The organism is Lysinibacillus sp. EB106-09-02-XG168 (assembly GCF_058791475.1).
This window is the reverse complement of record NZ_JBYTDN010000003.1, coordinates 1,441,788-1,557,130: the sequence shown is the minus strand read 5'-3', so window position 1 is coordinate 1,557,130 and position 115,343 is coordinate 1,441,788. Positions and strand designations below refer to the sequence as shown.

Here is a 115,343-nt window from a genome sequence, read left to right as displayed (position 1 = left end):
TTTATGTGTAAAAGTCCATTCAATGATATGGTCACTTATTCTGTCATATACATTATCGTCAAGATATGGCTCATCAAAATTTAATAACGTATCAATATCCATTTTTATTTCAAGCAAAACATGATGGTCAAAAACCTCTTCGTCATTTAGAATTTTCCATAAATAATGACAAAATAGCTCAAACCCTTCATCCCGAAGTCTTTCAATTAACCGTATTAGTTCACCTTCAACTGTATCTGCCTACCCGCTCTTCGGAACGTAATTTTTCAAATATATTTTGCTTCTTCAAAGTATTTCATAATTACCTCCATTTTGCTAAGTAGTCAGCTTTGTTACTAAGGTCGACTGAAAGAAGTTAAAAAGGAACCGTCTCATTCTTTTAATGACGGTTCCTTGTAAGCCAGAAATGATAAAAATCAACGTTTATCATTCTTTTTTGAAATAATCATGTTCTATCCAATTCTTTATGTGCTGTCGGTCATTTTGAAGTTCGCCATTGACAACTGCTTCAAGCATTGCCTGCAACGCTTCCTTTACCCATGGTCCACCTTTTATTCCAGACCATTTTAATAAATCCGTCCCGTTTACAATAAGCTCTTGCTTGTGTCTAATAGGAAGCTTTGTCTGTATTTCTTGGATACTTTGCTGTGGCATTTGAACGTCAAGCTGTCTCAGCTCCGCAAAATAACAAGCTGCCTCGAGTTCCTGTTGTGTATGCGAAAAGTAATCCATATTCGTCCAGCCATTTTTCAAAGCCTTAAAAGCTGCTAACACAGCTTTTACAAATGCCATCTCTTTATTCGATAAACGATAGTCACCTAGCACTTCTCGCCAATGATCACCCTGTAACATTGAAAAATATGCCCAGCCTAATAGCTTGTCCTGCGTGGTAAAATTACACCAGTCATCTGCTTGAAAAGTACCACTTAAATGATTCACTAAGCTACTTTCCTCAAGCTTTCTAATACCATTAAAAACATCTTTCCCTACCCATAGCTTATCGAGCTCTGCCTTTATACGCTCCTTTGCAATCCAAGAAATAGTATTAGCCTTGTCCTGCATTGCTTGCAAGGTTTCTGATTCAATTAGAAAACCTAGTTGTGCTGAAAAACGTACGGCTCGCAGCATTCGTAATGCATCTTCCGAAAAGCGTTTCTGCGCGTCACCTACTGCTCGAATGACACCAGCCTCAATATCTTGGCGCCCCCCGTAAAAATCAACAAATGAGCCATCACGACGCATCGCTATGGCATTCATCGTAAAGTCTCGGCGCAGTAGATCATCTTTTAGCGAACGTACAAATTGCACTTCCTCTGGTCTACGGTGATCCGTATATTCCCCATCTGTGCGATATGTCGTTACCTCCACCGATCCAGCTGGCACGATAACAAGTACCGTCCCATGCTGAATTCCTATATCAACCGTGTGATTAAAGACAGATTTTACTTCGTCTGGCATGGCATTTGTTGCAACATCTACATCATGAGCAGGGCGACCGATTATGGCATCTCGTACCGCACCACCGACTATTACTGCTTCAAAGCCCGCGTTTTCTAGTTGTTCAATAACTGAATAGGCCGCTTGCCATTCTTTATTGTTTTGCATGATTTCTTTCAGCAACCTTTTCATACAATTTTTCATATTGTTCTACAATTTTTGATGAATGGAATTTTTCATCAACAGCACAAATGGCTGCCTCACGGAAACGTTGTAATTTCTCTTCATCACTCAAGAGGTTCACAGCATATTCTGCCACTGCGTCTGTATCTCCTAATTCCACTATAAAACCGTCTACACCGTGTTCAATGACTTCTGGAATACCGCCTACAGCTGATCCAATACAAGGTACACCACAAGCCATTGCTTCAAGTAAGACTAACCCGAATGATTCTTGCTGTGATAGTAATAATTTAAGGTCACTGATTGCATACAATTCAGCTAAATTTTCTTGTTTACCTAAAAATAGAACATCCTTCATGTAAGGACTTTCCTTTACTTGATCCATTACACGATGCTTTTCAGGGCCATCTCCTACAAGCAACAGCTTTGCCTTCATATTTGCGCGAATCTTCATAAATGCGTCTATTATATGAGGAAGATTCTTAATTTTACGGAAGTTAGATACGTGAATAATAACTTTTTCGTCTTCTTCAATTCCAAATTGTTCCTTTAGGTTTCCTGAATTGCGCGGGAAGTATTCACGTTCATCAACAAAGTTGTAAATCGTATTAATCGGCTTTACTGTATCGATAAGCTCATAGGTTTGTTGCTTTAATGCTTCTGACACTGTCGTTACGATATCAGATTTGTCAATACCATACTTAATTGCCTGTGAAAGAGTGGAATCCTGCCCAAGTACCGAAATATCTGTACCATGTAGCGTTGTGACAATCCCAATGTCACGACCACTCATTTCACGAGCTAAGACAGCACAGACCGCATGTGGTATTGCATAATGCACATGAAGCACATCTAGCTCTTCATCCTTAATCACGTCCGCCATTTTACTCGCTAATGCTATATCATATGGCGAATATTGAAATACTGAATAATTATTAACTTCTACTTCATGGAAAAAGACGGTTGGATAAATTTTGTTCAATCGAAATGGTACGCTTGAGGTGATGAAATGAATCTCGTGTCCTCTCTCTGCAAGCATTTTTCCTAATTCTGTTGCAATAACACCAGAGCCTCCAACAGTTGGATAACAGGTAATGCCAATTTTTAGCTTTTTCATTCGATTATCATCCTTTCTAAATCACGTCTTTTTTAATCTCGTCTTTCTTGAATCAGTCTCCAATCCACAAAGCCTTCCTGTAGGCCTTTTAGTAATATTTCTGCAGTTCCCATATTTGTGGCCAGTGGCACTTGGTATACATCACAAAGTCGGATCAGTGCAGAAACATCTGGCTCATGTGGTTGTGCTGTTAAAGGATCACGGAAAAAAATGACCATGTCCATATCATTATTGGCAATCATTGCGCCAATTTGTTGATCACCACCGAGTGGTCCAGAACGGAAACGTGATACCTCTAAGCCTGTAGCTTCAATAACTCGCTGTCCTGTTGTCCCTGTAGCAAACAACGTATGCTCATTTAAAATATTACGGTAAGCAATAGCAAACTGTACTAAATTATCTTTTTTGCGATCATGTGCAATTAATGCGATTTTCATAAAGCTTCCATCCCAATCTTTAGATGATGTTTTCTAAACCATATACAAGTTGATCCATTTTCATGACTTCTTCTACGCAAAATGCTACACCAGACATAAAAGAATTACGGTTTAATGAATCATGACGAATTGTTAAAAGCTGTCCGTCTCCACCAAATAACACTTGTTGGTGTGCCACTAAACCTGGTAAACGAACAGAGTGAAGGCGCATGCCGTCCAATTCTGCCCCTCTTGCACCCTCAAGTGTTTCTTTTTCCTCTGGATGTCCTTGCATTTTTTGTGCTCGCACCTCTTGAATCAATTGTGCTGTTTTAACAGCTGTTCCAGATGGTGCATCTAACTTTTGATCGTGATGCATTTCAATAATTTCAACATCAGGTAAATATTTCGCCGCTTCCTTAGCAAACTTCATCATAAGGATTGCCCCTATCGCAAAGTTCGGAGCAATAATGCAGCCAAGCTCTTTTTCTTTAGCCATTGCTGATAATTCCACTAGTTGTTCATCTGTAAAGCCCGTTGTACCAATTACAGGGCGTACATTTAAATGCAAGGCTTCTTTAGTATGTTTATATACTGCATGCGGGTTTGTTAAATCAACTAATACATCTGGTGCAGTTGCCTCTACAAGCTCTGACATGTCTGTAAAGATTGGAGCAGTATAACTTGTTGGAAACATCTCCAAATCAGCTAGTGTTTTTCCTACTTCCTTATAATCTAGTACAGCTACTAATTCCATTTTGTCATGCTTCATGACCGTATGTACAGCCTCAGCCCCCATCTTCCCCCTAGGTCCTGCAATAGCTACACGAATTGACATTATTCTTCATCCTTTCTAGTCCAGCGATCTTTATCCCTTGTTTCAAATTTATGTATAACGCGTAAAAGTGCTTCATCTAATTTAATGCCTTGTGCATTTGCAAAGCAAACTAAAACAAAGAAAAAGTCACCTAATTCTTCTTCAATGCTGTTAGCATCCTCTGAACTCTTTTTCTTCTTTTGCCCGTAAACGTCCTGTACCTCGCGAGACAATTCACCAAGTTCCTCAGTTAGACGAGCCAATAACTCAAATGGTGGGAAATAACCTTCCTTAAATTGTCCTATATAATCATCCACACGCTGCTGTAAAGCTTGCATCGATACTTGTTCAGTCATTTAAAATCACACTCCTACTTACCATCGTATAAAATTTACACCATTGTTGTCAAAAACAATAAAATGTCAGATAATAGATAGCACAACTTCAATTGTTTAAGACTACAGGAGGTCATATGCTAAAACAGATCAAAGTCATCAATATCATCGCAATAATGCTCGGAGCTGCCATTTTTAGCTTCGGCTTCGTCCACTTCAACATGCAAAATCAGCTTGGTGAAGGTGGCCTAAGCGGGATTACACTCATACTTTATTTTACACTAGGCTGGGACCCCGCCTTCATGAATTTACTATTAAACATTCCTATGTTTATTATTGGTTATCGTTTACTTGGGAAAAAATCATTTATTTATACGCTCGTTGGCACTTTATCTGTTTCAGTTTTCCTTAAAGTTTTCCAAAAGTATCAATTTACCATTCATTTAGAGGATGATTTACTACTTGTTGCACTTTTTGCTGGGGTTTTTGTTGGACTAGGACTCGGGATTGTCTTTCGCTTCGGTGGTACAACTGGCGGTGTAGATATTTTAGCTCGCCTTGGGCATAAATATTTTGGCTGGAGTATGGGTAAAACGATGTTCATCTTTGACGCAATTGTCATTACACTGTCATGGATAACGTTTTTAGATGCACGCTCTATGATGTATACCCTTGTCGCGGTATTTGTTGGCGCGCGCGTCATTGATTTTGTTCAAGAAGGAGCATATGCAGCACGTGGAGCACTTATTATTTCTGAAAAATCTAGCTCCATTGCTGAAATGATTGCATTACGAATGGAACGCGGCATTACTATTCTTGAAGGCCATGGCCATTTTACGAAGCAACAAAAAGAAGTTATTTATTGTGTCATTGGTCGCAATGAAGTTGTACGTTTAAAATCTATTGTTTATGACGTCGATCCTCACGCTTTCGTATCAATAATAGAAGTACGAGATGTGGCAGGAGAAGGCTTCACGCTCGACGACCAAAAACAACCACTCCATTAAAATGAACAATTTGCCTGCTCTCTCGAATAAAAACATTCGTTGAGGTAGGCTTTTTTTTACATATTACAGTTTGACGGATTAAAAAACTTGCTATAGTGAAATACCACTACAACAAGTTCTTTAATTAGTCGTCACTTCGCATATTTGTAAAGATTAATACTAAACGTAATAATTCTAATACAGCTACTGCTGCTGCGGCAACATATGTTAATGCTGCAGCGCTTAACACTTTACGCGCTGGACGCTCTTCTTCATTTGTAATAATACCTAGGGAATTCATTTGTACTAACGCACGCTTTGATGCATCAAACTCTACTGGCAATGTTACTAATTGGAAAACCACACCTGCTGCCAATAATACGATACCTAAAAGTAACATATTTGTACTACTTGCAAAAATACCAATCATAACAAATATCCAAGACATATTTGATGAAATATTTGCAACCGGCACTAGCTTACTACGTAATGTTAGCATTGAATAAGCTTCTTTATGCTGGATGGCATGGCCAACTTCGTGGGCAGCAACTGCAGCTCCAGCAATGCTTGCTTCGTAGAAGTTACTTTCCGATAAAGCAACCGTTTTTGTCGCCGGATTATAATGATCAGATAACACACCTTGTGTTGGAACAACTCGTACATCATATAAGCCGTTTGCATCTAAAATCGTACGCGCTATCTCTGCACCGGTTTGTCCCTTCATTGTACGTTCTTTTGCAAACTTATTATACGTGCCCTTTACTTTCATCTGTGCGTAAAGCGGCAGTAGCATTATTATTGCAAAATAAACAATATACATGGTTGTTGACAATTTTCTAACCCCTTTCTATCTCGATACTATAATTCTATAATCAATTACCTAATTCGGCAAATATTTGCGCCACCTAATTGAGAAAATCGCTAAAAAAATGCATGCGACCGATAACCAAAAAGTAAAATAGCCAATATAGCTTGTGTAATCAGCTAAATCACGGTACATCGGCATTTGGCCAAATACATAATCAATCACATCATTATGCAATGTCCATACGGCTGCTACGGCAATATGCCAATATGAAAAAACATATTTACCAATGTATAGTACTGCTTGGAAGGCCATCATAAAATGCGAGCCTACAAGCATCCAGCCTTGCCAATCAATAGATCCAGTTTCAATCAACGTCCAAATATTCATCACATCAGCCCAAATTCCATACTTTACTAATGTTATTAGTGCTAGTACTTCCATTAGAGGCCACTTTTTCCCCATAATCCAAGCTAACAATACAAAGCAAAAGAATAAGCTGGCTGTCGGACTATCCGGAACAAAAATATAAAAAATTGGTTCCGTTATAGCAAGCTGCCACCCGTACCAATAATAACCGTAAATAGTTCCTAATAGATTGATAATAAGTAAAAGTATTAAAAATGACTTATGTGTAAGGAGATACCAGACGTTTGCACGTGTAATTTGCATAATTAAAACTCCTTTTTCTTCTGTCTTTACTAAGATGCCTTTTTTATCTGTTATTATGTATTAAATAGTCTTTAATTTGCCACGTTCTTTCAATGCTGAATATGAGCAGTATTTTTTACTTATAACCATAATGTAGGGTTGGATTCCGTTCCGACTGGGCACTTTCCTGGGGGCGTCCAGTCGGAACGGAATTCAACTTATATAGCATAGGTTTTAACCAATGTCATCCTTACCTTTGTTGATAAGCTTTTTTCTAACATTCCTCTTAAACATAGACTGCATCAAATATTGTGGTATTGCCCACTGTGAAAGCACAACATAAATTGTAGTGACTTCCCCGCATTTTCAACAACTTACAGCTTTGCCTCCTCGGTTTGTTCACACATACAGCCTTGAATTACTAGTTTTCCACAGGAGTGAATGGGCACTTGTCTCGACCTTAAATAGTATGTAAATCCTAACAAATATTATTTTATCAATAATATTTGTACGGGAACTTTTTTGAAGCTGTAACAGTCACATTATTAGACTAGAAAAAAAGAGCCAGTTTCCTGACTCTTTTAAAATAAAGCTTATTCCTTAGCCTTTAAGCTCGCAATAAATTCAGCTAATTGCTTCGCTTCTTCATCTGTACCAGCGAATGCACCTTTTGGCATATTGCCACGACCATTGTGCATAATCTCTTCTACTTCTTCAGCTGTTAGTTTATTACCAACTAACGCTGGAGCAGCTGGACCACCTTTTAAGTCAGCAGCATGACAACCGATACAAGTTTTAGCTTGTTCACCAGTGTCGCCGTTCCAAATTGCAAACCCTGGTAGAGATTCATCAATCTCAACCTCAACCTCTTCTACAATTGCACCCATAGCTTTTTGAGCTTCCCAGTCATGGTTAACAACTGACTCCCAAGTTAAGTAGAACATAGCAGCCAATGTCAATAACATAAACGCTGTTGGTAATGGGCGTTTAGATGGACGACGTTCTGGACCTTTATCTAAAAATGGCATTAATAATAGCGCTCCAAATGCAAGACCTGGAATTACAAGTGCTCCAATAACATTATATGGACCTGAAGCATATGAGTATTTTAATAATTGATACATGAATAAGAAGTACCAGTCCGGTAATGGCGTGTATGCTCTTGTTGGATCAGCTGGTCCTTCAAGTGGTGATGGATGTGCAACTGTTAATATTAAATAAGCTATTAAAAAAACAGCACCAACCATCCATTCTTTTAGTAAGAAGTTCGGCCAGAAAGCTTCCGTCTTACCTGGATATTCGGAATAATCCTTTGGAACGTTCGGCATTTTATGATTCGCTTTAATACGAGAATCACCAACAAATTTCATTCCTTTTCCGCGATGCATTATGTCCCCTCCTTTAAAAAATCATCGAACCGTCAAGAACTATTACAACGGCCCTGAAATTCCTTGACGACGAATCATGATAAAGTGTGCTGCAAGTAACCCAAACAATACTGCAGGTAAGAAGAATACATGAATCGCAAAGAATCGTGTTAACGTTTGAGCACCTAGAATAGTTGAGTCACCAGCTAATAGGATTTTAATCCATTCACCGATAAACGGTACAGATGCAGCAATTTGGATACCTACTTTTGTAGCGAATAATGCTTTCATATCCCAAGGCAATAAATATCCTGTAAAGCCTAGACCCATCATTACACCGAAAATACCTACACCAACCATCCAGTTTAATTCACGAGGTTTCTTATAAGAACCTGTAAAGAATACACGAAGTGTATGTAAGAACATCATTACGATTACTAATGAAGCTCCCCAGTGGTGCATACCGCGTACGATTTCACCAAATGCTACTTCGTTTTGTAAATAATAAACTGATTTCCAAGCATTCACTACGTCTGGTACATAGTACATTGTTAAAAACATACCTGATAGAATTTGAATTACTGTGATGAAGAATGTTAATCCACCGAAACAGTAAACGAATGCTGAAAAATGATGTGCAGGGTTCACGTGCTCTGGCACTTCATGGTCGGCAATATCACGCCAAATAGGTGTAATATCTAAGCGTTCATCGACCCAATCATAAATTTTATTTAGCACTGTTTTGTACCCCCTTACTTATTTAACTAGAGTATTTGCTTTAGTTGGACCAAGCATTAAGTAACCATCTTTTTCTGATACTTCATATTCATCCAACGGACCTAAAGGTGGTGTTCCTGGTACGTTTTTACCGTTTTTCTCGTAACGTCCAGCATGACAAGCACAGAAGAATTGATCCGGGTGTGCTGTATCTTGTCCGAAGTTCACCATACATCCTAAGTGCTTACAAACAGGAGATAGTGCGACGATTTGATCGCCCTCCTTGTAAACCCATGCTACGTTTGTTACTTCTGACTTGTACCATGCATCAACTTGTTCAAATTTCAAATCAACTTTAACAGGTTCTTTAGTAATATCAGCGATTTTATGCTCTGTTTGTACAAAATCCCCACCGCCATGCTTTTGTAACACTGGGTCAATCGCAAAGCGAACCATCGGCATTAGCATACCTGCCGCCATAAAGCCACCTACACCAGTTAGTGTATAGCTTAGGAATTGACGACGTGAAACTCGATTATTACTCATTTTTTTCCCCCCTCTAACTTAAAGGTCAGTCCAACGGACATTCTTTTACAAATAGTAATACTAGGACATATCTATGATATATCAACTCCATAGCTTGGTCAATATAGCATTCTGTGGAAAGCTGGAGAATGTGAACATTTATTGAAACAAATTGTTAAACCTGTGCCCATTTGGTCGAAAGTACCGGAATAACTTGTCGCAATTGATCTTCAAGAATAGATTTTTTCACACCTTTATCCATACTTTCTAACGGAATCGCTGGTAGCCAAACAACATTTATTTCCTCTCCAATATTTGTCCAAAAATGGTCACAAGTAATGAAGAACACATGCTTAAATCCTGCATTATGTAATTGTGCCTCTAATTGCTTCGGCATAACTTCGTTTTTTAATGTTGCACTATACGAAAATGGTGGCATCAGTAAAAGACGACCTTTAAACTGTTGTTCGATAAAAGATGTAAGCGATAACAAAAAATCCGCCTCTGTGCCACTCTGTTTCATTTTTTCAGGAGATAAATCGACGGTTACGAGTGGAACAATTGCTGTATCGATAAATTCCTTCTGTGCCATAAACGATGTCACATCGCTTGCATTAAAATACATCTAACAAACCTCCTCATGTTACATATAACGTAATTGCGTTATGAAAATAAAAAAATGCCCTTCTCCACTCTTCAATAGGATATCCAATAAAAAGTGAAAACAATCATTCACTTGTTATGTTATCATATTGAGGTAGATAAAGGACATTCAATTTTTGCCTATAACTAATGTAAATTAGCTGTTTCCTTTAGAGCTTGTAACAAATTAGACAATTCATAAAACCGCTCTTCATCTCCTTGATCGAGAGCTTCATCAATTTGTGCGAGTAATTTTTCTTCTTGGAATACGAGTAAGCTGTTGGAAAGCAGCTCTTCTGCCAGTAAGCGATCTTTTTCACTGACAATTAGTGCTTCCGGCATATAAGGGTTTTCTTCAAGAACTGCTAAGTATTGTGCACTTGGAGGTACATTAGGAAAATTCAATTGTATATACATATCTTCATGTTCATGTAAGCGTAAATCATGAAAAGATTTCTCAGCATCTGCTGTCATTACATTACCTTTGTAGAAACGAAATGGCACACCTGTTGAGTCAACTGTTGACATTACCATTGCTCTAGGGCAATAATGAGCTTCTTCAACAAATCGAATTCGTTTTAATAACTCATCGTTGCTTAATAAGTAATTCAAAATCCATACACACTCACGACGTTTCAATTGATAATTCTTTAAAAACCATCTAACAAATGCTTTTTTATCGACAACTGATACAGAAGCAGTCATACCCACTCCCTCCTTTACTCAAATTCTAAGGTTTCTAACTTCTCTTGCCACTCTAGTTCACCAGGTTGAATAGTTATTAATTGGCCAAGTACTTCTTTTGCTTCTGAACGCTTTCCTTCTTCTAACAAGAAATAAACATATTTTTCTAAAAATGCTGCGTCTTCCTTAAAATCATTATATGCCAAACGGTAAAATTCGTATGCACGGTCGTACAATTCTAAATTTTCATATGCAACCGCAGCAAATGGGTATAATGTGCTCCATTCAAAATCATTTTTTTGCAACTCTTCAAATAATTCTATTACATCCTCATGACGCTCTTGCTGTGCCAACACAGAGATTAATGCCAATACTGCCTCCATGTATTCAGGATCTAAGGCAATAGCTTCACGAAGATGTTGTTCACCCTCATCTGGCAAACCAATTTTTAAAGCCATTTTACCTGCAAATAAATATAAGGACTTATCATATTCATCACGCTTTAATCCTTCTAGAATGGCAGCATAAGCTTTTTTATTGTCCTCCGTCATGGCATAGCTTTCAGCAAGCAATAAATAGGCAGAAAAATAATCAGGATCTAATTCTTTTAATTCTTCTAATTGTTTAATGGCCATCTCATATTTTTGTGATTGAAAGGCCGAATATGCAGCACCAAATAAAACATCTGGCTTTATTTCATCGTCAAGTGCTTTTAAATAGTAATCTAAAGCCGTTTCATAGGCAGCTCCAGCACGATACACTTCAGCAAGTCTTTCAACAAGACTTATCCCTGCAAATTCAACTTGTTGTTCATATAATTCTTCATATAGTCTCGCAGCCTCTAAAAAACGACCCGTTTCAAATAAAAGCTCCGCTTTAGCAAATTGTAATAATGGCTCGTCTGGTAATATAGATAGGGCCTCATTAATACGCATTTCTGCTACTTCGAATAATCCTTGCATTTGATAATAATCCGCTAATACTAATAATGCTTGGGGATATTCTGGAGATGTCTCCTCTATTTCTAATAAAAAATCTAGCGCTTCATCTTCAGCGCCAAGCTCCATTAAGACGTTTGCACGATCAATTTTCAACTGTGCCTCTTCTGGGAATAAAAATTGTAAATGCTCCAGTACACGGTCAGCTTCCTTCATATACCCATACTGCATAAACATTTCTGCTAGCGTATAAATTTCCTCAGGTAGCTCCTTCGTTAAAAATGATTCAAGTAGCTGTTCAATTAATGCTAAGTCTCCTTGTTCAAGTGCTTGCATCATTTCAGTCATCGCATTGTTCACAGTCATTCACCTATTCTTTCATTTATATCTTTATGCTACAAAACATTTTCTTTCGAAACAAGAAAAAACTCCCCAAAAGACTTGGAGAGTCAGGATTAATTTCGCATTGGCGTAATTTCGTCCAGATTTTGAATTGTGCCCAGGTCTGCACACGATGGCCGACACGATGTCTGCCATTTCGGTATTGGCACAGAACGTGGCATGCTTAAGACTGAGTTCCTACATTTCAGTAGGCGTTTGGTACATCCACTGAAAAGAAACCTCAACCGCAATCATCTCACCACAGTCAGAGGTAGGAGTCTTCTGCTGAATAAAGATAGACTTTACTTTACTTCCTCTATGTGCTCGAAAAACGATGGATAAGAAACTGCAATACATTCTGCATCATCTAAAGTTACAGAACCATCTGTTATTAGTGCAGCAACAGCGCCCATCATGCCTATACGATGATCACCGTAAGTTTTTAGGCGAGCACCACGTAATGGAGTTGGTCCTTCAATAATCATTCCATCCTCAGTCGCTTCAATTGAAGCACCTAGTTTTTTCAATTCATCCACTACAGCCGTTATCCGATCTGTTTCCTTCACTTTCAACTCCTCGGCATCTTTAATAATCGTTTTGCCGTTCGCCTGCGTTGCTAATAAAGCTAGAATCGGGATTTCATCGATAAGACGAGGAATAATATCTCCTTCAATTGTAGTTCCTGTTAATGCTGACGTTTCTATTGTAATTGTTGCTGTCGGCTCTGATTGGCTATCTTCATTCGGCATAACTGTTATCGAAGCGCCCATATTATGAAGCACTTCGATGATACCATCTCGTGTTTGATTAATTCCGACATTTTGTAGCGTTATTTTACTACCTTCACAAATAGCTCCTGCTACTAAGAAAAAGGCCGCTGATGAAATATCACCTGGTACAGAAACATGCGTCCCTGTTAAAGTTTGCCCTCCTTGTAATGCAATAACACCATCCACCTCGTCAACCTGTGCACCAAATTGACGTAGCATTCTCTCAGTATGATCTCGAGATACTTCCGTTTCTCGCACAATTGTAGTACCTTCAGCACGTAAACCGGCAAGTAAAATAGCTGACTTCACCTGAGCACTCGCAACAGGCATGTTGTAATCAATAGCTTGTAATGTTGTACCTTGAATAGCTAATGGTGTATATTGTCCATTTGTCCTTCCAGTAATGTGTGCACCCATTTGACGCAACGGATCAATAACACGGCGCATCGGTCGTTTTCCAATGGACGCATCCCCTGTCATTACTGAATGTACATTAGACCCTGCTAGTATCCCTAACATCAAACGCGTCGTCGTACCAGAGTTTCCTGTGTATAGTACTTCAGTGGGCTCTTGCCACCCCTCTATACCTGGACTGTCGATAGATACATTTGTTCCTTCCACGTCAATCTTCACACCAAGCTTTCGGAAGCAATCAATTGTACTCAAACAATCCTCCCCTAATAAAAATCCGTTAACTGTCGTTTTACCCGTTGCAATCGCTCCAAACATAATGGAACGGTGAGAAACAGATTTATCACCTGGAATCATTAAAGTCCCTTGTAAGGAAGGTTTATCATATTGTAATACTTTTTCACTCATCGTTTTCTTCCCCCCAATATGAAGATAGAAAGCGCCGCAATTTCGACGCTTTCTTCAAAAAATGCATTTCTTATTAAGCTTTTCTAGTCTGCCTATGAAATATATGTTTCATATTTAGCACGCTTTTGTATACACGCTGCTGCTCGTTCACGGTCACTTTCGCTTTGTAAGCTAATAACAAGGATTCCGAACACGTCCTCCCGCGACTCTACGATACGTAAATTCGTAATACTAATCGCTTCATCTGCAAGTAAGCCTGTCACCTCAGAAATAACACCCGGATAGTCAGGAACATCAACATATAAGTCAAATGATGTAAACATTGCTCCAGCACTAATCGGTAATTCATCTCTTAGCTCTTTGGCAACTGCAAAGTATTTTTCAATGTCCTCCGAGCTACCATTTAAAAGGAGCTCCTTAACACGACTCATTTCCTTTTCCCAGCCATCTAGCTGTGCAATAAGCTCATCTCGATTTTGCAAAGTAATATCTCGCCATAAAATCGGATTGGATGACGCAATCCGCGTTACATCACGGAAGCCCCCTGCAGCAAGTGAACGCGTCATCGGATACTCACCATTTTCTTCGCCTAACTGGTGCACAAGAGAAGCCGCAACTACATGTGGGAAGTGACTAACTACAGCTGTCATATGATCATGCTCACGAGCAGATACACTTACAACCTTTGCATGTGTAAACTTTAATAAGCTTTCAAGCTGTGCCATATGGACAATTTCTTCACCGGCAAGCGGTGTTAGCATATAATACGCATTTTCAAAAAGGTGAGCCTTTGCAGCTAAAACACCGCTTTTATGTGAGCCTGCCATTGGATGTCCTCCAATAAAGGTAATGCCTAACTCACGTAGTTCCCCAGCCTTTTGCATAATCCTCTTTTTTGTACTACCTGTATCTGTTACGATTACTTTATTTTTCAACGGCCATGTTTTTAATTGTTCCATCCATTCAAGTGTTGCGTTAACGGGAGTTCCAAAAATGATAACATCTACGTCGTCCGCCACTTCTTTTGGATCTGTCACAATATCATGCACAATATTTAACGTTTTCGCATGTTCACGTGTTTTCTCATCCATATCATAGCCAATAATTTTTGTCTCGGGTGCCTTTTGTAACGCTAGGGCAATTGAGCCTCCAATGAGGCCTAGCCCAATAACGAGCACTTTACGGGTCGTCATGCAAAAACTCCTTGCTCTTTTAGGACGTTTTCAAGGTGACCTAGCAACGCTTCATTTTGAGCCTCTGTTCCGATTGTCACGCGGATAAACCCAGGTAATCCTAACGCATTTCCACTACGGATGATAAAGCCTCGTTTCATTAGCTCATTGAAAACAACATCGCTATCGGCATTCGTATTAAAGAAAATAAAGTTCGTATCAGACGGGAAGTATTGCAAATTATGCTTTTCACAAAATTCAACATATTGTTTTTTACCTTTTTCATTTGCTTCTCGGCAAGCCTTTATAAAATCTTGATCACTTAAAGCGATTGTCGCAACCGCTTGGCTTAGAATTGTATTATTAAATGGCGATCTTACGGGATCTAGTTTAGCAATCACGTCTGGTTGCCCAATTGCATAACCAACTCGGAAAGAAGCAAGACCATATGCTTTTGAGAATGTACGCAACAATAGTACATTTGGAAACTCGTCAATAATAGGTAGAGTATCTTTGTGACCAGGATGTGTTACGTATTCGATGTAAGCTTCATCTAATACTACTAGCACATCACTTGGTACTTTAGCTAAAAATGCTCGTAATTCAACATCTGATATCACAACACCTGTTGGATTATTTGGACTACAAACCCAAACGACCGATGTGTTTTCATCAATTGCCGCTATCATTGCTGCTAGGTCATGTGTACCTTCGATACAAGGGATTTTACGTACCTCCGCGCCTTCTATTGCAGCATTGTGCCAGTATTGAGAGAAGGATGGGTCTGCCATCACTGTGTTTACACCTGGATACAACAATGCACGAGTAATAATCGCAATGATATCGTCAGAGCCGTTACCAAAAAGAAGCTGTGTTTCTTTGACACCTAGATAAATTGCAACAGCTGTACGTAAATTTTGCGCATAGCCATCTGGATAGATAGCATGATTTACTGAATTATTTTGTAAATAAGCAGTTACCTTAGGTGAGCACCCAAATGGGTTTTCATTAGATGCTAATTTTACGACTTCTTGTAAGCCATATTCTCGTTGTACTTCTTCAATTGGTTTTCCAGGCTTATATGCTTGCATACCGTCCAGTTGTTGTTTCCATTTCATCTTAAACATCTCCTCTAATTATTTAGCTTGGGCTAAATCTGGTCTTAATTTCACTGCATCATTGAGATACAAGTGTTTTACATCTTTTTGTGCCACTTCTACATTCGCATGTATTAATACACGAATACAAAGTGGCAATGCGTTCGGCACGTCCATTTCATGCGTACACATGACAGGTACATATTGCCATCCGTCCATTAACCGTACAGCACGTGCAGGAAATGCTGACGTAATATCAGGTGTTGTGGAAATTAGTATGGAAGCAATATCATCTACTTCCACATTATTTGCTGTTACTACTTCACGCACTAATCTCGCTGTCTCATCCCATACAAGCTCTGGCCTGTCAGATTCAATTGTAATTGCTCCTCTAAGTCCACGAATCATACAAGCACCTCCGCTAATAGCTGTCGGAATTCGGTGTCTACTTCTCTGCATTCTGCTAAATCAATTGGTTGTACGAAAGGTTTACCAATTTCATCCAATAACACAAATTGTAAAATACCATACTCCGCTTTCTTATCTTTCATTAAATATTCTGTTAACTGGTCAAAAGTATACATTTTCACCGAGTCAAATGGATAGCCATTCTTCACTGCAAAATGCAAAAATGCTGTAGTGAAGTTACGGTCTAATTTTCCATATCTTTCACTTAATAATAAACAATACACGAGTCCAATCATTACAGCCTCGCCATGCGCTACTTTTCCATAACCAGCTGCCGCTTCAATGGCATGACCATAAGTATGACCTAAGTTTAAAAATTTCCGTACGGATTGCTCGGTTTCGTCCTCTGCTACTATTTGCGCTTTTACTGCAATTCCTTTTCTAAGCTGCTTTGCTAATTCTTCTGTGCTGAAATGAATAACTGTCTCTACAGCCATTAATTCCTCTAACCACGCTGCATTCGAAATCATTGCATGCTTGATCACTTCTGCTGTTCCTGAACGTACTTCACGCTCAGGTAAGCTGTCGATAAATATAGTATCGTAAATGACTCCCTCAGGTTGATAAAACGCACCAATCATATTCTTTCCTAGTGGATGGTTAATAGCTGTCTTACCGCCTACCGCCGAGTCATGTGCTAAAATCGTTGTTGGAATTTGAATAAACGGCACCCCACGCATATATGTGGCAGCAACAAAGCCTGTTAAATCACCTACAGCACCCCCACCAAATGCAAAAACAAATGATTTACGTGAGCATTTTTGTTCAAGTAAAAACGTTTGTGCTGCAAAGTATTGTTCGAAGGTTTTACATGCCTCACCACCTGGTAAGACAAAGACTTCAAAATGATAAGGGAAATTAGCTATGAAATAATCTCCTTGAGCTGCCCACACATTAGCATCCGTAAAAACAATCAGTTTATCGGCTTTTTGAAGCTGATCATCAAATTCTTTTACTGCTTCTGCCAAAAAATTATGACCAATGACAACCTCATATTGATGTGATTTCGTCGCTACTGGTACTCGCATAAATTAGAACCCCTTTGTAGATCGACGATGTTCGTCGATTTGAGCTTTTAGTTGTGGTAATTGATCGCTATGGAATTGTTCTACAATCGCATTCGCTATTTCCCAGGCAATAACGTGCTCAGCAACAACTGATGCTGCTGGAACTGCACAGCTATCAGAGCGTTCTACACTAGCTTTAAATGGCTCTTTCGTTTCAATATCAACACTTTGTAACGGTTTATATAATGTAGGAATTGGCTTCATTACACCACGGACAACAATTGGCATTCCAGTAGACATTCCACCTTCTAAGCCGCCAAGTCGATTCGTAGCACGTGTATAACCTTCTTCCTCTGACCAAATAATTTCATCATGGACTTCAGAGCCTTTACGGCGTGCCATTTCAAATCCTATTCCAAATTCAACACCTTTAAATGCATTGATAGATAACATGGCAGCTGCTAATTTCGAATCTAGCTTTCGGTCATAATGAACATAAGAACCGACACCGGCTGGCATTCCTTCTACAATGACTTCAACAACACCACCAATTGAGTCTCCTGCTTTTTTCGCTTCATCGATTGCTGCCACCATTTTTGCGGAAGCCTCTGGGTCAACGCAATAGCAAGGATCAGCTTCAACAATTGCACGAATTTCATCTGCTGTTTTCCCTTCTACTAAGGAAGTGTCTGCTTTAATACCAATGATTTCTGTTACATGTGCCACAATGGAAATACCTAATTCATTTAAAAGCGCTTTTGCAACAGAACCTACAGCTACACGAACTGTTGTCTCACGCGCTGAAGAACGCTCTAACACGTTACGTAAATCACGGTGTCCATATTTCATGCCTCCTACTAAATCTGCATGTCCTGGACGAGGACGTGAAATTTGACGTTTAATATCTTCAGGATTCACATCTTCTGCTAATGGTTCTGCTCCCATAATTTTTGTCCAGTGCTTCCAGTCATCATTCGTGACTACTAGCGCTACGGGAGAACCAAGTGTTTGTCCATGACGAACACCAGCAACGATATCTACTGTATCCGTTTCGATTTGCATACGGCGACCTCGCCCATGTCCTCCTTGACGACGCTTTAAATCGTGGTTAATTTTTTCTGCTGTAATCGGTAAGAGCGATGGTAAACCTTCAATAATTGTTGTTAATTGGGGGCCATGTGACTCTCCCGCTGTTAAGTAACGCATAAACACTTTCTCCCTTCAACTCGCTAAAGTATGTATTTTTCACTATAACATATATTCTCTAAAAAAACAGTCCTTTTGCAAATGTCTTTCAAGACTCGTTTCAATTGCTTATAAATTCTGAATTACCTATCAACTTAATCTGTTTTAAATTAGAATATTCTGAACGATATACATAAAAAAATCTCCACTAATTATTAATCTTCACCAACCATGCTTTTACGATAACTAATAAAAAATACGCTTTTTGCTTATGGCAAAGCGAAAAGCGTACGATTCATCTATGTCTAAAGCTTTTTAAAAATATGTACATGCTATTTATACTGCCTTCTGTACGAATGCTTTTCTCATATTATTAACTAGGTTCTTCTATAGAAGAATGTATCCTCGACTTCAAACTCATAACGAGATGGGTTAAAAATTTGCTCAGTAGATCCAACAAATAAAACCCCATCCTTGCGCAATGCTTTACTAAAATTCGTATAAATCTGATCCTTCGCTTCTTCAGTAAAATAAATCATCACATTGCGGCAAACAATTAAATCATAATTAGACTCGTAATTGTCATTTAGTAGATTATGCTTCTTAAACGTCACACAACGTTTAATCTCATCCTTGACCCTATAAAAGGAACCTTCTTGCTCGAAATACTTAGCTTTAATATCACTCGGCACTTCTGCTAATGATCGCTCTGGATACACACCTAATTTCGCCTTTTGAATGACATTCTCATCTAAATCAGTAGCAATAATTTGAATTTGAGATAATGGCACTAGCTGAGATAATACCATAACTAAAGAATAAGGTTCTTCACCTGTTGAACAAGCAGCACTCCAAATTTTTAAACGCTTATTAGATTGCAGTAATTTCGGAAATATTTTTTTCTGTAACACTTCCCAACGTTTCCCATTGCGATAAAATTCGGAAACATTGATCGTCATGCGATCTAAAAACTCATTCATTAAATCACGATCTTGTTCAAGTGACTTTAGAAAGTCCACAAAATTACGATATCCTTTTTTCTCATACAGAGATGTTAATCGTCTTTTCATTTGCGCTTCTTTATATAGTGCTAAATCTATTCCTGTTTTGCGCTTTATACCTTCTATAAACTGTTCATAATCAGACATCCGGTCTTCTTCCCCTCTAGCATCGTATTTCCATTATAGCGGAAAAGTGCCATTCCTGAAATACTCTTTCACATGTAATCCAAGTTACTTAGTTGAGTTTTGTTTTTCCTCTAATAATAACACTTTGGATTGCTCTAATTCTAGACGTAATTTTTCTGTTTCCATCGTATATGTTTCTAGTCTTAGCTTCTCTAGCTCTACTTCTTTCTCAATAGCCTTTAATTTAATTTTTTGGTTTTTTGTAAGTGTATCTGTAAAAATACCTGTTAAGGCAATAACTACTCCTCCAATAATCGCAACCGTCGCTATCAATACATCCACATCCTCTCATTAATAATAATTATACGGTAAAATAAAAAAAATAGTTTCATTTTTCTTTTCATTCTTCCATTAATTTAGCAAAAATATCCCATTAGTTGTATCCTGTTCTTGGATAACGCCTTTGTGAGATAACACCCTTATGCCTCTAGCTTCTACGGATATTCGAAAGGGTCCATCCATGGAAGATATCCCCATATTTTAGACGTAAAAAATGAAGGCAGTTAGTTACCACCTTCAAGTTTCAGGATCCTAAACCTCTAGACGGTAGTCCTTTAAATCTTCTCGCAATTTTACCTTCATGAACTTTCCTACAGAAGTTTTAGGTATCTCATTTAAAAATACAACATCATCAGGAATCCATGTTTTATGGAATTGCGATTGTAAATCTTCTAGTAGCTCTGATTTCGTAATGGAATCTTTAAATTCAGGCTTCGATACAACACACGCTAGAGGTCGTTCTATCCATTTTTCGTGAGGAATAGCTATAACAGCTGCCTCCAACACTTTAGGATGTGACATTAAGGCATTTTCAAGGTCTACCGAAGAAATCCATTCTCCACCACTTTTTATTAAATCTTTCGTACGATCTGTAATTTTAATATAACCATCTACTGTCACTACAGCAATATCACCAGTGTAGAGCCAGCCATCTTTAAAGGCTTCATTTGTTCGTTCATCGTTATAATACTCAGCAGAAATCCATGGACCCCTAATTGTCAATTCACCCATTGTTTTGCCGTCCCAAGGTACTTCACCGCTTTCATTGACTACACGTGTTTCAATGAGTGGTACTGTTATTCCCTGCGTAGTACGAACATCCATTTTTTCATCCAACGTATAATCTTGCATATGTGTTAAATACGTCGATATACTAACAAGTGGCGATGTCTCGGTCATACCGTAGCCCGTCATACAAGGAATTTTAAGCTCCTCCTCAAAACCACGAACTAAACCGTTCGGCGACGCTGAACCACCACAAACAATCAACCGTATTGAAGACAAATCACGAGGATTTTTACGTTGCTCCTGTAAAAGCCCAAGCCAAATTGTAGGTACTCCTGCAGTCAGCGTTACCTTATATGTTTCAAATAAATCAAGTAATAGTTGTGGTGTAAACATTGGCCCAGGGAGCACCTGTGTAGCACCAAATAATACACCCGCAAACGGAAATCCCCACGCATTCGCATGGAACATTGGTACGACAGGTAATACAACGTCTGTCTCGCTAATAGCTATACTATCAGAAAGTCCTGCTGCCATCGTATGGAGGACAATACTACGATGAGTATACACAACACCCTTTGGCATTCCTGTAGTTGCGCTTGTGTAACACATACCAGCAGCTGTATTTTCATCTAAATCATCTGGGAATTTAAAATCTTCATTCGCCTCTTCAAGTAATGCCTCATAAGACAGAGCATTCGGTAGTGGGATATTTTCTAGCACAATATCATCTCCCATTACGATAAAGTACTTGACTGTTTTAAGCTGAGAGACAATTGGTGCAATAAGTGGAACTAAATTATCATCAATTAGTAATATTTCATCTTCTGCATGATTAATAACATAAGCAATATGCTCAGACGCTAATCGAATATTAATCATATGCAATACGGCTCCTGCACATGGCACTGCAAAATATGCTTCTAAATGGCGGTGGTGATTCCAAGAGAAGGTACCTACCTTCATCCCTCTCTCCATTCCCAGCTTTGTAAGGGCATCTGCTAGTTTACGAGTTCGTTTTACATATTCTTTATAAGTAAACTCGTGAATTGTTGTAGGGCTTGTCCGCGAATATATTTTTTTCGCATGGAAAAATCGTTCTGCTCGATCCAAAAAACTTGTTAATAATAAAGGTGTATCCATCATATGCATAACAACGCTCCCCTTTGTTTATATAATTTTTGAATCGTCCAAGGCTTCTGCTGCTACCAAGAATTACAGTCGAAATAAGCTAATTCTTCGCCTCTCTATCCGTAGACAAGCACCTTTTCACGAAAGCTACTAACAGGAAAATGGTTTTAACCTTCGTCATTCTTTCTGGCTAATTTAGCAGAAATCAACCACCTTAATGATCCCTCTTACCTTGGCTGCAAGCGAATCGCGCCGTCCAAGCGGATGACTTCACCATTTAACAAACCATTTTGGATAATACTTTCGACCAGCAACGCATATTCTGTTGGTTTTCCAAGTCGTTTAGGGAAAGGCGTCATTTGAGCAAGTGCTGTTCTTGCTGGCTCTGGTAGCGACGCAAACATTGGTGTTTCTATTAAGCCTGGAGCAATCGTCATAACACGTACACCGATTTCAGCAAGCTCTCGAGCAATCGGCAACGTCATAGCTGCCACACCACCCTTTGAGGCACTATATGCCGCTTGTCCTATTTGCCCATCAAACGCCGCCACAGATGCAGTATTAATAATAACGCCACGCTGACCATCCTCGTTTTGCTCATTCAGTTGCATCTTCTCGGCCGCTAGACGAATTACATTAAACGTACCAATTAAATTGACAGAAATCACCTTTTCAAATAACCCCAGAGCATGTACACCACGCTTTGAAAGTACTTTACTTGCATCAGCAATTCCGGCACAATTCACTGTGACATTAATGGAGCCCAATGTTGTTACTGCTTGCTCAAGCCCTGCCGCTACATCAGCTTCTTTTGTCACATCAACGCGTGCATATTGGACATTCTCCCCTAACTCCTCTACTAGTGCATGTCCTCGCTCGTCATTAAGATCAAAAATAACTGCTTTGCCACCGTTAGCAACAATTCTACGAACTGTCGCCTCCCCTAAACCAGATGCTCCCCCTGTCACAACTGCTTTTACTTCATTCATCAAACACACCCCTTTTACATTTTTTCAATGATAGTAGCGTTCGCCATTCCCATACCTTCACAAATTGCAAGTAAGCCATAATGTAAATTTTCTCGTTCCATTCTGTATAGCATCGTTGTTAACAGTTTTGTGCCCGTCGCTCCTAGTGGGTGCCCTAAAGCAATTGCTCCACCATCTGGATTTAACTTATTTGGATCTGCTCCTATTTCATGCAACCAAACAAGTGGTACTGGCGCAAAAGCTTCATTTACTTCATACGTGTCAATTTCCTCGATCGTAAGACCTGAACGTTCTAGTGCTTGTCTAGTTGCCTCAATTGGACCAGTTAGCATTAACGTCGGATCTGAGCCAACAACAACTCTTGTAACAATTTTCGCAAGCGGGCGGATGCCAAGCTCTTCGGCCTTTTCTAAAGACATAATAACTACAGCTGAGGCACCATCACTCATTTGACTTGCATTACCGGCTGTTATCACACCATCTTCCTGGAAAACGGTTTTTAATCCATTTAATTTATCAACTGTCGTTTCTGCCCGTGGTCCCTCATCAACAGAAAACATTGTCACCGTGCCGTCTTCTTGCGTAACTTGGACAGGCAGTATTTCCTTTTTAAAACGGCCTGCCTCAATTGCACCTAATGCTCGTCTATGACTATTGTAAGCAAAGTCATTGAGCTGCTCCTTCGACAAGTTCCATTTTTTTGCTATTTTTTCGGCTGATAACCCTTGATGAATAATTGTATAATTGTCTTGTAATCGTTTACCCGCGTGGGCACCCTTCATGTTAGAACCCATTGACACCCTCGTCATGCTTTCAACTCCACCAGCAATAACAATGTCCATATCGCCTGCTAATATAGCCTGTGCAGCGAAATGAACAGCTTGCTGACTAGAGCCACATTGACGATCAATTGTAACACCTGGTACACTCTCCGGAAAGCCTGCCATTAATAGGGCCGTACGGGCTATATTTGCCCCCTGTTCAGCAGTTTGCGTCACACAGCCAAAAATAACATCCTCTACCTGATCCTTATTGATACCTGCTCGTTGTACCACTTCTTGTAGTACATCTGCCGCTAAGTCATCAGCTCGAACATTGCTTAATGCCCCTTTACTTCTGCCAACTGCTGTACGAACAGCTGATACAATTACCACTTCTCTCATCAAAAAACCCCTTTGCACTGTCGATTCTCTCATTTCCTATCATCCAGTGTATTTAGATGCTATGAAATATATTCTTGATTATTAAGCTATCAAAAACTATAATTATCAGAATATTACATCTTTTATTTTACATGACAAAGAAGTATTTAACAATTCTATATGGATTTAGAAAATTTCCATCACTGATTTTATAGGTTTATTTTTTGGTTATAGCCTTCTATTTATTAAGTAAACGCAGTCCATTTTCTGAGCAATAAAAAAAGCAATCTCAAATTGAATTGAGATTGCTTAATCTATTTGCAAATTCAATTATGCCTTAGCATAATTGTCATCTCACTAAGTCGGAGATAAACGCTGAAAGAAATTAAACTAAATCTTCACCGAAGAATAAGCCGATTTCACGCTCAGCAGAAGCAAGTGAATCAGAACCGTGAATGATGTTGTGAGAAACAGTTGTTGCATAGTCACCACGGATTGTACCTGGGTTAGATTCTTCAGGTTTAGTTGCTCCCATCATTGTACGAGCTAGCTTAATTACGTTTTCGCCTTCCCATACCATAGCGAAAACAGGACCAGAAGTGATGAAATCAACTAATTCACCAAAGAATGGACGCTCAGCATGCTCAGCGTAGTGCTTTTCTGCTAATTCTGTAGGAATTACCATTAATTTAGCACCTTTCAATACAAAACCGCGACGTTCAAAACGATCTACGATATCTCCTACTACTTGACGTTCTACGCCATCAGGCTTAACCATTAAAAAAGTTTTTTCGATTGCCATGTTTAAAACACTCCTTAAATTCGTATAACAGGTTTTACACCTACCGATAAATATTAACAAAAAATCGGGCTTTGTACAACAAAAAGCTAGAATTTACGCTTACCCATAAATAAAGCGACATCACGTAGTTTTTTCTTGACGGGATGTTTTGGTAATGCATCTATTTCCTGTAATGCCTTTTTCAAATATTTATCACTCATTTTATTAGCTTGCTCAATCGCGTCGGATTTACGCACATAACGTAACATATTTTGACGTTCTACCTCTGTCAAAGTACCTGCAAATACTTTTGCCAAATAAGGTTCCATTCCAGGATCATCTTTTAACAATAGAATCGGTAATGTAATATTCCCCTGCAATAAATCACTACCGGCTGGCTTCCCTAATTCTTTATCTGTTGCCATTATGTCTAAAACATCATCGATAATTTGGAAGCTCATGCCTACAAAATAGCCGAAGCGCTTCAAATGTCTCACTGTTTTTGGATCGACACCTGCTGCTACTGCACCAAGTTCACAACTAGAAGAAATCAGTAATGCCGTCTTGCGTTTGATTCGTCTAAAATAATCCTTTAAGCCTTGATCTAATCTAAATTTATCTTCAATTTGAATGACTTCACCGTTACAAATTTCCACCATCGTACGTGCTAAAATTTGATGAACTAATGGGTCTTCAAGCTTTGTAATATATTCAAGTGCACGCGCAAAAATAAAATCGCCCGTGTACATTGCAACTCTATTATTCCATTGTGATTTGACAGTCGGGCGTCCTCTTCGCATATTGGAATCATCAATTACATCATCATGCACAAGTGATGCCATATGAATAAGCTCTACTGGCACGGCTACATCCTTCATCTTTTCGATATTATAGTCGCCAAATTTCGCGCCAAGCAACACAAAAATTGGTCGTATCCGTTTACCACCAGCTTGCAATAAATGGAGAGAAGCATCATTGATCAAACCTGAAGAAGAGTTCACTGCTCTTTCTAATTCTTTTTCAATGATTTCGATATCTGATTTCAAATCGGAATAGAGTAGTTTTAACTTCATCTTTTCCACTTGTGAAAACCTTCCCCCATTAACGTACCTTCTTAAAGCCCATATGCATTGCCGCAGCACCGCCACTGTATGCTTTGTACGTTACTTTTTCTAAACCTGCCTGTTCAAACATTGCCGCTAACTTCTTCATACCTGGGAAATCATTTGCTGATTCCTGTAACCAAGAATATTCTTTAAAGCTTTTCGCAAATATTTTACCAAATACCGGCATTATATATTTAAAATAAAAACGGAATAATTGTCGATAGCCGGGAATTTCAGATTGAGATGTTTCTAAACAAACAACCAGTCCCCCAGGTTTTACAACACGATTCATTTCCTTTAAAACTTGTAAATAATCTGGTACATTGCGAAGCCCAAAACCAATTGTTACATAATCAAATGTATTGTCTGGGAAAGGTAATTCCATAGCATTTCCATGTATTAGTTCAATTTGTGGGTATGGCTTTACTTTTTGCTCGCCAACCTTCAGCATGTTTTTACTGAAGTCTACCCCTTTTACTTCTCCGCTTTCACCAACTGCTTCAGCTAAGGCAATTGTCCAATCTGCCGTACCACAGCAAACATCCAGTGCTTTCGCTCCAGGTTTTACTGCCATACGCTTCATCGTATCATTGCGCCAACCAACATGCATCTGGAAGCTAATAACACCATTCATTTTGTCATAGCTTTGCGAAATACTTTCAAATACTTCGTGCACGTGCTCTTCTTTCGTTTTAGCCATTTCGAAAAACCTCTCTTATCCATTAGTAGAAGCAATGGATGCCTCTACATGTGCTTGTAGAGCTTGCTTTACATCACCTTGTAAAAATGATGCCTCATCTATCACCTGTAACAGCTCTGTTTTTAATTGCACAATTTTATCCTGTATAACGTTGCCATAGGTCACTCCTGAATGTCTCGCACTTTCTTCAAGAACCCTACTCATTAACGTTACTTGTCCACGTTGATATGTCGCCCATTCTCTTTCTAAACGCAAGATTAATAAGCTCTTTTCCACAATTGGAATATAGTTACCAAACGAATAGAGCTCAAAAAATTTTGAGATTAATCCCGATTCAATGTTAGTTATTGAAGCATACCATTGTTCGAGTGTTCGTTTTTCTGCCTCATATACTTTAATTTGGTGCTCACAACGTTGTACAATTCCTTGCGACAAATTTCTAATCAATGCGACATTTCCCGACTTCGCTAAAATCTCATAATAACGACCACTATAAAAGTCCCCAGCTAAAACGGTTAGCTGCTGCTCTTTTGATGTGGCATTTAATTCTTTAATATGATCGTGCGCCGCTAAAGCTACGTACACAATCCCAACCGAGATTGCAGCTTCTCTTTCCTCTTGTTGCCACTCTTCACCATTCAAAAAGGGAACTAACAAGTAAAATAATTGATTTTCATCGAGCACAGGCACTCCTGTGTATTTTTGCAAAGTTCTATGACGAACATCCATGAAAATCTCTGTTTTTAATTGTGCAATTGAATTTTGAATGTATGTTGCATTCATAGACCTTACTCCATTTCACTTTCAAATACGTTAGCCACTTCATGGATCTAACGCTTGCTTACTGAGTCATTATAGCACACGCGACGATTCCGAATAAAAATTTTTTGCTTTATTCAACATGATAGACAGTAGAGCTTCCCCAATCAAATATGCCTCGGCATAATCAATTCCGGAATCGGCTTTGTGCCTAGTCCTGCACGAGGTCCAACACGACAATCATTTCAGTAATGCCACAGGGCGTGGTTTTTTACTGATACAGGTCAGTTAGCCGTTATCACATGAATGCGATGACCTAAGGGCTAACAGCGTGTATTGAACTCCATTCCGATTTCATGACATCCGCCGGAGGCTTTAACGTTTCTGTTCCTGCCGTTGCACTTTCGCTACATAAAACATTTGAAGCTGACGCTTTGCTTTCGCTACATAAAACATTTGCTGAAAGAAGTTAAAAACAGTTTTACACATTTAGTCGATTTATATGTGCATCACTAATTTGCCATCAACACAAATCCATTTTTAAAGCACTTCTGCCTGTCATTGTTCTTCTTTACTTTTTCGTTTCGCTATTTATAACACCATGAGCTGTATGAATCTGTGCTTTCCCACGAATTTTCACGGCGGATGTATGTTCAGTAAATTGAGCAATCATAACTTCGCCTGCATCTAATTTTTCAGAATGATGGAACTTTGTATCTGTACCTCGAGTTAAACCGATTACATGCACGCCATCTTCCTCTGCTTGAATAACAATATAATCTTGTGACATTGTCTTTACACTCCTTAAATCCGTCAAATTCTTAGTCCATCATAACATAATTAGACATGCATATTAAGACATTTGAATAAATGATAAAACTTCTCTACGTTTTACTTCATCTTCTTCGTAAATACCACGTGCAACCGATGTAACAGTTTTAGATCCAGGCTTCTTAAGCCCTCGCATCGTCATACACATATGCTCCGCCTCAATCACTACATAAACACCTTTCGGTGAGAGCATTTCCATAATTGTCTCTGCCACTGATGAGGTAATACGTTCTTGTAATTGCGGACGACGAGCAATAGTTTCTACTGCGCGTCCTAATTTACTTAGTCCTGCAACAATTCCATCATTTGGTATGTATGCGACATGCGCTTTTCCGTAAAAAGGCACTAGATGATGCTCACACATCGAATAAAACGGAATGTCCTTTACAAGTACTAATTCCTCATGGTCTTCATGAAACACTGTTTTAAAATAATCTTTTGCGTCTTCATGTAAGCCACTAAACATTTCTGCATACATTTTTGCTACACGTTTTGGTGTATCGAGTAAACCTTCACGATTTACATCTTCGCCTACCGCCTCTAATATCATTTTTACTGCTTCTTCTATTTTCAATAAATCAACATTCGACATCCGTAAAAACCCTCCTGCGTATCAATACATTACACATTTCATTATGCATCGTAGCATATCCAAAAGGTAAGCGCAAAATGACTTACTTGATTCAAAAGAAATTCAACACTATATAAGCAAAATCGCTACTTCACACTTACTAATTAGTAGTATATTTTGTAAATTTTAGCTCATCACAATGACGTCAGGTTGACCATCCCACAAGGCACTTCTTCTTTCTCGAGGAGTCGTGCTGACAGTTTTTTCTGCGAAAGGTCATGACAAATGTGATGATTTTAGCATTCGTCCACCTACTCGCTTGCATTCCAGTGACAGTGATCCTCTAAGGAGATGCCCTATCTCCACCAACCTACTAAATATATCTACAAGTTTCAAAAAATAGATCTCGACTTTCATCGATAGACCTAAATTGTGCATAGGAAATCTATATTGCTTACACTGACGTTTATGTGATCTTTCTATGTACAGTTATCTATGCAACACTCGCTGAAATAAGTTAAAAAGAGCAGCCTCCATGTTCATATACATGAAGACTGCTCTATGTAACTACTAGACGTGTATTATTTTACAGCATCTTTAAGCGCTTTACCTGGTTTGAAAGCAGGTACTTTGCTAGCAGCGATTTCGATTTCTTTACCAGTTTGTGGGTTACGACCTTTACGAGCCGCACGTTCACGTACTTCAAAGTTACCAAAACCAATTAATTGTACTTTGTCACCCTTTGCAAGAGCATCTTGAATTGTATCAAATACAGCTTCAACTGCTTTAGAAGCGTCTTTTTTAGAAAGACCTGCAGCTTCAGCAACAGAGTTTACTAATTCTGTTTTATTCACACCATTCACCTCCTCTCAAAGGGTCATGAACCAATTCTGTAAAAAGATTAACACATAGAAAACCGCTACGCAACTGTATTCATTCATGATTATAACCAAAAAATTAGTTTTTCACCCAAAAAACAAAAATAACAGGACTTTTCGCATAAAAACGAAAAGACCTGTAGTATTTTTTTGCGTTTTATTTCACTTTTTATCACTACAAAATAAATGTAACTAATCCTCTATCGCCTTCGTTCACCATACGTTCAATTGTTTGTCGCATCCGTTTTTTAGCTGTATTTGGAACTGCATCCATTTTATAGCGTATCCCTTCTTTTAACACTTCATGTAACGGAGTTCCAAAAAGCTGCGTGTTCCATAAAGCTTCACGATCATGTAAATAAGCATGATTTAAATCTTTAAGCAATTGTTGACTATGGAATTCTGAGCCTATTAGTGGCGCGAATTCTGATTCCATATCTACACGAATGATATGATATGATGGTGCTTTTGCCTTCATACGAACACCAAAAAAGTTATTTTGTTTAATGAGCTCTGGTGCTGTCGGCTCAAACTCCTGCATCATTGGCAATGTGACACCATAACCAGTCGAATCTGCTTCATTAATTGCACTTTTAAAGCGTTTTTGTGCCTCTTTTGCTTCTGCAGCCTCTTTAATAAAGACTAGCCAATCTCTCTTCGTCTCAATTGGTTCTTCCAGCCATTCATTACAAACGGACTTATATAGCTCGCTTTGTAATGATACTCGAATGACCGCAGTTCCAATACCAGCATCCACATGTACCACTTCACTTTGATCAATAAAATCAATGGCTTTAAAAGCATCTGACGCCTGCTGCACATCTCTAATTTTCATAATAGATGACAACACTTCTTCCATCGAATCAATTAGTGCAACATTTAATGGGTGTGTTGCCTCTAAAACATCTAACCAATCTGGTTTTTCCACCTCAATTGTTCGAATTGGAAATTCAAATAATGCTTCTTGCAAAATATACTGAATATCAGATGCGCGCATTTGATCAATCGAAATAGCAATTACTGGAACATTATAGCGTTCAAATAACTCATTTCGAAGCTGCACCGTTTCCTCCCTTGCCGGCATTTGGCAATTTAATACAATAACAAAGGGTTTTCCAATATCCATTAATTGCTCTACAATTTCCTCTTCAGCCTTCTCTGCTGCACGACGACTTATACCATTGACCGTGCCATCTGTTGTTACAACAATTCCAATATTGGCATGGTCACGAATTACTTTATCCGTGCCTATTTTCGCCGCTTCCTGGAAAGGGATAGGCTCTGTATGCCAAGGTGTATGCACAAATTTCGGACCATTTTCATCCTCATAGCCCTTTGTACCGTCAATGACATAACCAACGCAATCTGCTAAACGAATTTGGAATGTCATTTCATCTTCACCGACCGCAATACGTGTTGCTTGGGCAGGCACAAACTTCGGCTCAGCAGTCATTATGACTGGCCCCGGCGAGCTTTGTGGCAACTCGTCTTGTGCTCGCATTCTTTCTGTTTCATCCACAATATTTGGTAACACGACCGATTCCATAACCTTTTTTACAAATGTTGATTTACCTACACGTACTGGACCGACAACACCAATATAAACATCGCCATTTGTGCGCTCTGCAATTTCTCTAAATACTGCTTCACTCAAGGTTTCTGCCTCCTTTATCTACGCTTTTTCACTATATGCGAGCGGTTAGATAAATATGAAAAGCCCCTCACAAATGTAAGGAGCTTATTGACTAATCTTTTTTATTTTTGGATTCATACTCTTGAATTAATTTTTCTCTAGCTTTTTTTGCGTCACTATTATAGGCGTCCATAAAATAAATCGGCTCACCTTTTTCATCTACTGTATATGGTAAAGAATAAGCTGGCACTACTGGATATTTATCGATAAGTAGCTGACGAATATCATCTCCAGGTTTTACATCAGGCTTTTCTTCTTTTAATAGTTGCCCTAAATCTACTGAATAGTCGACATGCATTTCGCCATCGCCTGTCATAAATATTGGTAATTCGGCACCTGAATAGGGGCTCTTCACAGTTACATCTGTTTTATAGCCCAATTTTTCAAAGTTAATTTGAAATACATTATCAGAAGAAACACCCTTTATCGGTAAATATTCGGTTGAAAGTTTACGAATATTAATTTCACGAATTCGCTCTGCGGCATTTAAATCTACCAATTTTACTTTAGCTTCATTTTCAGGATCCCAAATAACATACTGGAAAATCCCTCCCTTTTCATAAGCATTCCCAGGAATTTGCGCAAGATATTTAGGCATTAGTTTTTCAAAATCAATTAAATATTTTATATATATATCTGTGTCTAGCTCGCTATTTTTAATTGGAACTAGTCCACCAGTTGCTTCGCGGTATTCATCAACCGCACGCTGAACCGCCGCTAAATTATCAGCATCCGGCACTACTTTCGCCCTTTTCTCGTCTTCTGGATATGCACAACCTACTAAAAGTACAGCGGTTACAATTGCCAAAAGAAAAGCACTTAGTTTTTTCATGTCACTTCCACCTCATCATTTTTATGCTGGCCATGTGGCTACAATTAGAACCATTAAAAAAGTGCCAAGTCCAAACAGTATGTATGCAATTAAATTTACGATTGTACGTAAAAAAACGTTCGAAATCTTATTACGACCGAGATAAATTAAAGCAATAGATATAATCAAAAAGCCAATACAATAAAACGATACCCACATTATATCAAGCGCAGGTAAATGTGCTAACGGACCCATTTAAAACAACCACCTTTCTATAACGTCACGAAACAATCAAAATATATTATACTATGTGCTTTCGCTAAAAAGAAATAGTTGTCCAATAACTATCAATCAATTATGCCTCGGCATAATTGCGTCCGGAATCGGCTTTGGGCCAACAAATGTTTGTTGTGCGAAAGCGCAGTGCTAACGTAGCGTCAGCAAAGGGTTATACCTGTGCGTAAGCGAAGCGTCAGCAACAACATGATGTTGGTCACTCAGTCATTGCCACAGGCCGTGGCGTTCTTAGACTGAATTCCTTTATTTTAGCAGGTGTTTGGACACCCGCTGAAAAGTAGCTTAAAACCGCATCATACCACCTAAAGAGGTAGGAGACTTTTGCTAGAAGTTAAATGGACAACCTGTATAAAATAATTAATTAACAGCACACAATAAGGCGTCTCAGATATTCTCTGAGACACCTTATTTATGTCCATTTTATGACAAAACTAATCAAATAGATTAGGTATATCGATTAACCTTATTTATCCAATTCCATTAATTTAATATATCATGTCATCAATTTCTCGCTTTTTCATACGCATCATTAATGTATCAACCGCTATTTTTGGTTCGATATTATTAAATAGAACACTATAAAGCTCCGCTGTGATTGGCATAGCAACGTCATATTTCTCTGCTAGCTGATAGGCCGCTTTTGTTGTGCGTACCCCCTCAACAACCATGCCCATTTGATCGAGTACCTCTGGTAGTTTCATTCCTTGCCCCAATAAATTACCTGCGCGCCAATTACGAGAGTGTACACTTGTACATGTTACAATTAAGTCCCCCATGCCTGAAAGTCCTGAAAATGTAAATGGATTCCCTCCCATTTCAACACCAAGACGTGAAATTTCAGCTAAGCCTCGAGTAATAAGTGCCGCTTTGGCATTATCACCATAATTTAAGCCGTCTGAAATACCTGCCGCTAATGCAATTACATTTTTTAATGCGCCACCTATTTCTACGCCAATCACATCTTTGCTTGTATAGACACGGAAATATTGGTTCATAAATAAATCCTGCACTTTTTCTGCTGCTTCAATGTTTGCACATGCTGCTGTAACCGTTGTCGGGTGGTGTAAGACAACTTCCTCCGCATGACTTGGACCCGAAAGTACAACAACTTCTTCTACAAATTTTGCAGGTAGACTTTCTTCTAAAATTTCTGAAATCCGTTTTAATGTATCGGGCTCAATTCCCTTCGATACATGCACAAACAGTATTTTTTTATCAAGTGTTGCGCACATTTTTTCACATACTTCTCGAATAGCCTTAGTTGGCACCGCTACGATAATTGTTTCCGAATGAGCAACTGCCTTAGCAATATCACTTGTCGCATACAAATTTGTCGGTAGTACTGTTTCAGGTAAATACTTCCTATTAGTATGCAAGTTGTTTATTTCTTCTGCTTGATCTGTTCGATGAGTCCATAGAAGTGTATCATGCCCATTTTCTGCAAGCACCATCGCAAGTGCTGTACCCCACGAGCCTGCTCCTAACACACAAACTTTTTCCATTCAAAATCCTCCCTTGTTAAGAAAAACAATTCACTCTTTTTAGTTACGAAAAATGCTACAGAAAATTATACTTTGCTCTTTTGTAAAAAGACGCCACCCAACAATATTGTCGGGCTGGCGTATTGTATGTGTATATTTTTCCTAAGCACGAGCACGGGAAATTAATCGAATTGGCGTTCCTTCAAAATCAAATGTTTCTCGGATACGGTTTTCTAAAAATCGTTCATAAGAGAAATGCATTAGCTCTGGTTCATTAACAAATACGACAAATGTCGGTGGCTGGATCGCAACTTGGGTAGCATAGTAGATACGAAGACGGCGTCCTTTATCAGCTGGTGCTGGGTTACGTGCCACAGCATCCTCAATCACCTCATTAAGGATAGATGATTGAATACGCATTGCATGGTTTTCACTTACACGTTGTATAATCGGTAAAATTTGATGTACACGCTGCTTTGTATTGGCCGATACAAAAATAATCGGTGCATAGTCTAAGAATAAGAAATGCTCACGGATTTGCTGTGTAAAGACGTTCATTGTTTTTTCGTCTTTTTCAATAGCATCCCATTTATTAACTACGATGACAACAGCTTTTCCTGCTTCATGCGCATAGCCTGCAATTTTTTTATCTTGTTCTTGAATGCCTTCTTCTGCATTTAGAACGACTAAAACAACATCAGAGCGTTCAATTGCACGTAACGCACGTAATACAGAGTATTTCTCTGTCGTTTCGTATACTTTCCCTTTTTTACGCATACCTGCCGTATCAATAATGACATATTCCTGACCATCATACTCATACGGCGTGTCAATAGCATCTCGAGTAGTCCCTGCGATATTACTCACAATAACGCGGTCTTGGCCTAAAAATGCATTTACTAATGAAGATTTCCCAACATTTGGACGACCAATTAACGAGAATTTAATAACCTCTTCTCCATATTGCTCTTCATCTTCCTTAGGGAAATGATTGGCACATTCGTCCAATAAATCCCCTAAGCCTAAGCCGTGAGAACCGGAAATTGGCCAAGGCTCTCCAAAGCCAAGCGCATAGAAATCATAAATCATTTCGCGCATGTCCGGGTTATCAATTTTATTAACTGCTAAAACGACCGGTTTTTTTGTTTTGTATAAAATTTTAGCTACTTGCTCATCAGCAGCTGTTACACCTTCACGACCATTTGTCATAAAGATAATAACGTCCGCTTCATCAATGGCGATTTCCGCTTGTTGACGAATTTGTTCTAAAAACGGCTCGTCCCCAATCTCAATACCACCTGTATCAATAATATTAAAGTCATGTGTTAACCACTCTGCCGAACTATAAATACGGTCGCGTGTAACGCCTGGAATATCTTCCACAATCGAGACACGTTCTCCAACGATACGATTAAAAATCGTCGACTTACCTACGTTCGGACGACCTACGATGGCTACTACTGGTTTCGTCATCTGTACTTCATCCTTCCAACTTCTTGTCTTTCGCTATTATACACGAAAAATGCCATTATATCATATCATATCCATGAATGTGCGCGCTATGTACCGTTCTTTAAGTCTATTTAGAAATTTTTATATCATTTCGGCTGAGCTGTTTGAATGTTCGATGTGATGTAATTATCTTCGAGTCTGATTTATTCTATCCGTTATACTTTGATTGTTCTTTCCGTCGCTTTGGCTTTTCTATACGTTTCCTCCATAAAAAAAGCGAGGATACAAACTGTATCCTCGCTTGTCAAGTTTATTTAAAGTTTTTCAGCTTATCGCCAATGACATCACCGAAAGAGAAACCTGTGTTTTCTTCTGGTAATTCATAGTCGATTACTTCCTCTGCCTCAGGATTTTCAAGTAAATCTTTAATGCTTAATGCTAAACGGCCATCTTCAGCATTTACGTCAAGCACTTTCACCTGTACCTCTTGTCCTTCTTTTAAAGCTTCATGAGGCGTATTAATGTGCTTATGCGCGATTTGCGAAATATGCACTAAACCTTCTACACCTGGGAAAACTTCCACAAATGCTCCGAAAGAAGTAAGACGTTTTACTTTTCCATCTAACACTGTACCTTTAGCTGCACGCTCTTCAATGTTCGACCAAGGACCAGGAATCGTCTCTTTAATAGATAACGAAATACGCTCATTTGCTGGGTCTACAGAAAGGACTTTCACCTTTACCTCTTGTCCTTCTGATAAAACCTCACTCACATCACTCACATGCTCATGAGACACTTGCGAAATGTGCACAAGGCCATCAATACCACCAAGGTCAATAAAGGCACCAAATGATGCAATACGCTGTACTTTACCGTCTAAAACATCGCCAGTTTTAATTTGGTTAATAACATCTTTCTTTTGAGAAGCTTTTTCAGCTTCCACTACAGCACGATGTGATAAAATCAAGCGATTTTTTTCTTTATCAAGCTCAACAATTTTAAAGTTTAGAGACTTACCTTTATAGTCTTCAAAATCATCAACAAAGTAGTCTTCTACTAGGGATGCTGGAACGAAGCCACGTACCCCTAAATCTACGACAAGACCACCCTTAACAATATCTTTTACTTCCGCTTCGAAAATTTCCTCAGCGTTGAATTTTTGCTCAAGTGTATCCCATGCTTTTAAAGCATCTACTTTACGTTTTGATAATACATAGTTTTCTTCTTCAACTTTTGTAATCATCAACTCCAACTCATCTCCGGCAGAAATGACGTCAGACGCTTTTTCGATGTGTAAGCTTGATAATTCACTTATCGGTACAATACCGTCAAATGGTGCACCTGGGATTGAAACAGTTACCGCTTTTTCATCAACTTGCTCAGCAATACCTTTGACGATATCACCTTCGTTAAACGTTTGTTCTACATTGTTCATTTCTTCAGACATATGTAACCCTCCTTCGCATCTTCCCTTACTATTTTATTCGATATTGAAGACAAAGACAAAAATAAATCCTTTAAATTCAAAAAATGTCTGAAATTTTTGGATTTACAGCATTTTTTCTTGCGCTAATTTTAAAATGGCCTGTGCTGCATCATCAATTGACAATGCTGTCGTGTCTAAAAATATGGCATCTTCTGCTTGAATTAGTGGTGATGCTTCACGCTCGCTATCCATTTTATCGCGCAGGGCAATTTCTTCTTGAAGCTTTTCAACGGTAGATTCAATTCCTCGCTTTTGATTATCAATAAAACGACGTCTTGCTCTCTCTTCTACAGTTGCAGACATAAATATTTTTAGTTCTGCATTTTTTAATACATGTGTAGCAATATCGCGCCCATCCATCACTACGCCGCCATTAGCTGCAAGCTTTTGTTGCTGCGTTACTAATAGTTCGCGTATTTTAGCATGAGCTGCTACTTGTGAAACAGATGAAGTTACCTCATTTGATCGAATTTCAGCAGAAACGTTCTTTCCATCTAAAAAGACAAGTTGTCCTTGAGAAGAAGGCTTTAAGTCAATTGTGCTAGATGCAAGCATTTCTGCTAATTTTGTTTCATCATCTAAATGTATGTTTTGTTGCATTGCTTTATACGTGACAGCACGATACATAGCACCTGTATCGATATAAGTAAATTCAAGTGCCTCTGCAACGATTTTTGCGATTGTACTTTTCCCAGCGCCAGCCGGTCCATCAATCGCAATTTGAATGTTTTTCTTCATAATTTCCCCTACTTTCTATCACACCATATTGTATCATAAAAAAGCCCTCTTCAAGGAGAGGGCTTTCTAAAATCTAATTACTACTCGAGTTGAAGGTGTGTAAAATTCCTATCAATTATTCCTCGGCATAATTGCTCCAAAATCTACTTTGTGATTTGTCCTGCACAAGGGACGAATCATATCGGTCATTTCGGTAAAAATCCACTGGACGTGGCGTTATTAGACCGAGTTCCTCTATCTTCAGCGGTTTTTGGACATCCGCTGAAAAGCAGCCTAAATCCGTATTCATCTCACCCACCTATAGCGGTTGAGAAAACAATTAATAAGCGAAAAAATTAATCATCAAAAGGATTTATTTCTTTACGACGATTTACTAACTGACGTTCAAAGCAGAAACGAACAATATGCTGTTGGTCTACATCATCAGTATCTAATAGTTGTATAGTGGCAAATTTTTGGGCATCTTTTTCGAATATACGAACAACCGTCGCATCCGTAATCACGTATTTAACATCTCCGTTAGCATATGGTAAAACGATTGTTAACTGAACATCATCACCAGCTTGGAAATTAATTGCCCCTTTCAAGAGAACAGCCAATCCACCTGCGCTAATATCTGTTGTTACTAGCTGATATTTGGCATCTTGAAACTGTATCGCTATATCTACAGACGTTTCCACACGTACATATTCACGACGTTGAATTTTAATAAATTCATCTTCCTTTGGACAATGCAACATAATCATAGGAATGTTACCAGCTTTACGCCCAACAACTTCAGTACTAAAAGCAAATGATTGTTTATCATCCGTGCGAAAAGTCGCTCTAAATTCAGATCCATCTATTAAAAAAGCTGTTTTGTTTGTGGCAACATTTATTGGATAATCGATGTAAATAATATTTTCAGTTTGTTCTACAACTTTACAGCGAAAATTTTCTACACTCTCTGTATAAGTTGGTTCAAGTTCTAATTGAGTACCAATTTTTATTTCCATGAGCATCTCCTCGAACACAAATATACTTTATTATCGCATGAGATGCCCATTCTGGCTATATAAATACTGGTAGTTTTTTCTTCGACTACGTTAAATATTCCACTTTCAAAACATTGTGATTTTCTGCGTCAATTACAATTCTGAATGTTTCTTGCGTATTTTTATCACGTACCGCAATTACCTCATAACAAAGGCGCTGTTCAAATTGACCATTGTCTGTATAAATATTTCTCACTTCTTCTACTTTCACGTCGGCATCGAAGAAAGTTTTCCAATCTATTGGTTTTGCTGTTTGTTGCTTAATCGTCTCTTCCTGAATATATTCCATCGCATTTGCACCAAGTAACTCACCTGTATCCTTAGCAAGTTTTAATTGCACCCCATCCGCATAAACCAATGCATTATCACCAGGGTGAACCCGCGCAAATGTCACATGCCATGCCTGATGATTTTCACGAGTTTCCACAAATGCAACATCATTCATCCCAAGTCGTTTTACATATTCTTCAGCTTTTTTCATAATTTCATCCTGCGATACCCTTGCTTCATCTACCGGACGTTCCACTAAGTAGGATATTAAATGCCCACCCTTTTCCGTTAAATCAACATATCCTAAACGAATGCCTTGGTGGAATTGGATATGATAAAACGGATATGGTGCAGTATCGCTACTTTTTGTAACAGTAAATGTCGCATCTTTTATGATAGGGAATAATTGTTTTACTTTTTCCAATGCTTCTTTTTCAGTAATGACTGAATCTTGTAATGCTTTAAGTTCTATTTTTTTCTGCCAATCCGATTCACTTAATGTAAGCGGGAAATCTTTTTCACCATAATCCTTTAATGTTTTTTGTACATTATCAAATGTTGTATTAGGGTTCTTCGTATCTACTTGTCGTAACCAGACATCCATTTTACCGTTATTTTTATAAAAATCTACTGTTGCAGCTGACCATTCATCTGAAAGTGATTGTAAATTTGTAGAGACTTGTGGCATTTTTTCTCGCCAAGCTTGGTAATCACCTGTTTTAGATGTTTTCTTTGCCTCATCTCCTAGACGCCCTAAGTAATTTAGCCAGTCGTTAGACATTTCCTGCCCGATAGGAATATTAGACATAGACGATCGAACGTCAGAGCTTAGTCGCCAAACAGAATCTAACTCATTGTGAATCGCTTGATCATCTCGAAACAAAAGAGATTGTGAAACAGCTCTTTGTAGATGCGATAATTTTTCAGATGCATTCGTTAAATTATCTGTGTACTGAGCTAGCACAGTACGTTGTAAACTTTTATTTTCTCCGTGCATATTAATGCTATATGCCCCTAAGCCAATAACTGCCGCAGTGAGTATAACGAGCATAGTTCTCATTTGTTTTCCTCCTTTCTATGAACAGAAAATGTGTTCTCCAATTCGTTTAATTTGAGGTCTTGACCAAATCCACTTACTTGTAGCTGTTTTCGGATTAAAATAATAAAGTGCATTTTCTGAAGGATCCCATCCATTCATAGCATCAATAACCGCTTCTTTTGCACGTTCGTTTGGTTCCAGCCAAATCTGTCCATCTGCCACCGCAGTAAAGGCTAGAGGTTGGAAAATGATACCTGAAATAGTATTTGGGAATTCAGGACTCTCTAAACGATTTAAAATAACAGCCGCTACCGCTACCTGCCCTTCATAAGGCTCTCCCCTAGCTTCACCATAAACAGCATTCGCGATTAACTGAATATCTCTGTCAGTATATTTTGGAGGTATTTGAGTTTGAGTACCATTATTATTACTACTACCACTGCTTTTACCGCCACCGCCACCACCGCCGCCAGTGTTTGCTTTCACTTGCTGTTCAAGTGGAACTCCACCATAATAGGTGAATTGATTTCCTGCATTTAATTGCGCTTTGACCCATCCTTCATCGTAATCTGAATAACCTGATAAAGCTTTCTTAGTTTTAGTACCAGCTATCCCATCTATTGGTAAACCATATTTTTCTTGGAAATTCCGCAAAGCCCAATATGTGTTATAGCCAAATTTGCCATCAATTTTACTTTTATAAAATCCTAAGTATTGTAGCCTTGCTTGTAACTCAATTACATCATCTCCATAAGCACCACGAGAAATCTGTTGCTCGGTAAATGCAATGGCATCATTTTGCGGAATAGCAAATATACTAATCCCCAACATCAAAGCAAAAATTATGCTTACTAATCGCACTATCATCACTCCTTTTTTTCATAGCTTGAAACAAACGACTCATTTTATACATATCAATTTCGCCTCAGCAAAATTGCGTCAGGAGGCTTTAACTTCTTTCAGCAGTTTTTTGTACCGAAAGCGTAGCGACAGGTACAGGTGTTTGGACACCCGCTGAAAAGCAACTTAAATCCGCATTCTGACGCTTTGCTTTCGCTACGAAAACATTTGTAGCTGACGTTTCACTTTCGCTACGAAAACATTTGCTGAAAGAAGTTAAAAAAAGAAAAGCGCAGAAATCTTTTTTAGATTTCTACGCTTTATATTTTTTTATGCATATGCAAATGTTGTACTAGGTGATAGTGAGCAAGCTTGACTTTTCGTAGCCCAAACCACCATAAAAATAGCATAAAAGGTATCATTAAATATACCCAATATCCTTTAAACGATAAAATTGTATTATATAAAATGTGTAAAACTACCGGTGCACAAAGCGCCATAGCAATCATTTCTTTCGTCTTTGCAAACTTTGAAAACTTGGCACGTCCATAATAATAGCCCATTACAACACCGAACAAAGCATGACTCGATACAGGTAATAATGCACGCATAAAAGCAGTATCTAAACCGAAAGAAAATAAATAAAGCACATTTTCAATTGTGGCAAAACCAAGAGATATGCTTGCACCATACAGTATGCCATCATAAGGATCATCGAATTCTACATGATTGTAGATTGCGATTAACAGAATAAACCATTTAAAAAACTCTTCAACTACACTCGAAAAAACTACATCTTGTAGATAAAGATATCGAAAGACCCCTTCCTCTGTTAGTACATATTGTAAGAACAAGATTGGGAACGTTAAAAATGCGCCATACAAAAACGTTTGAAGTAAAGTTCTTCTTGGCTCCGTTGCCATCTGATTGCGCAAATAAAAGTAACTAAAAAGCGCTAAACCGGGAGCAATGGCAGCTGATAATAAGATGATCATGATGCCGGCCCCTTTCAAAAATCAATTTCACCTTGACATAATGATGTTAAGATTTTAAAATTCGTGACATCCTTCTGACTTTTCCAACAATGTTTTTTATACGAAAGTGAAGCGCGTCCATCTCACAATGTTGGTTAACTTTAGCATTTTTGCAGGATGTAAATTTCATAGCCTATGTTTATCTATTCTGTCGGTTATTATATCGTATGTCATAGGCGGAAAACTTTTGTGACATTTTCCGACAAAAAAACATCTGTTACATGAAGATAAACTGCTATTATTATACCATGTTATTACACAAAACTTTTTAAAAGGAGATATTATTTTTTATGAAAAAAACAATTTTATTAATTCATACAGGTGGAACAATATCTATGGCGATGAGCGATGAAGGTGCCGTTATGCCTAACAAGGAAAATCCTCTTATGAAGGAAAGTAGTAAACTTGATGCGCTTGCCACAATTATTGAAATGGAGGCATTTAACCTCCCATCACCACATATTACTCAAAAAGAAATGCTTAAATTACGTAATCTTATTATCGAAAAAGTTGCAGAGGAGAAAATTGATGGCGTTGTAATCACCCATGGTACTGATACATTAGAAGAAACAGCATACTTTTTAGAGTTAACAACTGATTTATCAATTCCTATTGTTTTAACAGGTGCCATGCGCTCCTCAAACGAACTTGGTGCAGACGGCGTTTATAATTTAGTAGAAGCCGTTCGTGTAGCTGTAGATGAAGAAGCTCGCGAGAAAGGTGTTCTTGTTGCCATGAATGACGAAGTCCACCTTGCTGTTAATACTACAAAAACAAGCACTAGTTCAGTAAATACCTTCCAGTCACCCCAGTATGGCCCGATCGGACTTATTACAAAATCAAGAATATTATTTCATCATGCTCCTATCCGCCGTCAGTATGTAGATATTGATGGATTATCAAAACGAGTAGCCATGCTGAAAGTGTACGCTGGCATGGAGGTTGATTTACTTGATGTAGTACTCGCATGTAAATATGATGGCGTTGTATTAGAAGGCCTTGGACAAGGCAACGTCCCCCCATCAGTAGTGAAAGGTATAGAAAGTCTTATAGAGCGCGGTATTCCAGTTATACTCGTATCCCGTTGTTTTAATGGTATCGCAGAAGGTGTCTACGGCTATGATGGTGGTGGCAAAATGCTCGAAGACCTAGGAGCTATATTTGCAACCGGCATTAATGGTCAAAAGGCTCGATTAAAATTATTAATTGGGCTGAATAAAGTTGGAGCGCCTATTGATTTAAAAGAATTTATCATGTAAGGCTAATGAATTCGATATTCACGTTGGCTTATGCATCTATAATTTGCTTATAATAACCTAAAATATTATGTAAATGATCGATTGCTATATCAAAATCCGGCTGAATAACAGAAAGCTGTACGAAATTTCTTCGACGTAAGTATTGACTATCCGCATGAACATAAAAACCATTTAAATTTAAATCTCTCTGTAGATTTGCCAAATCCTTAGGAAGCTGTAAAGTGATGAGCATCGGATACTGTCTAGTTAAAACTTGATAGTGCATGAATGGTAGCTGCTGCAATGTTTTAAAACGTTGCTGTAGCTGTCCATATCTTTCTGGATATGCTTGTAATGCTGCAACAACATTTGCAACAAATACTGCTGGTAATGTAAACGGAATCGAACTTTGTTGGTAATTAGCTAAATCGAGATAAGCAGGTAATGTCCTAGAAGATTCCACTATGTTTTGCGAAAAAACAAAAGCCAAGCCACTAAGTGCACCAATTGCTTTTCCACTTACCGCTGTCGCTAAATAACAATCCTTTAAAGAAAATGGCATAGCTCCGAAAGAACTAATGCAGTCCATGCAAAGCTTTATATTATAACGCTTTGTAAGCTGTAAAATCCCCTCTAAATCATTACATGTCCCAGTTGACGTTTCTCCATGAACTACTAGGAGCCATTGATAAGGTCTTTTTTGCATATAAGTGTCCAAGCCATTTATATCAAACGAGATTCCCCAATCTTGCTCGATCACATCAAAATCTAATGACCATCTCTCTGCTTGCTTTCGAAGTCGTTCTCCAAACTCACCATTCGTTAAAATAAGTCCACGCCCTAATTGTTGAGCCTTCAATTGCCCCAGCATAACTTCATTTGCCAATGTCCCAGTTCCTACAATTGTCGCTACATGCGCTGCCCCTGATAGTTGAAGCAATTTATTTCTCATTTGCTCAAATAATGATTGAAAGCCTAGCGAACGATGAGAAAGCTCAGAACACATAAATTGTTCGCTTTGTTTCACTGGACCTGGATAAAATGTATGGCAATCCTTCGCAAGTCTTTGCTGCAAAGACTTTTCAAACTGTTGTCTCGTTAATACCATTGGTAAAAATAAAGCATCCTCTGTCCCTGTAGCAGGTGCAAATTGAGTAAACCCCATTTGCTTATAAAGTTTCTCTTCACGAGTAGTACCAGAGATAACCGCTGCCGAATAATCTTTTTCATACGCAAAAGTATTTAATGCCTGTGTCAATTTCAGTAGTACTCTTCCTGTTCGATATGCTTTCTTGACCGCAAGCAATCGAATTTCACATAGTTTCGTACTGATTTCCTTTGATAAATACTTCTCAACGCTTCCTATTTTTTCATCAATTGAAAACGGCCTTTGATCTCTAAATGCAAGCATGCCTATAAGTTCTATTCCTTTATAAACAACAATATACGTATTTTCATGATGGAAGCGGTCAACTTTTTTTCTTTCGGAGTTAGACTTATGCTGTGGAATTTCTTCTACAAAGGTTTCATAATTTAATCGTGCTATTTCCTCAAACTCCGCTTCCGTATGTGCAATTTTACACCAATACATCTCATCACTTCCTTCTCTCTAAAACTTCTTTAATATTTGACATATGCTTACTAAGCATAAAAATTATTGCTATTAGTAGCGGAATATACAACAGTAATTGATCTGTATAAATAATCGCTCCAGCATAAAAAAGAAAGCCACCTAGCATACTAAGTGTTAAACTTCTAATGACACTCAATGTAATTGCTGTCCCTATGACCATCATTACAAATAAGCTTGGTGATATTGCAAGACCTACCCCTATAAAAGTTGCTACTCCTTTTCCTCCATTAAACTTAAGCCAAAACGGAAACATATGCCCAAGCATACCCAAACTAGCACCCATAACTATCGCCCATTCTTCGAAATGCAATAAACGTCCTGCACCAACAATGAGCGCACCCTTTAAAGAATCCCCTAAAAAGGTCCAAATAAAAGCACCTTTTCCAATCACACTACCGGCATTTCTAGCCCCTAAGTTTTTACTTCTTTCTTCCTGTAAATTAACACCATGTATTTTTCCAACAAAATAGGCAGTCATAAAGTTCCCTGCAAAATAACTTAGCAACCAATATAATCCAAGCATTCCTTCACACCTTTTTTATCAGCTTCGATTTGATTAGAGAAATTACTTATCATCATCATAACGTGGGGTGGATTTCCATTCCGAGTGGGCCTTTCATAGGGAGCGTAGGATGAGCCACCTTACTCTCTATTTGTCACTTCGGTTCTTCTTTCCGTCGCTTCAGCTCTTCTTTCCGAAAAAAAGCTGTATAAGCAGCTTACTTGCCTATACAGCTCCTATTGCTATTTTTCTTTTTCTACAATTGTCTTCGCAATACAATCACCATGGAAACGACCATTTTCAATAAAAATTTCATTGGCATTATTTCCAGCTGCAATAACTCCTGCAATGAATAATCCTTCTACATTCGTTTCCATAGTTTCTGAATTAAAGAAAGGACGACCCGTTTCATCATCAATAGAGACACCCATTGCTCGAATAAATGAATGATCAGGATGATAGCCTGTCATCGCAAAAACAAAATCATTTTTGAAAGTTTTTTCGCTGCCATCCATTTGTACTACGACCTCATGCTCACGGATTTCCAGTATATTTGTATTGAAATGCATTTGGACTTCATCATTTCGTACTAGTCCTTCAAATTCGGGTAAAACCCATGGCTTAATGCTAGGTGAATACTCACTACCACGGTAGGCAACAGTGACGCGAGCTCCAGCCTTATGCAACTCAAGCGCTGCATCTACTGCCGAATTTTTCCCACCTATTACAAGAACATCAGTATCAAAAAATTCATGTCCCTCTTTAAAGTAATGGTAGACTTTCGGTAATTTCTCACCTGGAATGTTTAAATAATTTGGATGGTCATAGTAGCCTGTTGCAATTACAACATAAGGTGATGTATAAACTTCTTTATCTGTCGTTACTGTAAACATCTCTCCATTTTTTACAACGCTCTCTACTTTCTCGAAGCGATTTACTTGAATATTTTTCAAACGCACAGCTTCTCGATAATAAACTAGTGCTTGGTTTCGCTTCGGTTTACGACCTTCAATAATAAAAGGGACATCACCGATAGCTAATCGTTCACTCGTACTAAAAAAAGTTTGATGTGTAGGGTAATTATAAATAGCATTGACGATATTTCCTTTTTCAATGACAATTGGCTTTAAACCAATATTTTGCAAGGCTATTGCTGCTGCTAAACCACATGGGCCTCCCCCAACAATAATTGCATCTACTTGCTGCATTTCTTGACACTCCTATCAACTTTGTATTAGCAAAATACTAATACTTTACTTTTAACTTCTTTCAGCAAATGTTTTCGGTAGCGTAAGCAAAGCGCCAGCTACAAATGTTTTCGGTAGCGTAAGCAAAGCGTCAGCTACAAATGTTTTCGTAGCGAAAGTGAAACGTCAGCTACAAATGTCTTTTGTATTTGTACCGATAGCGAAGCGATAAGTACAGAAGTCTCCTCCCTCTATAGATGATGAGATGAATGCGGTCAGCAGGCGTCCAAACATCCGCTGAAATAAAGGAACTCAGTCTAAGAACGCCACGTCCTGTGGCAATGACTGAGTGACAAACTTCATGTTGTTGCTGACGCTACGCTTTCGCACAGGCAAAACCCTTTGCTGACTCTACGTTAGCACTGCGCTTTCGCACAGAAAACATTTGTTGACCTAAAGCCTCCGGCGGATGTCACGGAAATCGTAAAAGGAGTTCTTTGTGCATGCACAAAGTCGATTCCGGACACATTTTATGCTGAGGCATAATTAATTAATCGGACTATTACCGAATAAATCCTTATCGCTTCCATTATACGCCTTCTAACGAGTTTTGGTTGTTTATTTCCCCGAAATTTCAATGTCAATAATATGACACTGTGGTCTCGCACCAAGTCGGAAAGGTAATAATGTCGTACCATAGCCGTTACTTACTAACGTCATCACACCTTCACGCTCCCGATAAGAGCCATTAGGATGCACACCGTATGAACCAATTCTAATTTGACCACCATGTAAATGCCCACCAATCATCAAATCTGCTCTAAATTTTGCACGGACTTTTGCAAAAACGCCAGGGTTATGTGATATGAAAACAACAAAGTCTTTCTCTCCTACCTTTGCAAATGCTTCATCAAAGCTATATTTCATTGTAGATGTGTCTTCAATTGCATTTAGCCAAAAGCGGTTTTTTTTAGGTAGTAATACAGCATCATTAGCGATGGTCTGAACACCATGTTCCTGCAAAATACTTCGTAATCGTCCTTCCCCTACTTCCCTGTCATTATTACCCCATACAAAAAAAGTCGGTCCTAAAGGAGTTAATAATTTTAGGTTGTCATGAATTCGTTGAATAGGTGTGCGTCCATCCGCAAAATCTCCACCAATAATAACAGCATCAAATTGACCATCTAACTGTTCAATCATCTGGCGATTAATTTTGCGTAAATGTGTATCCGAAATAAAAAATAGTCGGATTTTTTCCTGTTCACCCTTTAATTGCAATCGATGATGTAAAACATTATTTTCATGTGCAACCTTTAACATATAAAGAATGAACGCGATGACTACTAAAATAAATAGACCAAAATAAATCATTCTTTCACTTCTCCTTACGAAAACAAAAAGACGATCCATTTAAAATAAGAATCGCCTTTTCACTAAATAAGACGTACGCATTAAACCCTATTTGGTGTTAACGTTTGTCCATTATTTTATACTCGAAAAACATCATTGCCAAAGAATGACATCTGTTTATTATGGTAACTTAATCACTTGCCCAACTGATATATTATTTGAAGACATACCATTGGCTGCACGAATCTTCGCTAGTGTTGCTTCACTGCCATCACCGTAATGATTCAATGCAATACGATATAGGTTTTCATTTGCTTTTACAGTATGAGTACTTGCTTTTGCAGATTGTTTTGCGTCTTGGGCTTTTCGTGCTTCCTCAGCCTTACGAGCTTGTTCAGCTTTTCTATCCGCTTCGGCTTGTGTTCTTCTAGCTTCCTCTGCTTTTCTAGTTGCTTCGGCTTTTCTAGCTTCTTCATTCTTAACTGCTTCGGCTTTTCTAGCTTCATCTGCATTCTTGGCTGCTTCGGCTTTTTTCGCTTCCTCAGCAGCCTTCTGTTTTGCTGCTAATTTCTCAGCGTCTTTCTTAGACGTTTCCTTTTCTTTATCTGCTTTATCGCCATCTTTGTTTTTGTCTGTTGACACAGGTACAGCTTCATCCCCCGAGTTATCAATTTCTACAATTTCATCCAAAGAATTTTTTTCAGCCTCTTCAATTGTTGTTCCAGGTTCATAGAATTTTAAGAAATAGATTAATATTGATAATGGAATTAAGATAAAAATTACAAAAAGAATCGTCATTAATGGCGTTTTTCGTTTTGTTTTTTTTGGCTTTTCATTATTACTTCCATTTTTATTCATTCTTGCAACTCTAGATAAAGCTTGCTGTTCTTTTTGTTCTTCTTCAAAAGATTGACGATGTTCTTCGATTTTATCGCGATAATCTTCTTTACTCATTCGTCTTTCCTCCAACCTCACTACGCTTTCTATCATTCTATTATGACGAATTTTGCGAAAAAAGTAAATGACCGTAAAATATAGTCTAAAAAGGGCATATCACCAAAGCTTGTAGTCTATCCGTTCCGGCTGGACACTTTCCTGAAGGCCGCTGAGTAGCTTCTCTCGCAAGGTTAGCCCAGGGGCCCTGGCCAACAGATGTTTTTTGCGCGAAAGCGAAGTGCTAGCGTAGCGGCAGCAAAGTGTATTATTTGTGCAAAGGCCAAGCGACAGCACGATGTTGGTCACGAAGGAATTATCAAGATGTGGTGGTCTTAGCCTTCGTTCCTCTATTGCTGGTCCCCAAAGAGTCGCCCAGTCGACTATGTTTATCAAATGTCATCCACAACTTTTGGTGATAAGCCTCTATAAACCCATTAAGAGTTGTTTCAACCGACTTTTCCATGGAATCATTTCTATTTTCTTCTCTTCCGTCAAGCGTACCTTATTGATTTCATCATAATGGATTCCACAATTTTCACAACAGTTTTCCGGTTTTTTCAGCAATTTTTGCCCAAAATACCCGACTAACTTAGTGCGTATACAGTCTTTTGTCTGAGTCATTTTATGCATTTTATCGACAGCACGATATTTTTCTAGTGCCAAATGATTTAAACGCACTTTAACTTGTTCCATCGTTTCTTGTTGCAGCCAGTAATCAAGCACACGAAAAGCGGTCTCACTTAGTTCTCCATTTTTCAACATTTGAGAAGGGTGTACTTGTTGATTTAGTAGTTCCTGATAACGATCAACATGACCAGCTGTTGGCAAATCGCCTGTTACAACAAATTTCGCAAGTTCCTCGTCGCCATCACTATATAGTAATATAGCGAGCGCTGGTTGACCATCACGCCCTGCACGGCCAATTTCCTGCATGTAATTTTCTACATTAGCAGGCATCGTTTCATGGATGACCTGACGAATATCAGACTTATTGATACCCATTCCAAAAGCATTCGTAGCCACAATCCAGTCGAGCTCTCCGTCAATAAACTGTTGCTGAATAAACTGACGGTCCTCAGCAACATAGCCTGCATGATACGCTGCTGCTCTTATACCTGCCTGTATAAGCGCCGTACTATATTGTTCAGCACGCTTCCGCGATGACATATATAATATACCCGGTCCTGCAGTCTCTTTAACATGCTGCATAATCCAATGTGCTTTTTCTGCCCTATCCTCAAATAAGACACGCCCAAGGTGAATATTAGGACGATCCACATTGTACAAAAACTCAAATGGCGTATCCAGCGACAATGTATCTCGTATATCATTGACTACTTTATTCGTCGCAGTCGCTGATAAAGCTAAAACCGGCGGACGATTCACTTGTGAAAACCATTGTCCAATTCGTAAATAATCTGGTCTAAAATCAAAGCCCCACTGTGAAATACAGTGTGCCTCGTCCACTACGATAAGACCTAGCTGCATTTGTGAAAGCTTATCTTGAACCTGTTGCTGTAAAAGCATCTCTGGCGATGTAAAGATAAAACGAAACTGCTCTAAAAAATGTAACGCATAGCGTTTTTCACTTACGGTTAAAAATGAATTTAAGGCAACTACCCTCTTTTCACCAAAACGTTTAAGCTCTTCTACTTGATCCTGCATAAGAGAAAGCAAAGGAGAAACAATTAAAACTGGCTTCTGCAAAATATATCCTGGCAACTGGTAACAAAGTGATTTTCCCATTCCTGTTGGTAATAAAGCAATAACATCTTTTTTTTCTAAAATTGCTTCAATGACCTCTTTTTGGCCTGGACGAAATGTTGTATAGCCAAAATACTTTGCTAACGTTTGTTCAAGTTCCATTTATACTTCTCCTTTCGCAAGGACAAGCCTTAACTGGAAATAACTCATACCTTCAACTAGTTCATGCAATGTTTTCAATTTTTTAGTTTGATAATGTTTCGATGCATGCCAAACTTTTTCCGCTTCTTCATATGAGACGAACGGACCAATCGAAAAGTTCGGTTCATTCATAGCTAATTCTACCAAATGATCCTCAATTGTACTTTGTTTTAATTTCCTTATTTGCACAATCTGTTCAATTGAATGGCCCTGCTCATATAAATGTGCTGTTTGCTGCGCTGAATCTGTTAATAATGCTTTTACTCTTAATCCCTCTGTTATTTTACCGAGCAAGGGACAATCATTTGTCTGATGAACTTCATTTAAATACGTATGTAGCAATTCTATAAACGCTAATTGACAGTCTAAAACCGTTTCCTGGCGTTGACTAGCGAGCTGCTGCCACGTCCATCCAGGTAATCTATGACCACTTAAACGATAGAGAACGAGTTGCTTATTAGCATCTGACAAGGGTAACATAGAAAGTACCTGTTCACATTCCTGCAATAATTGTTGCTGTAAATGTCCATCTTGATAGTGATGCTCGACTAAAAAAGATCGTACCCATGATTGAATATTCGTATCCCTACTAATAGGAGAAAATGAACGAACCCCAGCACTTTGATAAGATAAACTTTGTACAATTAATGAAAACCTAGCAAAAAATATATGCTCATTTCCTCTATAGTGCCATCCGTCAAATAAAAAGTCAGGCGTCTGCTCCGCTCGCTGTAAACCTAGCTTTTTCATGGAATAGTGACCAGATTCTTGTATTGTTAACCAACTATACTGCAAAAATAAAGATACAGCTTCATCAAATGTTTTCCGAGGTAACTTAGGTAATAACCCAAAATAATTGTGTAACTTAAATAGGCCAATGTCTTGAATAGTCTGACCTGAGCGCTTTCCTCTTAATACATGATAAGCAGCAGAAATAGTACGTTCGTTATTTAGTTTTTGAAAGATTTGCAATAAAATTTGATGAAACATAGACGCAAATTCCTCCAATTTAATAGTATTTATGTTGAAATGTAAGATAAACATCTTTAAAATGAGTATGAAGCTTTGATAGGAACATGTAAAAGGAGAGAAAAAAAATATGGCTAAATACACAATTGTTGATAAAGATACATGTATCGCTTGTGGCGCTTGCGGAGCCGCAGCACCAGATATTTATGATTATGATGATGAAGGTATCGCCTTCGTTATTTTAGATGATAACATGGGAACAGCTGAAGTTCCAGAAGATCTACTAGAAGACATGCAAGATGCTTTCGAAGGCTGCCCAACTGACTCAATCAAAGTAGCAGATGAGACTTTCGATGGCGACTCATTAAAATTCGAATAATTTTAAGTATCTTTAAAGGCATCCTAAACTGGGTGCCTTTATTTTATCCCCACATGTATTAGTTGATTGGAGCGGAGACTGGGCGACCCCTTGGGGATCAACAATAGAGGAACGAAGGCTAAAATCATCACATCCCGTGATACCGCCTTTGAGACCAACATCGTGACGCTGCCGTCATATTACCACTACGCTTTCTGGCAAAAAAACATCTAATTGGCTCGAGACCCTGTAGCATAGCGTAGTGGCAGCAACAAAGCGCCCAGCCGGAACCTAAATCAACCACACATTATGGGGATGAGCCATTTTCTACAAACGAACCACTTAGTAACAGATTCTTATACCTCGATTCATCTCTAACATAATAGAGATGATTTTTTGTACTTTTTAACGTAAAGTTGGTCACTCTTTTCATCTTATTATTGCAACCATTTTTTATGTATGATAAGATTTTAGTAGTTGGTACTAATAACAGATATTATTTCATAAACATAAAGGGGTTCTTATTAGATGATGGATAATTTATTACAATTAAAAAATAAGAATATTGTTGTAATGGGCGTGGCAAACGATCGAAGTATTGCTTGGGGTATTGCAAAACGTTTATTTGATGTAGGTGCAAATGTTATTTTCACATACCGCCAAGAACGTTCATTAAAAAAATTACAAATGCAATTAGAGAAAATCGGACAATCCGATTCACTAATCGTACAATGTGATGTCAACAGCGACGAGAGCACAAAAGCAGCTTTCGAAGAAATCGGTACAAAAGTAGGCGTAATCCACGGGATTGTCCACTCAGTAGCGTTTGCTAATGCAGAAGATTTACACAATCGCTTCTTAAATACAACTCGTGATGGCTACGCATTTGCGCAAGACACTAGCGCCTATTCTCTTATTTCAGCAGCAAAGGCTGCACATCCTTATATGACTGAAGGCGGCTCTATCGTAACAATGAGTTACTTAGGAGCAGAGCGTGTCCTTGATGGTTACAATGTTATGGGTGTAGCAAAAGCTGCATTAGAGGCATCTATGCGCTATCTTGCTGCAGATATTGGTAAAGATAATATTCGCGTTAATGCGATCTCAGCTGGAGCGATTCGCACACTTGCTGCAAAAGGGGTTCCTTCTTTCAATACAATTTTACACAAAATCGAAGAAACGGCTCCTTTAAAACGTAATGTGCAACAAGATGAAGTAGCAGATATGACAATCGTGATGCTTTCTCACTTATCTCGCGGTGTAACAGGCGAAACGATTTACATTGACGCAGGCTACAATATTATGGGTTAAATACAAAGAAGCATGGAAGATCATATAACGATCTCTCATGCTTTTTTGTTTCGGATTTATTAATCTGTTATTTTATTACCTTTGGGGCAGGGTAATCAAAGCCCTTTGTATCTACTTCGACCTTTTTCATTTGTTGATCTTTTATTGGTTTTTCACCATCTCGTTCAACAGCAGCGATAGCATCTACTGTTTCCATCCCCTCGATTACTTTCCCAAAAGCAGCATATTGGCCATCTAGTTGCGTTGTATCCTTGACCATAATGAAAAATTGAGATCCTGCAGAATTCGGATCATTTGAACGAGCCATTGAAATGACACCGCGTTCATGCTTTAAATCATTTTTAAAATCATTTGATGTAAACTCACCTTCTATCGAATAGTCCGGTCCTCCTGTACCATTACCTGAAGGATCTCCACCTTGAATCATAAAATCAGGGACAACTCGATGGAAAATAAGTCCATCATAAAAGCCTTTTTTAGCTAAGGAAATAAAATTAGCTACCGTATTCGGCGCTGTAGAAGGCTCTAATTCGATGACGATTTTTTCATCATTGTTCATCGTAATTGTCACAATTGGATTTTCCTTCACCTTTGATGAATAATCTACACTGTCTTCCGTTTTTTCTTTAGCGGCTCCACAACCTGTCATAACTAAAACTACCGCCAGCAAAGCAAAGACAAAAGAAATTCCTTTATTACGTGTAAACATATCTTTCAACTCCTCTTTATATCCAGTCTACTCATTATACTATCAGATAGTATACGACAAATCATTTTTTATGAAGATCATGTAAATGAAGGAAATAAACTCAATAACACTCCACAAATAAAAAAGATTCCTAGTGCCCTGCTATAATGCGTTGCTTAGTAATGATCCCCTTTAATAAAAATGAAAGTATACATGCAATGACTAAAAATACCGCAATCATACATATAACGCCTCCCCAACCAAAGTGCATCCAAAACACACCCCCTACCGTTCCTCCAACGCTTGAACCGAAATAATAGAAAAATAAATAGAGAGAAGAAGCTTGTGCTTTATCATGAGTGGCTCGTTTACTTACCCAGCCACTAGCAATCGAATGCGCTGCAAAGAAGCCAAATGTAAAGATTGTAATCCCTAAAATTTTTAAACTAAGTAGCCCATTTAATGTTAAAATTGCGCCTGTAAACATGATCGCAATAGACAATAACAACATCTTTTGTCGTCCATATTGATCAGCTAGACTACCGAACCAAGCAGAGCTAAAAGTACCTACTAAGTAAATGACAAAAATCCAACCAACAATTGTGGCACTTAAATTGTAAGGGGGCGCCATCAATTTAAAGCCAATGTAGTTATAAAGAGTCACAAAGCTCCCCATTAGTACAAAGCCAATACCAAAAAGACAAAGCATGGACAGGTCCTTTAAATGTTGTAAAAGAGATGTCGCCAACGATTTTATCTGTAATGGTCGAGCTGAAAAATGCTTGGAGTTAGGAAGCATCCAGATAAATAACACACTAATCATTAGACTGATAACACCCAGTACAATCATCCCCACTTGCCAATTGTAAAGATCCGTTAGTGTCCCTATAATAACTCGGCCACTAAGCCCACCTACCGAATTACCACTTATGTATAAGCCCATTGCAATACCTAAACTAGATGGATCCATTTCCTCCCCTAAATAAGCCATCGCAATTGCTGGCAACCCTGCAAAAACAACACCCTGTATAACACGTAACACTAATATCGTTTCAAAATTTGGAGAAAAGGCAAGAGCAAGCGTAATAATAGATGCCGTAAAAATAGAAACCGTCATCAAGGACTTCCTGCCCCATGCCTCTGATAATGAGCCAACAATAATCATACTAATGGATAACGCAAAGGTCGTCACAGAAAGCGTTAAACTCGCAATAGCTGGTGATACATCAAACTCCTTCGCAAATGTTGGTAATAATGGCTGTGTCACATATAAGTTGGCGAAGGTAATAAAACCCGCTAAAAATAAAGCCCAGTTTGTTTTATGAAACGCCTTTGTCCCTTTTTTAATGTAATCCATTTCTCTCTCTCCTTAACGTACTTCCAATGCAACTATTATTCTAATACAATAATCTTCAAAATTCACGATTATTTGTCATAAAATAGACAAATTTATCTCTATATCAATTATACCTTGGCATAATTGCGTCCGGAATCGACTTTATGTTTAGGCTTACGTGATGCAAGTCAGTTAGCCATTATCGCATGGATGCGATGATTTTAGGCTAACACCCGATGTGATGGTTTTAACCTTCGTCCCTCTATTGCTAATCCCCAAGGAGTCGCCTAGTCAGAACGAAGATCAACTTATCTATATGGCATACATTTTCACCACAACATTTGATGATGAGCCTACTATTTATAGTGTTAAATGCATTATATTATTTGACACTCCATCCATGACTATAATCACATTTTCTTCATATAAATTTAGTTTTTTTCTATTTTGAGTTGGCAAAATTGTGTTACAGTGAAAGTAATCATCTAGCAATCATTGGTAAATAAGCTCCGATGACCAAACTATTTTCGTTGCGCAGATTTGGAGGAATTTTCATGAAGATTATTGAAGCTTTAGCCCTTTCAGTACCTTATATCCACCTTGCATTAAAGGAAGAAGCAATCGTGGCTGTCGTTGAGAAGGAAAGTGGAACAATTGTAAAATATTTAGCTGGCAAACGTGTAGATTCAGGCTATCTAGATGGACAAAAAGTAAATGCTAATGACCAAAATGTTTTCATTGCATTTAATGGAAAAAATGCTGATGTTGTTATACCAGAGAATGTATACGGAGTTGCCATAAATGCGTTTTCTTTTCCAATCCGTGAAAACGGGAAAGTCGTAGGAGCTCTAGCGTTTGGACTGCCAATCGACAATGAACTTAAACTCCAGGATTATATGGGAACAATGGATAGCATCGTTAATAGCCTACAGGACAAAGTACATACGATCGCCTCACATTCAGAGGAATTGGCAGCAACAAGTGAGGAAATTAACAAACAAGCACAGCACGCCCTTGAAGATTCAGAGAAAACAAATGAAGTCACAGATTTAATAAAAAGCATTTCTCGCCAAACCAATTTACTCGGCTTAAATGCTTCTATCGAGGCGGCTCGCGCTGGTCAGTATGGCACTGGTTTTAACATCGTAGCGCAGGAAGTTAGAAAGCTATCTTCCGAAACATCAAGCGCGACTGAAAACATTGAAGCATCCCTAAGAAATATAAATAGAAACCTTGATAATCTGAAGCAAAATATGGGGCAGATCAATGACGCTACAAACGAACAGACTCAACTTGTTCAAGATTTCAGTGAAATTATCGAGGAGTTAACAGTTCTTAGTCATGAAATGAAGGGCTTTATGCATAATGCTTTAAAATAATGAAGGGGGAATAACATTGCAAATTACTATTAATCCAGAACTATTTTTACGTACTATCGAATTAGAAGATGCTAATGCTGTTTTTGCCTTAACAGATGCATCACGAGCATATTTACGTGAATGGTTGCCATGGTTAGATTTCACAAAAGAAACAGCCGATACAACAACATATATAGAGGGCTGTATTAAAGGACATGAAGCAAAAAGCAGCCTCTCTCTTGTTATCATTTTTCGAAGTAAAATTGTTGGCGTCGCTAGCTTCAACACGATAAATCATAGCAATAAAATCGCTGCTATTGGCTATTGGCTCAGCGAAGGAGCTCAAGGGCACGGTATTATGTCGCAGACCGTACTGGCATTATTACAATATGCTTTTGAGGATTTACAGCTCAATAAGGTCGAAATCCGTGCTGCTGTGGGCAACACAAAAAGCCGTGCCATCCCTGAGCGCCTAGGCTTTACAAAAGAAGGAACGATTCGTGCTGCAGAGTGGCTATATGATCATTTTGTAGACCATGTTGCTTACGGTATGCTCGCTAGTGAGTGGAAACAAATTAAGGAAAAATAAAAAATTCTCAAAAATAGCCGCCCGATATTACAAATATCAGGCGGCTAAAATTTTATTTTTGTTCAACTGTTTCTTTTATTTCTTCTTGCGTTTCATGATTTGTAGTTTGCGCTTGCTTTCCTAAGCCTACTGCTATTTGCTCTAATTCAGGACGTAATGTATGCTTCCCTGCGTAGCTTTCAATTAGTTCCTTCACGTCAATCCCTGAAGTTTCTTTCAACGATTTCTGTAATGTTGACATTAAATTAGTTGCGTAGGCAGTTACTTTATTGGCACCGCCGTTTCCTTCCCCACCGCCAGTATCAACAACAGTAATCTTATCGATATTGCCAAGTGGACTCGCAAGCTCTTTCGCATATTCTGGCATCATACGTACAATCATATCAAGTACAGCTGCTTGACCATAGTATTCGAAGGCTTCCGCAATTTTACGTTTTGCCTCGGCTTCTGCTAGACCGCGAAGACGAATAATATCCGCATCTGTTTCCCCTTTTGCACGCTCAGCATCCGCTTTTGCAAGACCATCCAAACGAATTTTCTCTGCTTCCGCTTGTGCTAATGATTCAATACGGTATTTCTCCGCATCTGCCTGTGCTAGTTCACGCATTTTTGCCGCAACTGCATTTTGTTCGACAGCGTAACGATCAGCGTCAGCCTTTTTCTTAACTTCTGAATCATATTGCTTCTCACGACGTAAAATCTCTTTTTCCTCTAATTCAATCTGCTTTTGACGTTCAATAATGCGAATTTGCATTTCTTGTTCAGTTACTTCCTGTTTTGCACGAGCCGTTTCAAGTTCATATGCTTGGTCAGCACGTGCTTTAGCGATATCTTGCTCACGACGGAATTCTGCTACCTTTAATTGATTTTCTTTTTCCGCTTCTGCAATTTCAGTCGCACGTTCAAGCTCTGCCTTTTGTGCTTCTTTCGATGCTTCAGCACGCTTAATACGTGTTTCCTTTTCAGCATCTGCAGTAGCAATATCCGCATCACGTTTAACCTGTGCAATACGTGGTTTACCAAGCGATTCTAAGTAGCCATTTTTATCGCGTACATCTTTAATCGTAAAGGAAACGATTGTCAGACCCATCTTCGCCAAGTCATTAGATGCTACACGTTGTACTTCTTGAGAGAATTTATCACGGTTTTTATATATTTCCTCCACCGTCATTGAACCTAAGATTGAACGTAAATGACCTTCTAACACTTCACGTGCCTCATTTTCACGCTCATCCTTTTGCTTCCCTAAAAACTGTTCTGCTGCCGTAGCAATTTCAGAAATAGAACCACCAATTTTAATGATAGCTGTTCCATCGGCCATAACCGGTACGCCTTGTTCCGTATACACTTCAGGTGTAGTCACATCAAGTTTACTAGATAACAGGCTTAACGGCTGTGCTTGCTGGAAAATTGGGAATACAAATGTACCGCCACCACGAATAATTTTTATACGATTTCCTGACTCATCTTTATGTACATTTTTTGAGCCAAGATAGCTACCTGTCACAATCAGTGCTTCATCAGGACCCGCTGTACGATACTTTGTCACATACAGTGCAACTAGTGCGATTAAAACAAAGGCTACAATCCCTAATACAATTAAAATCTCCATTGACATATAAATATCGCTCCTTTATAAAAATTTCTTATCATAAGATCTCACAAAAAGTGTTCCTTCCTTTACTTCTACAACAAGGACTGTCGTATCGTAATCGATAGCCTCATTGTCAAAACCTGTTGCTCGCTTCGAAATCATACCGCTAGTCGTTTCAATAACTACTTCTCCAAAACCGTCTGTCGGGATTGGGACGATGACCTTTCCTAACTGGCCACCAAGCGATTCTTCCGTATAAGCTAAAGAGACATCGGCTGATCGTAGCGGAACAAGAACGAATAAATAAAATAGTGCACTTAAAATAGCTCCGATGATACAAGCAGCAACAATGTTCCAAACGCTAGGGAAGAAGGCTAATTTTTCTAAAATAAACCCTGTTGCTGACATCAACGTAATGAAAGATAGAATGACACTTGGATTAAAAATCGGTAGCCCCTCTCCAATGCCCTCGACAGCATCACCAAAAAACATAATTAAAAGAGTTGCAAGACCCCCGAAAATTAATACCACTAAAAAGATCTGCTCGAGTGAATAGCCAAATAGCGTCAAGTTGTTCACCCCTTTTCATTGTATTACCTACTATACGGATGCAGCTTGTAAAAGGTTTCGTAATTTTTTATATTTTCTTGTTTTTGGATGATAAATTGGAAATAGGTAATCTCTTATAGTATTAATGTTCTCTGGAAATAGAACCCTATTACCATAAAAAGATAATGGCAATTAAGGTGATATCGCATATTCTTACTCATCATCAAAAGTTAGGATACCTTTGCTAAAACATACAATAATATTAGTTGATCTTCGTGCTCAACCTCGGTACTGTTGTTACTGACGGAACGGAAATGAACCCACGTTACGGTACTATCTCCGATTTTTATTTACAAAAATAAAAGCATGTCACTGATTGAGCTTTATTTAGAAGCTCCAATCAGCAGACATGCTTTTCTTATATTCTAGTATATTTAATGTGGTTTAAGAACCCTTCAAAGAATGCTCGGCAACCCATATGACCAACCATTCGACACAGAAAAATTTGGTTTGGGCAAAACGTACAAGCAACATAAATCTGTTTGCATATAATGTCAATATATGATAGAAAGGGTGTGTATCGTGAAAAACGAACATAAAAATAATAAAACGTTCAGGTTCAAATTTAGATCAAATCCAAGTTGTCGTTGTCATTGTTGTGGTTTTTGTTGCCCTTGTCGTTGTAAGCCACCATTTATACCTGAGCCACCAATTCCTCCACCTTGTCATTTTTTAGTGTATGTTACAGATGCCGGTCAATTAGCTACTCCCGATAATAGAGTATCAGTAATTGATACAGCGACAAATACGATAGTCGCTGACATTCCAGTAGGAACGGCTCCACTTGAAATAGCGATTACACCAAATGGAGCATTTGGTTATGTCCCAGCTCTCTTCTCTGATAATGTAACGGTTTTTAATACTGCAACAAACGCTGTAGTCGCTACAATTCCAGTAGGATTTCAACCTCTTGGTGTAGCGGTTTCACCAAATGGAACACTTGTTTATGTATCAAATCATGGAGCTGGAGCTAACTCTGTATCTGTCATTAGTACAGCTACAAATACCGTAATTGCTACTATTCCAGTAGGGCTCCAACCTCAGGGCATAGCTTTTACTCCAGATAGTGCGTTTGCTTACGTTGCAAACGAAAACTCAAGTTCAGTATCCGTTATAAATACAGCTACAAATGCTGTGGTTGCTACTATTACTGTGGGAATTGGTATTCGCCCAAGATCAATCGTTATTACACCGAACGGGCAATTTGCTTACCTTACAAATGAAAATAGTAACACAGTATCTGTCATTAATACTGCAACAAATACGGTAGTTGATATAATTCCTGTTGGAACAGGACCTGTTGGAACAGCAATTACGCCTGATGGAGCATTTGTTTACATTGTAAATAAAGGTAATAATACTGTATCTGTCATAGATACATCAACAAATTTGGTAATTGCTACAATCCCTGTAGGAGTATCTCCTGACCAAGTAACAATCTTGCCGGATGGAACACTTGCTTATGTCACAAATCAACTTGACAATACTGTATCTGTCATAGATATTGAAACAAATACAGTAATCGATACAATTCCAGGGTTTAATGGTCCAACTGGTATAGACACAGGGACAATCTGCCTAGTTTCAGAGCTCTAGAGTTATATCAATTATACCTCGGCATAGTTGCATCCAGAATCGACCTTAACTTCTTTCAGCGGGTGTTTTGACACCCGCTGAAAAGTAACTTAAATCCACATTCATCTCACCACTTATAGAGGCGGTAGACTTCTTTGCCTGTAGCTTCACGATCGGCACAAAGGACATCTGTAGCTGGCGCTACCAAAGACATTTGCTGAAAGAAGTTAAAAACAGACATCCCCTAGTTCATCTGCTTAAAAGCAGACATACTTTCTATTGCCATTTGGGCAAATTAAGTATGTCTTTTTCGATGTTGTTATAAAGTTTATCACCTTGAAATATTTAACGTAGAACATGTGACATACTACTTGTTTTTACCTAGTGATTATCAGTTCCTTGCTGTTCACCGCTTTCTAAATATATAGGTATTTCTTCTTAGTCAACCCGACATATTTGACCTCACTATTGAAACTGGAGCTAAAAGTGGGGCTAGCTCATAGCTAACCCCACTTAAAACACATTATATAGACATTAACAAAGCCTTTAAGATTCTAATACATTTAAAATAGCATCGAGATCATTAACAGCAATATCTAAGCGTTCCTTTGCATCGATATTTTGCTGTTTTAATTGATTAAACTCTAGCAAATTTTTCTCATGCTTTAACTTAATAGAAGACAAGCGTTCAATTCGTGATTCTACCTTTTCAATAGCTTGCTCACAAACTGATGTCCATAGCTTTTCTGATTGCTGCATTTCAGTCGTTGATGGGTTGTGTTGACGCATAATTCGTGCATATACAGCTTCAATGTGTTCTATTAATTCTGAATAAAAATGTCGCTCAACACGAGTTGTTTGGAATGTTGGATGCTCTACCTCTTTTGCATATGGGGTAATTTGACGTAGAAGCTTCCCAGCATTTTCTCCAAAACCATGTGATAAATTTAATACATTCATTAACTGTAAAAGTAAACGAATTTCTTCTAGATTAATAAGCTGTGAATCGATGCTTTCCTTTAGCTTTAAGGATTCTATATAGCGTCGATCAAAGTGCTCAATTTCACCGTTGCGTTGCTCTACTAAATGATCACTTGCATTGTCTTTTAAGCTTTTAATATAGCGAATGGCGTGGCTTTTTAGCTCTTCCATCGACAGCAAGTTGTCATTGTCTTGTTGTGCCTTTCCTCGTTGAACATACGCAAATGCATCCATTTTTTTGGGCCATTGTGCTGCTGAGGTTTCTTCTGAGACATTATAGCGTATATAAATTCCGTGCATTCCATATCCTCCAAGTCCATTAAACAAGTATCTCTAAAGACAATAAATCGAATACGCTATTTTTTCAAGTAAAAAACTTTCAAAGATTAAAAATCCTTCTTTCGAACAATTGTTAGAAAATTCCGAGTATTCGTTACTGTTCACGATTGCAATATTTATTAAACGGGCGATTTTACCACTTTATCTTTTAAAAGCTGTTCTTACACAGTTTGAAACATATTCTACGACTAAAATAAGCACAATTGTCTCCCCCTAAAAGTGGCTCTTGCATTGCACCACTAATAGACATTCCTAATTGATCTCCCAAGTTAGATCCTAACATTTTTATTTTTCATCCTAATTAAGCATCTTGTCGTATTTGATGAATGCTTTTTCCTTCAGTAAAGGCATGAATCGATTTTAATTTACCTATTGATTTGAAATTTGCCTTGTCGTAGACCTTTGCAACTTGCTCATTGATTGGCAAGATCCAGAGATATTCTAACCCCTGTTTTACCGACTCTTGCTGAATATGCTGCAGAATATATCCAATCAATCCTCGTCCTCGGTAACTTTCAATCGTCGCTACACTCTCAATTCTTCCTTGATTCCCTGTGATAAATATATTGGCAGTACAGCAAGCTTTGCCATCCACTCTTAATAAATAATACGTAAAATGCCAAGAATGATAGGTTTTCTCAAAAGCTTGTTTGATTAATGCAGGCTCTCCAAATGTAGAAATGCTCATTTCTACGGCCAATGCTTCCTCCATATTGGTATCTGTTACAAGTTCAATCTGTATGGCTGGATTTAGTGATAATTGCGCGTATTCACCATTCCAGCACTGTACATCATCTGTAAAACTTTCATATTGAAAGCCATGATTCTCTAATGCCTCTATACATGACTGATTTTCCTCCACATTGTATAAATACAACCTTGGGGTAAGCGATTTTGACTGATAGAAGTCTTTTATGTTCTTTAAAAATATATTTGGCTCGACAACCTTCCTCCAAATGTGTGCATGGTTGGCGTCGAAATAGGTTGGCATTTCTCTATTGTAAAAAAATACTCCTTCATTACATGTTTCTATCTCACTAATACTTTTAATATAATCAATATCTAGCTGCATGATATGCTCAATTTTATGCATGCTCTGTTCCTCCCTCAATCCATTTTTCATATAAACCCTCTAACTGCTGTTCAAGCTTTTGACGTTGCTCCTTAACAAGTGTCGGCTCCTTTAATCTCATTTCGAGCTTTTCAATTTGTTCTTCAATTGGTATTTCTTTTTTAACAGCATAGGATTTTTCAGGCATTTCTTTTATAACTGGTTCTTTTACTATTTCTAAGCGTTTTTGTCTTGCCCATTCATAGTCACCTTCAAAAACTTGGATCATTTCGTGCTCAATCCATGCAACTTTTGTAAAAATCTTTTGTAAAAAGTAGCGGTCATGCGAAACACCAATAATAGTCCCTTCAAAGGATTCCAGTGTATCCTCCAATACCTCTCTTGCTTCAATATCTAAATGGTTAGTCGGCTCATCCAGTATCAATAAATTAATATCCTCATGCATTAACTGCGCTAGACGTAAGCGCATTTTTTCTCCGCCACTTAAATCCTTCACTTTTTTAAAGACGTCATAACCATAAAATAAGAACTGAGCAAGAATATGACGTGCTTCAGCCTCTGACACAGAGACACTCTCACGGAAGGCATCTATTAAACGAACGGCAGGATTTTTATGCTCAAACTGTTGCGATAAGTAGCCAATTTTAACACTACTGCCGATATGGCAAACACCTTCATTTGGTTCTACTTCACCTAGCATCATTTTTAATAACGTTGATTTTCCACTGCCATTGCCACCCACAATCGCCAGTCGTTCTTCGAAGTAAACCGCTAAATTGCTTTCCTTAAATAATGGTTTCTCAAACACATGGCTAATGCCCTTCATTTGTACAACCTCTTTACCACTACGCTCAGCCATCGTTAACGCTAAATTCATTTTCTTTTTTGTTGAAGGCTTCTTCACACGCTCTATACGGGCTAGTGCTTTTTCCATACTTTTAGCACGACGATGCAAGCCATCATTTGGCGGATTCGCTTCATTTGCCCATTGCTTTAAGCGCTTTATTGTTTCCTGCATTTTTTTAATTTTCTTTTGCTGTTCTTCGTATTGAGCAAATTGCTGTTCCAGTTTAGTTTCCTTTTGTTCAACAAATGCATCGTAATTGCCAATGTACATAAATGCCTCTCCATCTTCAATTTCAATTATTTTTTGAGCCATTTGATTCATAAAGTGGCGATCATGTGATACTGCAATAACAATTCCTGCAAAATTCCGGACATAATTTTCTAGCCATTCAATTGCCTGCATATCTAAATGATTGGTCGGTTCATCTAATAACAAAATAGATGGATTACTTAAAAGGATTTGCCCTAGCATTACCTTCGTTTTCTCTCCACCACTTAAGCTACTAAAAAGTTGTTCAAGCAATGGTGTAATACCTAAACCATTTGCAATCATCGCTAATTGCGCATCAATTTCATAGCCACCCTGTAGCATAAACTGTTCCTGCACATGGCCATATTGCTGGAGTACCTTATCAGTTACAGCTAACTGCATTTCCTGCTCAAGCTTTGTCATTTTTGCCTTTAATGCATAAATATCCGCAAATGCTTCCTCCAGCACTTCCTTCACTGAGAACATAGGATACTGCGGAATTTGATGTAAGTAACCAATCGTCGCTTCCTTACTTTTTATGATTCGCCCTTTATCTGGCATATCCAAACCAGCTAGTAACTGTAATAAAGTCGTTTTCCCACTGCCATTTACGCCAACAATGGCAACATGCTCCCCTGTATTTACTTCTAATTGAAGCCCTTCAAATAAAATATTTCCACCAATAATTTTTTGTATTTGTTCAGCCTTAATTTGCATCGTTTTTTCCTCCAATGAAACGTGCGAAAAACATCTATAGACACAAAAAAGACTGCTCGATTAACAAGCAGTCTTTTCCTCATTATTTTGTGAAAAAGAATGGTTAATTCGCTACGTTTGATATTTGATTTTGCTTAAAAATGGACAAACCTATCCCGTTGTTCGCAAAATCGAAAGTAATCACACGTGCAAAATACATAGCTGTATCCACTTTTACACATGTTTTCGTAGCGTTTTTATTCATTCCTTCTCACCTCCGTTCAATATAATTAAATTTATATTACCATAATTCAGTAATTTTTGAAAAGGAAAAAATACATTCTTTCATAATTTTTCAGCCTTGCACCATAACGAAGGTTGCCGTTCCGGTCGAGTACCATCACTCATTCCCCAATCAAGATATTTATTAAAAAGATGCGAACTCTTGTACAAATACTTATGTACTAGAGCTCGCACTCTGATGTAATTAATCAACTATTATGGTTGTAATTAAAACATTGTATTTTTTTCTTGTACCACAAACTTATCGTCATACTTATAAAAATTAATGCACCGACAGCTGTAACCCAAAAGAATATGTTTCCTCCAATAGTTGATGAATTAAAAAATATACCGCTAATAACAATACATACACAACTTATAATCCCTGACAAAATAATGGATAACTGACGATTTAGTTGAAAAATGAAAAATATAAGTACAGTACAAATATATAGAACACTTACTGTCATAATAGTCGGAAAAAATGGTTGGAATTTAGCAGCATAGACAAAGTAATCAAGCTGGCTAATATCCTGTCCATTGTTTATCTCAATATTAAATATATTAGAGAATGGGGTTGAATACTTCCATTCCAGCGTATTATCTACGATATCACTTCCCTCATACCAAGAAATAGCTGTTGACATCAATAAAATTAAGAAACCAAGAATTAGTTGAATTACATATTTAAACAATGCTCTTCTCCCTTCACCTTTTGAATTTAAAGACGTTTCAATAAGTTTTCAGTTTCATAAATACCAGGTTATATGGATTAAAATGGGTGTATCACTACCATTTCAAATGGACACTTTTTTGGCCTTTGAGTTTAATTCCTTTATCAAGATAAGATAGCGTATTTAATAAAGCATTTTTTCTCTTTTTGCAAGCTATTAGAGTAGGACATACTTTTTAAGAATTTGTACGCCTATCTTTATTACATAAAAAGATGCCCTTGTTAAATATCACAATCAATGGCAAAAGTATGATAGAAATTTATTAAACTAATACATAATTAAATCAAAGTCAGAAATTTCCCCATCTAAAGTAAAATATAACCTGAATTCTCCTACATTCTTCCCCTTATAATCTATCTTAAGTATGAAACCACTTGATTAACAAACTCAGGGAAGTTTCTCAATTCAAGTGAGATTTTTTTAATATAATAGCCCACATTTGTTTGCACAAGTTCCCAAAAATCGAATTTCATCTTCAAGTAATTAAAAATCCCTTTCAAAATCAACCTTTATTTTACGTGTTCCTTCATATGGAAATGGAATAGCCATTATCAAATCATGCTCGTCTGATATTAACGAGAGCACTTTTTCTTTATCCAAACCAAAAGACCTCCTACTAGATGAATATATTTCCAAAAGGAACTCTCTCCCATTCGGTGAAATATCGACTTTTTATAACGAAATTGTACAATTAACTGCTCCATCGACATATCCCTTAATTTATTAAGGAACAATTTAGCTTCTTTATATTCAACACTACTATTTATCAAATCCAATAAAAAAAGAGGCTGATGGGATACATCAGCCTCTAGGTTTTCGCTTTTTTCACAAACATCTTTACAAACGGTACGAGGAAAACGGATACGACCAGCACTCGGAACAGCTGAAATGCGGTGACGATCGTGACATTTGCATGAACGGAAGCGGCGATAATCCCCATTTGATCAAGCCCGCCTGGTACGATACTTAAAAATCCTGTTCGAAAATCAAGTCTGTAAAAATTATCCACGACAAATGTTAAGCCATAAGCAGCACCAACAAAGATCCCTGCCGAAACAAAAGCGTAAAACACATGCTTCTTCGATAAATGTAAATCCTCTTTTCTCAATAAAAGTCCGATATAAATACCAAGCATTAGTTGCGCAATATGAAGTAGGGACAATGGCAATTTTGGTACGTCAATCCCTGCTATATTTATGCAAATCAATAAAAATACTGGGCCTAACATATAGCCTGTTGGTATTTTTACATTTTGTGCAAGCCAACCCGCTACTCCACACACAGCAAGTAATCCTATTAAGCTCCATGTATAAGCTCCGTTAGCAACTACACCAGTTCCCCCAGAGCCTGACACCATTAATGGCACAAATCCGACGATTAAAAGAACCCTTAATATTTGGAAAAACGTAATCACGACCATATCCATGTCCCCTTGCTCCTCGGCAAAGGCAACAACTTGTGACATGCCACCAGGTACACAGCAAGTCAACGCGGTCGCAAAATCTAAATCCGCACGTTTCGCCACTATATAACTAACTCCAAAAAACAGGGCAATAAATAATACGTTTAAAACAATCATACTCCCTATAAATTGTTTAATATCCTGTACCGCTTCTGGAGTAAACGCAAAACCAATGGAATAGCCCGCAACAATTAACCCAAAATTACGAAAATATTTATGCCATTTCAACTGTACTTTTGTTGATAACTGAACTATTAGCACTGCAGTTATAGCTCCAAGTAACCATGGCATTGGAATATGTAATAAATTAAATAACATCGCACCTGTTAAGCCAATACATAATGTAATAAACATGTACTTGTCAAAAATAAACATAGAAGCAACCCCTTGTAACTGTATAATTCTATTATGCCGTGAACTTGCCTACTTTTCTACTTCATCACTTTTTTGCAAAGTCATATATCGTTCAAATTGAACCTGTTATCGATAAAATTTAACCTCTTATCCAAGATTTTCTCCAAGCCAAAATTTTCTATGCTACATTATTATTACCTGATTCAGTGTTTCTCCAAGCGGAGATATGTAAAGGAGGCCTCCAATGAAAATTCATTTAACAATCAATAGTGAACTAGAAGAAACTGAGGTTCATATACATGCAAAGGAATACACCGAGCAAATTGAACGCCTGATGAAGCAGCTTCAAGCTTCACAAACAACAATGCTAGATGGGTACTTTCAACAGGAAATTCATATGCTAAAAATTTCGGATATTTACTCCATTTACGCAGAGGGTGCAAAAGTTTTTTTGCAGACGGAGGAACAAGAATTCGAAACGAAGCGGAAATTATATGAGTTAGAAGCACAATTAGCGAAAGACTTTGCCCGAGTTAGTAAATCGACACTCGTCAACATTAATAAAATTGCCTCTATTCAAATGGGTAAAATCGGTACAACAGAACTGATTTTAGAAAACGATGTGTCCGTTCATGTTAGCCGCAAATATTTAAAAGAACTAAAACAACACTTAGGTATCGGGAGGGACTCATAATATGAAATTTATTCGCATGATGATTATTGGAATACTCATATCACTTAGCTCTTCCTACGTCTTAGTAACATTAAGTGTCATATCTAATAACTCTATGATATCAGGGCCGGAATTACTTGAACAAATTATCATCGCAGCTATACTTGGAGCTGTAATAGGTCTGCTGTCCACCATCTTTGATATCGAGCGTTTACCTTTTATTGCTCAGTTTATTTTACATGTAATTGCAGTTACCCTGTGTGTGTTGATTGCAGGCTATTTCGGGCGCTGGTTTGAACATTCAAACATTACGTCTATTTTTATAAGTGAAGCCATTATTTTCTTTTTCGCTTGGTGCATTATTTATGTAATCCAAAAAAATGATATTGCAAAAATCAATCAAGAAATTCAAAAAAGAAAGGAATAAACAATATGACCTTTGCTATACAAGTTGAAACTCTATGTAAGCAATATGGTAATCAACAAGCCGTAAAAGGTATTTCATTTACGGTTGAGCAAGGTTCCCTCTTCGCCTTTTTAGGTGCAAATGGAGCCGGGAAATCCACGACCATTGAAATACTCTGTACATTATTAAAAAAATCAAAAGGTACAGTAAACATTAATGGCTACACACTTGATGCAAGCAATGACAATGCCGAAATTCGAAAATCTATAGGTGTCGTATTCCAGCAAAGTTTACTAGATGAACGTTTAACGGTGCAGGAAAATATCCTTCACCGCGGTAAAACATATGGCTTATCGAAAAAACAATTAACCGAAAACTATCAATTCGTTTCAACATATTTGCATTTAGCTGATATTGAAAAACGCAAATACGGGACTTTATCAGGTGGTCAAAAAAGGCGCGCTGATATCGCTCGAGCCCTTATCCATCGACCAAAAATATTGTTTTTAGATGAACCGACAACTGGACTTGATCCACAAACGCGTCAATTCGTTTGGCAAGCCATTAAGCAGCTTCAGCTCGAAACAAACATGACTGTTTTTTTAACAACACACTACATGGAAGAAGCAGCTGTCGCTCATCAAGTAATCGTCTTAAAGGAAGGAGAAATTGTTGCTGAAGGTACACCAGATGCTCTAAAAACAAAATACGCCTATGATTCTATGGCGCTTGTTTTTCATAATAGTTCTGAAGGGATACAGTGGCTTGAAGACAATGCCATCTCTTATACAGAAAAGCTAGGTATTTTCTCCATCCGAGTCGACTCGACACTTCATGCTTTAACACTATTAAAAAAAGCAGAGTCGCTTATTGCTTCGTTTGAAGTCATCAAAGGTACGATGGACGATGTCTTTCTTCATATTATGGCCGAGGGAGGAGCAGCTTAATGGAAGCACTATTTAGCTTAGTCCAACGAAATAACAAGGTTTTTAGACGTGATAAAACACAAGTCTTTTACTCGCTGCTTTCCGTCATTATCGTCATTATCCTTTACGCAGTATTTCTTCAAAAAGCGCAAGTACATGCAATAGAACAAATGACAAAGTCTACTCCCGAATTGATAACGATGGTCAATGAATGGATTGTCGCTGGTTTACTCTCTATGACTGCGGTTTCGACTACACTTGCCGCGTATGGAATTGCTGTTAGGGATCTTGAATCAAAAGCGCAAGCTGATTTTCTTACTGCTCCGATTTCGCGAACAACCATTCAATTTAGCTATGTATTAAATGCCTTTATCATTGGCTGTATTTTTTCCTTTATCGCCCTTATTGGCTGTGAAATTTTTATCGCAACAACTGGCGGTCAGCTACTAAGTTTTGAGGCTTTCATCAAAGTAGTAGGATTACTATTTATATCTGTGTTACTGGCCAGTGTTTTTAACCTGTTCCTTGTATTACTTGCTAATACGCAACATTCATTTTCAACACTTAGTACAATCGTCGGTACAGCACTCGGTTTCTTTTGTGGTGTTTATGTACCTGTTGGTGCACTTCCATCCTTTGCTCAAAATCTTATTATGTATTTCCCTATTAGTCATACAACGCTACTACTACGTAATGCCTTTATGGAGAACTCAATTTCCAAGGTTTTCGAAGGTGCGCCTGCTTCACAGGTGGAAGATTATAAAATAATGTATGGCATTGTCTATGACCTTCACGGAAGTATACTAAGTACCTCAACAAGCATTATCATTATTGTCGTAACAATTATTGTGCTAGCCATCTTATCTATCATTATTTTTAAAAAGAAAAACAAATAAACATTTTCGCACATCGTTTATAAAACGATGTGTTTTTTATTGATTTATTACAAACAATTTGTTATTTTAATAATAAATAAGCAAACAAAACTACAAATCGTTTGTTTTATAGGAGGATACCCAATGGATGTAAATGAATTATTTTGGCAAGCTTCAATCCATGACATAAAAAAAGGCTACAATGATGAAGCTACACACTTCACTTGTTTACTTTGCGGAGAAAAAATTGAAAAAGGTATTATTTATCCACATGAAGGCGTTCTCTTCGAAGCAGAAAAATTTATGCAACATCATATTACTGCTGCACATCAATCTGTATTTCATTATTTAAATGGCCTTCATAAAAAAAGGACAGGACTCACTGATCATCAAAGTCATATTTTACGTTTATTTTACGAAGGAAAAACTGATCAAGAAATTAAAGAAGAGCTGGAAATTGGTAGTGCAACAACGATACGTCACCATCGCTTTACGCTTAAAGAAAAGGAACGTCAAGCGAAAACGTTTCTTGCAATGATGGAGCTATTAAAAGAACAGAATGAAAAAGAAGACAGCTTTGTACCCATTCACAAAACGGCAACGATGGTCGACGATCGCTATAATATTACAATTTCTGAAGAACAGCAATTACTTGAAAAGTACTTCCCAAACGGCATCGGCAAGGAGCTTGTCCGCTTCCCAAAACGCGAAAAGCATAAAATTGTAATACTACGTGCAATCACAAAGCTTTTCGATGAAACAAATCAGTATTCAGAAAAAGAATTAAACGAAATGATTCAACCGATATATGAGGATTATGTGCAAATACGTCGCTATTTAATCGAATACGGCTTCATGGATCGAAAAGAGGATGGCAGTGCTTACTGGATCAAAAAATAAGAAAGTAGGGTTACTAATGGACCATAAAAAAGAATTAAAGGAACTGTATAAAGAAATAAAAATCGAAGCTGGTGTTTTCACAATGACCAATAAACAAAATGGTAAAGTGTTTGTAGGTAGCTTCAATAATTTAAAACGCTTAAACGGCTTTCAGTTTATGCTAAAAACAAATACACATACTAATAAAGAGCTACAAGTCGATTACAACACTTTCGGCAACGATGCTTTTGATATTGAAGTTGTGGAATATTTGAAGAAAAAAGAAGAGGGTTATTTCGATGCCAAAAAAGAGCTAGAAAAACTAGAACAAAAATGGCTCGACGAGCTGCAGCCATTTGGTGAACTAGGATATAACTAGATATGCATGGAAGCTACAAAAAAGAATCTGCTTTCTCCGCGGTTAAACTGGAGAAACTTGCAGATTCTTTTTTAATTTCATATATAATGTTGTTTCGCGCGGGTATTCACATATTCCTTTTAGGCAGTGGCGTAAAATCAGCTGGATCGTAGTATTTCTTTGTTGATTCTACACCCATTCCTTTGCCTAGGGCATTACTTTGACGCACCGATATTTAACACTTCAATTCTTCAATAACTGAATTTCTTGTTGAGCTTTTTTTGTTAGCTTACCGAAAACTAGCTCATAAGAATGTTGGATTAAATTTTCAACTAAATCCATAGGTACATCATCTACATCCATATAAATTGAATTCCAATGTGTTTTATTCATATAGTAGCCTGGAATAATACCTTCATAGGCCTCTCTCAACTCTTCAGCTCGAATCGGTTCACATTTCAACGTAAGTACCGGTCTACCAGTAGAATCGCCGCCCAGCATCCCATACATTTTACCCCCAATATGATAGCGATCCGCCTGCCATTCTTCTTTGTAATCATATGTTGTTCCGTGAAGCTTTAAGCAATATGCGTGAATTGTTTCTTTGCACATGATTTAACCCCCTAATATAAAAACACACGTTCGATTATATTAATTATAATCCACAACGTGTGTAGAAGGAATACATATTTATTTGTTACTTGCAAGACATCATTTTTTACGCGAATCCAGGATACCCTTTACTTTATACCTCTATCAAACACGCCGATGACCTCGATAGTTTGCAATATATTGACGAAAGCTTTGGTGTCTGCTTCCTTTATCACCCCTTTTACTTCAGCAAGTTGATAGCGCGTAATAACCGTAATTAAAACTTTACGCCCTTCGCCTGAATAAGCGCCTTTCGCATCTATAATAGTTACACCTCGATGAAGCTTTTCCAGTAGCTGCTGTTTGACTTCCTCACCCTTGCTCGTAATAATCATCAATGTCAATTTAATATGACTCGTATGAATCGTGTCGACAACCTTCCCTGTAGCATAAATCGATACGAGCGTCAGTAATGCCGCATCCCAGCTAAAAACGAATCCAGAGATAGCTACAACGATACCGTTCATCGCAGAGATTAATGTACCAAGCGGAAAATCCCGCTTGCGACTTAGCAGCATCGCTATAATATCAAAACCTCCCGAGGAGCCTGCCGCTCGAAAAATCATGCCCATCCCTAAGCCCACAATAACACCACCGAATAAGGAGGCGAGAATTGGGTCTTGGGTAGCTTTATGGATTGGAATAATATACAAACTTGCTGACAAAACAACTACTGAAAGAATGGTATATCCTATGAATCGTTTCCCCAGCTTTAAGACCCCTATAATAAGTAAAGGCAAGTTCAATAGTAAATTTATTACCCCTGTATTTAAAGGCGTAATAATACCAAGCATGATTGCAATCCCGCTTAATCCCCCACTTAAAATCTCATGTGGAATTAACAAAAAATTATAGGCAAAGGCGACTAGTATCGATGAAAGTGTAATAACGACAATATTACGCATAACAATTCCCCTATCATTAACGAACCGTTTTAATCTTAGAATACCCAACTTATTCGTTCAAAAAACCTGGAGTATCGCAGTTAAAAAAACGACATTTATTTCTTATGATATTCTTTTTTCTGCTCCTCTTTTATCGGCACTTCTTTTAGAGGCTCCTCTTTATTCTCTTCTACATTCTCTGCAACCTTATAAATACGTTCAAGCATTGGCGGATGTGTATAACGGAACCACTTTACGAGTAACTGTGGATTTACTTCACTTAAACCTGATATCGTTAGCTTTTGGAATGCAGTAACTGCGGACTCTCGATCACCCGTTAATGAAATCGCATATTGATCAGCTCTCGTTTCCTGGTACCGCGAAATATAATTCGACAGAGGGCTTGAAGCAAATAATAAAACGGATGTTATGAGTAAAAACAATGGATAAGAGCTTATATCACCGATTTTTTTAATTTTTAATACCTGACCGTAACGTCCAATCATCCACTTAAAACATTTCGCTGATAGCCATAACCCTAGCAATGTCAGCAAAAGATATCCCGCAATACCAAAATAAATATGCTTCTCAACGTAGTGTCCCATTTCATGAGCCATAATATATAATATTTCATTATCTGTTAAACGATTTAACGTTGTATCCCAAAGCACAATTCTCGAATTACTGCCGATACCTGTTACATAAGCATTTAAGGCATTTGTCTTTTCTGCCATATTGACTTCATATACATGCTCTGCTGGTATATTTGCCTGTTCAGCAATAGACAAAATTTTCGCCTCTAGCTCTTTATTTTTGAGTGGATAAAAATCATTATATAAAGGATCGATCACTACAGGTTGAATAAACATTACAAATATTGTAAACGGAATCGTTAGAAACCATGCATAGAGCCACCACCTTTTGGCACTTTTTTTGATGAGCCAATAAAGGACAGATACGATAATTAAACTCATGCCAAAGTTGACCCAAAAATCAATAATGCCATCCCGCATCCATGACGAAAATCCTTGTGTACTAATTCCGTAGGCTTTACTTAATTTGTAACGATAATAATCGAGTGGAAATAGTACAACATATAGTAAAAGTGATAATGAAAATAAGTAACTTGCATTTTGTAACAGCTTCCATTTTGCTTGTGACGTCGCTACCTTTTCGAAATAACGTGATACGCCCATTATTAATATCATGAAAAAGACTAACCATTCCAAAGGTGTAGCAACAAAGAATAGGAAGTTCCGGATTTTCGAATATTCACCACTTAAATATAATTCTTTTTCAGACATAAACATCACTGGATCTGCGGCTGTCCCCTGCATCGCTCGTGGTATAGTACCACCACCGCTATGGAATATATACCAATACATACACAGCACATATACACCGAATATAAGTAGCGCGACAATTCCCATTTTTTTCGCTATGTCATTTCCTCCCTTGTTCAACACTAAGTTCGTCCTATAGTAAGTGTAAGCTAAATTAAAAAAGTTAGAACAATTTTTTCTTTGTTTTTATTTACCTTCTACCCTACTTGACACTTAAAAGAAAAAATTCGCCCCACTTCTTCAAATAAGTGACAAACCATGGATGCTAATGCACCACAGCTTGTTCGCTTTTACAAGAAGTGTCGCGAATTTTAAAAAACTTATATTTTACTTATCCATAACAAATCCCGTTTTGCCACGTTGATCATGACTTAAATACCCTGCAGATTCTAATTCATCATGCCAATTTTTTTCTATAACAGCAGCCTTTAATGCATCCTCCTCTTTCGTTGATAATTCTACCATCGTCTCTCCTTGGTATTGCCAAACCTCAATATCTGCCGCATAGCCAGCAAAGCTTCCTTTATATGTTGTAGCCTTTGCAGGACCATAAACTACAGCTTGGGATAAAGTATTTTGATACCATGATTCGGAATCCCAATTAAAAATTTTCTTCGGAGCATTTTCTAAAATTAATTTTTTTGCTGCACTTGTATCCACTGCATCATAGGAAACTTTAGATGTCGTCTTTAATGATTCCTTACGGCTTATCGTAAACGTACGATTGCCATCTTTAATATCCATTTCAAATTTATAGTTAGATTCTGCTCCCGTAAAACCATGACTTTCTGTTATTGCAATTGCTTCATCCAGTGGTGTATTTAAAAATCTCTTTTTATAGGTGATATCCAATTTATTGCTCCCTTTGTAGACACGCAAACGGTGGATATAATCCTCATTTAAAAAATCTTTACTTGGAGTATCAAAGAAATATACCTTCACCTCATCTTTTTTTGTAGCTTGGAAAACATTTAAAATATCTGATTCAGCAAAGAGGTCTGATTTAATATTATATTTAATTTCATGCTCTGGATCGATTGCTGCCTCCGCTTTTGTGGAGCCGAACCCAATAATGCTAACAAGTACAATGCCAATTAAGCATAAATTCACTAAACATTTCTTCATATGATCTCCTCCTTTAGTAATTACAAGAAAGTCGTTTCGCTATTCGTTAATGAACTGTGAAAATAGATTGTTTTATGTGCATGTATTTTCTTAGATAGTGCGATGATATCATGAAAATCCGGATGTGTTTTGTAAAAAAAATCCTTATATTGATTTTTGAAAAGCTTCATTTTGTATTTGCCTCTATTCCAATAACCCGTAAAGATGACTATAGATGTAGGTTTTTTATGAAGTAGCTTCACTAATTTAGCTTCATCACGCTCAGGAACAAAATAAATGACGTTTTCACTTTCTGCTTTCTTTGCCAAACATTCTAATTTAAACTGTTGCAAAATAGTTTTTTTAGTAGCCAATAAATTTTCTGGTGCCTCAAAGTAATTTTCAAATAAGGATAACAATTCAGGATCTACACGTATCGCTCTAGTTGTATGCTGAAAAAGATAGGCTGCAATATCGGCTGTTTTTCCAGAGAATGAGGATGGGAAAATGATTGGGCGGCCTGAATTCACATTGATATATTCGGTCATTTCCTCCAATACTTCTAAATTATCGATGCGTTTTTCTACATGGCCGCTATCAATAATGGCTACATTATAAACATTCCTGTCCTCTATCGGTAGCGTCGCTTTCAACAAATAAGAGTCCACTACATAATCGCCAGAATAAAATATCACCTCCTTAAAAAAACGAATCTTATACCATACGCTTCCTATTAAATGCCCATTGTAACCCCATTGAAAGGCTATATGATTCCTAATATCTATCCACTCACCAATTGACTCTGATTGAAAGGTTCTTGTATTTTGGCAAAACTGCTTTAATTGCTGCGCAGTCATATTACTCATAATTATTGGCCCTGTGTATCCCCATTCCTCAAGTAAAGGAAGAGCACCTGTATGATCTGTATGTGAATGTGAAATAAATACTGCATCAAGCTTCGCCACATGAGCTTGTGTTAAATTCGGAAGAGTCTTTTGTCGATTGTTCATCACTCCGCAATCGAGTAAAATGGCATGTCCATTATTTTCAATGAAAAAGCAGTTACGGCCATACTCACCGACCCCACCTAAAATCTCTACATTAAGCATCCGCACGTCCTCCCCCTTTTTGTAACAAGGTAAACAACAACATGAAAATAATAGTCATTATGACTGTTATTACTGCAACAGCCATTCCTTCCCCGACATTTCCTTGCTCAAATTGACTATAAATAAATGTTGCACCAGTCTCTACCGAAGGGGGCAAAATAAGTAATCCAGCGACAAGCTCACGCATGGAAATAATAAACGTCATCGTCATTCCAGCAAGAATTCCCTGCATTAATAATGGAATGATAATCTGTCGATAAATAGCCCAACTACTTCGCCCAAAAATAGCTGCCGATTGGAATATCGAAGAATCTAATTGTGATAAAGAGGACTTTATATATTGCACGGAATACGGTAAAAAGAGTACACAATATGTGACCACAACCATTGCCTTTGTGTTATAAATGGTCGCTGGTAACCACGGTGAATTCCAAAACATGATTAACCCAACTACAAAAACAATTCCAGGAATAATATTAGGCATTAAACTAAAGAAATCTAATACTTGTTGCTTTTTCGTTTCTCCTTTTTTAATGTATAAGGCAATAAACAAACCAATAATCGCTGTAACGACAGCTGTGATTATGGAGAAAAGAACACTATTTAAAAATGCTGACAATCCTGCACTTCCACTTGTAAACACTTCCTGATAGGAGGCAAAACTAAAATTCCCTGCTTGCAAACCATCTCCCCTAACTTTTTGCAAAGATGTTACGACAATCGAAAAGTAAGGAATACCGATCGATAGCAAAATAACGATCCCCACAAAAAGCCACGAACCAAGCTTGACATACCACTTATCTTTAATCTCGCGAATTGCTGGTGTTTTTCCTGAAAGCACGCTATATGTATATTTGCGCCCAATAAGGTTTTGAAAATACCAAATCACGAGACAAACCGACAGTAAAAATAATGAGAGCGATGTCGCCATACTAATATCTACAGGCCATCTAGATAGGTAAGAATGAATTTCCGTAGTAAATACTTGAAAACTAATTCGATTACCAAATGTTGCAGGTGTTCCAAATTCAGCTAACGTTTTGATGAAAATTAGCAAACTTCCTAGAACATAGCTTGAAACCAATAAAGGTAAAATTATTTTCGTCCAATTTCTCCAAGGGCTTCGGCCAAAAATTAGGGCAGCATCAAGAAAGGATCCATTAATTCTTAATAGCGTATTTTTTAGCATTAAATATAGAAAAGGAAAAAGGTGCAAGCTCATAATCATGACCATTCCAGACAAAGAGAAGAACGCTTCAGTCATCCAAGCAGCACTTGGAAATAGCTGTTGGAGAAATCCATTATTTTGCATAAACAATATCCAACCCATCGAGCCAATATACGGTGGAGTCATAAACGGAATCGTTAGAACAATGTCTAGCCAATTATATTTATACAAGCTTGTTTTCGTTCTTATTAACGCCATAGGGAATGCTATAATTGTTGTCCCTATAATAACTAAAACTCCTAGTAGTATAGAGTTTCCAAGAGTATGCCACACTCTCTCGTTAGCAAACATTCTATTAATTTGTGAAACATCTAATTGCCAATCTTTCATAAATGTATAAAACACAATGGCAATTAACGGTGCGATAGCAAACGTGATGACAAGTGTCAGTAAAAATCCAAAAGTTCGTCTACCTTCCATAATCATTGATATTTCAATCCTTCCCTAGAAAAACTTAAAGGAGGCTAGAAAACCTCCCAAAACTACTTAACGAAATATATCATTGAATTTAGTTAATACTTCAAGCTGCTTCGCTTCTGCACCCTCCCAGTTCACGTTTAGCTGAGGAATTTCATCTAAAGCAGACCGATCCTTTACAGTTATATCTTTGTTGCCTGGTAGTAAGTATGCACCTGCGACAAGTTTTTGCCCTTCATCTGACAGTAAAAAATCAACGTACGCTTTTGCACTCTCTACATTTTTTGCATCCTTCAAAATACCAACAGCTCGTGGACTGACAACTGTCCCGCTTTTTGGATAAATAATCTCTACTGGTTCCCCATCAGCTTTTGCTTTATAGGCCATGTAATCTACCCCTGAAATTGCGGCATTTTTGTCACCAGTAATAACAGCATCTAACGCTTCCTTATTGGCTCCACTCACCTGTAAACCATTTTCTTTCCACTTCTCCATCGTAGTCCAAGCCGTTTTTTCCGCTTCTGTATATCCGTATAGGAAATCTACTGCAGAGCCTGACATGCTTGGATCCGGTATATTGATCTTATTTTTCCATTCAGCTTTTGCTAAATCTGTCCATTCTTCTGGAGCCTGTTGCGTATTTTTTGTATTATAAGCAATGCCTAAAGCTGAGGCACTGTAACCATAGTAATAACCTTGTGCATCTGACCAATCACTATTAATTTTCTTTGCATTTGCAGCGTCTTTATAGCTTTGAAGCTGATCTGTTTCCTTTAAGCCATCCATAGAAGCGACAGAGGCTAGTACAACAACGTCTGCTACAGGGTTATTTTTCTCCGCTTCTAAACGCGATAATATTTTGCCTGTTGTCCCTTGGAACATCTCTACTTTTATTCCTGTTTTCTCTTCAAATGCTTGTTGAATATTCGCTGCTAAACCATCAGGACCAGCAGAATATACCGTTAAAGTTTGTTCTTCTTTCGGCTTTGCACTTGATTTTTTATCGCTTTCTACTGTTTTATTTCCACAGCCCGCTACTGCTAATGTTAAAAGAATCCCAGCTGTAGCAAATAGTTTTACACTTCGTTTTTTCAATGTAAACCCTCCAATTGATATATTTGTTTTTCATCAATAAAAACCTCAAGCTGCTTTCCATGTTCGATAGGTTCTGCCTCGTAAAAGCTCCAGTGCTTACCATCTACCTGTGCCTGCACTAAATATCGATCACCAACAAAAGTACTTTTTACAATCATCGCTTGTTTCGCAATTGTTCCTGGGCGTGCTACTCTGGAAACTCCTTCAGGTCGCACAATATAATTACCCTTATCAAACCAGTTCACTTTGCCGATAAAATCCGCTACATATGGTGTTGATGGAGCATGATAAATTTCTTCTGGCGTTCCTACTTGCGCAATTCTACCTGCCTCCATCACGATAATTTGATCTGACATTGCCATTGCCTCTGTTTGATCATGTGTGACAAAAATTGCCTGACAATCTAGCTTATGAATAATATGCATGATTTCGTCTTGCATTTTTTCTCTTAGTACTGCGTCGAGCGCCGATAAAGGTTCATCAAACAAAATAAGCTGCGGATTAGTCGCAAGAGCCCTCGCAAGTGCTACCCGTTGCTGCTGTCCCCCTGATAACTCTCCAGGCTTTCGTTTTTCAAGCCCTTCCATTTTCACCAATCGCATAACATACTCCACTCGAGCCGGAATATCTGACTTTTGAACAATTCCCTTCAGGCCAAAAGCAATGTTTTGGAAAATAGTCATATGAGGCCATAACGCAAAATCCTGAAAAACCATTGCAATATTTCGCTTATTTGGTTTTACATTTTTACGGAGTTTAGATGAATAAATGATGGTTTCATCAAAACGAATTTCTCCATTTGTCGGTTGTTCAAGTCCAGCTAATATTTTTAATAACGTTGTTTTACCGCAGCCTGATTGTCCTAAGATTGTAATGAATTTGCTATCCAGCTCAATATTTATAGGCCATAACGCTTGAGCCTGCCCATATTTTTTCTCAATATTCATAAATGAAATTTTCATAATATCCTCCTTGCTAATTACAACTATAAATTCCAGATATTTAGAAAATATTAATCTACTATTAATAACTCGTTAAAAAAAATCTAATAAACTAAAGCAAATACAAGATTTTTTCTAATTTACTTTAGGAGGATAAAATGAATAATGTGAAATTACAGGCGTTTTGCCTACTTGTAGAATTAAAAAAATTGGCTCCTGTTGCCAAAGAGCTTGGTATTACAGCACCGACAGTATCTTTTCATATTCGTTCAATTGAAGAGGAATACGGCATCCGTTTATTTCGGACAAATGCAGGTGGATACCGTTTAACAGAAGCAGGAGAAGGACTCTATCATTACGCTCACAAAATTGTACAGCTGCAAAAAGAAATGAACCGTTTTGTTGAAAATCTTTTGGTGGGGAATATCGGCTCCATTCGACTTGGAGCAAGCGGGTTGCCCACGCATATTTTTATGCCCGATATAATTCATCACATTTCTACAGCTTATCCCGATATCCGAATATCACTGGAAGTAAAAACAGCACCCGAAATAGAGCAAAAGATAGCCCTTCAAGAATTAGATTTCGGGCTAATCATGGAAACAAAACAAGAAAATTCATCCATTGTTTACGAAACAATTGGTGAAGACGAACTCGTATTGGCATTAAGCCCTACTCATGAACTTGCAGCAAAAAAGGACATCTCAAAAGCAGATGTCCTAAAAAACAAAGTATTGTTGCACACTTCCTCAAGTTCAACGAATCATTTTATAGAAAAATGGATGGACCCACTTCACCCATCCATTTATACGATCGAGCTAGATTCTGTTAGTACTATTAAGAAGATGCTTACTTTTGGAAAAACAATTGCCTTTTTGTCAGTTGCTCTTATTGAAGACGAGTTAAAATCAGGATTATTGATCAAAAAGGACTTACACGATGTGACACTTAATAGAAAGATCCAACTTATTTACTCTAAATGCCGTTTAGATAGCAAAATGGACTCATTTGTAAAAACCTCAATTTATGATTTAGCTAGGAAATTAAAAATATATCCTTATATGACATAATTTCATAGTCAACAATAATAACATGGAATGGGAGCTGTCTATCCCTAAGAAGGGAGGGATGTACTTGCTAACTGAGTTACTGACAAAAGATACTATACAACTCGCAAATTTTGTAGATACTTGGCAGGAAGCTATTCATTTAGCCGCAAGTCCACTATTAAAGCAGCATAAAATCGAAGAGCGCTATATTCAGGCAATGATTCATTCCATTGAAAAGCACGGACCTTATGTAGTCATTACACCAAAAGTAGCGATTCCACACGCACGGCACACAGAAGGAGTTAATGAGCTAGCAATGAGCCTATTAAGCTTACAAAAACCTGTTTTGTTTGGTTCAGAAAAGCCTGTTTTCTTAATTATCGTCTTAGCTGCGACCGATCATACGTCACATCTGCAGGCATTAGTTGACTTAACAAAAATTTTACAAGCACCAAATCAAATCGATAGCATCATCGCCTGCCAGCATAAGGACGATATTATCAAAGAAATTCAACAAATTGTGGCAAAGGAGTAACCTTAATGAAAATTTTAGTAGTGTGCGGGAATGGCTTAGGCAGTAGCTTTATTATGGAGCTGAATGTAAAAAAAGCGTTAACTGAACTTGGAAAAGTAGCAGAAGTAACGCATACAGATTTAGCATCTGCCAAGGCAGAGGAAGCAGATATTTATATTGGTGCGGACGATATTGTCAATCAATTGCCTGAAGAGAGAGGTCACATCGTTCGTATTATTAATATGATGAGTATTTCAGAAATTAAATTAAAGCTTAAACCGTTGTTATGAAGTATTGATTTTTTTGAAAGGCTATTTTCTCAAAAATTGTTGCTGTTAAAACAATAAGGCAGATTTAATCTACAAAGCGGTAACTTCCAATCAGACACTCAACTGGTTATTTAGCTGTAAAATGCTCAATATTCGATATCTGTTCTTTGTGAATGACTGTTGTAACACCTTGAACAACTTGGCTATTCCCGTTCCACATTTCGATTTTCGTATTTTTTCTAAGTCAAAAATTCTTTCCCAACTTTGTTCCATTGTGATATTTAATTTATCTTGTTCAAATAATTTACTTTCTTCATCTGTCATTGGGCAAAACCAGTCATTTAATACACAATGCCAAGCCTCAAAATCAGATAGAAGGACTTTATTATCGGGTACTTCAACTGTCAAACATACAGCATCCGTTCCTTTATAAAAGTGTCTTTCATCATTCAAATTTGGTTTTTTTGTCCAAAGCCAAATTGGAAGTGAACCATCATTGTTTATCCTTCTGTCCATTTGTTTAATCATCCATTTATATGAAGGTAAGAAATCTTCATCAACAAAAACTTCGTTCCCTGTTAGAATCCCTTGTTCATTTATTTGTTTAAATGCTTCAATTGTTTGATTGGTAAAGTAAACACCCATATATCAAACTCCTAGTCTTAGATATTTTGAAAAATTATATCAAAAAACAACAAACTTTACGAAAACAGATATTTGAAAAACGAATGAAAAATTGGATAGGATGAGGTGTTAATATGTTAGATATTATTATGAATGACATTTTAGGAACACCAGCTATATTAGTCGGCCTATTCGCTTTTGTCGGTTTATTAATCCAAAAAAAGTCAGCTTCAACCGTTCTTTCTGGTACGTTAAAAACGATTATGGGCTTTGTTATACTTGGCGCGGGTGCAACCGTTTTAATTGGTTCTTTAAATCATTTTAGTAATATGTTTGATCATGCATTTAATGTCCAAGGGGTCATCCCAAATAATGAAGCGATTGTAGCAGCCGCACAAACTAATTTCGGTACAGCCACAGCCATGATCATGGTTTTCGGCATGATTATGAACATTTTATTTGCGCGATTTACACCTTTAAAATATATATTTTTAACTGGACATCATACATTATTTATGGCGTGTTTAATTGCAGCATCGCTTTCAGTCGGCGGTATGAGTGGCACACCGCTTATTATTGTTGGCTCTATTCTACTTGGTATTTGCATGGTCGTATTCCCTGCCATTTTACAACCAACTGTTCGTCAAATAACAGGTAGTGATGATTTTGCTGTCGGTCATTTTGGAAGCATTGGCTATTATGTATCCGCTAAAATTGGAATGTTCATTGGAAACAAAGCCAAATCAACAGAAGATATAAAAGTCCCAAAATCTCTAGGTTTTTTAAGAGATACATCTGTAGCTGTTTCGTTAACTATGAGTCTATTTTTCATTATCGTTGCCCTATTCGCAGGTCAAACCTATATTGAGGGACAATTATCTGGCGGTTCAAACTTTATCGTCTTTGCCATTATTCAAGCTATTACCTTTGCCGCTGGTGTCTATATCATTTTGGCTGGCGTACGGATGCTAATTGCCGAAATAATTCCTGCTTTTAAAGGGATTGCAGATAAACTTGTGCCAAACACAAAGCCTGCATTAGACTGCCCTACGATTTTCCCATTCGCACCAAATGCTGTGATTATCGGCTTTTTGTTTAGCTTTGTAGCTGGCCTAGTATCGATGTTTATACTCCCCCTCATAGGGCTAAAAGTGATTGTACCTGGGCTTGTGCCTCATTTCTTCACGGGTGCGGCTGCAGGAGTATTCGGTAATGCAACTGGTGGTAGACGCGGCGCTATGGTAGGAGCATTTGCCAACGGATTAATTATTAGCTTTATCCCTGCGATTCTACTGATCTTTATGGGTGATATCGGCTACGAAGGAACTACATTTGGCGATTCAGACTTTGGCATTGTGGGAATCATCATTATAAATATATTAAAGTTATTTGGTGCAGTTTAATATAAACGATTGGCTTCGCAAACACTTTAAATGTTTGCGAGGCTATTTTAATTGACAAAGAAAAAGGTTATTTTTCGAAACATACATTTTTTAACAATATACCCCTACCTTTTTCACTATCCACATAGAGAAAATTCATTAAAAAGCGAACTAAATACTCAGTGTTTTAAAAATATCGAGAATGATTTAAACCCATTTCCCTCTAGTAAATTACAAAAAATCTGATAGTATTTAATGGTAAAATAAAAACCCATTGTCTGACATCTGACTTAGAACGATTTTTTGCCGATATACATCATACATACAATTGGAGGTACTTATTTTGAAAAAATTAATGATTGGCTTTTGTTTAATAGTTTTGTTACTAGTAGCAGGCTGTTCAACAACTCCATCAGAAAAAGCGCAAGATGACTATAAAATTGGGATCTTACTCTCAGATGCAGGGCTCGGAGACGAATCGTTTAATGATTCAGCTTTTAAAGGGCTTGAGAAAGCACGTGATGAGCTTGGTATTTTGTTCGATTATAAAGAAGCGCCTGATGGCAATTACGAACAGAAGCTAGAAGAACTGGTAGCAGAAAAGTATAACGTCATTATCGGTCTTGGCTTTTCTGTACAGGAAGCTTTAGAAAAGACTGCGAAGAAATATCCTGATCAGCAATTTATCCTTATTGACGGACAATCGGATGTTGCAAATATCACTTCTATAACCTTTAAAGAGCAGGAAGGCAGCTTTTTACTCGGAATGGTTGCAGCAATGACAAGTAAAACTGGAAAAATAGGATTTATTGGTGGTGTAAATGTTCCAGTTATCCATCATTTTGAAAATGGCTATATTGAGGGAGCTCGATATTTTAATCCAAATATCGAAATAGTTAGTGAGTATGCTGGCACATTTGATGATACCGAGGCTGGTGCTGCAATCGCAGAACGTTACAAAAAGAACGGCGTAGATTTTATTTATCATGCAGCGGGATTCACAGGCTTTGGCTCTATAAAAAAAGCTGAAGAAATGGGCATTTATGCGGCGGGAGTTGATACTGATCAATTTTACATAGCCGAAAAGACAGTCGTAACATCGATGTTAAAAAATGTCGACCAAGCTGTTTTTAAAATGGCCAATACATTAGTTGAGGACGGGAAAATTTCCGAAAAATCGTTTTTATTTGGTTTAGCTGATAACGGAGTAGGGCTTGCGGATATACGTGTTATTAAACTTACACCTGAGCAACAGACTGCCATTGAAAAAGCAAAAGAAGATATTGTCTCAGGTAAAATAAAAGTTACTGCAGAAAAGGGGAACAGCCAGTGACACTTCGAAAAAAATTATTTATGAACATACTTATACCCATTGTCCTCGCCATGGCTATGATTGGCTTTATTATCGTACAAACATTTGATATACAAACAACCGCAGAAGATGATACAGAGCTATTACTGGCAGTGAAAGAACTTGAGCAAAGTTTAGTTGTAGCGAGCCAATCACTAAATAATTACACATATTTAGCTAGTGAGGCCAATAAAAATGAAGCTCTTTCCATTTTAAAAGAAACAAAAGTAAATTTAGAAAAACTCTCAACGATTGCAAAAGTAGCTGAGCATAAGGCTATCATCAAAAAAATCGAGGGTAAATACGACGAGTTAGCAAAAGCTTCTGAAGCAGGGTTTCTTGCTCACAATCGCCCTGAAATTAAAAAACAAGCAATAAGAATATCTGGTATTTTGAATGATATGTATCTACTAAAAAAAGAAACAAATGAATGGTATAAAGAAACGAATGAATTAGCAAAGCAAAAAATTTCGTTCATTACTACAACAACAATTATCGGAAGTATCCTTTTAATTATTGCTACCATCATTTTCTCGTATGTCGCAACGAAAAAAATTACAAATCCTATTAACCGAATTGTGGATTATGTACAATCGGTGGCTGCAGGGAATTTGACAATTGACACCTCTGCCCTCTCCTTTAAGAAAGGCAGTCGAAACGAAGTTGATCAATTAACTGAGAACTTTTCCACAATGATTGTTAGCTTAAAAAGCACCGTACAATCCATTGATAATGTAGGAAAAAATGTTGGTCTCTTCACAAAGGATGTCACAAGTTATATTGAAACGATTAATGAAGGTAGTCTACAAATTGCTACATCAACGGACGAATTGGCGAAGGGAAGCCTCACTATTTCAGAAGATATCCAGTCAACTGCAATCCTTATGAATACGATGGCTGATCAATTTACTACTGTTCAGCAGACGAGTGAACAATCAGCAATAAACGGCAATAAGGCACTTACTGCTGTCCAAAACGGTCGAAGTTCACTTGAAAAGCAATCCTCTATTGCGAAGGATATTTCATCCACTTCGATCAACATCAAAGAGGCCGTTACTCAATTCTCTCAATTTACAACAGAAATTGAAGGTGCCGCTAATGCAGTCCATGCTATTGCTGATCAAACAAATCTCTTAGCATTAAATGCTGCAATCGAAGCTGCACGTGCTGGAGAAGCTGGAAAAGGATTTGCAATTGTTGCAGAGGAAGTCAAAAAACTATCTCATGAAACCGAAAAAGCAACGGCTTTCATCTCTTCTATGGTGACACATATACAAGATGGCATTACGCTCATTCTTTCTACGACAGAGCAGGGACATCAGCTGTCAAAAGAACAATTACAATCGATGACGGATACAGAGAAGTCATTTGAAGAAATTGCAACTCATGTGCTAGACATTAATGATCAGTTACAGCATCTTAACGAAGATATGGAACAAACAAGCGAAATGAGTCAGCAAATGAACAGTGCCATTGAAAACATTTCAGCTATTACGGAAGAAACTGCTGCTGGAACAGAGGAAATATCAGCTTCTACCCAAGAGCAGCTACAATCCTTCCAGAAAATTAGTGAAAAGGTATCAGAACTTCAAGACATGACAAATACATTGTCTGTAGAGCTTAAAAAATTCACATTATAATGATGATTGCAACTTTTGGAAAAATGAAGACACATAATAAGAAAAGCAAAATCCCGAATAACGTTCAATATTCGGGATTTTGCTAATTCAACTATTATAAAGTTAAAATACCATCAACTACAATTATTGATTCTACCTCTTCCAGCACTTAGATTAAGATAAATATTTCATTGTTAAATGGAGAACTGCAACTTCATCTCCTGTGTTTTCATAACTATGCTTTCTATTTGCTTCAAATTGAATAGAATCAAATTCGTTTAATGTATATATTTCTTGTCCAACTTGAATCGAAATTGTCCCTTTCATTACTGTGACATATTCGATAGCTCCTTCATGATGAGGTTCTGCTTCATATATGCTATTTGGTTGCAAACAAGCACGATGCATTTCCAATCCTGTTTCTTTTTTGTACCGAAATATTGTTTCTAATCGCCACATTTGATTTTCTTCTATAATAAATCCTTCTCCGCAGCGTGCAACATTTACTATATCTTCTATAACCATGAGCCGTGACAACGGAATAGATAATCCTTTTGTAATCTTCCAAATGACGCCTAATGTAGGATTCGTTTCTCCTCTTTCGATTTTCCCTAACGTTAATTTACTAACACCCGTTTTTTTTGCTAACTCTTCTAAACTTAATTTTTGTTCATTGCGTATTTGTCGTAACAATTGACCAACTTGCAGAATTACTTCTTTTGTTTGCATATCCTCTTGTTCTTTCATAGGAACCTCCACTTTCGGTATATTATAGTTTACTTTTAATATAAATAATTATATTATAATATATATTAAGAAAGGAGCGAACGAAATGCGTGCTATCTTATTAGGTATTTTATCATCTGCGTTTTTTTCAGCTACATTTATTATAAATCGAGTTATGAACGTATCAGGAACAAGCTGGGCTTGGACTGCTTCCTTCCGATTTTTATTCGCTTTACCCATTTTATTCTTTATCGTCCTATTTCGCAAAAACCTTCGTCCACTATGGGTAGAAATGCGTAAACATCCTTTGGAATGGCTTGGTTATGGCACAATAGCCGGGGTTGGATTTTATTCTTTATTAAGCTATGCTGCTGTGTTTAGTCCTGCATGGCTCGTAGCAGGTACATGGCAAATAACTATTTTAGCTGGCTTGTTATTATCTCCGCTATTTTTTATTACAATAGAGACGAAGTCAGAAGTTAAACGAGTTCGCGGTAAAATTCCAATGCGAAGCTTACTCGTTTCCTTATTTATTTTAACAGGTGTCATTTGTATGCAAATAACAGAAGCTGGGGATATTACTGTTTCTCAATTTTTATCTGGCTTCCTCCCTGTAGTCATCGCTGCATTCCTATATCCATTCGGAAATAGAAAAATGATGGAAGTCGTTGATGGTCGCTTAGATACATTTCAACGCGTGTTAGGCATGGCAATTGGAAGCCTTCCAGTCAGTATTATATTAGCGATTTATGGTTGGACTACAACTGGCATACCAACATCTGGGCAAATCTCACAAGGTTTCTTATTAGCATTATGTTCGGGTGTTATCGCCACAATGACATTTTTCTTCGCTACTGACTTAGCGAAAAATAACCTTTCTTTGTTAGGGGCAGTAGAGGCAACACAAGCTGGAACAATGGTATTTACTGTTCTTGGTGAAATGCTTTTTTTAAACGGTTCTTGGCCTGTTGGAGTATCTTTAATCGGTATGATCATTATTATGATTGGAATGATAGCTAACAGTATTATCAATTATGCCTCGGCATAATTGCGTCCAGAATCGGCTTTGCGCTTAGGCCTGCACGATGCAGGTCAGTTAGCCGTTATCGCATGGATGCGATGAACTTAGGCTAACATCCTATATTGAACTCTTTCCGATTCCTTGACATCCGCCGGAGGCTTTAGGCCGACACGATGTCGGTCACTCAGGCGTTTTCACAGGATGTGAAGTTCTTAGCCTGAGTTCCTCTATTTCAGCGGATGTTTGGGCACCCGCTGAAAGAAGTTAAATCGTTCTGTTCCTGTATCCAAACAAAAGAAAACAGCATAGTTTTCCTTTCTCCAAGTAGCATTTTACATTGTGTAAAATGCTACTTATTTTTTTAAAAAAATATCTCTTTAATAAAACACTGTTATTAAGGAAACGGTATTACCATCCATCCTAAAATGAAAATAGTTGCTGTAAATATCATGATGAATAATAAAATACTTAATCCCCAAAGCCCTAATGAACGACTTTTTTTAGAAAATATTGCAATGACGCTAAAAGGAGCTGTCAGATAAACCAACAAATAAAAGTTATTATCCGTTATATCACTATTTGTTACAATCGAAATATTAAGTAATAAAAGTAGACATAAGCCACCAATCATCCCAACCCACCCAGCTGTGACGAATCCCTTTTCAAATCGTTTTAACGTGACCAGTTCCATAATTTCACCTCACCTACTTTCAAATACCGTACGATATTCATTTTTTCTAATGCTAGGACATCCTTTTTCGGCCCTGTTACAACAACCCCATATGTTTTCACACCATTTTCCTCAATATAAGCAATACGTTCCGGCAATGCTAAATTTTTGGCGCTAGAAATCTCTGTCACAAGCTCTTCATGATTCTCCATAGTCTTTAAAATATCTTTAAATACTTCTTCATTTGACGTTGCATTTCGAAATGGTGACCATATGGAATTATCACGTTGCACAGGATAGCCAATCGGTGAAACAACATTACCATCTTTGCTCAAATTTGTTTTATCAATACCGGTATCAACAGCAGCCCACACAACATCGACATTCGGCATTGCCTTTTCTGCTTCTTTAACTGTCATAAGATCAAAAAATGAAATATAAGCTTCCACAACAGTCTCATCTGGTAAACCGTCAAGCACTCTCCATTCTCGACCAGCATCCAAATTCAAATTCTTGTTTTCAGGATGTATTAACCAAGGATTCGTTTCTGTTGGATGTTTTGGTGCTACTCTTTCTAAAGTTGTAGTCACTTCTTTATTAGATACACTATCAAGGAAAAAACGTAAATCATAAGTATTCGCTTTATAATCTTCCTCTCCGATACGCTTATATTGCTCAAATGCAAGCCTCATTGAAAATGGCGTAAAAGACATATCAAACTCTATTTCTTCCAGTGATGTATTAGGCTCTGTAACATAAAGCGTTTTACTTGTCACATCCATTAATGTTGTCGAACTTGTACCAAAGGCATAATATATAAATGTCATCATAAAGCTCGTTGGTACAAGTAATAATATCATCGTTAAAGTTGCAAAAATTAGCTTCCATTTCGACGTAAAAATTGTTTTTTTAATGACTTTTTGATAGTGACTTTGATCATTTGAATTTGCGATTTCTGCTTTGGAGCTCGCTATTAATTTTTCATAATCATCCATATTGCTGTCTCTCCTTTTCTATTAAGGCTCTCATCTTTTTTCGCCCACGAAATAAATGACTTTTGAGCGTATTTATTTTTAAATCCAAAATATTTGACGCTTGCTCATAAGTACAATCGTGCACATCACACAACATAATTGCCTGCTTTTCATACGGCGATAGCTGATCGAGTAAAGAAATTAACGAATGGAAGGATTCTTCATTTACCGCAATGGTTTCAGGTGTCATAAATGTCGATTGTTCAAGACTATTGGTAAGATCAACACGGCGTTCTTTTCGTATGTAATCAATATGAGTATAATAAGCTACTTTAAATAGCCATGGTTTAATGTCTTGGACTGTATTAGTAAGTAAGGTAATGTGCGCTTTATAAAAAGTGTCTTGCATTAAATCCTCTGCTAATGTTTGGTTTTTGCATAAGGAATATAAATACCGATATATATCGTTTATATAGCGTAAATAAAGCTGTTCAATGTCCATCTCTTCCCACCTTTCAATCTATCCTCGTTTCACAAATAGAAAAAGTTGCACTAATTTAGTTTTTTTGTATTTTTTAGTAAGGTGTGTATTACAAAAATAACGAAACGGCATGATAATGTGAAGAGGTAAAGTGGAAATGCAAAAATTAAATAAAAAAAGGATGCTCTTAAATCCATTTATAGACTTTAAGAGCATCCCACGTAAACATTAGTTAAGCACTATTTATTATTCATTTAGACATTCTAATGAAAACTATATTTTGCTAGCATTTCTCCCCAAGGTGCCATTCCTGACTCTTTAAAACCCACGCTGGCATATAGCTTTCTCGCTTGCTCGTTGTCCAGCTGATACCCGAGCCAGATGACATCAGTGCGATCATCTCTACTCCGGATGTCTTCAATAATCAATTTCATTGCGCTCTTGCCATGTCCACGCCCTTGAAATTGCTCATCAATCATAAATCTATACACCCAATAGTTTCCATCATCCGAATCAATCCCGTACATTGCAAAACCGATAAGTATTTCTTCAAAATAGATTGCCTTGAGCTTCATTTGTGGTAAAAATTTACTTTCTGCAATTGAATACAGATTCGAGGCAATAAACCCTTCCTGTTCTTGCTTAGGCTCTAGTTGAATACAAGCTTCCCAATTACTTTGATCAATTGATCTTAAACTAATCAAACTTCTGATTCCTCCTCTAGTAGTAGAGAAATCCATGATCACGAAGTCTCTACTAAATAAGTATTCCCTTACTGATAAAACAACTTGCTTTTTTAATATACATACTACATCACTCCTCATAAGATGGTAGTCATCGTTAAACTGTACAATTATATAGAAATATTGCTCTCTATTTGTACTCTTTTTTATTTCGGCATAAAGAGAAATATACCTTCTATATTTCTACTTATCACCATAACGTGTCGTTTATTTCCGTCCCGACTAGGCGATGTCAGATGTGAACATTAAATATAAAGAGAGCATGTCTTTTCATTCATAAAAAGCATGCTCCCTTTAATGTATTATTATAGTGTTATCAAATATACTTTATTAATACGATAAACTTCCTGCTATAATTAATCCTACCGTAATGCCCACTGCAAATAAGCTGAAGCCTACTGCAGTATTTCCTTCTTCCACTTTTTTCTCTAAGCTTGTTTTTGGTGTTAACACGTATTCAATAATCAAATACACAATTACTTGTGTAGCAATTCCGATTAACCCCCAAATAAAAGCATCAAGTATATGAACACTTGAAGACCATACTGTATATAATGTGATGCCTAATCCAATCACTTTTCCCCATAGCTTTAATGCAACGGCCATATTGCCTTCTTTTATTAAGTTCCACTCTGAAAATTTTGTTGTAAAGGCAAATGCAACAATACCAATCAAAATAAGAATTAACCCTGTCCCTGTATATAATAAAAAATTTAAAAAACTATCTAATGAGAAATATCCCATTCAATACACACTCCTTTTATTGTGCTTCAGTTTGTTTCACTTTACTCTTAAATTCTTACAATTTTCTAATATCCTATTGGTAGAAAATAAGATCCGTTATCTGTAATTTGTCCCCCTGCGCGAATACCAATTGCACTTGCTTTACCATTAATATAAAAGCAACCATACATATAATGCGCTCGTTTTGGACCTTGTTCTGTTTGAATTATAGTTTGTGGTAGCTCAATAAATTGTTGATAAACAGGAAGTTCATCTTTATATGTTTTATGAATATCTTCCGCAATTTTTTTACCTGTATTTGAAAAAATCTCAACAGTGTCTCCTTCGCGACCAAATGAAGGCTTTTTTACATAACTTTGTCCTTGTTGCAAAAAAATATCTGGATCTAGATAAGTTGGTAAAAAATATTTATGTATTGCGTTATGTTCTTCAGGTGTATAAAAAGAATGTTCTTCCTCATGTAGCCCCCAAATTAGCGCCATTATTGCCTTAGATTGTAGTAAAAAAGCAGAAGGAGGATTCACAATGGCTAAGTCTTGTTGTTCCACTAGCTTCATTAACGATTGACCAACTTTTTCCTTCGTTATTGGATCTTCATCATATATCAAATGTTCAATAGGATACGTCTGTCGATATAAAACATCGATTTTTTCCCCGCTTCTATCATAAAGACCTTGTGGTAGGACAACTTCTTCATTTTCTAAAATTGGCTCATCGACAAGTTGTAGGTGTTTAAAGTCCATATACTGACTTTTTAATCTGGAGAGTTCCTGTAAATACATTATTGTCAATTTATCTTCTTCATGGTCCGAGTGTGCTGCGAAAACAATATTGCTAGCTTCATATTTTTCCCTCGTACGAAACGACGAAGCTACAGCTTTCAAAATTGATTGTTTTAACTGGTCTTCGCATCCTTCGTTTGGATTTTGCATCTCAAACTGTTCACACATTTTTCCATTCACAAAAAAAGTTTCTTTTATAAATGTAGGTGTATCTGCGTTTATTTCAAGCAATTTTACTTGTTCATCGGTCACTACTAAATCTAAACGAGCAATGACACTTTCTACTGGAAGTGTTTGCAAACGGATGAAAGAGTGAGTTTCAGTGGGAAATCCAAGACGCAAAAGTGTCTCATCATCTACCATACGCAACAAAGTAGCCGACTTATAAAAAATATGGCCTATCTGGTCCGTTGCTTGGCGAATCCTATTAATCGTTTCTGAACTTTCTCTCTTAATATCAAATAGAGCATATTCCATCCCATATATGTCATGCCAAAAATCCTTTATTTGGCTAAAAAATTGTTGTCGATTTTCTCGAAATCGGTTCATCTTTACCCTCCAAAACCGCCTTTTGAACCACTGCCTATTCCTGATTTGTAATTCGATACATATGTTTTATAGTCAGCACTTTTTTGTAATGATGTTTTTGTTCCATAATATTTCCCACCATGGTAGTAACTACGCGCATAAGTTGAATCATTATCATCGCAATAATACGTACGCGTTTCCTTATCCCAATCCCAATCATCGCAATCCGTTCCTGTTGGCTCTGCATATCCCCTTTCCTCTCCACAAGCAGTTAACGTCACCAAAGCCGCAGCTGCTAATGCTCCTGTCATCATCTTCTTTGTTTTCTTCATGTTAAAAATCCACCTTCCTATGTTGCAAGCGTATATCCTGTTGGCGTAACATATAAAACATACACACCTCGATCTTCATCAATTTCAGCTGAGTCACGCTCCCACTCCTTGTCTTCGATATATGTATATATACTGCCAATCATGCTTAAAATATCTAAATGATTCGCCATATATTCAAATGTGATAAGCGGATGATTTTTATAGGTATTTAATTCACGAATTTCAAGTTTAATACCTTCACATGAGAGCTCTTGCATTTCCATTGGTGTTTCTTCACACAATTCTACATAAATCACGAATAACTCATCTTCAATAGCAGAAGACAATTGTTTATAAGTCTTACCTTCTTTAATAAAAAATTCACATTCTCTTCTTGTTAAAATTTGCGGCAAGTCAATATTAGTATAATAATAGATTGGTTCAAACTTGTCTTTACCTTTTTGCAAACGATATTCTAACATTGCACCTTCGATTTTCATAACACACTTCCCTTTATAAATATTGTTTCTTTTACATTCATCGTAGATTTTTCTAACCAAAAGCTCCTTATTTTTTTATACGACTGAGATTTATAATTAGTTTCATATTATTCTACTAAAGTTCAACTTAGGTATCATTAGGGTTTGTATTTATTTTTGAATAGAAAAATCTCACTTAAACTAGAAAGATTTAACCTTTCTAATTTAAGTGAGATTAAGTTTTTTATAACTTGCTTTACTTTAGCGTTTTATTAAAAACCTCATTTTTCAAGTTGCCCTTTTGTTCGTTCAATTATCTTTCGCTTTTGAATTTTTGCTTGTGTTAGTTGTAAAGATTGCTTTAATGTTTGTGTCCTCTTAGCTTGTTGAAGTGCAATCATCATTGCGGGAATTAAGCTATTTTCAGAAATGGGTTTAACTAAATAGCCCATAATATTATCTTGCCTAGACTTTTCTATAAATTCTTTTTGACTATATGCAGTAATCAACAACACTGGTATATCTAACTGCCGCCCAATAACTTCGCTTGCTTTGAACCCATTTAATTTTGGCATTTCTATATCCATTAACACAAGATCCGGCTTTAATTTAACAGCGAGCTCAATCGCTCGATCACCATTTCCTGCTTCCCCGACTACCTCAAAACCATTTTTCCGAAGCAACATTTTTAAGTCCATCCTGATAATTGGTTCGTCCTCAGCAATTAGAATCCGTTTTTTCATCACACCACAACCTTTCTTGCAGGAAGTTTACTATTTGCTGATATTCCTTTGTTGCGCAAAGGAAACGCCTGTACACTTAGCTAAAAGCATTTGTTCGATTAAGTCAGATAAATAAGCACCCGCTTCAACTGAAGTTAGTCCATCTTTATGAATATTTGAAATGACCGTCCGATCGGCTTCAACTGTTTTTTCAGTCGGCCGATAAATCATGTAAGCACTCAGGCTTTCATCTGTATTTAAACCTGGCCTTTCGCCAATTAACGAAATAACAAGGTCACAATTAACAATAGCAGCCACTTCGTCTTGCACCCATACACGCCCCCGCTTAATAAAAAACGGCTTTGCGACACTTATATTCTTTAATTTTAGCCCTTGTATTAAAGCTGGTAGTAAATCAACTACATTTGCTTCTACCGCAGAGGAGCTCAATCCATCACAAACAATAATTTGAACATCCTTGCCTTTATCCCCGTTCTTTTCAAGATAGTTAATAGCTTCATCTGATAACTTTCGACCAGCATCTAAATCCATTAAGTAAGACTTCATATCACTAGCTTTTGTTTCCAGCTTGTGTAAACCCATATTTTGAAGAAAACCATCACTTACATCTCTTAATACAGCATCTTGTGCAGCTGCATGATCAATTAAAAATTGTAAATAGCTTGTCGTCAACATACGCGTTCCTGTTCGACCAATACCAATACGAGCAGGTGTAATACTTTGCGCTCGCTCAATGGATGCAGCGTTATGCGGCTTGTCTACCCCTTTTATACGTTCTTCTGGAAAATATATAGTTTCTTCTTTATTTTGATCGATATCGTTTTTGGGTGAATTCATGTTTTTCTTCACTTCATCAACCACTCGTTGAACAATTTCTTGAATATCCATTTTGCTCCTCCCTCCTTAATCAAAAATTGATAAATCTCCCGCACGTTTCGTCAACTTTCCATTTTCCATTAGGCCCATATTCTCCATCCATTTTTCAAATTCCCGAAGTGGTCGTAAGCCCAGAATCTCACGCAAGCTAGCATCATCGTGATAGCTTGTATCTTGATAATTCAGCATGACATCATCTCCACCCGGTACTCCCATGTAAAAATTCGCTCCTGCAACTGCCGTTATGATACCGGCAACTTCCTGATCATTTTGATCGGCATCCATATGATTTGTATAAGTTGGAGCAATTCCCATTGGCAAGCCATGCAATTTCCCCATAAATCCGTCTTCAAGATCCGCTCTAATTAATTGACGTCCATCGTAAAGTGTCTCCGGTCCAATAAAGCCAGAAACAGTATTCACCATGAAAGGCTTCCAGTGACGTGCATAACCGTAGCTTCTGGATTCAAGCGTTTGCATATCTACCCCAAAATCAGCATTTAAAGAAACCTCCGAACCTTGTCCTGTTTCAAAATACATAAAGTTTGGACCTGTAGATGTACCATATCGAGCCATCATCTCATAGCCCTCATCAAGAATTTTTTTAGATATACCGAATGCTTCATTCCCTTTTTGCGTACCTGCTAAACTTTGAAACATAAGAGCGATAGGTGCCCCCTGCTTTAAAGCTTCTATTTGTGTTGTTATATGAGCCAAAACACAATTTTGAGTTGGAATTTGCCACTTCTCAATAAATTCATGTGAAAGAGTCAAAAGTTTTTTGACGGATTCAATCGTATCCACATTCGGATTGATACCAATAACTGCATCACCCGCTCCGTAGGACAACCCTTCCTTTATTGAATACAAAATGCCTTCTGGAACATCATTTGGATGGTTTGGTTGACAGCGAAATGCTAAGCGACCAGGCTCTCCAATTGTAGTATTACAATGTGCTTGATACCTCATTTTCTGTGAAGCAAGAACAAGATCAATGCTGGACATCATCTTAGCAACAGCAGAAATCATTTCACTTGTTAGTCCCCTTGAAAGTTTCAATAATTTATCTGTACCTGTATCAGATGACAGAATATAATTCCTCAGTTCACCGACAGTCCAACTTTGAATATCCTTGTAGATCGTGTCGCTAATATCATCATAAATTAAACGTGTTACTTCATCGATTTCATACGGAATAACCGGATTCTCATAAATTTCTTTCAGCTGCATCTCGCTAAGTACTACTTTTGCCGCCATGCGCTCAAGCGATGATTCCGCTGCTACACGCGCCATCACATCCCCAGACTTCGCTTCACTCGCTTTTGCAAGTACCTCCCTTACCGACGAAAACGTGTAATGTGTTCCTTTTACTACACAAGACAATTTCATCATTTAACACCCCTTTTTATATGTTTAAGATTGCAATCCAACAAAAAAAAAGCGCTTCCACATATCCCTGAAGAAAATTTTCTTCGGGCGTGAAAGGCGCCTTTGCCTTAGCTATTATTTTAGTTCATTTTACACTACTAGCAAATATTTTGTAAATAGTTTGAAAACAATATCAGCTTAAGTGATCTTAGTGACATTTAATATTATTTAACCTCGGAAGATACAATCGGAAAGGTTATTGAAACTTTTGTCCCTTTTTCAGAAATAGGGACTGAAAAAACGCCTTGTAGCTTCTCTTCAACTAACATTTCTACAAGTTGTAATCCTAAAGATGACAGATCGCCTATCGAAAAAGGGTTACCAATTCCACATCCATCATCCATTACTGTAATCGTAACCATTTGCTTTCGTTGTCTCAAATTAATAACAATTTCCCCGTAATTTCTTGAAGGAAAAGCATGCTTAATGCTATTTTGAACTAACTCATTTAGAATTAGTGCTACAGCTGTTGCTTTATCTGAAGGACAGAATATCGACTCTCCTTCTACAGACACAGTAATATGTTGTCCTGGAATAATTGACGAGGACACTAACAAAGTAGAAATTTGTTGTATTAAAAGTTTAATATCCGCTTCCTCAATTCCACGCTGGGCCAAATAATCATGCACTAAAGCCATACTAGATATACGAGATATACTATCGTGAAATACCTCAGCTACTTCTTCCGAGTGAGTGCGTTGCATTTGTAACCGTAGCAAACTAGAAATTACCTGTAAATTATTTTTAACGCGATGATGAATTTCCTGAACGACAATGGCTTGAAAGACACGTTGCTTGTCTTCGCTATTAGTCGCTTTCATAAGCTGCTCTATATTTCTTTCGTTCTGCACTACCTGTGAAATATCTCTTTCTTTTATTAATACCGCGATGGTCTCCCCATACAGGCCTTTTATAGGAACAATATCTTGCTGCATGATTCCACGCTCTTCCGTAATTCCTCTTGATCCAAAAACTGGCTTCCCGGTTTTCAAACTAAATAATACACCTGGCTCCATTTCTTCAAATGCTATATTCCCTAGCAAACTTTTTTTATATAAAGAAGCGATAGTAGTAGGCTTTGCCTCAGCTACAATTAAAGAAGCGTTATCTTCTTCTAAAAGACAGTCAATAAAAATATCCGCTTGAGAAAGGTCAGCTATTATTTGAAGGTTTTGGGCTACACCTAAAATAATTTCACACTGTTCATTTGATAAATTCGGTAATCGTTCTAAATCTAAAATCCCCATCATAATAACGCACTTCCCCTTTCTCTAGTTTTTCAAACACTATAACAAAAATTGTGTTCAATGTGCTACATCTATTAGAGAGTATCAAACAAAATTCAGTAAAAATAATAGAAAAGGACAAAACGTGTTTATTCACACCGCCTTGTCCTTTTTTTCTACTTTCGGTTGTTTCGATCGTTCATTATACATCTAATCCTAAGTGTGAACGTAATGTGCTACCTTCATAATCAGCTCGGAATAAACCACGTTCTACTAAGTTCGGAATAACATCTCTAAAGAATAAATCTAAAGATTTTGCAGGACCACCTGGCACAGCTATAAAGCCATCCATTGCCCCTTTATCATAAAAGTTCACAATTTGATTCACAATATCTTGTGGCGTACCAATTGCTACAAGATGTGCAGAGCCAATTACCTCTGGGCGTTCTAACAATTCTTCAACAGTTGGCTCATTTTCTATAATATATCGGCGCACGAGATGTGCATGCGTTTTACTACGTACTTTTTGATTTTCGGGCGGCAACATATTTACTGTTACGCAATCCATTAGAGCTAAATGACGAATATCCATTCCAATTACGGATTCTAGGGCATTATAGCGACGCTCAATTGTTAAATGCTCGTGTGTTTTACGGTGCATTTCTAATGCCTCCTCATATGTATCACCAATAAAGAAATACAATCCTGGTAATAAACGTATGTCATCTGCTGAACGCCCTAACTCAACAGCTCGCTTGCGCAAGTCATTACGTAATTCAATACCTATTTCTATATCTGGAGTGGCAGCAAAAATAGCATTTGAAACTACTGCGGCAAATTGACGGCCTGTATCCGATGCCCCTGCTTGGAATAGAGGAATATCACCTGCTGGATGCATAGGTATATTTAATGGTCCCTTTACATGAAAATACTCACCATCATGGTTAATTGGCTTCACAAGCTCTTTAATTTTCTCTAAATCTCCATCTTCCTCTAATATTTCATAAGGGTTGCTATGCCATAGTCGCTGGACAACATCCTTACATTCTGTTGCCTTTGCATAACGCTCTTCTGACGAAGGCATCAACTCGTTGCTAAAATTAGATGCTCCATCAATTGATGTTACTAGGTTCCAACCTAAACGCCCTTCACTAATCCAATTCAAGGATTGTAATTGGCGCGCAATAATATAGGGTGGATTAAATGATGTTGAAACTGTTGTTACCAAACCAATTTGTTTAGTTTCTCTTGCCACCGTCGCCATTAAAAAACTTGGATCTAGCCCTACTGTTCCTTTCATTTTAGCTATTAATTCTAGATGCGCTATTAAATAATCTGCCTTAAATACAAAATCTAACTTCGCTGCCTCAGCACGCTTTGCAAATGCAATATGTTCATCAATTAACGCACCTTTTTTGCCTTGCTCACCATTCACCGCTAAATGCATCCCAATTATAAGATGTCTTTTTGTTGTCAATTTACACTCTCCTTTTTCAATTGAAAATGATTATCAGTACTATCTTAAAGTTCATTTTCTAATAATGCAATGAATTAAAGAGTGTATCCATGTATACATAAAAATAATTATAGTAGTGAAAATTTTTCTTGTTTTTGAATATTAAATATATTACAATCCTAATTGAAATTGAAAATCATTCTTAATTATAAGGAGTCGACATGATGAATAAAAAGAATTTACTACTATTCTTCACTATATTTGCAGCTCTATTTGTATTAGCAGCTTGTGGAGATAAAGCATCGGACAACAAAGAGAAAGAGTCAACGGAGAAAAAAACCGAAGAACAGTCAACGAGCCGTGAAATTAAACACGCTCTTGGTACAACGACAATTGAAGGAACACCAAAGCGTATTGTGACTCTTTATCAAGGTGCGACAGATACAATTTTAGAATTCGGTGTTACACCAGTTGGAGTAGTAGAATCTTGGGCTCAAACACCAATGTATAATTACATAAAAGATGACTTAAAGGATGTAAAATTTGTTGGTCAAGAAACACAACCAAATTTAGAGGAAATTGCAGCGCTAAAGCCAGATTTAATTATTGCGACTCAAATCCGTCATGAAGAAATTTATGAGCAGCTATCACAAATTGCGCCAACTGTTGTAAATACTACTCTTTATGATTTCAAAGAAACAGCTACAGTAATTGGTCAAGCTTTAGGTCAAGAAGAACAAGCAAAATCATTGATTGGAGATTGGGAGGCACGCGTGGCAGACTTTAAAAATAAAGTAGCCTCTACTAATAACTGGCCATTAAGTGCAGCTGTATTAAACTACCGTGAAGACCACGCTCGTATTTATGTGACAGGCTTTGCTGGTTCTATTTTAAATGAATTAGGCTTTAAAGGTCCAAAAGATTTACAAGGTGAGAATTTAGAAATTGTAAAATTAACAGATAAAGAAGGTATTCCTCAAATGAACGCTGATGTTATTTTCCAATTCATGGAGGATAATGCAGCAGTTAAAAAGACAAATGAAGAATGGACTGCACATCCTTTATACAAAAACTTAGACGCTGTGAAAAATAATCAAGTGTATACAGTCGATGAAATCATTTGGAATTTTGGTGGTGGTTTACAAGCAGCCAACCTAATGTTAGATAACCTTTATGAGCATTTTAAGCTTAAAAAATAGTATGAAACAAAGGGAACGCAATTAGCTTCCCTTTTTTCTTTGAAAGAAGAGGAGTCATGATGTTACAAGCAACTTTCTCAAGAACACTAGGATTGATTGTACTCTTAGGAATAGTAATAGCTTTGTTTTTCGCTAGCCTTGCACTTGGACAAACGACCATCCCATTCTCGACAACATGGGAAGCGATTACGAATTATAACCCGGATGATACGAATCATATGATTATTGGTACGTCACGTTTAACAAGGGCAATTATTGCTTTAGTAATTGGTATGAATCTAGCAATTGCCGGTATATTCGTCCAAACGTTAACGCGTAATCCTTTAGCCGCTCCAGACTTAGTTGGTGTCAATGCAGGAGCTATTTTTTTCATTGTACTAGCTATTACTTGGCTTAATGTTCAATCGTTAATGCACTATATGTGGTTTGCATTTTTAGGGGCTACCATTGCTGGTGTAATTGTATTCTTCTTAAGCAGTATGGGTAGAGACGGTATGACACCTATAAAAGTAATTTTAGCAGGCACTGCTTTATCAGCATTATTTATATCTTTAACACAGGGGTTACTTGTCATAGATGAGCAATCCATTCAAACAGTTCTATTTTGGATAGCAGGTTCTGTGGCTGGAAGAGATTTGAGCATGTTATTACCAGTATTACCGTATTTCCTTCTAGCATTAATAATTAGCTTACTTATAGGAAAAGCAATGAACATTTTTAGTACCGGAGATGATGTTGCGAAAAGTCTTGGGCAAAATGTAGGTTTACTTAAAGTGGTAATGGGCGTACTCATTATTATTCTAGCAGGTGGCTCTGTTGCAATTGCCGGATCTGTAGGATTTATCGGACTCATTGTGCCTCATATAGCAAAAGGTCTGGTTGGTATGGATTATCGTTGGATGATACCATATGGAGCACTTTTAGGTGCAGCACTTCTATTAACAGCAGATGTAGTGGCACGATTTGTAATTGCTCCTCAAGAAGTTCCTATTGGTGTAATGACAGCATTCATTGGTGGTCCATTCTTTATTTATTTAGCTAGAAAAGGGGTGTCTAAACAATGAGTCATTGGACATTTCGACTATTGAATGGAAAAATATCTTTTCGATTGTCACTAAGATGGTTACTTATTTTATTAGTCTGTTTTTTGACGATTGGAACATTATTTGTTCTAAGTTTATCTATAGGAAGTAACTGGATTCCTATTACAGATGTATTTTTACAATTGACAGGATACATTGACCAACATAGTTATGTAGTAGAGACGCTGCGATTACCACGAGCGTTATTAGCGATGTTAGTAGGTGCTTCATTAGGTATAGCGGGTCTTATTTTGCAAAATCTAGTGCGTAATCCATTAGCTTCTCCAGACATTATTGGGATCACTAGTGGAGCTTCATTAGGTGCTGTATTATTTATTATTTTAGGGACCGGTATAGTCAGTATGAAGTTTTTGCCGCTTGCTGCGATTTTCGGAGGGCTTTGTGCAGCAATAGTGATTTACATCATTTCTTGGAATAACGGAGTTACCCCTATTCGACTTGTATTAATTGGTATTGGTATATCTGCTATTTTGAAATCAAGCGTTACATTTTTTCTTGTCTTAAGTGAAACAGCTACTACAACTAAGGCTTATATATGGTTAACAGGTAGTTTATATGGGGCAAATATGAGCGATGTATTGGCGATGAGTCTATGGCTTCTCATCCCTTTACCAGTTCTATTAATCTGGGGAAGAAGTTTAAATGTAACAGAGTTAGGCGATGATATTTCTACTAGTATGGGGATTAATGTCCAAAGGCAACGCTTTTTATTTTTAATGTGCAGTGTAGTATTTGCGGGGACAGCAGCTGCATTTGCAGGTGGTATTGAATTTGTTGGACTCATGGCACCTCATATTGCAAGAAGATTAGTTGGTAAATCCTTTATTGGGCTTGTTCCGATAACGGCACTTATTGGAGCATTTATTGTTATGTTAGCAGATTTAGTGGCACGATCCTTATTCTTACCACTCGATATTCCAGCAGGTGTATTTACTGCTGCAATAGGAGCTCCCTTCTTTATCTATTTATTATTTCAGAATCGGCATCGATAGGAGGAAAACAACATGCTCGGATTACAGACTCAAAATTTATCATTACAGTACGGTGACTATCAAGTAATTCAAGATTTAAGCTTTCAAATTCCAGCAGGTAAAATTACTGTTCTTGTCGGTTCGAATGGGAGCGGAAAATCAACACTTTTACGCTCCCTAGCTCGTTTATTAAAACCACACGAAGGCGATATATTAATAGATGAACAAAAGATTCAGTCTTTATCTTCTAAAGAAATAGCAAAGCAGTTAGCGATATTACCTCAAGGTCCCTTAGCACCTGAAGGTATCACAGTACATCAATTAGTCAAACAAGGGCGTTATCCTCACCAACGTTGGTTTCAACAGTGGTCAGAAGATGATGAAAATATTGTGGAAAGAGCAATAGTCGCTACACAGCTCCAACTACATAAGGACCGTGCAGTAGATTCATTATCTGGGGGGCAACGCCAGCGTGCATGGATTGCCATGACATTAGCACAAGAAACACCTATTTTGTTATTAGATGAACCTACTACTTATTTAGATATGACTCATCAAATTGAAGTATTAGATTTTTTGTTTGAATTAAATCGCTTAGAACACCGAACAATTGTTATGGTTCTGCATGATTTAAATCTTGCTTGCCGCTATGCAGACCATTTAGTTGCCGTTCATCGTCAAACAGTGGCTGTACAAGGCCCACCAGAGGATATTGTAACAGCAGAAATGGTTCAAGAAGTATTCGGTATGGAAGTAGCTGTATCGGAGGATCCTTTTTTTGGAACTCCCCTATGTATCCCGAAAGGAAAAGGAAGGTATATAAAATGAATTTAGAGCCTTATGGCGTGGAAAAGCATCTCTCACCTCAAGGAATTCCATTACATCAATTATTGAATAAAGATACTTTACTACCAATCATTAAACAGTATGCAAATTATTTAAATACTTCTTCCCTACCTGTTGCGGGTTCTTTATTTTTAAAACGTTATGCAGTGTTAGTAGCAGCTTCGAGTCTTGATTATTATGGACTGCAAAAGAAAAGAATTGATTGGTGGTCTACAGCACGATTTGATGTAACATCCTTTAAATTGTTAATTGAAGAAAACCCAACAGAACTTTTTGAAGACTGTTGGAAAAAACGCCTTTTTGCTCAAAATTTAACACCAATGATTACTATTATTAGCAAGGAATGTAGAATATCCTCAAAGATTCTATGGGAAAATATCGCTGTAAGGCTACTTGCAACTCTTCGCAAAAATGAAGAAACATATACTTTAAATGAATTAAATGAACATTTTAATGACCTTACTTGTGCTGAAACAGATTGGTTAGGGCTTGAACAAAATCCTTTTCAAACTTTTCTTCAGCGAAAAGAGACATGGAGTGAAGTACCCGTTCGAAAAACGTGTTGCCGATACTATCAAGTAAATACAAAAGCTGATATACCATATTGTAAAAACTGTCCATTGAGGAAATAATATATTGTTGTTAAGAAATTAATCAGAAATAAGCCTATATCGTATATCTGCATTTTAGAGATTCTATGTACAGATCTAATAAAGAGAGAGCATGTTTTTCAATTCATGCTCTCTCTTTTACTCTTGCTTTACTTTAGAGTTTTATTAACCCCCCCAAAAATAATTCCAGAATTTTTAAAACAAAGTACTACTTCCCCTATTGTATATGCCCTAAAAATAAGTTTAAATGCTTAGAAGGCAATTAAGCCAGCAAATAATAAGCCTTTTAATATTAAACAGCCTGCTGCAATTCTTCTTCCTCATGCATAACCTGTAAAATCGTGTTTTCTTCTTTACGCTGACAGATGTTATTCCAAATAAGAGCAGAAATAACAAGTAAGGTCCCTACTATATCAAAAATTGTTATGTTGTATCCTTGTATCATCATAATGACCAATGTAGTTATTGGAACGAAATTAATAAATAAAATCCCATTAATGGATGATAGGATTTTCACACCGTAATTCCAACTAAGTAATGCCACAATGCCTGGTAGTGTCATCATAAACAATAAATCATATTTAATAGCAAAAATCGTTTCCGCACTTGGGACTGATACAACTCCTTGTATCGTCATGATCATTGTGATGATACCTGTTACAGCTGTGCCAAATACACATGTTAATGTAGAATAGCGCAGCGTAGACCAATCATTAAATGTTTGACCGCCCATTGTATAGATGACCCACCCTACAACACCAATTAAAATAAATGCAAGCGAAACTAGATTATGTTTTAGTGTAAGAAAGAAACAACCCATATCACCTTTTGTAATAACAAAAATAGCCCCAACAAAAGCAATAATCATACTGCTAATCATATACTTCTTCGGTTTCACATGTTTATAGCCCCATAGAATAGCAATCGAAATCATCGGCATGAGTGCTTCCATAATCGACGCTACCATAACACCGGATTTTCCCATTAACATTTGGCCTAAGAAAACAAGCACGTTGTAAACTGTAAATGCCATCGTCCCAAAAAAGACGAGTAATTTACCTTTCCCTTCTAAACGAAATGCTTTCTTCCCTTCTTTCATCCATAATAAAATGACTAATACAATCGATACCGCTCCATATCGAATAGTTGAAAAATAGAGCGGATTTATATATTCAAGTGCATGATCTGCTACTGGAAACATGGCTCCCCATGACATACTGGCAATTAAACATGCGATCACGCCTACTACTATTTGATTTCTTCTCACTGTTTTTTTCCTCATTTCTATATAGCCCTATCAATTATGCGTCGTCATCATTGCGTCCGGAATCGCTTTATGCTTTGACCCGCACGATGTTGGTCACTCAGTCATTGCCCACAGGAAGTGGCGTTTTTAGACTGAGTTCCTCTATATCACAATGAGAATTATAAAAAAGAAAATACATCACGTAAAATGATTGAAAGTGATATTAACTATCATTTATAATGATAGTTTTTAAGGGGGAAAGCTCGATGGAACTACGAGATTTACAGATTTTCAAAAGCGTCGCCAATAACGGGAGCGTTAGCCATGCTGCAAAAGAATTAAATTATGTACAATCCAATGTAACTGCACGTATTAAGCTATTAGAAAAGGAGCTCAAAACGCCGCTATTTTATCGCCATAAAAAAGGGATGACATTAAACCCAGAAGGGCGAAAAATGCTTGCTTACGTTACTAAAATTTTGCAGGATGTCGAGGAAATGAAACAAGTATTTTTAGATAGTGATACACCAACTGGTACATTAAAAATCGGTACAGTCGAAACAGTAAGTATATTACCTACCATTCTAGCGTCCTACTATAAAGGATATCCGAATGTCGACTTAACACTACAAGCTGGTTTAACTGAGGAACTTATTAAAGAAGTAGCGGATCACCAATTAGATGGTGCATTTATAACCGGGCCGATTAAACATCCAGCTTTAGAACAATATGATGTATTTACCGAAAATCTCGTTCTCATCTCACAAAACAAATCCTTTCGCATAGAGGAATTTATGACTACACCTATCCTTGTTTCTAATCAAGGTTGCGGCTATCGATCCAAGCTAGAACTCTGGCTCAAAGATGAGGGTTTATTGCCAAAGAGAATTATGGAATTTAATATTTTAGAGACAATTTTAAACAGTGTTGCCATCGGTCTTGGCGTTACACTTGTACCACAATCAGCCGCTGAACATCTTTCTACTACAGGTAAGGTTTATTGTCATACAATTCCTAAAAAATACGGTACTATTTCAACCGTCTTTATTCGACGAAAAGATGCATATATGACAAATTCGATGGAATGTTTTTTAAAAACAATTGCTGAGCATCAGCATATATAAGGTTACTTCTAATCATGTGAAGTAACAAAAAACGCTTGGTTTCTAGTACCAAGCGTTCTGTGTTAATTATATTTGGATAAAAAAGATGCAGAGAACCTATATTTAAAAACATTTTTTCAAATTATAATGGTGCTATTTTGCATTTTTGTCAGGCTGATGAATACCGAATATATTGCCCTCGGTATCAATATAATATCCTTGCCACGCCATTCCAGGAAGAGCATATTTCGGCATTGCAACCGTGCCGCCATTCTCAATAATTTTAGCTTCCGTTACATCATAATTTTCCACTCCCATTGTACAAGCAAATCCATTTAAAGCTTGATTTGGTTCAGGAGAAGCACTTTGTCGTTGCATTAAAGCACCATCGATTCCTGGTTCGTCCGCATTACCAGTCACCGCTCCAAAGTAAGGCATTCCTGCATAATCACTCCAATCCTGAAATGACCATCCGAATACCTCTCCATAAAATTTCTTTGCTCGTTCCATGTCACTTACATGAATTTCAAAATGAACTAATCTCCCCATGTTATCCTCCTCATTATTAAAGAATTAAATTACTCACTGTGTTTGAGTACAATTACTATATATTATTATGACAAGGAATAGAAATTTTAAAAAAATGCTGTGAATGTTGCTATTCAACTAAAGGAGCAGCTTAGTTGAATAGTGTTGTTCAACAATCGGCCAAATTGTGGAGGAACGCATTTTATATTAACTATATTCAAATGAAGAACTGTTTAATCATATGCTATTGATTAAACAGTTTTTTATTTGTTTTTTAAAAAACTTTAAAAAGGTTGTATACTTTTTTATTTTACAATTGTTATATATGTAAGTGATCACTAAGAATTAAAAATTGGATATTCAAAAGTTGGTGAGTTTTTGAAAAATGAATGGGAGCAAATACTCCTTACACATGCAAAAATTGTATTTAAATATTTAATCAAAATTGGGGCTACCAAAGAGGATGCAGAAGATATTACACAAGAAACCATCATGAAAACAATTGAATGTCTTCAACAAATCCAACCGAAAAAAATACGAGCGTGGATGTTTAAAGTCGCAATTCATCGTTACTATTCCTTATATAACAAAAATAAAACAATCGTTCAGTTAAATGAGGTGGACTTAGAAAAGTTAATGCCAGCCATAGAAGATGTGGAATTTAGCCTATTAACAAAGGAAATAGCAAGTGAATTGGATGAAGCATTGCAGGAACTTCAGCCAATGTTTCAACAACTGCTTATCCTAAAATACTATTTGGATTTTTCCTATAAAGAAATAAGCGAAATTTTAAGTATAAAAGAAACTAATGTAAAAACTTATTTACATCGCGCACGCAATACTCTTAAAAAATATGGGAGGTCAAGTTTAATGGAGAATGAGAAGATAGATGATTTATTTGACATAAAGAAAATGGAAAAGTCGATTAAGAAAGCAAAAAGAAGGGCGAGTTGGAAATCGGTTTTTATAACAGTCGCAGTTCTAATTATATTGATTATCGTTGGTACAATTGCAAATCGAAACATTACGTATCAATTAGAAGGCCCTATTCAAATTTCTGCATCAGGCTTTTATGAAATTTCCGCGCCGAATGAATTTATCGGCAAGCTTGAACGATATCATGGTATTTTAGGTGGAGAAAATCGTTATACAACTTATAAAATTATAGAAGGAAAAGTGGTTTATACTGGCGATGAAAGCTACGGCTATGGACTTTTCCGTGACGAAAATTTAAATCGAATCGGGATTGAATCACCAATATTAATTGGAGATAGTTATTCTGAAGATGACTTACAAAAACAACGCTACAACGAATTAGGTCAACGAGAAATGGTGTTTTTCTATCCGTTTATTCAATACGACAATTACCGCAATGATATAAATTTACTTGATGATATAGGTCAAGAAAAAGTAATGGAAGTTGCACTATCCTTTGACAAAGGGTATTCATTTAATGAAGTAAAAAAGATGATTTCAGAAGACGTAACACTGTCTTGGCTTTGGGTCGATGATGTAAATGGAGAAAACGTTGAAGATTTTCATGTTCCAATAAGAGATAAGAATAATAAAATTGTTGATACCAACAATCTAGTTCGCTCCGAAAATACAGTTTATGGTGTTTCTTTATTTAATGCAAATGGGGATAAACAAGACGAACCAGTTCATAATTTTATTCTAAATATTGAGAACGGCAAAAAATATAAAGCTCGTTGGCAAGGTGAATACAATCGTTTATTTACGACATTAGGTGGGGAAGATGAGAAACTAACAGAAGATGATCTACAATATTTTGGTGCGGTTGTAACTGGAAATCCTCAAAACTTATCTAAGTTGAAAAATTCACCTTTTATTAAGGCGTCATCCATAGGTGTTATTATAGATCAGTATTAGATAAAAATAAGGGGTAATGCTTAATCCAAATTGTCTTTAAGTAGAGCTAGAAAATGATTAGATTTGTAGTGGTATTTCACAAACGGGGTGCTTTAGTTAAAAAAGGATTTACTAAAGGCCAAGTTAATCAACAAAATGAGTGAAATTAACTTGGTCTTTATGTATTAATAGCAGCAATCTATACGAAAACAGCTAAAAGAAATTCTATGAAAAAAATCGGGAATTAGCATTCTAATAATAGTCCCTATTTTGGTTCTATTTCTTTTAAATAGGTTAATTTACAGCGTTTAAATTCTCTTTTAAATACTGAATAAATGGATGCCCTTCTATATCTGATTTACGTGTACATATAAATAAACTTTGCTGAATATTTGCACGTTCTATATACACCCTAGCCAGTTTTCCATTTGATATACTTTCAGTTACACTGTAGGACGGTGCTATAGTCATACCGTACCCTGCTTCCACTACTTTAATCGATTCATGTAAGCCTTGCATTTGAAGTCCTAATTTAGGTAAAGGACAGTTATACGTATAAAAAACTGACTCCAATAAATCAAGCGTCGAGCTACCACGTTCTCGATAAATAAAGTCCTCATTCGATAATTCATAGATGGAGACAGTTTGATTTGCCAAAGAATGTGATGGGTGCACAACAAACCAAAACGGGATATCTACTATTTTTTCAAACTGTAAATCAGAGTGACCCATTTTATTTTGCACGACAAAACCAAAATCTACTTCATAATTAAGAACTTGCTCTTCCACAGATTTTACATTGCCTAGCGACACAAAAAATTCAATGTGAGGATTAGCAAGCTTATACTCTGCTATAATAGATGGGAGTATATAGTTTATTGGTATATAGGAAGAAGCAATATGTATTTTTTCTTCTTTTGCTAAAAATTTACCGAGTCTTTCATCAATTTGTGCTTCTAAATAAAATAAACGCATTCCCTGCTCATACAAAAATTTCCCCTCAGGCGTTAATTGAATGCCACGTCCTTTTCCTTCAATTAATTTTGCCCCTATTTCGCTTTCTAATTTCCGTATTTGAATTGTGACAGCTGGTTGACTAAGCAGCATTTTATTCGCCGCTGCGGTAATTCCACCAAGCTTTGCGACATTCGTAAAAATCCTTAATGCATGCAAATTCATTACATTCACTCCTCCCTATCGATCAATTTCGCCTTGGCGTAGTTGCGTCCGGATTTTGAATTGTGCCCACACAATTCATTCCTTTCAAAACCCGTGACATCCGCCGGAGGCTTTATCTTTATTCAGTAGGTTTTAGAACACCCTCTGAAAAGGAATCACATCTCCATTCACCCCATCACCTTCGAAGATGGAAGTCTCCTGCTGAATAATGATAAATTTTATTTATGAATAAGCAATTTATATATATTTGTTTTATGTGTTGTTTAGCAGTAATTTAGGTGTAGAGGTGATTTGATGGAAATTTTACTACAGGACTGGTTTTCAGTAAATGGATTTATTTTATTTACAATTGGCTTACTCGCAGCAGTCATCGGTGTTCTTTTCGGCGCTGCAGGCTTCGTTTTGTTACCCGCAATGCTACTTATTGGCATTCCGATTCATACAACCGTAGCTGTTAATAAATTCGCGACAGGACTTTCAGCTCTATCAAATGTCGTGTCATTTATAATTAAAGGTCATTTATCGTTAAAAAAATTTACATCTTTAATGATGATATCTAGTTTAGGAGGTGTATTGGGCGCATTTTTAGCAACTCGATTATCAGAACAAATCATTGATATTGTAGCTTGTGTTTTCTTAATTTTCGCATTTTTCATCGTGATTTGCAGTAATAAATTTATGGTAAAGGATATTAAAGAGACAGAGGAGCAACCAATTAATAAACTTATTCCATTTGTGGTTTCAATATATGATGGTGGTTTTGGACCAGGCTCAGCTCTAATGAATGTAACCTATCACCTTAAAAAGCAATATACCTATATAAAAGCAGTTGAGTTAACAAGAATGATTACGTTTTCAAGTTGTACAGGCGCCTTTCTCTTTTACTACTTTACGGGCATAGTTAATTGGGGAATCGCCATTCCTGTTTCAATTGGCTCTATCGTTGGCTCGTTCTTAGGTTTAAAGATCATCCCTTATATCAAAACAAGATGGATTCAAATTTTATTACCAATCATTTTTTTCTTGCTGATTGTTCAGGTCGTATCAGATTTATTGATTTAGATCGCGCTACGTTTTAGTGGGCACGTAAAGCAAGCGAGAAGTGATAACTTCTCGCTCTTTTGTTTACTCTTACTTAGCAGGATTGACAACAAATTATATTTTCAACTCTTTTATCCCTGCTTTTAATGTGTCTGCATCTACTTTTAATGTTTTCCAGCTGTCTTTAGCTGATTTCAAATTAGGCAGTAAAAATTTAAATTTATTTTGTTCCGCTTTATCCGATGCATTCTCGATATGTCTCAATACTCCTGAATATTGAGAGTCTAAATCATTCCATTGTGCAGACATAAAAGTAAGGGCATTAATAGCATCATCGAGTGCATTGTACATCTCACTAATATTACTATGTGCAATTCCAACTACACGATTTAATGTTATTTTATAATCAACTGTCTGTCTTAATTGTGCTAATAACGGTTCTAATTGACCTAATTGATCTCTCGCTATCCCCAGCATAACACCACCAGCAATCCACGTAGGAATAGAAGGAACAGATACAGTTATTATGCCATCAGACTCTAGTTTCTTATAATAGTTTACTGATTCTAAAATTTCATTTAGGCGCTTTTGATCATCCTCAACTGCAACCCCTTGATTTTTTAAAATCGACTGTAAAAGTTCTTTGTTACTGCCAAATGCTCTAACATCTTGTCCAATATCATTTCTTAATTTAGTTAATTCTTCTATTAATTGTTGAGCATACTTTTGATTTAGTTGAATCTCTTCTCGTAAATCTGTAATCCCTTCTATTAACGTCTCTGCATCCCCTGTATTTATTGCATCTACAATTATGTCATAATAATTTTCAAACTTTGTATCATATTCAATAATACCTGTTAATGTATCTATAAGCTGTTTTTTTATCTTTGTGTCCCATGTAAGGGCATGTACTCTAGCATCCTTTTGATCTTGTACAATTTTACCTGGTAAATCTGGATATCCATTAATTTTAATTCCTTCAAAGTTCACATCTGGATTCTTAATTAACATATACGAATAAGCATTCATAGATTTTGCAAAAAGTCCCGCCTTTTGCAAAGTTTCTTTCATCTTCACTTCATTTGCTGAAAGAGACGTATCACTATTGCTTATTTGTTCAATTTTCCTTGTCTCTGCAAAAGCTGCTACTGGGGAGACTACAGAAGTAGTTGTCAAAGTTAAAACCGTTGATACAGCGAGTACTTTGTAAAGAGATTTTTTATTCATTTAATATTCCTCCTATATGAATTTTATTTTTAATTTTTATCTTCTTGTTTAAAAGCAATATCTTTTGCAATAAATTCCGCATCTTTATGAATATCATTCCAACTTTGTTTAGCCGCTTTTAAATCATCAGGTATTAACGAGAGCTTATGTTCTTGCATTTGATCGATATTATCATATAAGTCTTTATAATTTGCCCCCATTGTATTCCATTGTTGTTGAATATTCGTTAAAGACATGATCGCTTGATCCACTGTTTGATATAAGTATGTCAAAGTATCTTTGGCGTTAGTAAGTGAAATAACTGCTTGGTTAGCGAAATCGGCTTTCATCGTCAATTCCCCGATTTTATTGGAAATTTCGTTGTAGGAGTTCATATGATTAGATGCTGTAACACCAGCTGCTGTTCCTAAACCAATACCAGCTGCACCGAGAGCTGTAAGGCCGCCGACAACAAGCGGCGTTGCTGTTCCGCCTGTCACAACAATTACAACCCCTCCTGCAATAGTTCCAATAATTAAAACAGCTGCTCCCAATCCACCACCAATTGACCATGCTAGTACATTGTCAAAATGTGCTTTTTGAGTGGAACGTAGATTCTCAATTTCAGCTTGAAGTTGTGGAACCAATGCTTGTTTGCCCGCTAATATTGCCGTTAATCCACCCTTCCCATCTGGACCACCAATATTATTTTTAAAATCTATAGTATTTGTATATAGCTTTGTTTTGAAGGCTTCTAACATCTTTATGACTTCTGTAACTTCTTTTGAATTTGTATCAATCGAACTGATTAAATCACCAATACCTTCTTTTAGCCCTTCCTTATCTTTCTTTTTTACAGTGTCTATTAATGTGTCGTAATAATTATTAAATTGTTCATCGTAATTTACAATATTACGTGCTGTCTTTTGAATTTTTGGCTTCACTGTATCTAACCAATAATTCGCATTGATTCGAGACAGTTCCTGATTAAGGTGAATATTTTTGATTAACTCTCCCCCTTCAGAACCTAAATCAATCTTTGATAGATTTACATTTGGTTGTTTAATCATTGTTTTTGCGTACAAATCCATTACAAGAATATGAGAACCTGTTTCAGCTAACGCTTTCTTCAGTTCTTCAGGTCCTAATGTATAATAATTCCCAATTTTCTGTTCTTGAACGCTTTGTTCTTGCGCAAGCGCCTGAATAGTGCCACTGTTAGTTGCAGTTATAACCGTTGCCAAAGTGGCCACGGTTAACACCTTATATGAAAATTTCTTCAAATCTAATCCCTCCTAATTTTTTCGATAAAATATCAAAATTTATGAACTTGTTCTTCAAGTTGACCAATACCATTTTTTAATCGTCTTAATGTATCTTTTTGAGATAGATTGTTAGCAGTATCAGCATCAGTACTTAACTTTGTGATACTACTTTTTATTAAATTCAAATCTTCTTTATAGCGTTTCAATAGGTCAAGTTCTACATTCACTTGACTAGCAAATGTATGTAAATCATGTTGCATAAGAAGAAGCATTGATTTTTGTAAATCTGCTATCGATAGTTTCGTTGTTAAATCATATAATTTTTGGTTTTGCTGCTCTAAATCATCTAAATATGCTCGT

General features: G+C 37.2%; 116 protein-coding genes (1 of these 116 only partly in view). 28 read left to right on the top strand and 88 right to left on the bottom strand.

The window, feature by feature from the left end; genetic code table 11:
• Nucleotides 1-426: 426 nt before the first annotated feature.
• Genes AC3WSO_RS08325 through AC3WSO_RS08305 form a run of 5 tightly spaced genes read right to left on the bottom strand, consistent with a single transcriptional unit; the run spans nucleotide 427 to nucleotide 4,326 of the window.
• Nucleotides 427-1,605 (bottom strand): CCA tRNA nucleotidyltransferase, encoded by a 1,179-nt coding sequence (locus tag AC3WSO_RS08325; RefSeq protein WP_492530175.1) that lies wholly within the window; start codon nucleotides 1,603-1,605, stop codon nucleotides 427-429.
• The gene (gene bshA, locus AC3WSO_RS08320) at nucleotides 1,592-2,737 is read right to left on the bottom strand and encodes an N-acetyl-alpha-D-glucosaminyl L-malate synthase BshA (RefSeq protein ID WP_492530174.1); all 1,146 of its coding nucleotides are present in this window, start codon (nucleotides 2,735-2,737) and stop codon (nucleotides 1,592-1,594) included. The genes AC3WSO_RS08325 and bshA overlap by 14 nt, the downstream gene beginning before the upstream one ends.
• Before the next feature lie 32 nt (nucleotides 2,738-2,769).
• Nucleotides 2,770-3,174 carry a methylglyoxal synthase gene (gene mgsA, locus AC3WSO_RS08315; protein WP_492530173.1) on the bottom strand — a complete coding sequence of 135 codons (405 nt, stop codon included), beginning with the start codon at nucleotides 3,172-3,174 and terminating at the stop codon, nucleotides 2,770-2,772.
• Between the two features lie 19 nt (nucleotides 3,175-3,193).
• Nucleotides 3,194-3,991, bottom strand: a complete 798-nt coding sequence (dapB, locus tag AC3WSO_RS08310) for a 4-hydroxy-tetrahydrodipicolinate reductase (RefSeq protein ID WP_492530172.1) — start codon at nucleotides 3,989-3,991, stop codon at nucleotides 3,194-3,196.
• Complete coding sequence (locus AC3WSO_RS08305) at nucleotides 3,991-4,326, bottom strand: nucleotide pyrophosphohydrolase (protein WP_492530171.1); 336 nt, start codon at nucleotides 4,324-4,326, stop codon at nucleotides 3,991-3,993. The genes dapB and AC3WSO_RS08305 overlap by 1 nt, the downstream gene beginning before the upstream one ends.
• A 116-nt stretch (nucleotides 4,327-4,442) precedes the next feature.
• Between AC3WSO_RS08305 and AC3WSO_RS08300 the strand changes: the two genes are divergently transcribed.
• The gene (locus tag AC3WSO_RS08300) at nucleotides 4,443-5,312 is read left to right on the top strand and encodes a YitT family protein (protein WP_492530170.1); all 870 of its coding nucleotides are present in this window, start codon (nucleotides 4,443-4,445) and stop codon (nucleotides 5,310-5,312) included.
• Nucleotides 5,313-5,436: 124 nt separating this feature from the next.
• Here AC3WSO_RS08300 and AC3WSO_RS08295 read toward each other — a convergent pair whose 3' ends face one another.
• The 37 genes from AC3WSO_RS08295 to prsW all read right to left on the bottom strand — a co-directional run bounded on the left by AC3WSO_RS08295 (nucleotide 5,437) and on the right by prsW (nucleotide 41,735).
• Complete coding sequence (locus AC3WSO_RS08295; protein ID WP_349661213.1) at nucleotides 5,437-6,111, bottom strand: zinc metallopeptidase; 675 nt, start codon at nucleotides 6,109-6,111, stop codon at nucleotides 5,437-5,439.
• Between the two features lie 60 nt (nucleotides 6,112-6,171).
• Complete coding sequence (gene lhaT / locus AC3WSO_RS08290; protein ID WP_476425183.1) at nucleotides 6,172-6,768, bottom strand: lipoprotein heptaprenylglyceryl N-acetyltransferase LhaT; 597 nt, start codon at nucleotides 6,766-6,768, stop codon at nucleotides 6,172-6,174.
• 572 nt (nucleotides 6,769-7,340) lie between these two features.
• Nucleotides 7,341-8,135 carry a c-type cytochrome gene (locus tag AC3WSO_RS08285; protein ID WP_492530169.1) on the bottom strand — a complete coding sequence of 265 codons (795 nt, stop codon included), beginning with the start codon at nucleotides 8,133-8,135 and terminating at the stop codon, nucleotides 7,341-7,343.
• Between the two features lie 42 nt (nucleotides 8,136-8,177).
• Nucleotides 8,178-8,852 (bottom strand): menaquinol-cytochrome c reductase cytochrome b subunit, encoded by a 675-nt coding sequence (gene qcrB / locus AC3WSO_RS08280; protein WP_492530168.1) that lies wholly within the window; start codon nucleotides 8,850-8,852, stop codon nucleotides 8,178-8,180.
• Between the two features lie 18 nt (nucleotides 8,853-8,870).
• Entirely contained in the window at nucleotides 8,871-9,377 is a 507-nt protein-coding gene (locus AC3WSO_RS08275) for a Rieske (2Fe-2S) protein (RefSeq protein ID WP_492530167.1), read from the bottom strand.
• Between the two features lie 154 nt (nucleotides 9,378-9,531).
• The gene (locus AC3WSO_RS08270; RefSeq protein WP_492530166.1) at nucleotides 9,532-9,981 is read right to left on the bottom strand and encodes a DUF2487 family protein; all 450 of its coding nucleotides are present in this window, start codon (nucleotides 9,979-9,981) and stop codon (nucleotides 9,532-9,534) included.
• Nucleotides 9,982-10,145: 164 nt separating this feature from the next.
• Nucleotides 10,146-10,703: a ReoY family proteolytic degradation factor gene (locus AC3WSO_RS08265; RefSeq protein WP_079559925.1), complete on the bottom strand. Its 558-nt coding sequence runs from the start codon at nucleotides 10,701-10,703 to the stop codon at nucleotides 10,146-10,148.
• A gap of 14 nt (nucleotides 10,704-10,717) precedes the next feature.
• Nucleotides 10,718-11,986, bottom strand: a complete 1,269-nt coding sequence (locus AC3WSO_RS08260; protein ID WP_349661198.1) for a tetratricopeptide repeat protein — start codon at nucleotides 11,984-11,986, stop codon at nucleotides 10,718-10,720.
• A 317-nt stretch (nucleotides 11,987-12,303) separates the two neighbouring features.
• Nucleotides 12,304-13,590 carry a 3-phosphoshikimate 1-carboxyvinyltransferase gene (aroA, locus tag AC3WSO_RS08255; protein WP_492530165.1) on the bottom strand — a complete coding sequence of 429 codons (1,287 nt, stop codon included), beginning with the start codon at nucleotides 13,588-13,590 and terminating at the stop codon, nucleotides 12,304-12,306.
• A 92-nt stretch (nucleotides 13,591-13,682) separates the two neighbouring features.
• Complete coding sequence (locus AC3WSO_RS08250) at nucleotides 13,683-14,783, bottom strand: prephenate dehydrogenase (protein WP_386827877.1); 1,101 nt, start codon at nucleotides 14,781-14,783, stop codon at nucleotides 13,683-13,685.
• Nucleotides 14,780-15,880 (bottom strand): histidinol-phosphate transaminase, encoded by a 1,101-nt coding sequence (gene hisC / locus AC3WSO_RS08245; protein ID WP_492530164.1) that lies wholly within the window; start codon nucleotides 15,878-15,880, stop codon nucleotides 14,780-14,782. The genes AC3WSO_RS08250 and hisC overlap by 4 nt, the downstream gene beginning before the upstream one ends.
• 18 nt (nucleotides 15,881-15,898) lie before the next feature.
• Entirely contained in the window at nucleotides 15,899-16,267 is a 369-nt protein-coding gene (aroH, locus tag AC3WSO_RS08240) for a chorismate mutase (protein ID WP_386827875.1), read from the bottom strand.
• Nucleotides 16,264-17,355: a 3-dehydroquinate synthase gene (aroB, locus tag AC3WSO_RS08235; RefSeq protein WP_492530163.1), complete on the bottom strand. Its 1,092-nt coding sequence runs from the start codon at nucleotides 17,353-17,355 to the stop codon at nucleotides 16,264-16,266. The genes aroH and aroB overlap by 4 nt, the downstream gene beginning before the upstream one ends.
• A gap of 3 nt (nucleotides 17,356-17,358) precedes the next feature.
• Nucleotides 17,359-18,540, bottom strand: a complete 1,182-nt coding sequence (aroC, locus tag AC3WSO_RS08230) for a chorismate synthase (RefSeq protein ID WP_492530162.1) — start codon at nucleotides 18,538-18,540, stop codon at nucleotides 17,359-17,361.
• Nucleotides 18,541-18,896: 356 nt separating this feature from the next.
• Entirely contained in the window at nucleotides 18,897-19,667 is a 771-nt protein-coding gene (locus tag AC3WSO_RS08225) for a CheR family methyltransferase (protein ID WP_492530161.1), read from the bottom strand.
• Nucleotides 19,668-19,751: 84 nt separating this feature from the next.
• Nucleotides 19,752-19,988, bottom strand: coding sequence for a hypothetical protein (locus tag AC3WSO_RS08220; protein ID WP_492530160.1), 237 nt, complete (start codon nucleotides 19,986-19,988; stop codon nucleotides 19,752-19,754).
• A 249-nt stretch (nucleotides 19,989-20,237) separates the two neighbouring features.
• The gene (locus AC3WSO_RS08215; protein ID WP_492530159.1) at nucleotides 20,238-21,863 is read right to left on the bottom strand and encodes a long-chain fatty acid--CoA ligase; all 1,626 of its coding nucleotides are present in this window, start codon (nucleotides 21,861-21,863) and stop codon (nucleotides 20,238-20,240) included.
• A 206-nt stretch (nucleotides 21,864-22,069) separates the two neighbouring features.
• A complete protein-coding gene (locus AC3WSO_RS08210) occupies nucleotides 22,070-22,831 on the bottom strand; it encodes a 3-hydroxyacyl-CoA dehydrogenase (RefSeq protein ID WP_492530158.1) in 762 nt (253 codons plus the stop codon).
• 14 nt (nucleotides 22,832-22,845) lie between these two features.
• Nucleotides 22,846-23,994: a thiolase family protein gene (locus tag AC3WSO_RS08205; RefSeq protein WP_492530157.1), complete on the bottom strand. Its 1,149-nt coding sequence runs from the start codon at nucleotides 23,992-23,994 to the stop codon at nucleotides 22,846-22,848.
• Nucleotides 23,995-24,358: 364 nt separating this feature from the next.
• The gene (gene ndk, locus AC3WSO_RS08200; RefSeq protein WP_132359254.1) at nucleotides 24,359-24,775 is read right to left on the bottom strand and encodes a nucleoside-diphosphate kinase; all 417 of its coding nucleotides are present in this window, start codon (nucleotides 24,773-24,775) and stop codon (nucleotides 24,359-24,361) included.
• Between the two features lie 86 nt (nucleotides 24,776-24,861).
• Entirely contained in the window at nucleotides 24,862-25,836 is a 975-nt protein-coding gene (gene hepT / locus AC3WSO_RS08195) for a heptaprenyl diphosphate synthase component II (RefSeq protein ID WP_492530156.1), read from the bottom strand.
• Nucleotides 25,837-25,855: 19 nt separating this feature from the next.
• Complete coding sequence (locus AC3WSO_RS08190) at nucleotides 25,856-26,560, bottom strand: demethylmenaquinone methyltransferase (RefSeq protein ID WP_492530155.1); 705 nt, start codon at nucleotides 26,558-26,560, stop codon at nucleotides 25,856-25,858.
• Between the two features lie 15 nt (nucleotides 26,561-26,575).
• Nucleotides 26,576-27,343 carry a heptaprenyl diphosphate synthase component 1 gene (locus AC3WSO_RS08185; protein WP_492530154.1) on the bottom strand — a complete coding sequence of 256 codons (768 nt, stop codon included), beginning with the start codon at nucleotides 27,341-27,343 and terminating at the stop codon, nucleotides 26,576-26,578.
• A gap of 547 nt (nucleotides 27,344-27,890) precedes the next feature.
• On the bottom strand, nucleotides 27,891-28,109 hold the full coding sequence (gene mtrB, locus AC3WSO_RS08180; RefSeq protein ID WP_197141420.1) for a trp RNA-binding attenuation protein MtrB: 219 nt from the start codon (nucleotides 28,107-28,109) through the stop codon (nucleotides 27,891-27,893).
• A 63-nt stretch (nucleotides 28,110-28,172) separates the two neighbouring features.
• Entirely contained in the window at nucleotides 28,173-28,742 is a 570-nt protein-coding gene (folE, locus tag AC3WSO_RS08175) for a GTP cyclohydrolase I FolE (protein WP_079559906.1), read from the bottom strand.
• Between the two features lie 560 nt (nucleotides 28,743-29,302).
• Nucleotides 29,303-29,575, bottom strand: a complete 273-nt coding sequence (locus AC3WSO_RS08170) for an HU family DNA-binding protein (RefSeq protein WP_004232618.1) — start codon at nucleotides 29,573-29,575, stop codon at nucleotides 29,303-29,305.
• A gap of 199 nt (nucleotides 29,576-29,774) precedes the next feature.
• Complete coding sequence (spoIVA, locus tag AC3WSO_RS08165; protein ID WP_492530153.1) at nucleotides 29,775-31,253, bottom strand: stage IV sporulation protein A; 1,479 nt, start codon at nucleotides 31,251-31,253, stop codon at nucleotides 29,775-29,777.
• Between the two features lie 91 nt (nucleotides 31,254-31,344).
• Nucleotides 31,345-32,124, bottom strand: a complete 780-nt coding sequence (locus AC3WSO_RS08160; RefSeq protein ID WP_492530152.1) for an LptM family lipoprotein — start codon at nucleotides 32,122-32,124, stop codon at nucleotides 31,345-31,347.
• Between the two features lie 21 nt (nucleotides 32,125-32,145).
• Entirely contained in the window at nucleotides 32,146-32,358 is a 213-nt protein-coding gene (locus AC3WSO_RS08155; RefSeq protein WP_492530151.1) for a DUF2768 domain-containing protein, read from the bottom strand.
• 527 nt (nucleotides 32,359-32,885) lie between these two features.
• Nucleotides 32,886-33,902 (bottom strand): NAD(P)H-dependent glycerol-3-phosphate dehydrogenase, encoded by a 1,017-nt coding sequence (locus tag AC3WSO_RS08150; RefSeq protein WP_492530150.1) that lies wholly within the window; start codon nucleotides 33,900-33,902, stop codon nucleotides 32,886-32,888.
• A 141-nt stretch (nucleotides 33,903-34,043) separates the two neighbouring features.
• Nucleotides 34,044-35,354, bottom strand: coding sequence for a ribosome biogenesis GTPase Der (der, locus tag AC3WSO_RS08145; protein WP_492530149.1), 1,311 nt, complete (start codon nucleotides 35,352-35,354; stop codon nucleotides 34,044-34,046).
• Nucleotides 35,355-35,643: 289 nt separating this feature from the next.
• On the bottom strand, nucleotides 35,644-36,780 hold the full coding sequence (rpsA, locus tag AC3WSO_RS08140; protein WP_492530148.1) for a 30S ribosomal protein S1: 1,137 nt from the start codon (nucleotides 36,778-36,780) through the stop codon (nucleotides 35,644-35,646).
• A 102-nt stretch (nucleotides 36,781-36,882) separates the two neighbouring features.
• Nucleotides 36,883-37,557: a (d)CMP kinase gene (gene cmk / locus AC3WSO_RS08135; protein ID WP_492530147.1), complete on the bottom strand. Its 675-nt coding sequence runs from the start codon at nucleotides 37,555-37,557 to the stop codon at nucleotides 36,883-36,885.
• Between the two features lie 335 nt (nucleotides 37,558-37,892).
• The gene (locus AC3WSO_RS08130) at nucleotides 37,893-38,552 is read right to left on the bottom strand and encodes a flagellar brake protein (RefSeq protein WP_492530146.1); all 660 of its coding nucleotides are present in this window, start codon (nucleotides 38,550-38,552) and stop codon (nucleotides 37,893-37,895) included.
• An 85-nt stretch (nucleotides 38,553-38,637) separates the two neighbouring features.
• On the bottom strand, nucleotides 38,638-39,921 hold the full coding sequence (locus AC3WSO_RS08125; RefSeq protein WP_492530145.1) for a PepSY1/2 domain-containing protein: 1,284 nt from the start codon (nucleotides 39,919-39,921) through the stop codon (nucleotides 38,638-38,640).
• A 15-nt stretch (nucleotides 39,922-39,936) separates the two neighbouring features.
• A complete protein-coding gene (sleB, locus tag AC3WSO_RS08120) occupies nucleotides 39,937-40,761 on the bottom strand; it encodes a spore cortex-lytic enzyme (protein ID WP_492530144.1) in 825 nt (274 codons plus the stop codon).
• A gap of 299 nt (nucleotides 40,762-41,060) precedes the next feature.
• Nucleotides 41,061-41,735, bottom strand: coding sequence for a glutamic-type intramembrane protease PrsW (prsW, locus tag AC3WSO_RS08115; protein ID WP_079559895.1), 675 nt, complete (start codon nucleotides 41,733-41,735; stop codon nucleotides 41,061-41,063).
• A 329-nt stretch (nucleotides 41,736-42,064) separates the two neighbouring features.
• Here prsW and AC3WSO_RS08110 point away from each other — a divergent pair, with 329 nt between their 5' ends.
• Nucleotides 42,065-43,033, top strand: coding sequence for an asparaginase (locus AC3WSO_RS08110; RefSeq protein WP_492530143.1), 969 nt, complete (start codon nucleotides 42,065-42,067; stop codon nucleotides 43,031-43,033).
• A 28-nt stretch (nucleotides 43,034-43,061) separates the two neighbouring features.
• Here AC3WSO_RS08110 and AC3WSO_RS08105 read toward each other — a convergent pair whose 3' ends face one another.
• From AC3WSO_RS08105 to AC3WSO_RS08075, 7 genes are all read right to left on the bottom strand, one after another.
• Entirely contained in the window at nucleotides 43,062-44,603 is a 1,542-nt protein-coding gene (locus AC3WSO_RS08105) for an aminotransferase class V-fold PLP-dependent enzyme (protein ID WP_492530142.1), read from the bottom strand.
• A 4-nt stretch (nucleotides 44,604-44,607) separates the two neighbouring features.
• Nucleotides 44,608-45,168, bottom strand: coding sequence for a glycerol-3-phosphate acyltransferase (locus AC3WSO_RS08100; protein WP_492530141.1), 561 nt, complete (start codon nucleotides 45,166-45,168; stop codon nucleotides 44,608-44,610).
• A 221-nt stretch (nucleotides 45,169-45,389) separates the two neighbouring features.
• On the bottom strand, nucleotides 45,390-46,355 hold the full coding sequence (locus tag AC3WSO_RS08095; RefSeq protein WP_492530140.1) for a YpdA family putative bacillithiol disulfide reductase: 966 nt from the start codon (nucleotides 46,353-46,355) through the stop codon (nucleotides 45,390-45,392).
• 597 nt (nucleotides 46,356-46,952) lie between these two features.
• Nucleotides 46,953-47,708: a metallophosphoesterase gene (locus AC3WSO_RS08090; RefSeq protein ID WP_492530139.1), complete on the bottom strand. Its 756-nt coding sequence runs from the start codon at nucleotides 47,706-47,708 to the stop codon at nucleotides 46,953-46,955.
• Nucleotides 47,709-47,867: 159 nt separating this feature from the next.
• Nucleotides 47,868-48,641, bottom strand: a complete 774-nt coding sequence (locus tag AC3WSO_RS08085; protein WP_492530138.1) for a LysM peptidoglycan-binding domain-containing protein — start codon at nucleotides 48,639-48,641, stop codon at nucleotides 47,868-47,870.
• Nucleotides 48,642-49,046: 405 nt separating this feature from the next.
• Complete coding sequence (locus AC3WSO_RS08080; RefSeq protein ID WP_492530137.1) at nucleotides 49,047-50,489, bottom strand: RecQ family ATP-dependent DNA helicase; 1,443 nt, start codon at nucleotides 50,487-50,489, stop codon at nucleotides 49,047-49,049.
• Nucleotides 50,490-51,518 carry a YpbB family protein gene (locus tag AC3WSO_RS08075; RefSeq protein ID WP_492530136.1) on the bottom strand — a complete coding sequence of 343 codons (1,029 nt, stop codon included), beginning with the start codon at nucleotides 51,516-51,518 and terminating at the stop codon, nucleotides 50,490-50,492.
• A gap of 109 nt (nucleotides 51,519-51,627) precedes the next feature.
• Between AC3WSO_RS08075 and AC3WSO_RS08070 the strand changes: the two genes are divergently transcribed.
• A complete protein-coding gene (locus tag AC3WSO_RS08070; protein ID WP_004232564.1) occupies nucleotides 51,628-51,876 on the top strand; it encodes a ferredoxin in 249 nt (82 codons plus the stop codon).
• A gap of 507 nt (nucleotides 51,877-52,383) precedes the next feature.
• Nucleotides 52,384-53,166 carry an enoyl-ACP reductase FabI gene (gene fabI / locus AC3WSO_RS08065; RefSeq protein ID WP_492530135.1) on the top strand — a complete coding sequence of 261 codons (783 nt, stop codon included), beginning with the start codon at nucleotides 52,384-52,386 and terminating at the stop codon, nucleotides 53,164-53,166.
• Nucleotides 53,167-53,233: 67 nt separating this feature from the next.
• Here fabI and AC3WSO_RS08060 read toward each other — a convergent pair whose 3' ends face one another.
• Together AC3WSO_RS08060 and AC3WSO_RS08055 are read right to left on the bottom strand one after the other, a co-directional pair.
• A complete protein-coding gene (locus tag AC3WSO_RS08060; RefSeq protein WP_492530134.1) occupies nucleotides 53,234-53,875 on the bottom strand; it encodes a peptidylprolyl isomerase in 642 nt (213 codons plus the stop codon).
• Nucleotides 53,876-54,005: 130 nt separating this feature from the next.
• Complete coding sequence (locus tag AC3WSO_RS08055; RefSeq protein WP_492530133.1) at nucleotides 54,006-55,211, bottom strand: MFS transporter; 1,206 nt, start codon at nucleotides 55,209-55,211, stop codon at nucleotides 54,006-54,008.
• Nucleotides 55,212-55,744: 533 nt separating this feature from the next.
• Between AC3WSO_RS08055 and AC3WSO_RS08050 the strand changes: the two genes are divergently transcribed.
• Nucleotides 55,745-56,569 carry a methyl-accepting chemotaxis protein gene (locus tag AC3WSO_RS08050; RefSeq protein WP_492530132.1) on the top strand — a complete coding sequence of 275 codons (825 nt, stop codon included), beginning with the start codon at nucleotides 55,745-55,747 and terminating at the stop codon, nucleotides 56,567-56,569.
• A gap of 16 nt (nucleotides 56,570-56,585) precedes the next feature.
• Nucleotides 56,586-57,137, top strand: a complete 552-nt coding sequence (locus AC3WSO_RS08045; RefSeq protein WP_492530131.1) for a GNAT family N-acetyltransferase — start codon at nucleotides 56,586-56,588, stop codon at nucleotides 57,135-57,137.
• 52 nt (nucleotides 57,138-57,189) lie between these two features.
• Here AC3WSO_RS08045 and floT read toward each other — a convergent pair whose 3' ends face one another.
• Together floT and AC3WSO_RS08035 are read right to left on the bottom strand one after the other, a co-directional pair.
• Nucleotides 57,190-58,755 carry a flotillin lipid rafts scaffold protein FloT gene (floT, locus tag AC3WSO_RS08040; RefSeq protein WP_492530130.1) on the bottom strand — a complete coding sequence of 522 codons (1,566 nt, stop codon included), beginning with the start codon at nucleotides 58,753-58,755 and terminating at the stop codon, nucleotides 57,190-57,192.
• A gap of 15 nt (nucleotides 58,756-58,770) precedes the next feature.
• On the bottom strand, nucleotides 58,771-59,301 hold the full coding sequence (locus AC3WSO_RS08035; RefSeq protein WP_079559881.1) for an NfeD family membrane protein: 531 nt from the start codon (nucleotides 59,299-59,301) through the stop codon (nucleotides 58,771-58,773).
• A gap of 561 nt (nucleotides 59,302-59,862) precedes the next feature.
• Between AC3WSO_RS08035 and AC3WSO_RS08030 the strand changes: the two genes are divergently transcribed.
• Nucleotides 59,863-60,936, top strand: a complete 1,074-nt coding sequence (locus AC3WSO_RS08030; RefSeq protein ID WP_492530129.1) for a beta-propeller fold lactonase family protein — start codon at nucleotides 59,863-59,865, stop codon at nucleotides 60,934-60,936.
• 525 nt (nucleotides 60,937-61,461) lie between these two features.
• Here the strand turns inward: AC3WSO_RS08030 and AC3WSO_RS08025 are convergent.
• From AC3WSO_RS08025 to AC3WSO_RS08000, 6 genes are all read right to left on the bottom strand, one after another.
• Nucleotides 61,462-62,196, bottom strand: coding sequence for a hypothetical protein (locus tag AC3WSO_RS08025; RefSeq protein WP_492530128.1), 735 nt, complete (start codon nucleotides 62,194-62,196; stop codon nucleotides 61,462-61,464).
• 340 nt (nucleotides 62,197-62,536) lie between these two features.
• On the bottom strand, nucleotides 62,537-63,328 hold the full coding sequence (locus AC3WSO_RS08020) for a GNAT family N-acetyltransferase (RefSeq protein WP_492530127.1): 792 nt from the start codon (nucleotides 63,326-63,328) through the stop codon (nucleotides 62,537-62,539).
• Nucleotides 63,321-65,120, bottom strand: coding sequence for a ribosomal protection-like ABC-F family protein (gene abc-f / locus AC3WSO_RS08015; protein ID WP_492530126.1), 1,800 nt, complete (start codon nucleotides 65,118-65,120; stop codon nucleotides 63,321-63,323). The genes AC3WSO_RS08020 and abc-f overlap by 8 nt, the downstream gene beginning before the upstream one ends.
• A 103-nt stretch (nucleotides 65,121-65,223) precedes the next feature.
• Nucleotides 65,224-65,364, bottom strand: coding sequence for an RAxF-45 family protein (locus tag AC3WSO_RS08010; RefSeq protein WP_166672191.1), 141 nt, complete (start codon nucleotides 65,362-65,364; stop codon nucleotides 65,224-65,226).
• A 226-nt stretch (nucleotides 65,365-65,590) separates the two neighbouring features.
• Nucleotides 65,591-66,076 carry a YjdJ family protein gene (locus tag AC3WSO_RS08005; protein ID WP_492530125.1) on the bottom strand — a complete coding sequence of 162 codons (486 nt, stop codon included), beginning with the start codon at nucleotides 66,074-66,076 and terminating at the stop codon, nucleotides 65,591-65,593.
• Nucleotides 66,077-66,923: 847 nt separating this feature from the next.
• Complete coding sequence (locus AC3WSO_RS08000; RefSeq protein WP_492530124.1) at nucleotides 66,924-67,952, bottom strand: AbrB family transcriptional regulator; 1,029 nt, start codon at nucleotides 67,950-67,952, stop codon at nucleotides 66,924-66,926.
• A gap of 223 nt (nucleotides 67,953-68,175) precedes the next feature.
• On the opposite strand from AC3WSO_RS08000, the gene AC3WSO_RS07995 reads away from it, so the two are divergent.
• The 6 genes from AC3WSO_RS07995 to AC3WSO_RS07970 all read left to right on the top strand — a co-directional run bounded on the left by AC3WSO_RS07995 (nucleotide 68,176) and on the right by AC3WSO_RS07970 (nucleotide 72,069).
• Nucleotides 68,176-68,625, top strand: coding sequence for a LytTR family DNA-binding domain-containing protein (locus tag AC3WSO_RS07995; RefSeq protein ID WP_492530123.1), 450 nt, complete (start codon nucleotides 68,176-68,178; stop codon nucleotides 68,623-68,625).
• A 1-nt stretch (nucleotide 68,626) separates the two neighbouring features.
• Nucleotides 68,627-69,031 carry a DUF3021 domain-containing protein gene (locus tag AC3WSO_RS07990; protein WP_492530122.1) on the top strand — a complete coding sequence of 135 codons (405 nt, stop codon included), beginning with the start codon at nucleotides 68,627-68,629 and terminating at the stop codon, nucleotides 69,029-69,031.
• A 5-nt stretch (nucleotides 69,032-69,036) separates the two neighbouring features.
• Entirely contained in the window at nucleotides 69,037-69,957 is a 921-nt protein-coding gene (locus AC3WSO_RS07985; RefSeq protein ID WP_492530121.1) for an ABC transporter ATP-binding protein, read from the top strand.
• Nucleotides 69,957-70,832 carry an ABC transporter permease gene (locus AC3WSO_RS07980; RefSeq protein ID WP_492530120.1) on the top strand — a complete coding sequence of 292 codons (876 nt, stop codon included), beginning with the start codon at nucleotides 69,957-69,959 and terminating at the stop codon, nucleotides 70,830-70,832. Before AC3WSO_RS07985 ends, AC3WSO_RS07980 begins: the two co-directional genes overlap by 1 nt.
• Before the next feature lie 123 nt (nucleotides 70,833-70,955).
• Entirely contained in the window at nucleotides 70,956-71,711 is a 756-nt protein-coding gene (locus AC3WSO_RS07975; protein WP_492530119.1) for a DUF2087 domain-containing protein, read from the top strand.
• A gap of 16 nt (nucleotides 71,712-71,727) precedes the next feature.
• Nucleotides 71,728-72,069 carry a GIY-YIG nuclease family protein gene (locus AC3WSO_RS07970; RefSeq protein ID WP_492534283.1) on the top strand — a complete coding sequence of 114 codons (342 nt, stop codon included), beginning with the start codon at nucleotides 71,728-71,730 and terminating at the stop codon, nucleotides 72,067-72,069.
• Between the two features lie 222 nt (nucleotides 72,070-72,291).
• Here the strand turns inward: AC3WSO_RS07970 and AC3WSO_RS07965 are convergent, their stop codons facing one another.
• The 8 genes from AC3WSO_RS07965 to AC3WSO_RS07930 form a co-directional block, all read right to left on the bottom strand.
• The gene (locus tag AC3WSO_RS07965) at nucleotides 72,292-72,660 is read right to left on the bottom strand and encodes an MmcQ/YjbR family DNA-binding protein (RefSeq protein WP_492530118.1); all 369 of its coding nucleotides are present in this window, start codon (nucleotides 72,658-72,660) and stop codon (nucleotides 72,292-72,294) included.
• A gap of 128 nt (nucleotides 72,661-72,788) precedes the next feature.
• Nucleotides 72,789-73,604, bottom strand: coding sequence for a YitT family protein (locus AC3WSO_RS07960; RefSeq protein WP_492530117.1), 816 nt, complete (start codon nucleotides 73,602-73,604; stop codon nucleotides 72,789-72,791).
• Between the two features lie 95 nt (nucleotides 73,605-73,699).
• The gene (locus tag AC3WSO_RS07955) at nucleotides 73,700-75,025 is read right to left on the bottom strand and encodes a M48 family metallopeptidase (RefSeq protein ID WP_492534281.1); all 1,326 of its coding nucleotides are present in this window, start codon (nucleotides 75,023-75,025) and stop codon (nucleotides 73,700-73,702) included.
• A gap of 228 nt (nucleotides 75,026-75,253) precedes the next feature.
• Nucleotides 75,254-76,051: a CYTH domain-containing protein gene (locus tag AC3WSO_RS07950; RefSeq protein ID WP_492530116.1), complete on the bottom strand. Its 798-nt coding sequence runs from the start codon at nucleotides 76,049-76,051 to the stop codon at nucleotides 75,254-75,256.
• Between the two features lie 20 nt (nucleotides 76,052-76,071).
• The gene (locus AC3WSO_RS07945) at nucleotides 76,072-77,139 is read right to left on the bottom strand and encodes an MBL fold metallo-hydrolase (protein WP_492530115.1); all 1,068 of its coding nucleotides are present in this window, start codon (nucleotides 77,137-77,139) and stop codon (nucleotides 76,072-76,074) included.
• Complete coding sequence (locus AC3WSO_RS07940; RefSeq protein ID WP_492530114.1) at nucleotides 77,132-78,793, bottom strand: ABC transporter permease; 1,662 nt, start codon at nucleotides 78,791-78,793, stop codon at nucleotides 77,132-77,134. Before AC3WSO_RS07940 ends, AC3WSO_RS07945 begins: the two co-directional genes overlap by 8 nt.
• Before the next feature lie 60 nt (nucleotides 78,794-78,853).
• Nucleotides 78,854-79,879, bottom strand: a complete 1,026-nt coding sequence (locus AC3WSO_RS07935) for an ABC transporter substrate-binding protein (protein ID WP_492530113.1) — start codon at nucleotides 79,877-79,879, stop codon at nucleotides 78,854-78,856.
• Entirely contained in the window at nucleotides 79,876-80,841 is a 966-nt protein-coding gene (locus tag AC3WSO_RS07930; protein WP_492530112.1) for an ABC transporter ATP-binding protein, read from the bottom strand. The genes AC3WSO_RS07935 and AC3WSO_RS07930 overlap by 4 nt, the downstream gene beginning before the upstream one ends.
• Before the next feature lie 137 nt (nucleotides 80,842-80,978).
• Between AC3WSO_RS07930 and AC3WSO_RS07925 the strand changes: the two genes are divergently transcribed.
• Genes AC3WSO_RS07925 through AC3WSO_RS07915 form a run of 3 tightly spaced genes read left to right on the top strand, consistent with a single transcriptional unit; the run spans nucleotide 80,979 to nucleotide 82,673 of the window.
• Nucleotides 80,979-81,890, top strand: coding sequence for a LysR family transcriptional regulator (locus AC3WSO_RS07925; protein ID WP_492530111.1), 912 nt, complete (start codon nucleotides 80,979-80,981; stop codon nucleotides 81,888-81,890).
• Nucleotides 81,891-81,948: 58 nt separating this feature from the next.
• Entirely contained in the window at nucleotides 81,949-82,404 is a 456-nt protein-coding gene (locus AC3WSO_RS07920; protein WP_492530110.1) for a PTS sugar transporter subunit IIA, read from the top strand.
• A 5-nt stretch (nucleotides 82,405-82,409) separates the two neighbouring features.
• Entirely contained in the window at nucleotides 82,410-82,673 is a 264-nt protein-coding gene (locus AC3WSO_RS07915) for a PTS sugar transporter subunit IIB (RefSeq protein WP_492530109.1), read from the top strand.
• Between the two features lie 90 nt (nucleotides 82,674-82,763).
• On the opposite strand, the gene AC3WSO_RS07910 is transcribed toward AC3WSO_RS07915, so the two are convergent.
• Nucleotides 82,764-83,297: a DUF3841 domain-containing protein gene (locus AC3WSO_RS07910; RefSeq protein ID WP_492530108.1), complete on the bottom strand. Its 534-nt coding sequence runs from the start codon at nucleotides 83,295-83,297 to the stop codon at nucleotides 82,764-82,766.
• 113 nt (nucleotides 83,298-83,410) lie between these two features.
• On the opposite strand from AC3WSO_RS07910, the gene ulaA reads away from it, so the two are divergent.
• The 3 genes from ulaA to AC3WSO_RS07895 all read left to right on the top strand — a co-directional run bounded on the left by ulaA (nucleotide 83,411) and on the right by AC3WSO_RS07895 (nucleotide 87,649).
• The gene (ulaA, locus tag AC3WSO_RS07905; protein ID WP_492530107.1) at nucleotides 83,411-84,679 is read left to right on the top strand and encodes a PTS ascorbate transporter subunit IIC; all 1,269 of its coding nucleotides are present in this window, start codon (nucleotides 83,411-83,413) and stop codon (nucleotides 84,677-84,679) included.
• 322 nt (nucleotides 84,680-85,001) lie between these two features.
• Complete coding sequence (locus AC3WSO_RS07900; RefSeq protein ID WP_492530106.1) at nucleotides 85,002-85,991, top strand: BMP family lipoprotein; 990 nt, start codon at nucleotides 85,002-85,004, stop codon at nucleotides 85,989-85,991.
• A complete protein-coding gene (locus AC3WSO_RS07895) occupies nucleotides 85,988-87,649 on the top strand; it encodes a methyl-accepting chemotaxis protein (protein ID WP_492530105.1) in 1,662 nt (553 codons plus the stop codon). Before AC3WSO_RS07900 ends, AC3WSO_RS07895 begins: the two co-directional genes overlap by 4 nt.
• 153 nt (nucleotides 87,650-87,802) lie before the next feature.
• On the opposite strand, the gene AC3WSO_RS07890 is transcribed toward AC3WSO_RS07895, so the two are convergent.
• On the bottom strand, nucleotides 87,803-88,375 hold the full coding sequence (locus AC3WSO_RS07890) for a helix-turn-helix domain-containing protein (RefSeq protein ID WP_492530104.1): 573 nt from the start codon (nucleotides 88,373-88,375) through the stop codon (nucleotides 87,803-87,805).
• Between the two features lie 85 nt (nucleotides 88,376-88,460).
• Here AC3WSO_RS07890 and AC3WSO_RS07885 point away from each other — a divergent pair, with 85 nt between their 5' ends.
• The gene (locus AC3WSO_RS07885; protein ID WP_492530103.1) at nucleotides 88,461-89,402 is read left to right on the top strand and encodes a DMT family transporter; all 942 of its coding nucleotides are present in this window, start codon (nucleotides 88,461-88,463) and stop codon (nucleotides 89,400-89,402) included.
• A gap of 367 nt (nucleotides 89,403-89,769) precedes the next feature.
• Here AC3WSO_RS07885 and AC3WSO_RS07880 read toward each other — a convergent pair whose 3' ends face one another.
• The 13 genes from AC3WSO_RS07880 to AC3WSO_RS07820 form a co-directional block, all read right to left on the bottom strand.
• Nucleotides 89,770-90,066 carry a hypothetical protein gene (locus AC3WSO_RS07880; RefSeq protein ID WP_492530102.1) on the bottom strand — a complete coding sequence of 99 codons (297 nt, stop codon included), beginning with the start codon at nucleotides 90,064-90,066 and terminating at the stop codon, nucleotides 89,770-89,772.
• Entirely contained in the window at nucleotides 90,048-91,040 is a 993-nt protein-coding gene (locus AC3WSO_RS07875) for an anti-sigma factor (RefSeq protein WP_492530101.1), read from the bottom strand. The genes AC3WSO_RS07880 and AC3WSO_RS07875 overlap by 19 nt, the downstream gene beginning before the upstream one ends.
• Nucleotides 91,033-91,521 (bottom strand): sigma-70 family RNA polymerase sigma factor, encoded by a 489-nt coding sequence (locus AC3WSO_RS07870; protein WP_492530100.1) that lies wholly within the window; start codon nucleotides 91,519-91,521, stop codon nucleotides 91,033-91,035. The genes AC3WSO_RS07875 and AC3WSO_RS07870 overlap by 8 nt, the downstream gene beginning before the upstream one ends.
• Nucleotides 91,522-91,763: 242 nt before the next feature.
• The gene (locus AC3WSO_RS07865; RefSeq protein WP_492530099.1) at nucleotides 91,764-92,204 is read right to left on the bottom strand and encodes a GNAT family N-acetyltransferase; all 441 of its coding nucleotides are present in this window, start codon (nucleotides 92,202-92,204) and stop codon (nucleotides 91,764-91,766) included.
• A gap of 369 nt (nucleotides 92,205-92,573) precedes the next feature.
• On the bottom strand, nucleotides 92,574-92,987 hold the full coding sequence (locus tag AC3WSO_RS07860) for a DUF350 domain-containing protein (protein ID WP_492530098.1): 414 nt from the start codon (nucleotides 92,985-92,987) through the stop codon (nucleotides 92,574-92,576).
• A gap of 65 nt (nucleotides 92,988-93,052) precedes the next feature.
• The gene (locus AC3WSO_RS07855) at nucleotides 93,053-94,318 is read right to left on the bottom strand and encodes a glutathionylspermidine synthase family protein (RefSeq protein WP_492530097.1); all 1,266 of its coding nucleotides are present in this window, start codon (nucleotides 94,316-94,318) and stop codon (nucleotides 93,053-93,055) included.
• Between the two features lie 2 nt (nucleotides 94,319-94,320).
• Entirely contained in the window at nucleotides 94,321-94,629 is a 309-nt protein-coding gene (locus tag AC3WSO_RS07850) for a hypothetical protein (protein WP_492530096.1), read from the bottom strand.
• A 17-nt stretch (nucleotides 94,630-94,646) separates the two neighbouring features.
• Entirely contained in the window at nucleotides 94,647-95,108 is a 462-nt protein-coding gene (locus AC3WSO_RS07845; RefSeq protein ID WP_492530095.1) for a hypothetical protein, read from the bottom strand.
• 260 nt (nucleotides 95,109-95,368) lie between these two features.
• The gene (locus tag AC3WSO_RS07840) at nucleotides 95,369-95,830 is read right to left on the bottom strand and encodes an ANTAR domain-containing response regulator (protein ID WP_492530094.1); all 462 of its coding nucleotides are present in this window, start codon (nucleotides 95,828-95,830) and stop codon (nucleotides 95,369-95,371) included.
• Between the two features lie 30 nt (nucleotides 95,831-95,860).
• Complete coding sequence (gene eutC / locus AC3WSO_RS07835) at nucleotides 95,861-96,718, bottom strand: ethanolamine ammonia-lyase subunit EutC (protein ID WP_492530093.1); 858 nt, start codon at nucleotides 96,716-96,718, stop codon at nucleotides 95,861-95,863.
• Nucleotides 96,719-96,733: 15 nt separating this feature from the next.
• Nucleotides 96,734-98,095: an ethanolamine ammonia-lyase subunit EutB gene (locus AC3WSO_RS07830; RefSeq protein ID WP_492534279.1), complete on the bottom strand. Its 1,362-nt coding sequence runs from the start codon at nucleotides 98,093-98,095 to the stop codon at nucleotides 96,734-96,736.
• Nucleotides 98,096-98,298: 203 nt separating this feature from the next.
• Nucleotides 98,299-99,384 (bottom strand): sensor histidine kinase, encoded by a 1,086-nt coding sequence (locus AC3WSO_RS07825; protein ID WP_492530092.1) that lies wholly within the window; start codon nucleotides 99,382-99,384, stop codon nucleotides 98,299-98,301.
• Nucleotides 99,385-99,562: 178 nt separating this feature from the next.
• A complete protein-coding gene (locus tag AC3WSO_RS07820) occupies nucleotides 99,563-100,837 on the bottom strand; it encodes an NtaA/DmoA family FMN-dependent monooxygenase (protein WP_492530091.1) in 1,275 nt (424 codons plus the stop codon).
• Between the two features lie 203 nt (nucleotides 100,838-101,040).
• On the opposite strand from AC3WSO_RS07820, the gene AC3WSO_RS07815 reads away from it, so the two are divergent.
• Genes AC3WSO_RS07815 through AC3WSO_RS07795 form a run of 5 tightly spaced genes read left to right on the top strand, consistent with a single transcriptional unit; the run spans nucleotide 101,041 to nucleotide 105,567 of the window.
• Nucleotides 101,041-102,015 (top strand): ABC transporter substrate-binding protein, encoded by a 975-nt coding sequence (locus AC3WSO_RS07815; protein WP_492530090.1) that lies wholly within the window; start codon nucleotides 101,041-101,043, stop codon nucleotides 102,013-102,015.
• Between the two features lie 59 nt (nucleotides 102,016-102,074).
• Entirely contained in the window at nucleotides 102,075-103,079 is a 1,005-nt protein-coding gene (locus tag AC3WSO_RS07810) for a FecCD family ABC transporter permease (RefSeq protein WP_492530089.1), read from the top strand.
• Complete coding sequence (locus tag AC3WSO_RS07805; protein WP_492530088.1) at nucleotides 103,076-104,110, top strand: FecCD family ABC transporter permease; 1,035 nt, start codon at nucleotides 103,076-103,078, stop codon at nucleotides 104,108-104,110. Before AC3WSO_RS07810 ends, AC3WSO_RS07805 begins: the two co-directional genes overlap by 4 nt.
• Before the next feature lie 12 nt (nucleotides 104,111-104,122).
• Nucleotides 104,123-104,917, top strand: coding sequence for an ABC transporter ATP-binding protein (locus AC3WSO_RS07800; RefSeq protein WP_386827800.1), 795 nt, complete (start codon nucleotides 104,123-104,125; stop codon nucleotides 104,915-104,917).
• The gene (locus tag AC3WSO_RS07795; protein WP_492530087.1) at nucleotides 104,914-105,567 is read left to right on the top strand and encodes an IucA/IucC family C-terminal-domain containing protein; all 654 of its coding nucleotides are present in this window, start codon (nucleotides 104,914-104,916) and stop codon (nucleotides 105,565-105,567) included. Before AC3WSO_RS07800 ends, AC3WSO_RS07795 begins: the two co-directional genes overlap by 4 nt.
• A gap of 271 nt (nucleotides 105,568-105,838) precedes the next feature.
• Here AC3WSO_RS07795 and AC3WSO_RS07790 read toward each other — a convergent pair whose 3' ends face one another.
• Complete coding sequence (locus tag AC3WSO_RS07790; RefSeq protein WP_492530086.1) at nucleotides 105,839-106,828, bottom strand: DMT family transporter; 990 nt, start codon at nucleotides 106,826-106,828, stop codon at nucleotides 105,839-105,841.
• A gap of 230 nt (nucleotides 106,829-107,058) precedes the next feature.
• Between AC3WSO_RS07790 and AC3WSO_RS07785 the strand changes: the two genes are divergently transcribed.
• On the top strand, nucleotides 107,059-107,916 hold the full coding sequence (locus tag AC3WSO_RS07785) for a LysR family transcriptional regulator (protein WP_492530085.1): 858 nt from the start codon (nucleotides 107,059-107,061) through the stop codon (nucleotides 107,914-107,916).
• 132 nt (nucleotides 107,917-108,048) lie between these two features.
• On the opposite strand, the gene AC3WSO_RS07780 is transcribed toward AC3WSO_RS07785, so the two are convergent.
• The gene (locus AC3WSO_RS07780; RefSeq protein WP_079559848.1) at nucleotides 108,049-108,444 is read right to left on the bottom strand and encodes a VOC family protein; all 396 of its coding nucleotides are present in this window, start codon (nucleotides 108,442-108,444) and stop codon (nucleotides 108,049-108,051) included.
• A gap of 357 nt (nucleotides 108,445-108,801) precedes the next feature.
• Here AC3WSO_RS07780 and AC3WSO_RS07775 point away from each other — a divergent pair, with 357 nt between their 5' ends.
• Nucleotides 108,802-110,313 (top strand): sigma-70 family RNA polymerase sigma factor, encoded by a 1,512-nt coding sequence (locus tag AC3WSO_RS07775; protein WP_492530084.1) that lies wholly within the window; start codon nucleotides 108,802-108,804, stop codon nucleotides 110,311-110,313.
• Between the two features lie 273 nt (nucleotides 110,314-110,586).
• Here the strand turns inward: AC3WSO_RS07775 and AC3WSO_RS07770 are convergent, their stop codons facing one another.
• On the bottom strand, nucleotides 110,587-111,471 hold the full coding sequence (locus tag AC3WSO_RS07770) for a LysR substrate-binding domain-containing protein (protein ID WP_492530083.1): 885 nt from the start codon (nucleotides 111,469-111,471) through the stop codon (nucleotides 110,587-110,589).
• 294 nt (nucleotides 111,472-111,765) lie between these two features.
• Here AC3WSO_RS07770 and AC3WSO_RS07765 point away from each other — a divergent pair, with 294 nt between their 5' ends.
• Nucleotides 111,766-112,533: a sulfite exporter TauE/SafE family protein gene (locus AC3WSO_RS07765; protein ID WP_492530082.1), complete on the top strand. Its 768-nt coding sequence runs from the start codon at nucleotides 111,766-111,768 to the stop codon at nucleotides 112,531-112,533.
• A 93-nt stretch (nucleotides 112,534-112,626) separates the two neighbouring features.
• Here the strand turns inward: AC3WSO_RS07765 and hblA are convergent, their stop codons facing one another.
• The 3 genes in view from hblA to hblC are tightly spaced (at most 32 nt apart) and all read right to left on the bottom strand, a layout consistent with a single transcriptional unit that may run on beyond the window.
• A complete protein-coding gene (gene hblA / locus AC3WSO_RS07760) occupies nucleotides 112,627-113,739 on the bottom strand; it encodes a hemolysin BL binding component B (protein WP_492530081.1) in 1,113 nt (370 codons plus the stop codon).
• Between the two features lie 29 nt (nucleotides 113,740-113,768).
• Nucleotides 113,769-115,001, bottom strand: a complete 1,233-nt coding sequence (hblD, locus tag AC3WSO_RS07755; RefSeq protein WP_492530080.1) for a hemolysin BL lytic component L1 — start codon at nucleotides 114,999-115,001, stop codon at nucleotides 113,769-113,771.
• Nucleotides 115,002-115,033: 32 nt separating this feature from the next.
• On the bottom strand, nucleotides 115,034-115,343 hold the 3' portion of the coding sequence (hblC, locus tag AC3WSO_RS07750) for a hemolysin BL lytic component L2 (protein WP_492530079.1). The gene runs 1,010 nt beyond the window's last position; 310 of the gene's 1,320 nt are visible here — the last part of the coding sequence; the start codon falls outside the window, past its right edge; it ends in the stop codon at nucleotides 115,034-115,036.

Bases quoted from the DNA above. Each gene is read 5' to 3' on its own strand.
- AC3WSO_RS08325 (WP_492530175.1), bottom strand. From the start codon at position 1,605: ATGCAAAACAATAAAGAATGGCAAGCGGCCTATTCAGTTATTGAACAA.
- bshA (WP_492530174.1), bottom strand. From the start codon at position 2,737: ATGAAAAAGCTAAAAATTGGCATTACCTGTTATCCAACTGTTGGAGGC.
- mgsA (WP_492530173.1), bottom strand. From the start codon at position 3,174: ATGAAAATCGCATTAATTGCACATGATCGCAAAAAAGATAATTTAGTA.
- dapB (WP_492530172.1), bottom strand. From the start codon at position 3,991: ATGTCAATTCGTGTAGCTATTGCAGGACCTAGGGGGAAGATGGGGGCT.
- AC3WSO_RS08305 (WP_492530171.1), bottom strand. From the start codon at position 4,326: ATGACTGAACAAGTATCGATGCAAGCTTTACAGCAGCGTGTGGATGAT.
- AC3WSO_RS08300 (WP_492530170.1), top strand. From the start codon at position 4,443: ATGCTAAAACAGATCAAAGTCATCAATATCATCGCAATAATGCTCGGA.
- AC3WSO_RS08295 (WP_349661213.1), bottom strand. From the start codon at position 6,111: ATGTATATTGTTTATTTTGCAATAATAATGCTACTGCCGCTTTACGCA.
- lhaT (WP_476425183.1), bottom strand. From the start codon at position 6,768: ATGCAAATTACACGTGCAAACGTCTGGTATCTCCTTACACATAAGTCA.
- AC3WSO_RS08285 (WP_492530169.1), bottom strand. From the start codon at position 8,135: ATGCATCGCGGAAAAGGAATGAAATTTGTTGGTGATTCTCGTATTAAA.
- AC3WSO_RS08275 (WP_492530167.1), bottom strand. From the start codon at position 9,377: ATGAGTAATAATCGAGTTTCACGTCGTCAATTCCTAAGCTATACACTA.
- AC3WSO_RS08270 (WP_492530166.1), bottom strand. From the start codon at position 9,981: ATGTATTTTAATGCAAGCGATGTGACATCGTTTATGGCACAGAAGGAA.
- AC3WSO_RS08265 (WP_079559925.1), bottom strand. From the start codon at position 10,703: ATGACTGCTTCTGTATCAGTTGTCGATAAAAAAGCATTTGTTAGATGG.
- AC3WSO_RS08260 (WP_349661198.1), bottom strand. From the start codon at position 11,986: ATGACTGTGAACAATGCGATGACTGAAATGATGCAAGCACTTGAACAA.
- aroA (WP_492530165.1), bottom strand. From the start codon at position 13,590: ATGAGTGAAAAAGTATTACAATATGATAAACCTTCCTTACAAGGGACT.
- AC3WSO_RS08250 (WP_386827877.1), bottom strand. From the start codon at position 14,783: ATGACGACCCGTAAAGTGCTCGTTATTGGGCTAGGCCTCATTGGAGGC.
- hisC (WP_492530164.1), bottom strand. From the start codon at position 15,880: ATGAAATGGAAACAACAACTGGACGGTATGCAAGCATATAAGCCTGGA.
- aroH (WP_386827875.1), bottom strand. From the start codon at position 16,267: ATGATTCGTGGACTTAGAGGAGCAATTACAATTGAATCTGACAGGCCA.
- aroB (WP_492530163.1), bottom strand. From the start codon at position 17,355: ATGCGAGTACCAGTAGCGACGAAATCACATCAATATGAGGTTGTCATT.
- aroC (WP_492530162.1), bottom strand. From the start codon at position 18,540: ATGCGTTACTTAACAGCGGGAGAGTCACATGGCCCCCAATTAACAACA.
- AC3WSO_RS08225 (WP_492530161.1), bottom strand. From the start codon at position 19,667: ATGTCTGATTATGAACAGTTTATAGAAGGTATAAAGCGCAAAACAGGA.
- AC3WSO_RS08215 (WP_492530159.1), bottom strand. From the start codon at position 21,863: ATGCATATGATGGATACACCTTTATTATTAACAAGTTTTTTGGATCGA.
- AC3WSO_RS08210 (WP_492530158.1), bottom strand. From the start codon at position 22,831: ATGAATGAAGTAAAAGCAGTTGTGACAGGGGGAGCATCTGGTTTAGGG.
- AC3WSO_RS08205 (WP_492530157.1), bottom strand. From the start codon at position 23,994: ATGAGAGAAGTGGTAATTGTATCAGCTGTTCGTACAGCAGTTGGCAGA.
- ndk (WP_132359254.1), bottom strand. From the start codon at position 24,775: ATGGCAATCGAAAAAACTTTTTTAATGGTTAAGCCTGATGGCGTAGAA.
- AC3WSO_RS08190 (WP_492530155.1), bottom strand. From the start codon at position 26,560: ATGGCTAAAACGAAAGAAGAGCACGTGCACGAAGTATTTGAAAGTATT.
- AC3WSO_RS08185 (WP_492530154.1), bottom strand. From the start codon at position 27,343: ATGAATGCAACATACATTCAAAATTCAATTGCACAATTAAAAACAGAG.
- mtrB (WP_197141420.1), bottom strand. From the start codon at position 28,109: ATGTCACAAGATTATATTGTTATTCAAGCAGAGGAAGATGGCGTGCAT.
- folE (WP_079559906.1), bottom strand. From the start codon at position 28,742: ATGTCGAATGTTGATTTATTGAAAATAGAAGAAGCAGTAAAAATGATA.
- AC3WSO_RS08160 (WP_492530152.1), bottom strand. From the start codon at position 32,124: ATGAAAAAACTAAGTGCTTTTCTTTTGGCAATTGTAACCGCTGTACTT.
- AC3WSO_RS08155 (WP_492530151.1), bottom strand. From the start codon at position 32,358: ATGGGTCCGTTAGCACATTTACCTGCGCTTGATATAATGTGGGTATCG.
- AC3WSO_RS08150 (WP_492530150.1), bottom strand. From the start codon at position 33,902: ATGGAAAAAGTTTGTGTGTTAGGAGCAGGCTCGTGGGGTACAGCACTT.
- der (WP_492530149.1), bottom strand. From the start codon at position 35,354: ATGACGAAACCAGTAGTAGCCATCGTAGGTCGTCCGAACGTAGGTAAG.
- rpsA (WP_492530148.1), bottom strand. From the start codon at position 36,780: ATGTCTGAAGAAATGAACAATGTAGAACAAACGTTTAACGAAGGTGAT.
- cmk (WP_492530147.1), bottom strand. From the start codon at position 37,557: ATGAAGAAAAACATTCAAATTGCGATTGATGGACCGGCTGGCGCTGGG.
- AC3WSO_RS08130 (WP_492530146.1), bottom strand. From the start codon at position 38,552: ATGGAAATAAAAATTGGTACTCAATTAGAACTTGAACCAACTTATACA.
- AC3WSO_RS08125 (WP_492530145.1), bottom strand. From the start codon at position 39,921: ATGAGAACTATGCTCGTTATACTCACTGCGGCAGTTATTGGCTTAGGG.
- prsW (WP_079559895.1), bottom strand. From the start codon at position 41,735: ATGATCATCTTATTATCAGCTGCCATTGCTCCCGGTTTAGCGCTTTTT.
- AC3WSO_RS08110 (WP_492530143.1), top strand. From the start codon at position 42,065: ATGAAAAAAACAATTTTATTAATTCATACAGGTGGAACAATATCTATG.
- AC3WSO_RS08105 (WP_492530142.1), bottom strand. From the start codon at position 44,603: ATGTATTGGTGTAAAATTGCACATACGGAAGCGGAGTTTGAGGAAATA.
- AC3WSO_RS08100 (WP_492530141.1), bottom strand. From the start codon at position 45,168: ATGCTTGGATTATATTGGTTGCTAAGTTATTTTGCAGGGAACTTTATG.
- AC3WSO_RS08095 (WP_492530140.1), bottom strand. From the start codon at position 46,355: ATGCAGCAAGTAGATGCAATTATTGTTGGGGGAGGCCCATGTGGTTTA.
- AC3WSO_RS08090 (WP_492530139.1), bottom strand. From the start codon at position 47,708: ATGATTTATTTTGGTCTATTTATTTTAGTAGTCATCGCGTTCATTCTT.
- AC3WSO_RS08085 (WP_492530138.1), bottom strand. From the start codon at position 48,641: ATGAGTAAAGAAGATTATCGCGATAAAATCGAAGAACATCGTCAATCT.
- AC3WSO_RS08080 (WP_492530137.1), bottom strand. From the start codon at position 50,489: ATGGAACTTGAACAAACGTTAGCAAAGTATTTTGGCTATACAACATTT.
- AC3WSO_RS08075 (WP_492530136.1), bottom strand. From the start codon at position 51,518: ATGTTTCATCAAATTTTATTGCAAATCTTTCAAAAACTAAATAACGAA.
- AC3WSO_RS08070 (WP_004232564.1), top strand. From the start codon at position 51,628: ATGGCTAAATACACAATTGTTGATAAAGATACATGTATCGCTTGTGGC.
- fabI (WP_492530135.1), top strand. From the start codon at position 52,384: ATGATGGATAATTTATTACAATTAAAAAATAAGAATATTGTTGTAATG.
- AC3WSO_RS08060 (WP_492530134.1), bottom strand. From the start codon at position 53,875: ATGTTTACACGTAATAAAGGAATTTCTTTTGTCTTTGCTTTGCTGGCG.
- AC3WSO_RS08055 (WP_492530133.1), bottom strand. From the start codon at position 55,211: ATGGATTACATTAAAAAAGGGACAAAGGCGTTTCATAAAACAAACTGG.
- AC3WSO_RS08050 (WP_492530132.1), top strand. From the start codon at position 55,745: ATGAAGATTATTGAAGCTTTAGCCCTTTCAGTACCTTATATCCACCTT.
- floT (WP_492530130.1), bottom strand. From the start codon at position 58,755: ATGTCAATGGAGATTTTAATTGTATTAGGGATTGTAGCCTTTGTTTTA.
- AC3WSO_RS08025 (WP_492530128.1), bottom strand. From the start codon at position 62,196: ATGCACGGAATTTATATACGCTATAATGTCTCAGAAGAAACCTCAGCA.
- AC3WSO_RS08020 (WP_492530127.1), bottom strand. From the start codon at position 63,328: ATGCATAAAATTGAGCATATCATGCAGCTAGATATTGATTATATTAAA.
- abc-f (WP_492530126.1), bottom strand. From the start codon at position 65,120: ATGCAAATTAAGGCTGAACAAATACAAAAAATTATTGGTGGAAATATT.
- AC3WSO_RS08010 (WP_166672191.1), bottom strand. From the start codon at position 65,364: ATGAATAAAAACGCTACGAAAACATGTGTAAAAGTGGATACAGCTATG.
- AC3WSO_RS08000 (WP_492530124.1), bottom strand. From the start codon at position 67,952: ATGTTTATTTTTGACAAGTACATGTTTATTACATTATGTATTGGCTTA.
- AC3WSO_RS07995 (WP_492530123.1), top strand. From the start codon at position 68,176: ATGAAAATTCATTTAACAATCAATAGTGAACTAGAAGAAACTGAGGTT.
- AC3WSO_RS07990 (WP_492530122.1), top strand. From the start codon at position 68,627: ATGAAATTTATTCGCATGATGATTATTGGAATACTCATATCACTTAGC.
- AC3WSO_RS07985 (WP_492530121.1), top strand. From the start codon at position 69,037: ATGACCTTTGCTATACAAGTTGAAACTCTATGTAAGCAATATGGTAAT.
- AC3WSO_RS07980 (WP_492530120.1), top strand. From the start codon at position 69,957: ATGGAAGCACTATTTAGCTTAGTCCAACGAAATAACAAGGTTTTTAGA.
- AC3WSO_RS07975 (WP_492530119.1), top strand. From the start codon at position 70,956: ATGGATGTAAATGAATTATTTTGGCAAGCTTCAATCCATGACATAAAA.
- AC3WSO_RS07970 (WP_492534283.1), top strand. From the start codon at position 71,728: ATGGACCATAAAAAAGAATTAAAGGAACTGTATAAAGAAATAAAAATC.
- AC3WSO_RS07965 (WP_492530118.1), bottom strand. From the start codon at position 72,660: ATGTGCAAAGAAACAATTCACGCATATTGCTTAAAGCTTCACGGAACA.
- AC3WSO_RS07960 (WP_492530117.1), bottom strand. From the start codon at position 73,604: ATGCGTAATATTGTCGTTATTACACTTTCATCGATACTAGTCGCCTTT.
- AC3WSO_RS07950 (WP_492530116.1), bottom strand. From the start codon at position 76,051: ATGAAGAAATGTTTAGTGAATTTATGCTTAATTGGCATTGTACTTGTT.
- AC3WSO_RS07945 (WP_492530115.1), bottom strand. From the start codon at position 77,139: ATGCTTAATGTAGAGATTTTAGGTGGGGTCGGTGAGTATGGCCGTAAC.
- AC3WSO_RS07940 (WP_492530114.1), bottom strand. From the start codon at position 78,793: ATGATTATGGAAGGTAGACGAACTTTTGGATTTTTACTGACACTTGTC.
- AC3WSO_RS07930 (WP_492530112.1), bottom strand. From the start codon at position 80,841: ATGAAAATTTCATTTATGAATATTGAGAAAAAATATGGGCAGGCTCAA.
- AC3WSO_RS07925 (WP_492530111.1), top strand. From the start codon at position 80,979: ATGAATAATGTGAAATTACAGGCGTTTTGCCTACTTGTAGAATTAAAA.
- AC3WSO_RS07920 (WP_492530110.1), top strand. From the start codon at position 81,949: ATGTACTTGCTAACTGAGTTACTGACAAAAGATACTATACAACTCGCA.
- AC3WSO_RS07915 (WP_492530109.1), top strand. From the start codon at position 82,410: ATGAAAATTTTAGTAGTGTGCGGGAATGGCTTAGGCAGTAGCTTTATT.
- AC3WSO_RS07910 (WP_492530108.1), bottom strand. From the start codon at position 83,297: ATGGGTGTTTACTTTACCAATCAAACAATTGAAGCATTTAAACAAATA.
- ulaA (WP_492530107.1), top strand. From the start codon at position 83,411: ATGTTAGATATTATTATGAATGACATTTTAGGAACACCAGCTATATTA.
- AC3WSO_RS07890 (WP_492530104.1), bottom strand. From the start codon at position 88,375: ATGAAAGAACAAGAGGATATGCAAACAAAAGAAGTAATTCTGCAAGTT.
- AC3WSO_RS07885 (WP_492530103.1), top strand. From the start codon at position 88,461: ATGCGTGCTATCTTATTAGGTATTTTATCATCTGCGTTTTTTTCAGCT.
- AC3WSO_RS07880 (WP_492530102.1), bottom strand. From the start codon at position 90,066: ATGGAACTGGTCACGTTAAAACGATTTGAAAAGGGATTCGTCACAGCT.
- AC3WSO_RS07875 (WP_492530101.1), bottom strand. From the start codon at position 91,040: ATGGATGATTATGAAAAATTAATAGCGAGCTCCAAAGCAGAAATCGCA.
- AC3WSO_RS07870 (WP_492530100.1), bottom strand. From the start codon at position 91,521: ATGGACATTGAACAGCTTTATTTACGCTATATAAACGATATATATCGG.
- AC3WSO_RS07860 (WP_492530098.1), bottom strand. From the start codon at position 92,987: ATGGGATATTTCTCATTAGATAGTTTTTTAAATTTTTTATTATATACA.
- AC3WSO_RS07855 (WP_492530097.1), bottom strand. From the start codon at position 94,318: ATGAACCGATTTCGAGAAAATCGACAACAATTTTTTAGCCAAATAAAG.
- AC3WSO_RS07850 (WP_492530096.1), bottom strand. From the start codon at position 94,629: ATGAAGAAAACAAAGAAGATGATGACAGGAGCATTAGCAGCTGCGGCT.
- AC3WSO_RS07845 (WP_492530095.1), bottom strand. From the start codon at position 95,108: ATGAAAATCGAAGGTGCAATGTTAGAATATCGTTTGCAAAAAGGTAAA.
- AC3WSO_RS07840 (WP_492530094.1), bottom strand. From the start codon at position 95,830: ATGAAAAAACGGATTCTAATTGCTGAGGACGAACCAATTATCAGGATG.
- eutC (WP_492530093.1), bottom strand. From the start codon at position 96,718: ATGGATATTCAAGAAATTGTTCAACGAGTGGTTGATGAAGTGAAGAAA.
- AC3WSO_RS07830 (WP_492534279.1), bottom strand. From the start codon at position 98,095: ATGAAATTGTCTTGTGTAGTAAAAGGAACACATTACACGTTTTCGTCG.
- AC3WSO_RS07825 (WP_492530092.1), bottom strand. From the start codon at position 99,384: ATGATGGGGATTTTAGATTTAGAACGATTACCGAATTTATCAAATGAA.
- AC3WSO_RS07815 (WP_492530090.1), top strand. From the start codon at position 101,041: ATGAATAAAAAGAATTTACTACTATTCTTCACTATATTTGCAGCTCTA.
- AC3WSO_RS07810 (WP_492530089.1), top strand. From the start codon at position 102,075: ATGTTACAAGCAACTTTCTCAAGAACACTAGGATTGATTGTACTCTTA.
- AC3WSO_RS07805 (WP_492530088.1), top strand. From the start codon at position 103,076: ATGAGTCATTGGACATTTCGACTATTGAATGGAAAAATATCTTTTCGA.
- AC3WSO_RS07800 (WP_386827800.1), top strand. From the start codon at position 104,123: ATGCTCGGATTACAGACTCAAAATTTATCATTACAGTACGGTGACTAT.
- AC3WSO_RS07795 (WP_492530087.1), top strand. From the start codon at position 104,914: ATGAATTTAGAGCCTTATGGCGTGGAAAAGCATCTCTCACCTCAAGGA.
- AC3WSO_RS07790 (WP_492530086.1), bottom strand. From the start codon at position 106,828: ATGAGGAAAAAAACAGTGAGAAGAAATCAAATAGTAGTAGGCGTGATC.
- AC3WSO_RS07785 (WP_492530085.1), top strand. From the start codon at position 107,059: ATGGAACTACGAGATTTACAGATTTTCAAAAGCGTCGCCAATAACGGG.
- AC3WSO_RS07780 (WP_079559848.1), bottom strand. From the start codon at position 108,444: ATGGGGAGATTAGTTCATTTTGAAATTCATGTAAGTGACATGGAACGA.
- AC3WSO_RS07770 (WP_492530083.1), bottom strand. From the start codon at position 111,471: ATGAATTTGCATGCATTAAGGATTTTTACGAATGTCGCAAAGCTTGGT.
- AC3WSO_RS07765 (WP_492530082.1), top strand. From the start codon at position 111,766: ATGGAAATTTTACTACAGGACTGGTTTTCAGTAAATGGATTTATTTTA.
- hblA (WP_492530081.1), bottom strand. From the start codon at position 113,739: ATGAATAAAAAATCTCTTTACAAAGTACTCGCTGTATCAACGGTTTTA.